We start from the raw sequence: 111097 nt of genomic DNA, 5'->3' as shown, positions 1-111097 counted from the left end.
CCAGGCGGTGTCGATGCTGCCGTCGATGTTCACCGCGGCGTCGTACACCGCGAGTTTGTCCGGCACGTACCCGGTGCCAGTGAACTCCTGGACGGCGTTGAGCGCCGCCGCCCCGCCCAGGCTGTGGCCCAGAATGTTCCGGGCACCGGTGGCATCCATCACGGCCCGGACATCCGAAATTTCGGTGGCCATGGAGTAGCCAGGCGGCTGCTCGGAGGAGTTGCCCCGGCCGCGCCGGTCGTACACGTCCACCGCCCAGCCCTCGCCCAGCCCCTTCGCCAGTTCCACCGAGAAGGGGCGGTAGATCGAGGCGGTAAGGAACGCGCCGCCGATCACCACGACGCGCCGTTCTCCCGGCGCATCCGCGGTGCCGTAGCTGTAGACAGCCAGCCTGCCGCCGTCGTGCGTTGGAAGTACCCGTTCTTTCACCCGCCCATCCTAGGGGGCAAGCCTGCGGGCCAGCTGAAAGTCCGCGTGGCCAAATCCCGGTAAACTTGATGATTGTGACTTCCCAAAACACCCCCGCGCCCAAGAACGCCCCGGAGCCCCTCGACGCCAGCGAGCAGATGCGGATCCGCATGGAAAAGCGCGCCAAACTTCTTGAGCGCGGCGCGGAGGCGTACCCCGTGGGAGTGGAACGCACGCATTCCCTCGCCGAGATCCGGGAAAAGTACGCCCACCTCGAAGCGGACGACACCACCGGCGACACCGTGGGCGTCACCGGCCGGGTGGTCTTCGTCCGGAACACCGGCAAGCTCTGCTTCGCCACCCTGCAGGAGGGCGGCACCGACGGCAAGGGCACACGCCTGCAGGCCATGCTGAGCCTGGCCAACGTGGGGGAGGAAGCCCTCGCGGAATGGAAAGCCCTGGTGGACCTGGGCGACCATGTGTTCATCAAGGGCGAGGTCATTTCCTCCCGCCGCGGCGAACTCTCCGTCATGGCCGAATCCTGGTCCATGGCATCCAAGGCCCTCCGCCCGCTGCCCGTCCTGCACGCGGACCTGAACGAGGAAACCCGCGTCCGCCAGCGCTACGTGGACCTGATGGTCCGTGACGAAGCCCGCGAAATGGTCTACACCCGGGCCGCCATCACCCGCTCCATCCGCGAAACGCTGTTCCGCCACCGCTACGTGGAAGTGGAAACGCCCATCCTGCAGCTGGTCCACGGCGGCGCCCTGGCACGCCCGTTCGAGACCCACATGAACGCGTTCGACCAGAAGATGACCCTCCGGATCGCCACCGAGCTGTACCTCAAGCGGGCAGTGGTGGGCGGCATCGACCGCGTCTACGACATGGGCCGCGTGTTCCGCAACGAGGGCGTCGATTCCACCCACAGCCCCGAATTCACCACCCTTGAGTGCTACGAGGCCTGGGCTGACCAGTTCGTCATGGCCGAACGGATCAAGGAGATCATCCTTGACGCCGCGGACGCCGTGGGGGCCGGACGCGTGCTGCAGACCGAAGCGGGGGAGATCAACCTCGACGGCGACTGGGCCTGGCTGCCCGTCTACCCGGGGCTTTCCGAGGCGGTCGGGCAGGACATTACGCCGGACACCTCCGTGGACGTGCTCCGCGAGCTCGCGGCCAAGCACGAGGTCAAGGTTGATCCCAAGTGGGACGCCGAGAAGCTGGTGGTTGAGCTCTTCGGCGAAATCGTGGAGCCCACCCTGCTCAACCCCACCTTCGTGTACGACTACCCGCCCTCGGCCCAGCCGCTGGCCCGCCCGCACCGCGAGGACGGCCGGCTGATCGAGGCCTGGGACCTGATCATCGGCGGCATGGAACGCGGCACCGCGTTTTCCGAGCTGATCGACCCCGTCATCCAGCGCGAACGCCTCACCGAGCAGTCCCTACACGCGGCCGCCGGCGACGTCGAAGCCATGCAGCTGGACGAGGACTTCCTGCGCGCCCTTGAGTACGGCGCCCCGCCCATGGGCGGCATCGGCCTGGGCATCGACCGGCTGGTGATGCTGTTCACCGGAGCCGGTATCCGCGAAACCATCCTGTTCCCGCTGCTGAAGCCCGAAGGGCACTGACCATGGAATACGTAGCCGTCATTCTTCCCTCCCTGGTGGTGGGCCTGATTTTCTGGTTTGCCATGAAGGCGATCTTCAACGCGGACAAGGCCGAGCGCCAGGCCGAGGCCCGTGCCCAGGCCGAGGCGGATTCGATCCCGGCGCGGCCCGCCGACGGCCCCCGGCCGGAATCGCAATAGATTAAATCCCCGCCGACTTTCCGCCTTTATCCACCGGGAACCAAAAGGCGCTTTGACGCGTTGCCAACATAAGAGTCATACTTTTTAGGGAAACATCCTGCTTTTCTGAAAATCGAACTTTCCAGCAAGAGGAAGACTTTTAATGGCACAGAAAGTAAACATCATCCTCGTTGATGATCTGGATGGGGGATCCGCAGACGAGAATGTTAAGTTCGGCCTCGATGGGGTCAACTACGAGATTGACCTGTCGGCAGCCAATGCCGCTGAACTTCGGTCTTCACTGGAGAGGTTCATCAACGCTGCACGCAAGGCCACCGGAGGTCGCACCGCCCAGCGGGCCAAGGCTCCCACCGGCGGCCGCAGCCACGATTCGGCGCAAATCCGGCAATGGGCAAGGGATAACGGCTACACCGTTAACAGCCGCGGCCGAATTCAGGCTGAAATCCAGGAGGCCTACCAAAAGGCAAATTCCTAGCTACGGAGCCAACCTGGCTAAAAGCCCTGCTTCCCGCCTTGGGGAGGCAGGGCTTTTGTCTGCGGCACGTAATAAGGGTATGGGCGGAATTACTCCCGCAGCGCACCCGGGGATTCGCCGCGGCGCGATTCACGACGCAGCAGGCTGCCGGCAGCAAACTGCTCGGTGACATAGAACACGAAAGGCGGAATATCGCCTGTTTTCGCCAGCACTACCGCACATCCGACACTGGCAAGGCCAACCGCTGCCGCTTCCTTTTTCCGGTGCGGCAAGGTTGCCAGGGCGCCGGAGAGGGACCCGAGCGCGAGCACATGCAGCCACGCATAGGCGTAGAACGGCCATGCCGGGAAGCGGCGCGCCGCGAAGCGCTCCAGGTCCGATGCTCGCACTGCAAGCTCGGAGACGAACAGAGGCGCTCCGGCGGCAAGTGCGACCGCGGCTGTGCCGGCGAGTGCCCTGCTCCTTCCCGGCGGGAGGGCGAGGGCCAGCCGCGCAAACGCCGCGGGCATGGCAGCGGTTCCCGCCGCGGCGACATGTTGTCCCGCCACCCACCAGCGCTGCCCTTTACGGAGCATGTCCAGCCGCCGCGCAGCGTCGGGCTCAAGGTATACCCCCGGCACCGGGCTGATGCCGATCAGCCAAACCCCGCCCGCCGCGAGTGCAACCCCCGCCGGGCGCCTGACGCGTTCCAGGTCCACCTTCGGCATCTCCCGCCCTCCCTGTTGGTTCACGCTGCCCTCGTTGCTCCCGTTGAAGCGGCCAGGCCCGCTGTTATGGCCAAGAATGGCGCAACACCCGGCCGGGGACAAGGGTTCTTTGATGTACTCCTTTGACCGCTGATGCCCGGTGTCCCAGGTCCTTTGGAGGGGGCGCGGCATTATTCCGGCAAGACCCATGTTTCCCCTGTGGCGAACACGCTCCACAACTCCGGACCGGCCACGTAGCATCAAAGTACGTCGTAGCTAGGAGTGTGGCGAAATGTTTGAGCGATTTACGGACCGTGCCCGTCGCGTAGTTGTGCTTGCCCAAGAAGAGGCACGCATGCTGAACCACAATTACATCGGTACCGAACACATCCTCTTGGGTCTGATCCATGAGGGTGAGGGTGTTGCCGCTAAAGCTCTTGAGTCCTTGAGCATTTCGCTCGACGGCGTTCGCGAGCAGGTGCAGGAGATCATCGGACAGGGCCAGCAGGCTCCTTCCGGCCACATCCCCTTCACCCCCCGTGCCAAGAAGGTACTGGAGCTCTCGCTGCGCGAAGCCCTCCAGTTGGGCCACAACTACATCGGCACGGAGCACATCCTGCTCGGCCTCATCCGCGAGGGTGAGGGCGTCGCCGCCCAGGTGCTGGTCAAGCTCGGCGCAGACCTCAACCGGGTCCGCCAGCAGGTCATCCAGCTCCTCTCCGGCTACCAGGGCAAGGAAACCACCGGCGCAGGCGTCGGTGGCGGACAGCCCGAAGGCGCACCCGCCGGTTCCGTCGTCCTGGACCAGTTCGGCCGCAACCTGACCCAGGCTGCGCGCGAGAACAAGCTGGACCCCGTCATCGGCCGCGAGCAGGAAATGGAACGCGTCATGCAGGTCCTTTCCCGCCGCACCAAGAACAACCCTGTCCTCATTGGCGAGCCCGGCGTCGGCAAGACCGCCGTCGTCGAAGGCCTGGCCCAGGCGATCGTGCGCGGCGATGTCCCGGAGACCATCCGCGACAAGCAGCTTTACACACTCGACCTCGGCTCCCTGGTGGCAGGTTCCCGCTACCGCGGCGACTTCGAAGAGCGGCTCAAGAAGGTCCTCAAGGAGATCCGCACCCGTGGCGACATCATCCTGTTCATCGACGAGATCCACACCCTGGTGGGTGCCGGTGCCGCCGAAGGCGCCATCGATGCGGCCTCGATCCTGAAGCCCATGCTGGCCCGCGGCGAGCTGCAGACCATCGGTGCCACCACGCTGGACGAGTACCGCAAGCACATTGAGAAGGATGCCGCGCTGGAGCGCCGCTTCCAGCCGATCCAGGTCAAGGAACCCTCCGTGGCCCACGCCATCGAGATCCTCAAGGGCCTGCGCGACCGGTACGAGGCACACCACCGCGTCACCATCACCGACGGTGCCCTCGCCTCCGCCGCAAGCCTCGCCGAGCGCTACATCTCGGACCGCTTCCTGCCGGACAAGGCGATCGACCTGATCGACGAGGCCGGCGCCCGGTTGCGCATCCGCCGCATGACCGCTCCGCCGGAGCTCAAAGCCATGGACGAGCGCATCGCCAAGCTGAAGATGGAGAAGGAATCCGCCATCGACGCCCAGGACTTCGAAGGTGCAGCTTCGCTCCGTGACAAGGAGCAGAAGATGATCTCCGAGCGCGCGGAGAAGGAACGGCACTGGAAGTCCGGCGGCATGGACGACATCTCCGAGGTGGATGAGGACCTCATCGCCGAGGTGCTGGCCAACTCCACCGGCATCCCCGTCTTCAAGCTGACCGAGGAAGAGTCCTCGCGGCTGCTCAAGATGGAAGACGAACTGCACAAGCGCGTGGTGGGCCAGGACGAGGCCATCAAGGCGCTCTCCCAGGCCATCCGCCGCACCCGTGCAGGGCTCAAGGATCCCAAGCGCCCCGGTGGCTCGTTCATCTTTGCCGGCCCCACCGGCGTCGGCAAGACCGAGCTCGCCAAGGCACTCGCCGAGTTCCTGTTCGGTGAAGAGGACGCCCTCATCACCCTGGACATGTCCGAGTACTCCGAGAAGCACACCGTCTCGCGGCTCTTCGGTGCCCCTCCGGGCTACGTGGGCTACGAAGAGGGTGGCCAGCTGACCGAGAAGGTCCGCCGCCGTCCGTTCTCCGTGGTGCTGTTCGACGAAGTGGAAAAGGCCCACGCGGACCTCTTCAACTCGCTGCTGCAGATCCTGGAAGACGGCCGCCTGACCGACTCCCAGGGCCGCGTGGTGGACTTCAAGAACACCGTGATCATCATGACCACCAACCTGGGTACCCGGGACATCTCCAAGAGCGTCGCCACCGGCTTCCAGTCCGGCACCGACACGCAGACCGGCTACAACCGCATGCGTGCACGGGTCACGGAGGAACTCAAGCAGCACTTCCGCCCCGAGTTCCTGAACCGTGTTGACGACGTCGTGGTGTTCCCGCAGCTGACCCAGGACGAGATCATCGAGATCGTGGACCTGTTCGTCACCCGCCTGGAGAAGCGCCTCAAGGACAAGGACATGGGCATCGAGCTCACCAAGGCCGCCAAGGTGCTCCTGGCAACCCGCGGCTACGATCCCGCCATGGGTGCCCGGCCGCTGCGCCGCACCATCCAGCGCGAGATCGAGGACCAGCTCTCCGAGAAGATCCTCTTCGGCGAGATCCACCCCGGCGACATCGTCGTGGTGGATGTCGAGGGCGAAGGCGACGACGCGAAGTTCACCTTCGCCGGCAACGCCAAGCCGCGCATCCCGGAGATCGCCCCAAGCGTCTAACCTCCACAGCCAAAGCCCCGCCGCTCCCCTCGGAGCGGCGGGGCTTTCGCATTGTGATCAGCGGCACAAACCGTGTTGAATCGGGGCATGGCTAACTTGGAACCGGTGATCCCGGATGAGCAACCACTGACCCCCTTCCACGACCTCGACCACTACCTCTCCATCCCACGGGTAAGCGGCCTTGCCCTGAGCCCCGACGGTTCGCGGCTGGTCACCACCGTCAGCACCCTGAACGGCAAGGGCACCGAATTCGCCACGGCGCTGTGGGAGCTGGACCCGGCAGGACAAAAACACGCCCGCCGCATCACCCGCAGCGCCAAGGGCGAAGCGGGTGCCGCCTTCGCGGCCAACGGTGACGTGTACTTCACGTCCGCACGGCCGGACCCGGACAGCCCGGACGAGGAGCCGGTCAACGCGCTCTGGATGCTTCCCGCTGACGGCGGCGAAGCCCGGGTGGTCCTCAGCCGGCCCGGCGGCATCAGCCGCATCATGACGGCCAGGGACGCCGACGCAGCCTTTGTGACGGCAGAGGTCCTGGCCGGATCCGCCGACGAAGGCGACGACGCCGAGCGGCGCAAGTCCCGGAAGGACAAGAAGGTCTCGGCCATCCTGCACAGCGAATACCCGGTCCGCTACTGGGACGCGGACCTGGGGCCGGCCCAGCCGCGCATCTTTGCCGTCGAACCGGGGGAGGACACGGCTCCTGGCAAGCCCGCCACGGTTGACGCCACCGCACCCCTTGCCCTGCGCAACCTCACGCCCGACGCCGGGCCCCGGCTGCGCGAGGCGGAAACCGTGGTCAGCCCGGACGGGAAGACCATTTACAGCAGTTACACCAAGTCCCTCGCCAAGGCTGACAGTCGATCCATCCTCGTGGCCGTGGATGTGGCCTCGGGCAGCCTCAAGGTCCTGCTGGACCACGAAGGCATGAGCTACTTTCCGGGGCCCGTCAGCCCTGACGGCAGGACGCTCGTGGTGGTCAGCGAGTCCGACTCCACCCCGCACAAGGCGCCGGAGATCAAGCTGCACCTGCTCGACGTGTCCGGTGACGCCGCCGTCGACGACGCTTCCGGCCTGCAGCCCCTCGCCCATGACTGGGACCGCTGGGCCAAGCCCGCAGCCTGGCTTCCGGACGGCTCCGCCATCCTCGTCACGGCGGACGACGACGGCGCGTCGCCGGTTTTTCGGGTCAGCGTTCCGTCCGCTGCCGCCGAGGTGGGCGTCACAAGGGTGACGCAGGACTCCGCGGCGTACACCGACGTCGCCATCTCTCCGGAGGGACGCCACGCGTACGCCCTCCGGAGTTCCTATGCGTTCCCACCCGAGGCCGTGCGCATCGACCTGGCCACCGGCGAAACCACGCGCCTGCCCGCTCCGGCCGAACGCCCGGCCAGTCCCGGACGGCTGGAGCGCATCGCGGCCTCCGCTGCCGACGGTTCCCGCGTCCCCGCATACCTTGCGCTGCCGGAGGGTGCCTCTGCCGGGTCCCCGGCGCCGCTGCTGCTCTGGATCCACGGCGGTCCGCTGGGCTCCTGGAACGCCTGGACCTGGCGATGGAACCCCTGGCTCCTGGCGGCCAAGGGCTACGCCGTCCTGCTCCCCGACCCGGCCTTGTCCACCGGATATGGGCAATCGCACATCCAGCGCGGCTGGGGTTCCTGGGGGAAAGCGCCATTCACCGATCTCATGGCCGTCACGGACGCCGCCGTGGAGCGCCCGGATATTGACCCGGCGCGGACCGCCGCCATGGGAGGGTCTTTTGGTGGCTACATGGCCAACTGGGTTGCGGGCAACACGGACCGGTTCAAGGCCGTGGTGACCCACGCCAGCCTGTGGGCCCTGGACCAGTTCGGTCCCACCACGGATGCCTCGCAGTACTGGCTGAAGGAAATGACCGAGGAGATGGCACTGGAGAACTCCCCGCATCTCCACGCGGAAAACATCAGCACCCCCATGCTGGTGATCCATGGCGACAAGGACTACCGGGTGCCCATCAGCGAGGGCCTGCGCCTCTGGTATGAGCTGCTGTCCAAGTCCCGGCTGGCCGCGGACGACGACGGGCAGACGCCGCACCGGTTCCTCTACTTCCCGGACGAGAACCACTGGATCCTCAAGCCACAGCACGCCAAGGTCTGGTACCAGGTGGTGGAGTGGTTCCTGGCCAGGAACGTCCTGGGCCAAGAGACCGAGCTGCCGCCGGAACTCGGCCTCTAAATTCCCGGCCACCCCGACCTCGTAGGATGGCTTTGTGACTGACTCCTTCCACATCCGCCCTGCACGCACCAGCGACGTCCCGGCCATCAAGAAGCTCGTGGCGCCCCTGGCTGAGGAACGCATCCTGATGGCGAAGGAGACTGTGGCGTACTACGAGAGCCTGCAGGAGTTCAGGATCGCCGAGTCCAGTAACGGCGAAGTGATCGGCTGCGGGGCGTTGCACGTCATGTGGGAGGACCTTGCCGAAATCCGCACGCTCGCGGCCTCCGGGCAATGGCGGGGCAAGGGGGTGGGGCACGTCCTGGTGGAGAAGCTGTTGGAGGAAGCCCGGGCCCTTGGTGTGGCCCGGGTTTTCTGCCTGACGTTCGAGGTGGACTTCTTTAAGCGCCACGGATTCGAAGTGATGGCCGACCAGTCCGCCGTGGACCCCGAGGTGTACTCGGAGCTCCTGCGCTCCCATGACGAAGGCGTGGCGGAATTCCTGGACCTGGCCCGCGTCAAGCCGAATACCCTGGGCAACACACGGATGATCCGCATCCTCTGAACGCCGTCCCGGCAAGGAATCAATGACCCGTCCTTGCATTATTCGAATTGATGGATAAACTATCTGTGGCCGGGATATGGGGGGCCTCAGGAAAGGGACAGTCATTGGGGGCTGTCCCTTTGCTGCGTCCGGGGCAGGGGTGCGGGGAAAACCGGATCGAACGAACCTACCGCCACCGGCCACCCCGGTAGTAGGGTCAAAAAACACATCCTCCAGGAGCGCAGCCAGGAGCACCGCCATGAAGAAACTCATCAACGATCCCAAATCCGTCGTCGAGGAAGCCGTCCAGGGGTTTGGCCTGGCTTACGCCGACCTTGTCACGGTCAACAACGACCCCATCTACATCACGCGCAAGGATGCGCCCGTGGCCGGCAAGGTGGGGCTGGTTTCCGGCGGAGGCAGCGGCCACGAGCCGCTGCACGCCGGCTATGTGGGCAAAGGAATGCTCGACGCCGCCGTGCCGGGGGCGGTGTTCACCTCACCGACGCCTGACCAGATCCTTCCGGCCACCCTGGCCGTCAATTCCGGCGCCGGGGTGGTGCATATCGTCAAGAACTACACCGGTGACGTCCTGAACTTCGAAACCGCCGCCGAGCTCGCCGAGGCCGAAGGCGTCACCGTCCGCACCGTCCTGGTCAACGACGACGTCGCAGTGGAGGACTCGCTCTACACGGCCGGCCGACGCGGAGTGGGAGGCACCGTCCTGGTGGAAAAGCTCGCCGGGGCCGCGGCGGAACGCGGCGACGACCTCGACGCCGTGGCCGCCATTGGCGAGAGGGTCAATGCCAACGTCAGGACCATGGGCGTTGCGCTGTCCGCCTGCACCGTTCCCCACGCCGGCACCCCGAGCTTCGACCTTGCCGACGACGAGATCGAAATCGGCATCGGTATCCACGGCGAGCCAGGCCGGCACAAAATCCCGATGGAAAACGCAGACAGCATCACCAACCGCCTGCTGGAACCCGTCCTTGCCGACCTGCACATCAGCGCAGGGGACAAGGTGCTGCTGTTCGTCAACGGCATGGGCGGCACCCCGCTGAGCGAGCTCTACATCGTGTACCGGCGGGCCGTGCAGGTGCTTGCCGACGCCGGGGCCACGGTGGAGCGCTCGCTGGTGGGCAACTACATCACCGCCCTGGAGATGCAGGGCTGCTCCATCTCGGTGCTCCGGCTCGATGACGAGCTTACGGAACTGTGGGACGCCCCCGTCCACACCGCTGCCCTGCGCTGGGGCGTCTAACCATGGGGCTGGACGCGAACTGGGCCGTGAAATGGCTGACCCTCTGCGCGCAGGCCATGGCCGAGCACCGGGTGGAACTGATCGAACTGGACCGGGCCATCGGGGACTCGGACCACGGCGAGAACATGGACCGCGGCTTCCAGGCGGTCCTGGCCAAGCTCGGCGAATCCATGCCGGAGACACCCGGCGCGGCCTTGAAGATGACGGCAATGACCCTGATGTCCAAGGTTGGCGGTGCTGCCGGCCCGCTCTACGGTACCGCTTTCCTGCGCGCCGCCACGGCGGTGGGCGATGCTGCCGAGATCGATCCCTCCGCCTGGGCCGATGCACTGGCAGCCGCCCGGGACGGGATCGTGGCGCGCGGGAAGGCGGAGCCAGGGGACAAGACGATGGTGGACGCGTGGACACCCGCGGTTGACGCTGCGCGGGCGGCTGCGGACGGCGGCAGCGCAGGCCTCCTTGGCGTCCTCGTGGCGGCAGCGGAAGCTGCCGAGGCCGGTGCCGTTGCCACGGATCCGCTGATTGCCCGCAAGGGCCGCGCCAGCTACCTCGGCGAACGCAGTGCCGGGCACCGGGATCCCGGCGCTGTTTCCAGCGCCCTGATCCTGCGCGCGGCAGTCGGGGCTGCCGCGTGACCGTAAGCATCGTGGTGGTGTCCCACAGCGCAAAGATTGCCGATGGCGCCACGGAACTTGCCGCCCAGATGGCACCTGGTGTGGTGCTCCTGGCCGCCGGAGGCACCGACGACGGCAGGATCGGCACCAGCCTGGAAAAGGTCCTCGCCGCCCTGGAGCAGGCCGGCGGGGACGGGACAGTGGTCCTCACGGATTTGGGGTCGGCCGTGATGACCGCCGAATCGGCTCTCGAGTTCCTGGGAGATCCCGAAGGCGTCCTGCTCGCAGATGCGCCCCTGGTGGAGGGCCTGGTGGCCGCGGCGGTGGCTGCGCAGGGCGGGGCTGACGCGCAGGCAGTCAAGCGTGCTGCGGAGGCGGCGTTCGGCTCGGCCCGCCAGCCGGCGCCGGACTCCGGCCAGGCCGCCGAAGAGGGCCCGGGCGCCGGCGCACCACCGGACTGCACCGGTGACTTCGAGCTGGTAAACCAGGCCGGCATGCACGCCCGGCCGGCGGCGAAAATGGCCGGCGGCCTATCCTCCCTCGACGCGGAAGTGACCATCAACGGGGTGGACGGCGCCTCCATGACGGGCCTGATGACCCTGGGCGCAGGCAAGGGTTCGGTCCTGCATGTGGAGGCCTGGGGCGCGGATGCCGAACGGGCCGTGAGCTACGTGGGCGCCTTGGTGCAGTCCGGCTTCGGTGAACCGTGACGTTCCAATCCGTGGCTTCGCGGTGTGTTCCGGAGGCCTGCGCGCTTTCCTGGGAATAAGCTCGATGCCATGGAACGGCCGCCTGCAGAGAACCCACCGGATATTGAAGTGCTGGACGGCCAGATATCCGTGGAGGAGCTGCTCGCGGAACTCGGGTTCGAATGGACCGCTGAGCCGGTGGACGGCGGTGTGGTGACCGGAACGTCGGGAGGCGAACCTTTCAGCCAGCCGGCTCTCTTCTAGCCCCGGCTCAGGTCCGCGGGTGCAGCCCCGAGCTGTCCAGCGTGACGGATGCTGACACGACCTTGCCGCATTCCTTACCGAAGGGATACGCCGCCTGCGGGTGGAATTCCAGGGTCCGCACGGGCAGGGCGGAGCCGTCTGTGGCGGCGCCGGAGGCCGTGATGGACATGGGTGATTCGGTCAGGGTTTCCAGCATGAGCATCCCCACTGCGGTGCCGTCGGGCGAGGCCGTGGCGGAACAGATCCCACCAGCGCAGCCTTGGTCAACGGATGCGCTGCCGGGGCGCAGTTCAAGTTCCCCCTCCTTGCACGTACCGTCCTGGCAGGCGCGAAGATGCAGCTTGCCGACCCGCGGAGCGTAGTCGGCGCTGACTGTGACGGAGACGGCGGTGGCCTGCGCGATGGCGGGGCACGCGCTGGGGGTGGATCCGCACGCCGGCAGGGACACCGCGGCGGTGATCAAAACCAACAGGAGTCCGGGCCTGCCCATACTTTCAGGCTACGTCCCGGGGCGGGACTACAGGGCGGTTCGTCCCGGATTAGCGGCAACATCGTTACCCGCCCCGCGGTCACCCGAACGGGAAGATTCCGATGAACCAGAACAGGGCGATCGCGAAGACCGCGAAGAACGGGACCAGGCAGCCGAGGGCGGCACGTGACGATGAGGAAACCTGGAACGACTCGTTGGGATTCGCCGGGTTGTACGCCACCTCCACGAGGGATCCCGGGACGGGCTGCTCGGCAAGGGAGACCTCGGACTTGCCCATGAAGAGGGTGCCCTGCGGATCCGTGAACTGGTAGGTGGGGTAGTGGCGGAGGTTCCGGTTGGAGCCGCCCACGCCGCTGGTCCAGCCGGTGGTGCTGCCGGTTACTGTGGCCTGCGTCTTGGGCCAGGCCGCCGTCCGTTGGTCCTGCTGCCTGGTTTTGCGCACGGAGCGCACCAGCGCGGCGATGGCGGCGGCAACGAACAGTGCCCACACGATGTACAGAATGATCTTCATGGCTTCCCCCGGTTCCGGTCACCAAGAAGTATGCCATCCCCGTCCCGCACTCCGGGCGGCTCAGGCCGGGAGCCGGTAGCCGCCGTCGTGCATTTCTGCCAGGCCGTCCGCGAGCAGCCCGGCAAGCGCCCGTTCCAGCTGTTCGGGCGCGGAGTTGAGCCGGTGCAGGGCGGCCAGCGGCACGCCGACGCCTTCCGGGGCGAAGCCGAGGTCGGCGGGTTCGCGTTGGAACATCTCCGGCGGCACGGGCGCATCGGCCAGCCGCAGGACGGCCAGGACGGCGCCGCGGACCTGCCGGTCGGTGCCGTGCCAGGCCTGGCCTTTGGGCACGTACGACGGCGGCGGCTCACCCGCCGCTAGCCAGGCACAGGAGTCCTTCACCGGGCACGCGGCACACTTGGGTGCCCGGGCCGTGCACACCAGCGCTCCCAGCTCCATGACCGCAGCGTTCCAGCGCACGGAGGTGTCGTCGTCGTCCGGCAGCAGTGCCGCGGCCAGGCGCATCTCCGCCGCGGTCAGCGCGGGGGCGGGAAGGGCGACGCCGGAGATCAGCCGGGCGTGCACCCGGCGGATGTTGGTATCCACCACCGTTTCCCGGCGGCCGTAGGCGAAGGCGGCCACCGCCGCAGCCGTATAGCTGCCCACCCCGGGAAGTGCCAACAGGGCCGCGTACGTGTCCGGGACCTTGCCGCCATGGTCCTGCACAATGGCCGTGGCCGCGGCGTGCAGCCGGAGTGCCCGCCTGGGGTAGCCCAGCCGGCCCCAGGACCGCACGGCTTCGCCCGCGGGTTCGCCGGCCAGGCCGGCCGGGGTGGGCCAGCGCTTGAGCCATTCGTGCCAGACGGGAAGCACCCGCACCACGGGGGTCTGCTGCAGCATGATCTCGCTGACCAGTACGCCCCAGGGGGAGCAGTCAGGCTCCCGCCAGGGGAGGTCGCGGGCGATGCCGGCGAACCAGCCGTTGATCCGGTGATGGAGCCGCTGCAGGCGGTCCGGGCCGGGCACGGCCGGGGTGGTGGCGATGGTTTGAGTGTCGATTCCAACACTGTAGTTGATCGTTTCCGGCCCGCTGAAAACCGGTTGTGACCAGAGCGATGGCGGCCCGGCGGCGTGGTGGCGGTGCAGAACCAGAGGCGTTCCATAGCCTAGGAGGATGGGCAGGCAAGGCAATTCATCAGCACGCGGCACGGCATCCGGTTCCAGCAGCGTCCGGAAGCCGAGCCCGGCCGTGTACCGTCGCCGCCGGCTGGCAGCCGGCGGTGCCCTGCTCCTGGTGATCGCCCTGGTGCTGGGCGGCCTCGCCCTGGCGGGGGCCTTCAAGGGCGGCTCGCAGCAGGCCTCCTCGACCCAACCTTCCACCGCTGATCCGGCGGCTTCCCGGACGCCGTCCGCCACGGCGTCCGCGACGCCCTCCGCAACGCCGTCGCCTACTGCCGCAGCCACACCCACGTGCAACCAGAACCTGGTGACCGTGACGGCGTCCACGGACAAGGCCGCCTATGGTCCCGGCGAAAACCCGATGCTCACGCTGAAGGTCACCAACGGCGGAACCGTGCCCTGCGAGGTCAATATCGGAACCTCGCAAATGGAGTTCCTGGTCACCAGCGGCTCGGACCGGATCTTCTCCTCCAAGGACTGCCAGGCGTCAAGCGAGGACCTGGAGAAGGTCATTGCCCCCGGCGCCAGCGAAACCGCCAACTTCCCTTGGGGCCGGAACCGCAGCGCCGATGGCTGCAAGCCCGTCTCGGCAGCACCCGGCGGTGGCGGGGCGTACTACATCTTCACCGCGAAACTCGGCTCGCGGGCCAGCCCGAAGGCCGTGTTCCAGCTGAACTGAGCCCACTGGGAAACCTCCGTGGTTTCCCGGCGCGCGGGAGCTCGATTCGTGTTTAGAGGAAGCGGTCCAGGAGGCTTGCTTCGGCCATCCGGCTCAGTCCTTCGCGGACCGTGCGGGCGCGCTGGTCGCCGATGCCGTCCACGGTCATCAGGTCATCGATGGTGGCGGCCATCAGGAACTGCAGGCCACCGAAATGGTCCACCAGGCGGTCCGCCACGGCCTTGGGGACTGCCTTCAGGCCGGACAGCAGCCGGTAGCCGCGCGGCTGCACGACGGCATCGAGATTGGCCTCGCCGCCGGCGAATCCCACGATCGCCGAAATCTTGCCCAGGTCGATCAATTCCGTTGGCCCCAGGTTCACCAGTTCACTGACGGCCTTCTCGATGTCCTCCGCGGAGGCGTTGGGGCTGGCGTAGTCGCGGATGATCACGTCGCTGCCGGGGCCCCGGCCCACCGTGAGTTCGTCGAGCTGGAGGGACAGAAGCCGGCCGTCCTCGCCGAGTTCCAGGACATACTGGGAGATTTCCTCGGAGATGCGGCGGACCATTTCCTGCCGCTGCAAGGTCACGGCCACGTCCCGCACCGTCACCATCGCCTCGATTTCCAGGGCCGAAAGGGAGCTGGTGACTTGGTCCAGCCGGGCGCGGTAGCGCTCAAGGGTGGCAAGGGCCTGGTTGGCGCGGGCCAGGACGTTTTCGGAGCCTTCCAGGACGTGCCGGAGGCCATTGACGTAGAGGGCGATGATCTGCATGGACTGGCTCACGGAGATCACCGGGACGCCGGTCTGTTTGGCCACCCGCTCGGCCGTGCGGTGGCGGGTTCCGGATTCCTGCGTCTCGATGCTTGAGTCCGGGACCAGCTGGACGGCGGCCCGCAGGATGTTGCCGGCGTCCTTGTCGCAGATGATGGCGCCGTCCATCTTGGCCAGCTCGCGCAGCCGGGTGGGCGAGAACTCGATCCCGATATCGAAACCGCCGGAGCAGATGGAGTCGATGGTCCGGTCGGAGCCCAGGACGATCAGCGCACCGGTACGCCCGCGGAGGATGCGTTCCAGGCCGTCGCGGAGGGGCGTTCCGGGGGCTACCCTGCCCAGAGTGGCCCGCAGCGATTCTTCGGGGCTCCGCGCCATGGTGTTTCCCTTCAAAGGTGCGGACCGCCGGCCGCGGGAATGCCGGCATCCGCAGTTGGCCGGCAGGATCAAAAAGTGCGCTGATTCCCGCAAGCTCAATGATAGGGGTAAGAAACGCCACTTCCGCACGGGCAAGCCCCAAAGTGCCTCATTAGGGGGTGCTTGGAACAGGAGGGAAAGTGGGCGCTGCGGACGGTCCCGGGAGGGCACTTTGCCCTGCGTTGGCCCTGGCTCCGGGCCCTGTTCAGGAGGACCCGTTGGCCAGGGGCGTCACGGTCCTGGTGCTCCCGTCCCAAAGCCTGGCGCCGGTGCACCGGCCCTCGATGCGCAGGTCCAGCAGGTCCATCGCTGTTCCGAGTTGGGGCCCGGCGATGCGCCGGGCAATGGTGACGTGCGGCGTCCAGGCTCCGGGACGCGTCAGTGGAAGCGCCCCGGACACGTCCCGGTGCAGCGCGCGGTGCAGGTCCAAGAGGGCGGGATCCAGCAGGACCGAGCGGGCCAGGACGTACTTCCCCGTACCCGCAGGGAAAATGATTGCCCCGGAGAACGTCACGTCCAGGGGCAGCTGGTCCCAGGGTCCATCCGGACCGGCCTCCAGCTCTGCGCCTGCAGCCAGCGTGATGTGCGGGCTGTTGCTGGGGGAGGTGTGCGCCGCCAGGCTGGGGAGGCCGGCAGCCGCAAGCCGTGCCCAGTCGGCCCTGACCAGGGAATCGGTGGGGTCATCGAAGACCAGCTCGATGCTGCGCATGAACACATCATGCCGTTCCCGCGGCACGATGGTGGGAACGTCAGCGTTTACGTTCCCTGAGCATCCGCTCCAGGTCGCGGCTGACTTTGGAGAGGGAGGCTGCCCGGAGCGCCTTGTGTTCGGCGGCCGACTGGACACCGCGCTTCCGCGCCGCCCCGGGGTGCCTGGCGGGAGCCGGGTCGGCAGTTCCGGTGGTGGCCAGGCCTGCGACGAGGTTGTTGCCGAGGTTTGTTGCCAGCGGATCGAAGAAAAGGTTGCCGGAGAAGGTGGGACCGTGCATCATCCGCCCAAGCTAGCCGGTACGCATTTCGTGGCCTTGAACGTCCGGTTTCGCACTCGTTAAGCGGAACGGCTCCCGTTTGCGGCCCTGCGATAAACTTGTACTTTGGCCGCTTGCCAATGACATTCCCCGCCCTTGAGTCGCAGCGCACTACCCGACAGGCCCCTGGGCAGCCACAACCGCAGCGAAAGTAGCACCGTGTCCCAAGATGTCCTGACCCCCGCCCGGATCTCCGAGATTCACAAGGAAGCGGGCCGCCGCAGGACCTTCGCCGTCATTTCCCACCCGGACGCCGGTAAGTCCACGCTCACCGAAGCGCTGGCCCTGCACGCAAAGGTGATCGGCACGGCCGGCGCCTCAAGCGGCAAGGCCAACCGCCGGGAAACGGTCTCGGACTGGATGCAGATGGAAAAGGACCGCGGTATCTCCATCAGCTCTGCGGCGCTGCAGTTCTCCTATCGGGACACCGTCATCAACCTGCTGGACACCCCCGGCCACGCCGACTTCTCCGAGGACACCTACCGGGTGCTCGCCGCCGTCGACTGTGCCGTGATGCTGGTGGACGCCGCCAAGGGCCTGGAAACCCAGACCATGAAGCTCTTCGAGGTCTGCAAGCAGCGCAACCTGCCCATCATCACCGTCATCAACAAGTGGGACCGCCCGGGCCTGGACGCCCTGGCCCTGATGGATGAAATCACCGAACGCACCGGCCTGCAGCCCATGCCGCTGACCTGGGCCGTGGGCATCTCGGGCGATTTCCGCGGCGTCTGGGACCTCCGCAACGACCGCTTTGCCCGGTTCCAGCGGAACAATGCCGGCGCCCAGATCGCCATCACGGAATACTTCACCCCGGAGGAAGCCGCCGAAAACCAGGGCAGCAACTGGTCCGACGCCGTGGATGAGGCCGGACTGGTCATCGAGTCCAACCTTGAGTTCGACGTCGATGCCTTCCACGCCGGCAAGGCCACCCCCATCCTGTTCAGTTCGGCCGCACTCAACTTCGGTGTCAAGGAACTGCTGGACGCCCTGGTGGATTTCGCTCCGCCCGCAGCTCCCCGGCCGGACATCGACGGCAACCCCCGAGCGGTGGAAGCGCCGTTCTCCGGCTTCGTGTTCAAGGTCCAGGCCGGCATGAACAAGGCGCACCGGGACCACGTGGCCTTTATCCGCGTCTGCTCCGGCGTCTTTGAGCGCGGGATGGTGGTCACCCAGACCCGCACCGGAAAATCATTCGCCACCAAGTACGCACAGCAGGTTTTCGGCCGCGAACGCGAGGTCATCGACGAGGCCTACCCCGGCGATGTGGTTGGCTTGGTCAACGCTTCCTCGCTGCGGGTGGGAGACAGCCTGTTCCTTGACGAAGCAGTGGAATACCCGGCCATCCCGCTGTTCGCCCCGGAACACTTCCAGGTGGCACGGTCCAAGGACCCCAGCAAGTTCAAGCAGTTCCGCCGCGGCATCGAACAGCTCGAGCATGAGGGCGTCATCCAGCTCCTCCGCTCCGACCTCCGCGGCGACCAGGCACCGGTGCTCGCCGCCGTCGGACCCATGCAGTTCGAGGTGGTGGAGGACCGCATGGCGCACGACTTCAGCGCTCCCATGCGCCTGGAGCGCCTGCCGTACTCCCTGGCCCGGATTTCGACGGCGGACGCTATGCCTGCCCTGGCCAACGTTCCGGGCGCGGAGGTGCTCCTGCGGTCCGACGGCGAATACCTCGCATTGTTCAATGACGTTTGGGCGCTGCGGCGGATCGAGAAGAACCATCCGGACCTGACGCTGCTGCCCATCGGCACGCACAACCCGGCGAAGTAGGGCGGCTCCGATGCCTGACATGCCTGTCCAACCACGCGTCCTGGTCACCGGCGCCGGAACCATCAACCCGCTCGGTTCCACCGTGAAGGAAACCTGGGAGGCGCTGCTGGACGGGCGCTCAGGGATTGCGGAGCTGACCCAGGACTGGGCGGAGCAGTTGCCGGTCAAGATCGCCGGGCAGGTCACGGCGGACCTTTCGGAGCACCTGGGCACCCGTGAAATGAAACGGATGGACCGCTGCGGCCAGCTGGCCCTGGTCGCGGCGCGGGAAGCCTGGACCCAAGCGGGCACCCCGGACGTGGACCCGGAGCGGTTCGCCGTGGTGATCGGCTCCGCCTACGGCGGCCTTGGCTCCACCCTCGAGCAGGACCGCGCGCTGGGACGCTCCGGCCCGCGCAAGGTGTCCCCGCACACCCTCACCCGCCTCATGGTCAACGGCCCCGCCGCGTGGGTGTCCATCGACCTTGGTGCCCGTGGCGGCGCCCGGACGCCCGTGAGCGCCTGCGCGTCAGGGGCTGAGGCGATTGTGCAGGCTGCCGAAATGATCCGCTCGGGTGCCGCCGACGTCGTGATTGCCGGCGGGGTGGACGCCTCGGTGAACGATCTGGTGATCAGCGGCTTTTCGCAGATCCGTGCCCTGTCCACGCGCACCGGCGATCCGCAGCGCGCCTCCCGCCCGTTCGACGGCGGCAGGGACGGCTTTGTGCTGGCAGAAGGCGCCGCAGTGGTGGTGCTGGAAAGTGAGGCACACGCACGTGCGCGCGGTGCCGCCGTGCTGGGTGCCGTGGCCGGCGGGGCCGTGACCTCCGACGCCAACGACATCGTGGCCGCGGACCCCGCCATGCAGCGCCGGGTCATGCAGAAGGCGCTTGACTCGGCCGGGATGCAGCCGGCGGACATCGGGTTCATCCATGCGCATGCCACCTCCACTCCCGTTGGTGACCGGCTGGAAGGCCAGGCCATCAACGCCGTCTTCGGCGCCGACGTGCCGGTCACCTCCAACAAGGGGCACACCGGCCACCTGCTGGGCGGTGCCGGGTCCCTGGCCGCCGTCGTGGTCCTCGAAGCCCTGCGGACCGGCCAGGTGCCGGGAACGCTTAACGTGGAGGAGCAGGACCCCGACGTGGACCTCAACGTCATCACCGAAGGCACCCACCGCCTTCCGCCGGGATTTGCCCCGGCAGGGCTGGTGAATGCCTTCGGTTTTGGCGGCCACAGCGTGGCCTTGGTGATAACGGGCGCGTAAGTTACGCGCCCAGCGCGGCTTCCGCTTCGGCGGGGGCGACCTCGCCGTCGATCCGCCGGTTCAGGTGCCAGGGGTTGGCGTCCTGCAACGCCTCGGGGAGCAGTTCCTGGGGCAGGTCCTGGTAGGCCACCGGGCGCAGGAAGCGGTTGATGGCCAGCGTTCCCACCGACGTGGTGCGGGTGTCCGACGTGGCCGGGAAGGGGCCGCCGTGGACCATGGCGTGGCCAACTTCCACCCCGGTGGGCCAGCCGTTGACGATGATGCGTCCCACTTTTTGTTCGAGGACGGGGATCAGCCGTGCCGCCGTCGGGTAGTCCGGTTCGGTGAGCTGCAGGGATGCGGTGAGCTGGCCCTCTATCCGGGAGGCAGCCTGCAGCAGGTCTTCGATGCTCTTGTAGCGGATCACCAGGGACGCCGCACCGAAGATTTCCTGGTGCAGGATGGGGTTGCCGGTGAACTGGTCCACGCCGGTGCCGTAGATGGCCGGTGCCGGGGCGTTTTCGGTGGTGCCGGGAGAGCCCTGGCCAATCAGTTCGACGCCGGCGGCCGAGCTGAGCGCTTCGGTTCCGGTGTTCCAGGACGCGGCGATGCCTTCGGTGAGCATGGTCTGGCCGGTACTGGCGGCGATGGCGCGTCCGACGGCGGCGGCTAGTTTGTCTCCCGGCTCGCCTGCGGGGGCGAACAGCAGGCCGGGGGAGGTGCACAGCTGGCCTGAGCTGCCCGTGACGGAGGCGACGTATTGCCGGGCCAGGGCGTCGATGCTGTCGGGGCTGCCGGCGAGGGCGCCCTCGAAAACGAACACCGGGTTCAGGGAGGACATTTCCGCGTAGACCGGGATGGGTTCCGGGCGCGCGGCGGCGGTGCGCATCAGGGCGAGGCCGGCGGTCTGGGACCCGGTGAAGCCGACAGCCTTGATGGCGGGGTCGGCGACCAGTGCCTGGCCGATGCTGGAGCCGGGACCGTAGATCAGGGAGAAGACGCCGGGATGCAGTCCTGCTTCCTTGACGGCTTTGCTGACGGCCTGGCCCACGAGTTCGCTGGTGCCGGGGTGGGCGTTGTGGGCCTTGAAGACGACCGGGCAGCCTGCGGCGAGGGCCGAGGCAGTGTCTCCGCCCGCCGTCGAGAAGGCGAGCGGGAAGTTGCTGGCGCCGAACACGGCCACCGGGCCGAGCGGTATCTGGCGCTGGCGGATGTCTGCGCGGGGGAGCGGTGTGCGGTCGGGGAGGGCGGGGTCGATCCGGACGCCGCGGAAGTCGCCCTGGCGGACCACGCCGGCGAACAGGCGCAGCTGGCCGGTGGTGCGGGCACGCTCACCGGTGAGCCGGGCTGCGGGCAGGCCGGATTCCTGCCCGGCGCGGGTGATGAGTTCATCCCCGATGGCGTCGATGTTGTCCGCGATGGCTTCCAGGAACGCGGCGTGGGTTTCCGGGTCCAGGGCGCGAAAGGACGGGAACGCTTCGGCGGCTGCGGCCGTTGCGGCCTTGAGCTGTTCCGCGGTGAGCAGGGAATAGGCCGGTTCCAGGGCCTTATTGGTGGCCGGATCGAAGCCGTTGGTGGTCTTGCCGTCGCCGGCAACCGGCCGGCCGGCGATGAGTGAATGTCCGGTGAGGTTCATGGGTTCCTCCTGTGGTGGGAGTGGTGCTGTTTGTCTCTCAGGAAACGGTGGCGATCAGGGCTTTGAGGTCCGCGAGGTCCTGCGGAGCCAGGTTCTGCAGCGGCGTGCGCACCGGCCCTGCCGACCGGCCGATGGCGTCCAGGCCGCCCTTCACGATGGACACCGAGTAGCCTTTCACACGGTCGCGGATGTCCAGGTAGGGGATCACGAACTCGTTGAGCTTCTTGTTGACGGCGGCGCGGTCGTTGTTGCGGACGTCCTGGTAGAAATCCAGCGCGAACTGCGGGACGAAGTTGTACATGGCGCTCGAGTAGGTGCTCATCCCCAGCTGCAGCAGGGGCAGGGCGAACGTTTCCGCCGTGGGCAGGCCGCCCAGGTAGAAGAGCCGGTCACCGAGCTTGGCGTAGACGCGGGCGTCATGTTCCAGGTCTCCCACGCCGTCCTTGAACCCGATCAGGTTCTGGTGCCGTTCGGCCAGGGTCGCCACGGTGGTGTCCTTGTAGATGGCGTTGGCGCGGTTGTAGATGATGACGCCGAGCGAGGTTGCGCGGCAGACGGCACTGACGTGCCCGGCCAGCCCTTCCTGGTCTGCTTCGGTCAGGTAGGGCGGCAGCAGCAGGATGCCTTCTGCGCCGGCGGCTTCTGCCGCCTTGGCGTTTTCGATGGCTTGGGCGGTGGACCCGCCGGCCGATGCCAGCACGGGGACCCGGGCTCCCACTTCGTCGACGGCGGTGCGCACCACCCGTTCCGATTCGGCCGGGGTGAGGGAGAAGCCTTCGCCGGTGCCGCCGGCAGCGAACAGGCCGGCCACCGGGAAGCTTGCCTGCCACGCCAGGTGCTTGCGGTAGTTCTCCTCGTCGAACGCCAAGGTTGCATCGAACGAGGTGACGGGAAAGGACAGCAGTCCTTCCTTGAGGGTGTCCGCCAGTTCCTGGGGTGTGTACCGTGCCATGGGGTCCTCCGGTGTGTTGCCGCGGGCGGCGGGTCTGGGTGGTTTTCTCCAGCCTAGGGACCGTTATTGATGCCTGTCCAAGTGCTTTTTTGGATGCTTTGATACCTTTGAGGCATGGATGAATGAATCCGCGTGCCTTGTGCCGGACCCGGGAAGCGCCGTTATTCCGTGGCGAATTTCAGGTCCCGGAGCAGGCGGGAGAGCGCGGGGTTGGTGATCCGCCGGTTCCACAGGGCGTGCAGTTCCACTGGCTCGCGGCTCCCGCCCGCCAGTGGCAGGAAGCCGACGCCGTCTATGCCCAGCGTGGTGGCCGAGTGGGGAACGAAGGCCAGTCCGCGCTTTGCGGCCACCAGCGAAACCATGGTGAGGATCTGGCTGACCGTATGCACCACGTTGGCGTGCCGGACGGGGAACATGCGGATGACGAGGTCGTAGAAGTATCGGGCCTGGGTGGGGGAATGCATGATCAGTGGCTCGTCGTTGAGGTCGTCCGCGGTGACCGGCCGGTCCAGGAGTGCGAGCCGGTGACCTTCCGGTACGGCAAGCACCATGGATTCCCGGTAAAGCAGGCGCGAGTCAAAGGTGGCCTGGTCGAAGGGCGGGCGGGCGAGGCCCAGGTCCAGTTCGCCGGTCAGCAGCCCCGCAAGTTGCTCGCCGGTGACCAGTTCCTGCAGCTCGATATCGACGTCGGGGATGACGCGTGACAGCTCGTCCAGCACGGGGCCAAGAATGCTGAAGCCGCTGGCTGCCGTGAAACCGATCCGCAGCACGCCCGAGCGTCCGGACGCGATCCGGCGGGCCGTTGCAGGTGCGCGTTCGGCCAGCGCCATGAGCCGTCGGGCCTCGTCCAGGAACGTCCGGCCGGCGGAGGTGAGCTCCACCTTGCGGTTGTCCCGCTCCAGCAGCTCGGCCCCGACGATCTTCTCCAGCTTTTGGATCTGCCGGCTCAGGGGAGGCTGCGTCATGTTCAGCCGCTCGGCAGCCCTGCCGAAGTGCAGCTCCTCCGCTACGGCGATGAAGCCGGCCAGTTGGTCGAACGTGAACATGATGCCCTCCGGGTATCAAAAGGTAACGACTTAGCTTAGCCGGGCATCGTAATGTCAGTGGCCGCCGTCAGGGCCGGGCCAAGGAACAGCTGCAAGTTCCTGCCTAAGCCGGTGAAAGGTCCTGGAGCAGCGCGTCCAGGACGGGCAGCTGGCCCTTCACGAGTTTGAGCCGGGCCTCTTGCTCCGGGAACCAGTGGGCGTCGTCGATCTCGGGGTAGTGCTGGATCTTTCCCGATCCCTTGGGCCATTCAAGGGGGAAGGTGTTGCTGCGGATGGCTTCCGGTGAAAACCCGGCCTCGGCTGCGAAGACGGTAATGATTTTTCCCGACGACTGCCGGAATTCACCCAACAGGCGGTATTCGGCGTCAGGGGCGGGGACGCCCATTTCCTCGGCGAATTCGCGCTGCGCCGCGGCCAGTGCATCCTCGCCGTCGGAGTACTCCCCTTTGGGGATGGACCAGGCATGGGCGTCCTTACTGCTCCAGAACGGGCCGCCCATGTGGGCGATCCACACCTGCAGCCCATCGCCGGGGCCGGCCGCGTGGCCCTGAGGCCGCTGGTACAGCAGGATGCCTGCACTTCGAACCGGCATTTGGGTTCCTTCCCGGCTGTTGTTGACGACGCTCAATCGCCGTCCGCCGTTAACGTGGTATTCACGGCCCTGCTTTAGGTTATTCCTTCAGGCACTCTGCTCGAAGGGACCCGGTCATGGCCAATATTGCTGAGGTTTTGGGACGGCTCACGCCGGAGGAAGTTGCTGAACTCCGCAGCCTGGGTCCGCAGGGCCACCTGCCGCGGCACCTGGTGGAAGCGCTGGACCGTGCCGCCGGGGGAACGGGATCCGGCCGCGGCTACTACGTGGCAAACGGCAACGTCAGCTCAACCGGCGGGCCCCTTATGGTGCTGCGCAGTGACGTCTCGAACTGGTTGACCGGCTCCGGTTCCTGATCGCCGCCCCGGGCGGCTCATGATTCCGGCAGGATGAAAGTGGCGCTGGTGCCCGAACCGGGTTCGCTGGCCAGGCTGATCGATCCGCCGTGGCCTTCCACGATGGTCTTGCTGACCGGCAATCCCAAGCCTGCCCCCGGTATGGCAGTGGACCGCGAGCGCGCGGAGCGGAAGAACTTGGTAAATGCCTGCTCCTGCTCTTCTTCGCTCATGCCCACGCCGGTGTCCGTGATGGAACAAACCAGCCCGGCCTCGGTCCTGGCAGCGGTGGCTGTGATGAGCCCACCGTCCGGGGAGTATTTGACGGCGTTGGACAGCAGGTTGTGCAGGACCTGGCTGATCCTGGCCGGGTCTGCGCGCACGGGGAGCGGCTGTTCCACCTCGAGCTTCACCTGCAGGCCGTTCCCGGCCGCGCGGGGCAGTGCGGCGTCAACCGCGCGGCTCACCAGCTGGGCAAGGTCCGTCTCCTCCAGGGACAGCTCCACGCGTTCGGAGGCCACGGCAATGAGGTCGTTGACCAGGCCCATCAGGTGGTCAGCGTTGCGCCGGACCACCAGCAGTTCTGCGCGGATGTCGTCGTGGCCAGGCTCGTCGAGGACCAGTTCGAGGTAGCCGAGGATTGAGGTCAGGGGAGTCCGCAGCTCGTGCGAAACGGTGGCCACGAAGTCGTCCTTGGCAGCCAGGGCGCTGATCAGGTCGGTTACGTCCGCGAAAGTGATGACCCCGCCGGCTTCCTGGCCGCCGGCAGCAGGAAAGCCATGTGAGCTCACTGAATAGGCGCGCTGGCCGTCCGCCGGCCCGGCCCAGTAGAGCTCGTCCATGAACACTTCCCCGGCGGCGGCGCGCTCAGCAGGACGTGAACCGGCCGGAACAGGCGTGGTGCGGTCTGCCGCCAGCAACTGGGTATGTCCGCCGCCCACTGCAACAAGGCCGGCCAGCGCAGGATCGGACTGCAGGGTCTTGTTCGTCAGCACCGTGTTGCCGTTGCGGTCCACCACCCACACGCCGACGCCCACGGCGCCGAGCACTGCATCAAGCAGGTTCTGGCGCCGGACGCTTTCGTCCAGCGTCCGGCCAAGGTGATACTCGCTGTCCATCAGCTTGGTCCGGTGCCGGCGGATGGTGGTGGCCACCACGTGCGCGGTTACGGCCATAACGGACATGACCAGGGGCAGGATGAGGACACGGATCATCGAGCCGGCCACAGGCGGCGACCCCAGTGCTGCTGCCGGGACCACGGTGCTGAGGACGGTCCCGGCAATGGCGAGGGCGGGCATGTACGGCCGGACCTGGGCCGAGAGCCAAATGACGGGGAATACCAGCATCAGGCTCAGGACACTGAACGGCGGCCCGCCGGCCTCGCGGGTAAAGCCGATGGCGAGGCAGTCAAGAAGCGGGATGACGGCGAATGCTCCGGACGGGAGCCGTCCCCACGGGACGGCGACGCACGCTGCGGCGATCGCCAGGTGGAACAGCAAAGCGTTCAGGAACCTGCTGTCCGTGAGGGTCCACGGGCTGAACACGGCGGCCGCCACCACCACCAGTGCCACGGTCAGGCTGACGGGCAGTTGGCTGGCCATCACCCGTTGCCGGGCGCTCAGCCCACCGAAGAGCCCGTCAAGCCGGTCCGACACCACTGGTTCGGGCAGCGCAATGCGCGCCAGGCCGGGCACATCGGTGGTGCCCTGCGGTTCCCGGATTACCACGCTGCCCCCAGCACAGAAATGTCATGCCTCCGTTTGCAAGAAGGTCCTGCAGCCACAGTACCCGGGTGAATGCAGGTTCTCACGGTGGGCGGCGGGTTTATTGGCATGCGGTCACCCGATCAAAAGGCTCAGCGCCTCCGTCAGGTGTTCCACTTCCCGCACCGAGAAACCGGCGGGCACGGGACCGGGCCCCGTGTGGCTGGCGGGGACCACAGCGTGCGTGAATCCCAACCGGTGGGCCTCCTGGATGCGCTGGTTGATCCCCGGTACCGGACGGACTTCGCCGGCCAGCCCCACCTCGCCAAAAGCAATCAGCCGGATGGGCAGCGGTTTGCGGGCCTTCGCCGATGCTACTGCGAGGGCCACGGCGAGGTCCGTGGCCGGTTCGCTGAGCTTGACGCCGCCAACGGTGGCGACGTAGGAATCGTCCTTGTGCAGCATGGTTCCCGCTCGCTGCTGCAGTACCGCCAGCAGCATTGACACCCGTGAACTGTCCAGGCCGCTGGTGGCCCGGCGCGGCTGCGCGTTGGGACTTTCGGCCAGGAGTGATTGAACCTCGGCGAGCAGGGGACGGCGCCCCTCCATGGTGACCGTGATGCAAGTGCCCGAAACAGGGTCCTTGGTGCGGCTGACGAACAGCCCGCTGGGATCGGCGAGGCCCTCGATTCCGTTTTCGTTGAGGTCGAAGCAGCCCACGTCATCGGTGGGTCCGTAGCGGTTCTTCACGGCGCGCAGCATCCGCAGCCGGGAGTGCCGCTCGCCCTCGAACTGGCACACCACATCCACCAGGTGTTCCAGGAGCCGCGGCCCGGCGATCGAACCGTCTTTGGTGACATGCCCCACCAGCAAAGTGGTCATGTTCCGCCGCTTGGCCGCGGCAATGATCGATGCCGCCACCTCGCGCACCTGGGAAACGCCGCCGGCACTGCCATCAACGTCCGCACTGCTGAGGGTCTGCACGGAGTCCACGATCAGCAGCCGCGGTTCAATTTGTTCCACCTGGCCCAGTGCCTGGCCCAAGTCTGTCTCCGCGGACAAGTAGAGGGACTCCGCGACGGCGTCGATCCGCTCCGCGCGCAGCTTCACCTGGGCTGCCGACTCCTCCCCGGTGACGTAGAGGACGTCCTGGGCTGTCCGGGCGAACTTGGCCGCCACGTCCAGGAGCAGCGTCGACTTGCCCACGCCGGGTTCACCCGCCAGCAGGATCACCGCGCCGGGAACCAGCCCGCCGCCCAGGACGCGGTCCAGCTCGTCCACGCCGGTGGGCAGGAACGCCGCCGTAGTGGCGTCAACATCCGCGATACGACGCGCCGGTTCCAGCACCGTTGTGGCGGCCGTGGTCCGGGCCACCGCGGTGCCCGTTTCCTCGACGGTGCCCCACGCCTGGCACTCGCCGCAGCGGCCCACCCATTTGGCGGTGGTCCAGCCGCATTCGGCGCATTTATAGGCGGGCGCCTTTGATGCCCGGGAAGTCTTTGTTGCCATGGGTTCAACCCTAGCGGCGGCCACTGACATCAGCGTCGACGCGGCCTTCGTCCTTACGCGCTCCCGGACCTCGCAAGCCCGGCCGGGGAACCCTGCGGCCATGGGCCCAGGCTTAGCCGCCGGTTCTTACAGCGCGGGCAGGATGTCCCGTGCCTCGGCCGCGTCCATGCCTGTTGCTTCCAGCAGGTCCACCATGAGGGGGCGGAACAGCATGACCACCGTTTCGCCCTCCAGCCGCTGGACCTCCAACAGCTTCGGGTGCAGCCGCAGCGCTATCTCACTGAGGTCGCGCCGGGCCGTGCGCAGGTGGGCGCGCCGGACGCCGTCGTGCGTTTCCGCCAGGCCCAGCGAGAGCTCATCAATGGCGGCAGCCGTCTCCTGGAGCACCCCGGCTATGCTGTCCGTTGCCTCGTCCGAGAGGGCGGTGTGGTTGATGGCGCTGGTCAGCCGCCGCGCGAAGACGCGGCTGTTCCGCAGCGCCAGGTCGATGAAGTCCAGCGACTGCGTCAGCCGTTCCAGCTCGTCGCGGTGCCGCCGGTAGGCCGGCGCCAGCGTGGCCACTTCCCCTGACGCCCGAAGGGACTGCCGCATGGCATCCACCAGGGGCTGGCAGTTCCTGCCGCGGATCAGCGCGTGCCACGCCTGCGTGGAATCGCTGTTCGCCAGCGCACCTGCGCATTCACGCAGGACCTCGGCCAGTTCATGCAGCAGTTTCTGGACGTCGCGGCGCGGCTCACGGCGGGGGTCCTTGGGCACCAGGATGGTTACCAGCAGCGCGCACAGGCCCCCCACCACGGCGTCGATACTCCGGGTGAACGGGCCCCCGGACGGTGCCGGCAGCAGCACCACCAGCAGCGACTGGAGTGCCAACTGGGTGGTGAAGATGTTTCCGCTGTCCAGGAACCGGGCCAGCAGGATGGAGAAGAGAAGCACGACGGCGGCCACCCAGATTTCGCCGCCCAGCCAGTGCAGGAGCAGGTCGCCCACGGCGATGCCGATGGTGCAGCCCAGGCCCACCTCCATCACCCTGCGCAGCCGCGGCTCCCGGGAAAACCCGAGCGCGATCAGCGAGGACGTGGCGGCGAACAGGGGCCCGGAATGGCCCAGGACGTACTCCGCGAAAGCGTAGGCGCCCACGGCGCAGATGGTCATCTGGATGGCTGGGACGAAGGAGTTGCGGCTGCGGATCAGCCCGGTCCGGATGCGGGTGCGCAGGAACCGCCGGCCTGCTGAGAGTCCTGCTGGGATGGCCATGCGGTCAAGTCTATTCAGTGCCCGTCCGCTGCCGGGCACGGCTCCACTACGGCTGCGGATGTGATCTGCGCAATGGTGACCCGGCATTTGTCAGCCAATATCCCGCCGTCGTTAATCATCCGTTCACTTTGGACAGCCCATCCCGTTACCTGCGGCCCATAACTTTCTTGAAGGTACACAACGTACGCATCGCGCAGCAGGGTTCTCCGTCCCTGTCCCGCACCTGAATAACCCTGGAAGGGGTACATCTAGTGAAGGCACTTCGCTTCGGCCGCCACGCGGCTATCGCTGTTATCGCTGCGGGCGCACTCGCGCTGTCCGCCTGCGGTTCAGACAACGCCACGGGCACCGCGCCTGCCGGCAACCAGGCTTCGTCCGGCACCAAGGTCACCGGCACGCTGACCGGCATCGGTTCCTCTGCGCAGGGTGCGGCCATGGACGCATGGAAGACGAACTTCGCCTCCGCCAACTCCGGCGCCAGCGTGCAGTACTCCCCGGACGGTTCCGGTGCCGGCCGCAAGGCAATCCTCGACGGCTCGGCCCAGTTCGCCGGTTCGGATGCCTACCTGAAGGATGACGAATACGCCTCCTCCAAGTCCGTGTGCGGCCCCGACGGCGCCATCAACGTCCCCGTCTACATCTCCCCGATCGCCGTGGCCTTCAACGTTCCCGGTGTCACCGACCTGAAGCTGGACGCCACCACCGTCGCCAAGATCTTCCGCGGCCAGATCGCCAAGTGGAACGACCCCGCGATCGCTGCCCTCAACGCGGGCGTCTCGCTGCCCGACCTCAAGGTCACCCCGGTGAACCGCTCGGACGACTCCGGCACCACCCAGAACTTCACGGACTACCTGTCCGCCGCAGCCTCCGACGTCTGGACGGACAAGGCCGCCGGTGTCTGGCCCGCCAGCCTCCAGGGCGAGAACGCCAAGGGCACCTCCGGCGTGGTCAAGACCGTGACGGACACCCCCGGCGCCGTGACCTACGCCGACGACTCCGCCGTGAGCGGCAAGTTGGGCGTTGCACAGATCAAGGTGGGCGATTCCTTCACCAAGATCTCCGCCGATGCCGCCGCCAAGGCAGTGGACGCCGGCAAGCCCGTTGACGGCCGCGCCGCGAACGACCTCTCCATCAAGCTGGACCGCAAGACCACCATCGCCGGCGCCTACCCGATCGTCCTGGTGTCCTTCCACGTCCTGTGCACCACGTACGACAAGCAGGAGACCGTTGACCTGGTCAAGGCTTTCGAGCACTACGTAGTTTCCGCTGAGGGCCAGAAGGCCGCCGCGGACTCGGCCAAGTCCGCTCCGCTGTCCTCCGACCTCGCAGCCAAGGCCGCCAAGGCCATCGACTCGATCAAGGTCAAGTCCTAACCATCGCCGCAAAACCGGGTTCCCCGCCTGCCGGAAGGCAGTGCGGGGAACTTGGCTTTGCACCCTGCTTCCTTAATCCAGCAACGAATCGAAGGGCCGTCGAATGACCGCCACCTCCCTGACCAGTTCACAGGGCGCCGGACGCACCGGGGACAAAGTCTTCTCCGGGGCCGCACTGGCCGCCGGCTGCCTGATCCTCGCCGTCCTCTTCGGCGTCGCACTCTTCCTGGTGGTCCAGGCAATTCCCGCGCTGACCGCTCCCGCCGACAAGATCCAGGGCGGACAGGGCTTCTTCGCCTACATCTGGCCCATTGTCATTGGGACCCTGATCGCCGCCGTCATCGCGCTGGTGATCGCCACCCCGGTGGCCATCGGAGTAGCCCTCTTCATCTCGCACTTCGCGCCGCGCCGGCTCGCCTCCGGACTCGGTTACGTCGTGGACCTGCTCGCCGCCATCCCCTCCGTGGTCTATGGCGCCTGGGGCGCAGCGTTCCTGGCCAAGCAGATCTCTCCCGCCTACGGATGGCTCGCGGAGAACATGGGCTGGCTTCCCATCTTCCAGGGCCCCGCCTCCACCACCGGCAAGACCATCCTCACTGCGGGCATCGTCCTGTCTGTCATGGTCCTGCCCATCATCACCTCGCTGTCCCGGGAGATTTTCCTGCAGACCCCCAAGCTGCACGAGGAGGCCGCACTGGCGCTCGGTGCCACCCGCTGGGAAATGATCAAGATGGCCGTGCTGCCCTTCGCCCGCCCGGGCATCATCAGCGCAATCATGCTGGGTTTGGGCCGCGCACTGGGCGAAACCATGGCCGTTGCCCTGGTCCTGTCCTCCGGCGCCCTGACCGCCAGCCTGATCCAGTCCGGCAACCAGACCATCGCGGCCGAGATCGCCCTGAACTTCCCGGAAGCCAGCGGCATCAAGGTCAGCACCCTGATCGCCGCCGGCCTGGTCCTGTTCGTCATCACCCTGGCCGTGAACATGATCGCCCGCTGGGTCATCACCCGGCACAAAGAATTCTCGGGAGCCAACTAAATGACCTCCACGCTTACCCCGGTCCGCAGCAAGCGGTCCGCGCTCACCAAGGGCCAGCTGCCCAAATACGCCCCCTACGCCGTCCTTGCCGCGGCGTTGATCGTCGGCGCAGCCATCCTTGCCCTGATCGGCTTCAATGCGTTCGGGTGGGGAGTGGTCTCGGCCTTGCTCTTCGCCATCGGCCTGGTGTCCTGGAGCGCAGCGGTGGAAGGTTCCCGCAGGGCCAAGGACAAGCTGGCCACCTGCCTGGTGGTTGGCTCATTCCTGGTGGCCCTCCTGCCGCTCGTTTCGGTGATCTGGACGGTACTGGTGAACGGCATTCCGGGACTCCTGGATCCCGGCTTCCTCACCACCTCCATGAACGGCGTCACGGGCGCGTTCGACAACAAGGCCGTGGAGGGTGGCGGCCCGGTCATGGGCGGCATCTACCACGCGATCCTGGGCACCGTACAGATCACCCTGCTGGCCACCGTCATCTCCGTACCCGTGGGGCTGCTCACGGCCATCTACCTGGTGGAGTATGGCCACGATGGCCGCCTGGCCAAGGCCATCACGTTCTTCGTGGACGTCATGACCGGCATCCCCTCCATCGTGGCCGGCCTCTTTGCCGCCGCATTCTTCTTCGTGGTGGTGGGCCCGGGGACCAAGACCGGTGCCGTGGCCGCCGTCGCCCTTTCTGTCCTGATGATCCCCGTGGTGGTCCGCTCGAGCGAGGAAATGCTCAAGATTGTCCCCAACGAACTGCGCGAGGCCGCCTACGCCCTGGGCGTGCGCAAGTGGCGGACCATCCTCAAGGTGGTCATCCCGACGGCGATTTCCGGCATCGCGTCCGGCGTCACCCTGGCGATCGCCCGGGTCATCGGCGAGACGGCACCCATCCTGGTCACCGCGGGCTTTGCCACGAGCATCAACTCCAATGTTTTCGGCGGGTGGATGGCATCACTGCCCACGTTCATCTACACCCAGATCCTGAACCCCACCTCGCCATCGAACCCGGATCCGTCCTCGCAGCGGGCCTGGGGCGCGGCGTTGGTGCTGATCATCCTGGTCATGGTCCTGAACCTGGCGGCCCGCCTGATCGCCAGGATCTTCGCCCCCAAGACCGGCCGGTAACCAGGCCGCCGGCCCGGCCTTCCGTCCCACCGTGGCGGATCCTAGACTTCAACCCATACCCAGTAAGTGAAGGAACACCATGTCTAAGCGCATCGACGTCAAGGACCTGAACGTGTATTACGGCGATTTCCTCGCCGTGGAGGACGTCAGCATCAACATCGAGGCCAAGTCCGTCACCGCGTTCATCGGCCCCTCCGGCTGTGGCAAGTCCACGTTCCTGCGGACCTTGAACCGCATGCACGAGGTCATCCCCGGCGCCCGCGTGGAAGGCGAGGTGCTGCTGGACGGCGACAACCTCTACGGCCCCGGCGTGGACCCTGTGACGGTCCGTTCCCAGATTGGAATGGTTTTCCAGCGGCCCAACCCGTTCCCCACCATGTCCATCCGCGACAACGTGCTGGCCGGCGTCAAGCTGAACAACAAGAAGATCTCCAAGGGCGAGGCCGATGTCCTGGTGGAGCGCTCGCTCAAAGGCGCCAACCTCTGGAACGAGGTCAAGGACAGGCTCGAAAAGCCTGGCTCCGGCCTCTCCGGCGGCCAGCAGCAGCGCCTCTGCATCGCCCGCGCCATCGCCGTGGAGCCGCAGGTGATCCTGATGGACGAGCCCTGCTCCGCCCTGGACCCGATTTCCACCCTGGCCATTGAAGACCTCATCAATGAGCTCAAGGACCAGTACACCGTGGTGATCGTGACCCACAACATGCAGCAGGCCGCCCGCGTCTCCGATAAGACGGCCTTCTTCAACATCGCCGGGACGGGCAAGCCGGGCAAGCTGATCGAGTACGGTGACACCCACACCATCTTCAGCAACCCGGTGCAGAAGGCCACCGAAGACTACGTCTCGGGACGCTTCGGGTAGGCAGCTGCTCGGTGGTGGCGAACTCCGACAGCATTTAGTACGCTGAACTAGATACTTTTGAAACTAGTAGTAAGCCAGCTTTAGGAGTTTTGCCATGACGCAGACGGCCAGCAACCCCGGCCCCCAGCTTACGGTTTCCGTACCCGCTGCGGGCGCACCGGCGAAGCCCGCCGTGCACGTGCAGGACTTTGACGCGGCCGCCGGACTCGCCGCCACCCTTGGGGGTGGGCCGCTCGTCCCGCAAATCGACCCGGAGGCAATAGCGGCGGCCGGGGATGCGGAGGATGTGCTCACGGAGGTGTGGCGGACCAGTTCCTACCTCGAGGGCAAGCAGTGGGAGTTGGACAGCGCCCTCGAAGCGCTGCGCCAGGCGGTCCGGAAGGCTTCTTCTGCGGGTGTCGCCCGGGATGAACTTTGCACGGCGGCGAACCTGTCTGCCGAAGAGCTGGCCGCGATCCTGCTGGGCCCTGAAGCAGCACCCGCTGCCATCTAGGGCCACGCACTTCTTCGGTTCCCGGCTACCTGGCCAGCGGTGACAGCGCCAGCGCCAGCACGAAGGCCAAGGCGCAGGTGGCTACCGGCGTCAGGACCCAGAGCCAGATGATCCTGATGACCAGCTTCCGGTTGGTCACGGAAAAGTGCTGGTTCTCGCCCGCGCCCAGGGTGCCCGCCGTGACGGTGTGGGTGGTGGACAGCGGCCAGTGCAACCCGATGGCGCCCACGAAGAGCATCAGCGCGCTGAAGGTCTGCGCCACGGAGCCGCGCAGGGGATCGATCCGGGTGATCTTGTAGCCGATGGTGTACGAGATCCGCCATCCTCCGAACAACGTCCCGGCTGTCATCATCACCGCCGACAGCAAGGCCACCCAGATGGGGATCCCGCCGTCGGCGTACCCTGCCGCAAGCAGGGCCAGCAACAGCACGGCACTGACCCGCTGCCCGTCCTGCAGGCCGTGGCCGAAAGCCACCGCGCCGGCGGCAATCGCCTGCGCCCTCCGGAACCGCTGGTTCACCACGTTGGGTTGGGTGTAGCGCGCTCCCCAGGTGGCCGGATAGACCAGCAGGAAGGATCCGCTGTAGGCCACGAGCGGGGAAAGCACCAGCGGGAGGACCACCTGGAACAGCAGCGACTGGTCCACGCCCGCCACCCCAGGGCCTCCCACCGCAAGGCTGGCCAGTCCCGCCCCTGCGAGTCCCCCCACCAGGGCATGGGTGGAGGAGGCGGGGATGCCGCGGCGCCACATCAGCAGGCCCCAGGCGCAGGCGCTGGCCAGGCCGGCCACCAGGATGGCGAGGCCGCCCGGGCCGGCCGGGAGATTGATCCAGGTCCGGCTGGCTGCAACGGCAAGCATTGCGCTCAGCAGGGCGCCCACGAAGTTGAAAAACGCAGCCAGGAGCACGGCCACGCTGGGCGTGAGTGCGCGGTTCCGCACGGCGAGGGCAACCGAGGTGGAGGCATCACGGAAGCCGTTCAGGAAGGCAAACGCTGCGGCCAGCAGGACCACCCCAGCAAAGATGGCTGCGGCCACGTCAGGATTCCTTGACGATGATGCTGCCTACCTGGGTGGCCACCCGCCGCATGTCCTTGGTGACCTCCACCAGCTGGTTGGCGATGTCCCGGTTGCGCGAGTACTGCGCCCACTTCATGTCGGCGATCATGTCGGCAACCCACACCCGGTGGGTGCGTTCGGCGCGTTTTGCAAGGCGCAGGATCTCGATCCAGTAATCCTCGAGGTCATCCAGGTCATTGAGCCGGCGCATGGCATCAACCGTCAGCTCCGCCTGCCGGCTGATGATCTCCAGCTGGTCGGCCGCCCGCTTGGGCAGGCGGTCCAGCTTGTACAGGGCCACCAGTTCCGCGGCCGCGTCCATCTTCTCCATGGCCTCGTTGAGGTAGCGGGACAGGGCGTACATGTCCTCGCGGGGGAGGGGGTTCACGAAGCTGGAGCGCATGTGCGTCAGCAGCGCGAAATGCAGCTCGGCGGACTTGGCCTCGAGGTTGTGCATGTGATCTACGAGCTTGCCGTGTTCGTCCACGGGTACGCCAAGGATTTCGGCCAGGGTTGCGCTGGCCAGCACGATCTGTTGTGCCATCTGCGATAGGAGGTTCAGCCCTGCGGGCTCCTGGGGAAAAAGGCGCAGCTTCACGTGTTTACCGGTCTCCGGGGACTGTTCAAGGCGGGCGTTGCTGCCGTGTGACTTGACGCCGACGCGCAACTGTCGCCTACTCTACCGGCCCGAAAGAGTGTGCCTTGAATTGGCTGCCGGGACGAGGGCAGAAAAATGGTGCCGAACCGGATACGCCTCTCGGCGGTAGGCCGCTCTAGGCGGCTAATTGTTGAAGCCCGGGGGTTTCGCGGCTCGGCACCGGCTTCAGTCTTCTACTTCGCCCCGCCCAAGTCAATCTTGACAGCCGGCCGTTGGCGGGTGCGGAAAATATCGGGGCGGCGCCTAATCGAGTTCGCCCAGGCGCCACGCGTTGGCGGCGTGTTCCAGGTCTTCGGCGGTCTTGACCAGCTGGTGCGAGTTGCGGGTCAGCTTGCTGGCGTGGGCCTCATTGGCGTGCTCGGCGCCGTCCGCGAGCGTGGCCTGGCCGAGGGCCACCACCCGGCAGAAAGCTGCCGAGCGTTCCAGCGCGACGTCGAAATCGCCGTCGAACGCGCCTGAGAGGATGGCGTCCGCCATGGTGCGCATTTCATCAGCGCCCGGCGGCTCGGCGGCACCGGCCACCACGTTGGACACCTGTGCCGTGTCCCGGCCGGCCCGGAAGTAGACAGATATCCGCTCGGGGTCACGGACGGTGGCGGCACGGAGCGCGTAGAGCCGCCAGAGCGCACCGGGCAGGGAGCGGGCCGGGCTTTCGGCCCACATCTCGGCAATGGCATCCAGGCCTTGCTCGTCGGCGAGCTTCACCAGGCGTTCGGTAATGACGGGATCGTCGCTGTCCCGGCCATGGCGGACCAGCGCCTGCGCGGCAAGGTGGGCGGCCTCCGAGACGCGGGCGGGATCGGCGCCGCCGGCGAACGGCTCGAAATCCATCGGGGCGAACGGCTTTGGTTTGTGGTGCCGGTTGCTGCCGCCGTAGGGGCTGGTTCCTGCTTGCTCGCTCATGCCCCCACGCTACTCCTGTGCCGCAGCGGAAATCGAGCGTCGTCGCGTTCGCCCGGTCCCCGCAGAAAGTGCCTTTGGCCCCGGACAAGCGCACGACGGCGGCTCCCGGACCAGGTGCGAAAGACGCCGGAACCATGGGTTAGAGTATTAACGTCCAGAAATGGATTGGGCCGGGCGGAACGACACAGCGTGTCTGACCGACCGGCAGGGGCCTTTAGCTCAGTTGGTAGAGCATCGGACTTTTAATCCGTGGGTCGTGGGTTCGAGCCCCACAGGGCCCACCCGCAGAAGGTTTTGAAGGTCCGCCGTGAGGCGGGCCTTTTCCTTTTAAGCCTGGGATTCAGGCTCGCACGACTATCCCGTTGCGCGGTATCCCGCCACGGAACGAGATGGGAACGCCGGAAGCCCGGCCGGGGTCCTTCCCGCAACCGCCCGGCCTGGGTGGCGGCGTGAAGTCGATGGCGCAGCTGGTGCCAAATCGCGGTGTCCCGTGGCTGGGGACGCGGTTTGCGGGGGAGTTCTGCACCAGCCATGAGCCGCTGAACGGATACTCCAGCTCCACCGCTGCTCCAGGGCCCCAGTGTCTGCCGTGTTCGGCGTTCAGCTGGCGGGATCGTATTGGAAGGCCCGCACTTCCTGGGCGCAGCGGCAGGCGGTGGCGATCTTGGAGGCCCAGTGAAGGGCGGCGTCGTACGTGGGCAACTCCAGTATTGTGTAGCCGCCCTCGATCTGCGCTGTCTGGGGGTAGGTGCCCTCGCGCACTGCTCCGTCGCCGCTGACCATCACGGGAGGGACGCTCTCGTCGATGCCCCCGCCAAACACCCAAACACCGGCTTCCTTTGCCTCCTGGACCACCGCATGGGCCGCGTCGGCAACTTCCTGCAGCCCGCCGTCGGGGACGTCCATGACGCCACTGGGGAACGAGATCAGGTACTTGGTCATTGGGCAGGCTCCTTCTTTGCAGGCGCGGATCACCCTCATCCTTCCCACCACCAGGGGGCCGCGCAAGGATTTGTTCCCACCGCTGGCGCTGCAAAACAGGCTGCCGCCGCGGCCGAAAGGCACAATAGGCACATGGCAAATACCAGCAAGGGCCGGATGCCGCGCCTGGAAGACGTGGCCAGGGTAGCCGGCGTCTCCCACCAGACCGTTTCCCGGGTGGTGAACAACCACCCCAACGTCAGCAAGGCGACGCGGGAAAAGGTGGAGGCGGCCATTGCCGAACTGGGGTACCGGCGCAATACCGCTGCCCGGAGCCTGGTCACCCGGCGCTCGCAGACCATCGGCGTGCTGGCCAGCGAACTCTCGCAGTACGGCCCTGCCAATACCCTCCTGGGCGTCGAGCAGGCAGCACGCAACGCCGGCTACTTCGTCAGTATCGCCGCGCTGCGGGAAGTCAGCAGGGACGCCATATCCAACGCGGTGGGCCATTTCATGGACCAGGCCGTGGACGGTATCGCCGTGCTGGTACCGCATTCGGACACCCTGGCCGTGCTGGAACAGATGAACCTTCCCGTGCCCGTGGTGGCTGTGGGCTCCGCCGGCAGTGCCTCGGTGAGCGGCGCGATGGTGGACCAGCGCGCGGGAGCCAGGCTCGCCGTCGAACATCTCATCAAGGAAGGCCACCGGCAGATCGGGCACATCGCGGGCCCGCCGGACTGGACTGACGGCGCCGAGCGTGCGGAGGGCTGGCGCGCCGCGCTCCGGGAGGCCGGGCTGGAGGAGTCCCTGCTGGTGGAAGGGGACTGGAGCGCAGGCAGCGGCTACGCGATCGGCCGCAAGCTGGCGTCCGGGCGCACCGCGACGGCCATCTTCGTGGGCAACGACCAGATGGCTTTGGGCCTGCTGCGCGCCTTCACGGAAGCGGGGATCAAAGTGCCCGACGACGTCTCCGTGGTGGGCTTCGACGACCAGCCGGAAGCGGGGTACTTCACCCCGCCGCTGACCACCGTCCGGCAGGACTTCGAGGAACTCGGACGGCGCTGCATGGACATCATGCTCAAGGAAATCGAGTCCGGCGCCGCTGTCAGTTCAACTGTGGTCCCGCCCGAGCTCGTGGTGCGGGCCAGCACCGCCGCCCCCGCGTAGGCGGGGAGCGCGCAGAACCAAAAAAACTCCATGAATCTGCATCCAAATCCGGGGTTGGGCCGGTAGTAGGAGTGTCAGCAGAAAATGCCCGCCAGCCGGGCCGTTCAAGGAGATGGACATGCGCAAAACATTCTTCGCCGCAGGCGCCGGTGCAGCAGCCATTGCAGCCGCAATCGCTCTGGCCGGTCCCGCCCAGGCAGCCGACGGGGACGCCCAGCTTTCCGTGCTGCACGGGGTCCCCGGACTGACCGTTGACGTCTGGGTCAACGGAAACCGTACCCTTGATGACTTCACCCCGGGAACCCTTGCCGGGCCGCTCGCGCTTCCGGCCGGCAGCTACGAAATTGCGATCACCGCGGCCGATGCCGCCGACGCGTCCGCACCCGCCATTGGTCCCGTAAGCGTCAACCTTGCGGCCAACGGGAACTACACTGCCGCGGCCCACCTGGGTGCGGATGGCAAGCCGACAGCCAGCCTCTTCACCAATGATGTGTCCCAGATCCCGGCCGGAAAAGGCAAACTGACAGTCAGGCATGCCGCCGCCGCCCCAGCCGTCGATGTGCTGGCCGGCGCCACCCCCGTGATCACCAACTTGGCCAACCCGAACGAGAAGACACTCACCCTCGATCCGGGCACCGTCCCGGCCGCAGTGGCCGCCACGGGCACCACCACTCCGGTGATAGGCCCGGCGGACGTGGCGGTGGCCGAGGGAACACACACCATCGTTTATGCCTGGGGGAGCCTGGCTGACCAGAACCTGAAACTTGCCGTGCAAACCATCGAGGGCCTGCATTCGGCGCCGGGCTCGGTGCCGGGTGCGCTTAACGGTTCGGCGAGTTCCGGCGGAGCGGGTGCTGCCGTAGCCACGGCCGGATTCGGACTGGCAGCACTGGCCCTCCTCGCGGGCGCGGTAGGCGCGGCCCGCACGGTCCGTGCCCGGAGGGCGGGGCAGTAGCCTCGCGGAATCCGCGAAGGACGTAAGCGCAAGGGGCCCGGCCCGTCAAGGACGGGCCCCTTGGGCTGGTCCTGCCAAGGGCAACAAGCACCGTGGAAGGGAGGCGTTAGGAATGACGGCAAGCTCGACGACGGCACCGGACTGCCGCCGGCGCCATGCGGCAGGTGGCGGGGCCGCCGCGCTGGTGGCTGCCGCGCTGGTTCTGTCCGGCTGCGGTTTGGGCAGCTCCGGAGGAGCCGGCAACCCAGGGGGAGAAGCGGTCCCCCCGATGGCAACTATGTCGCCAGGGACCGGTTCTCCCGGTCCGGCGCTCTCCGGACAAGAGCCCACTCCCACCGGTCCCGGCGGAACTGCGGTTCCCGTCCGCCCGGTTGTTCCTCCTGCCGGGGGTATCCCGGTCCGGCCCGCCACTGCGCCTGCAGCTCCGGCCGTGTCCGCGCCCACCTCCTTGACCGTGGCGGGCACGGCCATCGATATGCCGGTGGTGCCCGGGGGAGTTTCCGCAGAGGGAGTGATGGAAATTCCTGAGGCCTTCAACCGGGCGTCGTGGTACAAATTCGGTCCGGCCCCCGGCGCGGCGGAAGGAACCGCCGTCATTGCCGGCCATATCGACACCACCTCGGACCGGGCGCCGTTTTCGGCATTGAAGTCCCTCGCTGCCGGGACCGTCATCCGGGTGGGCCGGGACGGAGCCCCGCCGGTTACCTACCGGGTGGTGGGAGTGGAAATGATGGCCAAGGATAAATTCGATAGCGGCGCCCTGTTCCGCCGGTCCGGCCCGCACGAACTCAAGCTGGTCACCTGTGGCGGCAGGTGGCTGGACGAGCGGATGGACTACAGCGACAATGTGATTGTCACCGCGGTTCCTGCATGATCGGTGGCCAATCGCTTGACTCGTGCACCGAAGCCGGGAAGGAGTTGCCTGTGACGCTTCCCGGGCAGGCCTCCCGCGGGTGGGACGACACGCTGACCGATTCTTTCCTGGCCGGGGACGAGAACGCGCTGGCAGCGGCCTACCGCGAGTTCGCGCCCCTGGTGCAAACCTTGGCCCTGCGCTCCCTTCCGGACCGTGCGGCCGCCGACGACGTGACCCAGGAGGTCTTTATCCGGGCCTGGCGTTCACGGAACACCTTCAACCCCCAGGTGGCCAGGCTTCCGGCATGGATCGTCGGAATCACGCGCAACGCCATTACCGACGCCCATTCGGCGGCGGCCCGGGAAGCGCGCAAGGCCTTCGCCGCGGCCGGGGCCGGCATGGGGGACGATGCCGGAACCGGCACGGAGGCGGCGGAAATGCTGGCGGACCGGTTGCTTCTGGACGGGGAGTTGGAGAGGCTCGGCGAGCCGCAGGGGTCCATCATGAAGCTGGCCTTCTACGAGGACCTGACGCACGAGCAGATCTCACGAAAGCTCGGGCTCCCGCTTGGTACGGTCAAGAGCCACATCCGCCGGAGCCTGTCGCATCTACGCAGCAGATTGGAGGTAGACCATGCCGCATCTTGATCCGGAACAGTTGAGCCTCCTGGCACTCTATGAGGGGCGGGAGGATCCGGAGGGCCGCGATCACCTTGCGGCCTGCCCCGAGTGCGCGAATGACTTTGCCGCCCTTCGCCGCACGGTGGATGCCGTGAAGGCATCCCCCGACGTCGGCCGCCTGGCCGTGCCCGGGCCCCAGGTATGGGCTGGAATCCATCGGGAGCTGGGCCTTTCCGAATCACTGCGGGAGGATCCGCTCGCCGTGAAGGAGCCAGCGGAGGGCCCGGTGGCGTCAGGGGTGGCCGCGCCGCCAGCGCCGGCGCCGCCGTCGAACGTCATCCGGCTCGGTGGCCGGGCCGGGGGCGGCAGGACCAAGGCCGCGTGGTGGCACCGCCCCGGCCCGTTGCTGGCAACGGCGGCTGCTGCTGCGCTGGTGGTTTCCGGTGCCATCTGGGCGTTGAACCGTCCGCCCGGGCCCCAGGAACTTGCTGCTGCCCGGCTGGCGCCGCTGGCCCAGCACTCAGCGTCAGGGTCGGCGAAGGTCGTGACGGGTCCAGACGGCTCCCGCAAGCTGGAAATCAGCTTGGACAAGGATGAAGCCAAGGGCTACCAGGAGGTGTGGCTGATCGCCCCGGACCTGACCCGGCTGGTCAGCCTGGGCGTCATGAACTCCACGTCCGGAACCTTTCAGGTGCCCACCGGCCTGGACCTCTCCCAGTACCCGGTGGTGGATGTGTCGGACGAGCCAATGGATGGCAACCCCGCACACTCCAGCGTGAGCATCGCCAGGGGCACGTTGACGTCCTGACCCACTGGTGAAAAGCAGGGATCACAACATGTCAGCGGCCGAAGTGCGGCTGCGGCGCCCCCTCCGGAAGCCGCTCCAGGATGCCCTCCGCCACCTTGCGGACCTTGATGTTCCGGTGGCTCGATGCTTTTGCGAGGATGGCGAACGCCTCCTCGTAGGAGCACCTGTTTTGGGCCATGATCACCCCGCAGGCGACGTTGATGGACGTCCTGCTGTCCAGGGCAGAGTGGAGGTCGGTCGCGAGGGACCGGGCAGTGTGCAGGTCGATGGCCATGTGAAGGCTCCTGGCGGCCAGGGTGGCGAACCCGCGGGCCTCGGCGATGACCTGGAGCGGAAAGGCTTTCGCATCCGGTGCGAAAAAAGCAAGGGCCGCGGTCATCCGGCCGGGGTCGGCCTCGGCGGGAAATATCTCCGCCGCAGGGACCCCGGCGTCCAGCTGGAGCCTTACTGCCAGGGCGCTGCCGTATCCGGCGGACTGCAGCCGCCCGGAATACTGCCGCCAGCGGAAGTCACCGTTCCGTTGAAGCACCGCCACCGGATGGCCTCCCGACAAGACATCGGTCACCGGCCCCTCCGCGGACCCGCGTTCCCAGCCGAGCAGGCGGAGGACCTCTTCGGAGGTGCCGGACAGCGCCGGACTCCGCTTGGGCTGCTGCAGCACCAGGCCGCAACCCACCTCAATCCCCGCCGTCCTGGCGATGTGCCCGGCGGATGCGGCCACCAGCAGGTCCAGGGAGTCGGCGAGGGTTTGGGCGCCGCTGACCAGGTCCAACAGGAGGGCTGGATTACGGTGGCCGTCGGGTCCTGGAGAGGCAGGCGCAACCGTGGCAGCACTGCCCCCGCCGGGGCCGCGTGAGGTTGGAGGGCCGGCGACGGCTGGGGGAGAGCCCTTGGTCTCAAAGAGCTCCTCGTCGCCGGCCCCGCTTACTACCCGGGCCCTGCGGGCCGGGAAACCTGTTCGTGGGTGTGGTGCATTCATTGCCATTCCCACACCCCCCTAGTGAGTCAAGTACCGAAAGCGGAAGTGGTATTGCCTCTGGGAAGAATTTAGTGGCCAGGAAGCGCCCGGTGAATGCGTAGCTGGTACCTGTTTTTGGGATGGGGCAGTACTTGGAATCCTGCTCCTGCGATGCCTTCGGGCCATTGCCGCAGGTGGGACCCTGCCCCGCCGGGCGCATGTGGGGAGAGGGGAAACACCACGGACTTCCCCGTTTCCTTGACTCGCCGGACAGAACCGCAAAGAATGTTTCTATAACGTTGTAAATAATCTGACACAAGGATGTTTTCGTGACCCCAACAGAATCCACCCCGGCAACGATCACCCTCGATCCCGCCTACACCGTGGGCCCCGTCCGGCGGCGCACCTTTGGCGCTTTCGTTGAGCACCTCGGGCGCTGTGTGTACACCGGAATCTTCGAGCCGGACCACCCCGATGCCGACGAGGACGGCTTCCGGAAGGATGTACTTGAGCTCACCCGTGAACTGGGCGTCTCCACGGTGCGGTACCCCGGCGGCAACTTCGTCTCCGGATACCGTTGGGAGGACGGCGTGGGACCGGTGGACCAGCGGCCCGTCCGGCTGGATTTGGCCTGGCACTCCACCGACCCCAACTCCGTAGGCGTGGACGAGTTCGCCAAGTGGTCCGCGAAGGCAGGCGTAGAGCCCATGATGGCCGTCAACCTGGGCACCCGCGGCGTCCAGGAGGCCCTTGACCTGCTGGAGTACTGCAACATCGACGGCGGCACCGCCCTCTCAGAGCAACGACGCGCCAACGGTGCCGCCACCGGCTACGGCATCAGGATGTGGTGCCTGGGCAACGAAATGGACGGCCCCTGGCAGATCGGGCACAAGAACGCCCAGGAGTACGGCAGGCTGGCCGCGGACACCGCCCGCGGAATGCGCATGATCGATCCCGGCCTGGAACTCGTGGCCTGCGGCAGCTCCGGCCCCACGATGCCCACGTTCGGTGAGTGGGAGCGTGTGGTCCTGACCGAAACCTACGACGTGGTGGACCTGGTCTCCGCGCACCAGTACTTCGAAGACTCCGGCGACCTCCAGGAACACCTCGCCGCCGGGCACAAGATGGAAGCCTTCATCCGCGACATCGTCAGCCACATCGACCACGTGAAGTCCGTCCGAAAGTCCACCAAACAGGTCAACATCTCCTTCGACGAATGGAACGTCTGGCACATGAGCCGCGGCGAATCCAAAGTCCCCAGCGGAAACGACTGGCCCGTGGCCCCCGTCCTGTTGGAGGACACCTACACGGTGGCCGACGCCGTGGTGGTGGGGGACCTGCTGGTCACGCTGCTCCGGAACACGGACCGCGTCCACTCGGCAAGCCTCGCGCAACTGGTGAACGTCATCGCCCCCATCATGACCGAACCCGGCGGCCGGTCCTGGAAGCAGACCACCTTCCACCCGTTCGCCCTGACCTCCCGGCACGCGTCCGGCACGGTCCTGCAACTCGCCGTCGAATCCCCCCTTGTCAGCGGAGGTACGACGGCCGACTTCGCCGCCCTGTCCGCCGTCGCCACCTACGACGCGGCAAAGGGCGAGGCGGTGGTGTTCGCCGTCAACCGCTCGGCCGCCGGGGCACTGACCCTTGACGCCGCCGTCGGGGGACTGGGCAACGTCCGGGTCATCGAGGCGCTGACCTACTCCAACAAGGACCCCTACTGGCAGGCCACGGCCGACGATTCCAGCTCCGTCCTGCCGGCGGAGAACGTCACGGCCAAGGCCGACGGCGGACACCTGACAGCCGAGCTCCCGGCCGTGTCCTGGTCCATGATCCGGCTCGCCGTGGAGGCCTGACCGGGCCGCGTGCCAGGGCGGAGGCGTCCCCATGACGACGACGGCCCGCAGGTGGGAGGATGGACGGCATGGAACTGCACATCACGGGCGATCCCGCCGCGGACAAGTTGTTGAGTGAGGACGCCTTCGCCCTGCTGACCGGCATGCTGCTGGACCAGCAGGTCACCATGGAATCGGCCTTCGCCGGACCGGAAAAGATCAGGACCCGGATGGGCACCCTGACGCCCGAGGCCATCGCCGGGCACGACCCCGCGGAATTCGTGGAGATCTTCAAGGAACGGCCCGCCGTCCACCGCTTCCCCGGATCCATGGCCGGCAGGGTGCAGGCGCTCGCCGAGGCTGTCCGGGACCACTGGGACGGCGACGCCGCAGCCATCTGGACCAAGGGCTCACCCGACGGTGCAGAGGTGTTGAAGCGGCTCAAGGCGCTGCCCGGCTTCGGTGAGCAAAAAGCAAAGATCTTCCTGGCCCTGCTGGGCAAGCAGCGGGGCCTTGACGCGCCCGGCTGGCGGGAAGCGGCCGGCCATTACGGGGAAGAGGGCTCCTACCTGTCCGTGGCGGACATCGTGGACCCGGAATCCCTGGCCAAGGTGCGGGCCAGCAAGCAAGCGGCCAAGGCGGCGGCGAAGGCAGGAAAAGAACGTTAATGGCAGTCACCATGAACGACGTCGCCCGCGCGGCCGGCGTTTCGCTCAAAACGGTCTCGAACGTCCTGAACGACTACGAGTTCATCCGCCCGGCCACCAAGCAGCGTGTGCAGGACGCCATTGCTGAACTGGGGTATGAGGCCAACCTCACCGCCCGAAGCCTGCGCTCGGGCAAGACGTCCATGCTGGGCCTGGTGCTCTCCGACCTCTCGGCGCCCTATTACGCGGAACTGGCGTCCAGGCTGATGAAGGCCGCATCGCGCCGCGGCTACCGGGTGCTGGTGGAGCAGTCCGGCGCTGAGGCTTCCGTTGAACTCAGCGCCCTGCACGGGACGTTCCGGCAGCTCACCGACGGGCTGCTCTTCACCCCGCTGGTGCTGGACGCCGACGCCATCGCCGGCCGCGCCGGCACCAAACCCCTGGTGATGCTCGGCGAGCACATCATGGACCCCCGCTTCGACCTGGTCACCATGAAGAACGAGGAAGCCGCGGCTGCGCTGACCACCCACCTGCTGCAGGCCGGCCGCCGTCGCATCGCCGTCATCGGCGCCCACCCGGAGGAGTCCACCGGGACCGCGGGACTGCGCATGAACGGGTACCGGAAGGCGCTGGAACAGGCGGGCGTCCAATTCGACGCCGACCTGGTGGCCCCCGCCGAATGGCGCCGCGATACAGGTGCCGCCGCCGTGGCGGGACTGATGGCCTCGGGCGTGCAGTTCGACGCCGTTTTCGGCCTGAACGACGTCCTGGCATTGGGCGCCATGCACGAATTGTTGATCAGGGGCGTCAACGTGCCGGGGGACGTGGCGGTCGCGGGCTTTGACGACATCGACGAGGCCCGTTTCGCGTCCCCGTCCCTGACCACCATCTCCCCAGGCATGGATGAGATCGCGGAGCGTTCGATCAGCCTGCTGCTGGACCGGATCGGCGGGCGCGAAACATCCGGGCAGGGCGTGCACATGGAATCAGGGTTCGAGCTGAAGATCCGGGAATCCGCACCCTAGCGTTCCGTCCGGATGATGGACCTGAAACGTGGCGGAAACGTGACCGGCCTAGGCTGGCTGGCAGCACGCCCCAGGCCGTCGAAGGGAACCCCATGCATCTGATGCCGCGTGAGCAGGAAAAGCTCCTGATCGTAGTGGCCGCGGACCTCGCCCGCCGCCGCCAGGGGCGGGGACTCAAGCTCAACTACCCCGAAGCCGTGGCCATCATCAGCTACGAACTGATCGAAGGTGCCCGGGACGGCAGGACCGTGGCCGAGCTCATGAGCTACGGCACCACCCTGCTGGGCCGTGACGACGTCATGGAAGGGGTGCCCGAGATGATCCATGACGTGCAGGTCGAGGCCACGTTCCCCGACGGCACCAAGCTGGTCACCGTCCACAACCCGATCCGCTAAGGAGCGCCGCAATGATCCCAGGCGAGTACATCCTCCGGCCCGAGCCCGTGACGGCGAACCCCGGCCGGGAGTCCATCGACGTTGCGGTGACCAACACCGGTGACCGGCCCGTCCAGGTGGGCTCCCACTTCCACTTCGCCGAGGCCAACGCCGCCCTGTCCTTCGACCGGGAGGCGGCCTACGGCCGGCGCCTGGACATTCCGGCCGGAACAGCCGCCCGGTTCGAACCCGGCGACTCCCGCAGCGTACGGCTGATCGAACTGGCCGGCGCACGCGAGGTCTACGGACTCAGCAACGCCGTCAACGGAAAGCTCGACGGCGGCACCCGCCTGGACGGGGGCGCAAAGTGAGCTTCGAGATTCCACGCCGGCAGTACGCGGACCTCTACGGCCCCACCGCCGGGGACAAGATCCGCCTGGCGGACACCGACCTGTTCCTCGAGATCGAAAAAGACTTCACCGCCTACGGCGAGGAAGTGGTGTTCGGCGGCGGCAAGGTCATCCGCGACGGCATGGGCCAGAACGGCCAGGCCACCAGGGACGGGAACGTCCAGGGCGCAGACATCCCCGACACCGTCATCACCAACGCCGTCATCCTTGACTACACCGGCATCTACAAAGCGGACGTGGCCATCAGGGACGGGCACATCTTCAGGATCGGCAAGGCGGGCAACCCGCAGATCACCGACGGCGTGGACATCGTCATCGGGGCCAGCACTGAAATCATCGCCGGGGAACGGAAAATCCTTACCGCCGGCGGCATCGACACCCACATCCACTTCATCTCCCCGGATCAGGTGCCCACGGCCCTGGCCAGCGGCGTGACCACCATGATCGGCGGCGGCACCGGCCCGGCTGAAGGCACCAAGGCCACCACCGTGACGCCCGGAAAGTGGCACATCCAGCGGATGCTGCAGGCAGCCGAAGGGCTGCCCATGAACATCGGCCTGTTCGGGAAAGGCCACGCGTCCGCCGTCGAACCCCTCGCCGAGCAGATCCGAGCCGGCGCCATCGGCCTGAAAGTCCACGAGGACTGGGGATCCACCACCTCCTCGATAGACACCTCGCTCACCGTCGCCGACGAATACGACGTCCAGGTGGCCATCCACACCGACACCCTGAACGAGTGCGGGTTCGTGGAGGACACCATCCGGGCCATCAACGGGCGCGTGATCCACACCTTCCACACCGAAGGCGCCGGCGGCGGCCACGCGCCGGACATCATCAAGATCGCCGGCATGCCCAACGTCCTGCCCGCCTCCACCAACCCCACCCTGCCCTACACCCGCAACACGATCGAAGAGCACCTGGACATGCTCATGGTGTGCCACCACCTCAACCCGGACATCCCCGAGGACGTGGCCTTCGCGGACTCCCGCATCCGGGCCGAGACCATCGCCGCCGAGGACGTCCTGCAGGACCTGGGCATTTTTTCCATTACCTCCTCCGACTCGCAGGCCATGGGCCGGGTGGGTGAGGTCATCACCCGCACCTGGCAGGTGGCGGACAAGATGAAGAAGCAGCGCGGCGCCCTGGACGAGGGCGACGGCGGGACCGGCCCGGGCAGCCACGGCTCGCCAGGCAGCGACAACTTCCGGCTCAAGCGCTACGTGGCCAAGTACACGATCAACCCGGCCATCGCCCAGGGCATCGCGGACTCGGTGGGCTCGGTGGAGGTGGGCAAATTCGCCGACCTCGTGCTCTGGGACCCGGCCTTCTTTGGGGTCAAACCTGAGCTGGTGCTCAAGGGCGGCCAGATTGCCTACGCCCTGATGGGAGACGCGAACGCTTCCATCCCCACACCGCAGCCACGCACCATGCGGCCCATGTTCGCCACGTTCGGCAAGGCGGTGCAGCAGTCCTCCATCACCTTCCTGTCCCAGGCAGCGATCGACGCCGGCGTGCCCGGGGAATTGGGGCTGGAGAAGGTCATCCGGCCCGTTTCCGGCATCCGCAACCTCACCAAAGCCGACCTCAAATACAACGACGCAACCCCGGACATCCAGGTGGACCCGGAAACCTACCAGGTGACGGTCGACGGCGCGGACGTCACCTGCGAACCCTCCGACGTCCTGCCCATGGCGCAGCGCTACTTCCTGTTCTAGAGCCCGGAGAAACCCCATGATCATCGACAAAGTCCTCGGCAACCTGCACGACCTCCCGGACCCCGAAACCTACGCCGGACTGCACCGGGAAAAGGTGGTGCTTCCCAGCTCCCAGCTGGTCAAGCGCATCCAGCGCGCCACCACGGACCACGGCAAGGAGATCGGCATCCGACTGTCCGCCGGCTCCGGGGACCTCCGCGACGGCGACATCCTCCACGTGGAAGAGGCCAACATGATCGTGGTGTCCGTGCTGCCCACCGACGTCCTGGTCATCGCACCCCGCACCATCCACGAAATGGGCGTCACCGCACACTCCCTCGGCAACAGGCACCTCCAGGCACAGTTCTTCGACGCGTCCTCCGAGTACGGGGCCGATGTCATGGTGTGCGCCTACGACCACACCGTCGAGGACTACCTCCGCCACAACTCGGTGCCCTACACCTGCCAGGAACGCGTCATGCCTGTGCCTTTCCGCCATGCTGAACACTCGCACTAGTACCAGCGGCACCTTGGGTGCGGTGGCGGGTGAAGGGGGCTGTGCCCGCTTCGCGGTGCCCACCACGCCGCAGCCCCCTTCACCCGCCACCGCCAGTGTCGGCAGCTATCAGCTGGCGCTGCAGCAGCTCACTGACTCTGCGCTTCCTACTGGGGCGTTTGCCCACTCGCTTGGGTTCGAGACCTATGTCGACGCCGGGGTGGTCGCTGATGAGGCTTCTTTTGGGGTGTGGCTGTCCGCTTTTGTGTCGCAGCAGCTGACTTACTCGGATGGGCTGGCGATTCGGTTCCTTTATGAAGGGGCTGATGTGGGGGAGCTGGATTCTCTTCTTTCTGCTTCTCTCCTGCCGCGGCAGGTTCGGGGGGCGAGCGTCAAAATGGGGCTCCGGCTGCTGGAGATCGGGGCTGAGGTGTTTCCTTCACCTGCGCTGGGACTGTACCGGGACCTGGTGGGTGACGGCCGGGCCGCAGGGCACCAGCCGCTCGCGTTCGCCGTCGTCGCCCGCTCCCTGGACGTTCCGCTCCAGGAGGCGCTCGCCGCCTACCTTTTCGCCACCGTCACCTCGCTGACGCAGAACGCCGTGCGCGCCATTCCGCTGGGCCAGAACGCCGGGCAGCGGGTGCTGCGGGCAGCGCACGACGACGTCGCTGCCGCCATCGACACGATCGCGCACCTCACGCCGGACGACCTTGGGGCCGTCAGCCCCGGCCTGGAAATCTCGCAAATGAGGCACGAACGCCAACGTGCCCGCATGTTCATGAGCTGACCGTGCTTGAAAATACTGTGCTTTTGAGTCAAAGGAGGACACATGTCTGAACCCATCAAGATCGGCATCGGCGGACCCGTGGGAGCTGGCAAGACCCAGCTCGTGGAGCGGCTCACCCGGCACATGAGCGGGGAAATCTCCATGGCCGCCATCACCAACGACATCTACACCATCGAGGACGCCAAAATCCTTGCCGCCAACGGCATCCTCCCCGTGGACCGGATCATCGGCGTCGAAACCGGCGGCTGCCCGCACACCGCCATCCGCGAAGACACCTCCATGAACACCGCCGCCATCGAGGAACTCAAAACCCGCCACCCCGACCTGCAAGTCATCTTCGTCGAATCCGGCGGCGACAACCTTTCCGCCACCTTCAGCCCCGAACTCGTCGACTTCTCCATCTACATCATCGACGTGGCCCAAGGCGAAAAGATCCCCCGCAAAGCCGGCCAGGGCATGATCAAGTCCGACCTCTTCATCATCAACAAAACCGACCTCGCACCCCACGTCGGTGCGGACCTGGCCGTCATGGAGCGGGATTCCAAGGAATTCCGAGGCAACAAACCGTTTTGCTTCACCAACCTGAAAACTGACGAGGGCCTGGACAAGGTCATCGACTGGATCCGGCACGACGTCCTGATGCTCGATCTGGCGCACTAGACATGGCACTCGTGGACTTGCCCGAAGGTGACGTACGCGCTGAGGCGGCGAGGCCGGATTTTGGGGCCGCGGCGTGGCGGGCACCGCGAAGCGGGCACGGCCCCAAATCCGGCGAAGCCGCCGGACCCAGCCACGGACAGTCACCTATGGGGCGGCTTGAGCTGGGCGTCACTTTGCGGGGCGGCCGGTCCCTTGCCACGCATCAGTACCACCAGGGTGCCTTGAGGGTACTCCGCCCGCACTATCTTGATGACTCCGGGCAGGTTTGCTACGTCGTGGTGAACCCTGGCGGGGCTTATCTTGGGGCGGATCTTTTCGTGTTGGATGTGGAGGTCGGGGAGGGGGCTGACCTGCTGTTGACCACCCAATCCGCTACCAAGATATATCGGACTCCCGGGTCCTTTGCCGAGCAGCGGATGGTGGTGCGGCTGGGGGAGGCGGCGCGGCTGGAATTCATGCCGGACCAGCTCATCGCCTACCGCGAGGCCAGCTACCGGCAGCGGACCTCCGTGACCCTGCGGCCGTCGTCGTCCTTGGTCATGGCTGAGGTGGTCACTCCCGGCTGGTCGCCGGACGGTTCGGCTTTCCAATACCGGGAAGTGCGCCTGCGCAACGAAATCCGCATCGAATCCGACGGCGGAACCCACCTGCTGGCGCTGGACAACCTGCTGATCCGGCCACCGCTGCACGACGTCACCGGGCTCGGATTCATGGAAGGCCACAGCCACCTCGGGTCCCTGGTGGTGGTGGATGCGAGGGTGGACCAAGCGCTCGCCGATGACCTGCACGGGCTCACCGCCGGCCGCGAAGCGCTGACCGGCATCTCACTGACCCGCCCAGTTGCGGGGACTTCCGGGCTGGTTCTGCGGAGCCTCTCCAACAGCACCGACGAACTGAACCGCCTGCTCCGGTCCTGCACCGACTTCCTGCGCAGCCGCTGGTACGGCCAGGGTCCGCTGGACCTGAGGAAGCACTGATGACCAACATCGCCGCCCTCTACCGGGACCGGGACTTCCTGCCGCTCCGGGCCCGCGCGCTGTTCACTTTCGGCGCGGTGGCCGCCATGCACGCCGCCGCCGTCGTCCTCCTGCTCGCCGGCACGGCCGGCGGCGGCAGCCAACCGCTGACCTGGGGCGTGTTCCTCACCGCCTACCTGGCCGGCGTGAAGCACAGCTACGACTGGGACCACCTGGCAGCCATCGACAACTCCACCCGCAAGTTCGTGGCGCAGCGTCAAGACCCGGTCAGCGTTGGCTTCGCCTTCAGCCTGGGGCACAGCTCCGTGGTGACCCTCGCCGGGGTGCTGGTCATCGCGGGGGCATCCCTGGTGGGCGGACTGATGCAGGACGGTTCGGCCGGCAACCTGGTCCTGGGCCTGATCGGCAGCGGCGTATCCGGCCTGTTCCTGCTGGCCATGGGACTGTTCAACGGCTCCGCCTTCGTCCGTTCCGCCGGCGCCTACCGCCGCGCCCGCAACGGCGCCGCCGTCGAGCCCCGGGACCTGGAACCGCAGGGCGCGGTGGCGCGGCTGCTGGCCCGGCCGCTGTCCAGGGTGCGCCGGCCGCGGAACATCTACGTGATCGGGTTCCTGTTCGGCCTGGGCTTTGACACTGCCACCACCATCGGGCTGCTGATGATGACGACGGCGGCCTCGCTGGCCGGAGTGCCCCCGTTCGCCCTGCTTGCGCTGCCGGTCGCCTTCGCCGCCGCGATGACACTCTGCGACTCGGTGAACGGCATGGCCATGCTGCGGATGTACCGCTCCGCGCTGGACGACCCCCGGCGGAAGCTCGGTTTCAACGCCGTGGTCACGGGCATCTCGGCCGTGTCCGCCCTGTTCATTGCCGTGATCACGCTCGGCGGATTCCTGCACGCCGCGTTGGCCCTTGACGACCCCGTGACGGGGTGGCTCGGATCGATCGACCTGGGCGACGCCGGCCTGCTGCTGGTGGCCCTGCTGCTGGCCGTATGGGCCGGCGCGGCGCTGAAGGGCAAGGCGTTCCGGACCAAGTGACGGGGCGCGGTACCACCGGCACCGCGCCCCGCCAGGTCCGGACCTTAACGGACAGAATCAGCAACGGACGGAATCAGCCGGTCAGCCGAAATCGGCCACGTAGCTGGGAACCCCCACGGCGTCGGTTGAGACCGGTGCCCCCGTGTCGTTGACCACGTGATCGAGCGTGCCTGCGCCGAGGTTCACCGTCAAAAGGCTGTGCAGCTTCACGCCCGGCGTTACCGGCACCTCAAAGCCCCTCGTTGCGTGGATGCTGGGGTCGACGTTGGTGTAAACGTAGCTGCCGCCGCCCCAGAGCTCGTGGGCCTTGACGGAGTCTGCCACCTTGTAGCCTGCCCAGCCCAGGACCCCGTCGTGCTGCCACGCGGCCTGGTTGGGGGCGTCGTAGGGCAGCTCGTTCTGGAAGAAGACCGTGCGCCCGCTTTCTCCATTCCAGATGACGTTGTACTGCTGGTAGTGCTCCACGAACAGGCCCGTGGCCGTGACGTTGTTGCCGTTGACGATCACACCGTTCGCACCGGTGTTGGTGGTCCAGCCGACGCCGTTCCCATGGTCGGCGCGCCAGGCCCAGATGTGGTCCAGAAGGACGTTGTCGCTGTTGACTTCCAGGCTGACCGAGGCTTTGCCGCTATGCGGTCCACCGACGCGGAAGAACACATCATGGAGCGTGGTGGGGTTTGCCGGATCGGTGTGCACGGATGAGCTGGACGGCCCATTGCCCTTCCCGATGCGCATCAGGGCGGGCGAATTCACCTCGCCGGCGTCCACCGTGACGGCGGCGATGTCCACTCCGGGGACATCTGCCACCGTCAGGGGAACTGAGCCGTTGACGGCGGTGAGGGTTGCCATCCCGAGTCCCAGGACCACGGTTCCGGCCCGCTTGACCTCGATGCTCCGGTCAACGTCGTAGACCCCCGGGGTCAGGAGCAGGTTCTTTCCCCGGGCCAACTGGGAGTTGATGGCCTGCGCCGAATCGGCGGGCGTCGCGACGTAGAAGTCGGTCAAGGGGATGCTGCGGCCCGCGGTGGGGCCGTTCTCCCACGAGGTCCCGGCCGCGTCCCGGCGGATGGCCGGTACGAAGACGCTGTACTGGCCGGCCGGATCCACGGTCAGGTAGGGCTTCTCGCGGCTGACGGGAGTGCTGTCCAAGGTGGTGTACGGCGGGTTCGGAAAGGAATCGGCAGGTGCCCCGTTAGCCCCGGAGAACACCTGGTTCCAGACTCCGTTGGACCAACTCCCGATGCTGCTGTTGCGGACCAGGTACTGCTGCTGGGAGCCATTGATGACGGCGCCCGTCTTTGAATCTGCGATGAAACCGCCGCTGGCGTACTGTGGACCGGCCGTGCAGTAGTCCATCAGGGAGAGGTTGCCGCCGGTGATGTTGACCCGGCGCATGGGGGAGGCCTGGGAGGCGGCCCAGAAGTTGGCGGAGCTCCGGCAGCCCTCAAGGCCCGTGACGTTGATGGTGAGGTTGGACAAGGAGCGCCAGAAGTTGTTGAGCGCGATGCAGTTGTCAGCGGCCAGGCACCGGTTGTAGACGTCCACGTGCCCGTTGATGGTGACGTCGGTGGGGGCAGCGCCCAGGCCCGCAACCTCGGTGGAATACCCCACCTGGATGATCAGCGGCTCTTGGGGCGTGCCGTAGGTGCCGGGCTTGAAGAGCAGGGAATAGCGTTTGCTCCCCATTTCGTCGTCCACCTGCTGCGCCGCAATGGTATCCACCCTGGCCTGGATCTGGGCCACCGGCATGCCGGGATCGAAAACGTAGGTGTTGGGTCCGAAGGGGTGTCCTGCAGCCGGTGCTGGGGCTGGGGGCACTGGCGACGCCGGTGCCTGGGCTGCCGGGCCCAGGGCCGGTGCTGCGGCCTGCGCGGGTGCTGCCCCGCCGGCGGCGAAGAGACCCATGAGCAAGGCGGCGGCGGCCGCAATCGTCCCGGCCCGGTGCAGGCGCGGTAACAATACGGGGTTGGCTGTATCAGGGCGTGGGGCTAGCGGCATTGCTGGTCCTGTCGGTGATGGGGTGGACGGCCAGGGCAACTGGGGCAGCCGGGCCGAGTGGTGGGAGCGCTCCCGTCGGGGAAGCGTAGCATTGCGTTTTTGCCCAGGCAAGGCTTTTCGGGAGCGCTCCCACGCACCCTCGGTGTCGTATTGTCGGTGGAATGAACGCAAACTCCAGCCGCCCGGGCACGCCAGGAGCAGGGCGGCCCAGTCCCACGCTGGAGGACCTGGCGTCGGCCGCCGGGGTATCCCGTTCCACCGCATCCCGCGCCATCAACGGCGGGTCCAAGGTGAGTGCGCACGCCCAGGCCGCCGTCGATGCCGCAATCGTGGCGTTGGGCTACACACCGAACCGCGCTGCACGGAGCTTGGTCACCCGGCGCGCCGGTTCGGTGGCGCTGGTCATCCCTGAACCTGACGCCCGGGTCATGATGGACCCCTACTTCGCTGCCGTGATCACGGGCGTCAATGAAGCACTGCGCGGCACCGACCTGCAGTTGGTGCTCCTGATGTCCCGGGCCGGGGACGACTCCGCCCGGACCCTCCGCTACCTGCGCGGCGGGCACGTGGACGGTGCCATCGTGGTGTCCCACCACCGCGCCGATGACTGGGTGGAGACCTTGGGTGCCACGGGGCTGCCCACCGTCTTCATCGGCAGGCCCTGGGACACGGGAGCGGGAATCCCCTACGTGGACCTGGACAACTTCGAGGGCGGCCGGCTGGCAGCCCGGCACCTGGCGTCCTTGGGCCGCAGCACGCTGGCAAGTGTTGCCGGGCCCACCGACATGACGGCCGCCGTCGACCGCCTTGACGGCTGGCTGCAGGGACTCAAGGACGCGGGCCTGCAGCCCGGGCCCGTCATCCACGGGGACTTTACGACGACGGGAGGCGCCGCCGCGGCCGGGCGCCTGCTGGCCCAGGCGCCCGGAGTGGACGGGATTTTCGCCGCCTCCGACCTCATGGCCCTCGGCGTCGTGGATGCCCTTCGGGGCACGGGCCGGCGGGTACCGGAGGATGTGGCAGTGGTGGGCTTCGACAACCACGCCATCCAGGCATCAAACGGCTTGGGACTCACTACAGTGGCGCACCCCATGGTGGACATGGCTTCTGCGGCAGGACAACTCCTGGTCAGCGCGATCGGATCCCCCGGGGAGCACATGGACCCGGTGGTCTATCCGGCGGAACTGGTGGTGCGCGCCAGTACGGTTCCCTGACCGCCCCGGCGCGCCTCCCAGCAAAGGCCGGAGCTACGCCGCGAGCTTTCCCTTGGCTTTGCGGTGCGGCCGGTGCGCGGTGGCGGCCAAGCGCGAGTGCGCCCCGGCGAGGACTTCGCTGCCATCGGGTACGGTGCTGTCCGTGACCAGGTGGGCGCCGTGCTCCACCAGGACGCCGGAGCCGATCCTGGAATGGCTGCCAATATGGACCCGGTTGCCAATGACTGTGCCACGACCGATGCGCACACCGTCGCCGATCACCGTCCGGTCACCGATCCTTGCGTCACGGTCAATCCAGCTGCCGTGCCCGATCCTGCAGCCCGCACCCACCTGCGCACCGTGCTCCACGTAGGTCATGGGGCCGATCCGTGCGCTCTCGGCCACCTTCGCTCCTGGAGCGATGAGGCCGCCGCCGTTGTCGTGGCGGGCATACCGGGTGATCTTCCCGGCGTCGTCCTCAACTGACACAAACTTTGCGGTCATACCGTCCCTCGTTAACGCTGCGGCACTCTACCGCACAGTAGGTTAACGGCCGGGAGCTTTCGAGGATTCCCAAACGGGCCCAGACGGCGCGGTTTTTGGTGCCGCCGACGGGCTATGCCACCAGGTTGGCGGCCGCGGTGTCCATGTGTTCCAGGATGGTCTTCCGGGCCAGCGCGGCGTCGCCGGTATCAATGGCGGCGACGATGTCCTTGTGCCGGTCCACGCTCATGTTGCGGACGCCTTTTTCCAGGCCGGCGAACATGATGGACATCCGGATGGAGCCCTCCAGGGACTCCCAGGAGTGGAGGAGCGTTTCGTTGCCGGTGAGCCGGCACAGCGTGCGGTGGAATTCAAGGTCGGATTCGATCCGTTCCTCCAGGGTGCCGCTGGCTGCGGCATCCATGGCGTCAATGGCCTTGTGCAGCGAGTCGGTGACCTGTTGCCGGTCGGGCAGTTCGCACAGGGTCCGGGCCGCGAGGGACTCCAAGGCGGCGCGGACGGAGTAGATGTCCCGGATTTCCTTTTCGTCCAGGTGGCGGACGGACAGCCTGCCGCGGGGCCCAGCGGAGAGCAGGCCCTCCTGTTCAAGCTGGCGGAGGGCTTCGCGCAGGGTGCCGCGGCTGATCTGCAACATCTCGGACAGTTCGGTTTCCACCAAGTGGCGCCCGGGTTCCAGCTCTCCGCTGGTGATGGCGGTCCGCAGCGCCGAGAGCGCCTGCTCGCGGAGGCTCTTCTTTTCCAGTCCCAGCAACGGGGCGGTCAGTCCGGCCATGGCTTCTGTCCTCAATGTCATAAGTCGACTGTCTACAGTCGGGAGTAGTTTCGATAGTACGGCAGAATGCACGGCACCGGCTTGGGACCGGTGCCGTGCATTTTCATGGGGTGGCTTGCCTTTAGCCGAGTTCGGCCAGGACCTTGGCGACGATGCGGTCCGTGGCCAGGCCGTAGCGGTCGTGCAGGGTGGGCAGGGCGCCGGCATCGAGGAACTGGTCCGGTAGTGCCACGGGCACCACGCGCTTGCCCAGGCCCGCGGTGACCACGGCGGAGGCGACGGTTTCGAACAGTCCACCCACCACGGAATGGTTTTCCAGCGTGACGGCGAGGCGGCCGGTATTGATCTCCGCGAGGACGGTTTCGGCGTCGAACGGTTTGATGGTGGGGGTGTGTACGACGGCGACGTCCACGTTGTGGGCCGCCAGCGCCTTGGCTGCCTGGAGGGCGCGCATGGTCATCAGGCCGGAGGAGATGAACACGACGTCGTTGCCGCCACGCAGCACCTTGGCCTTGCCCAGCTCGAAGGTGTAGCCGTACTCGTCAAGGACGGTGGGCACGTTGCCGCGCAGCAGTCGCAGGTAGGTGGGCCCCTCGCTCGCTGCGAGCTGCGGCACCGCCTGCTCGATGTCCACCGAGTCGCAGGGGTCCACGATGGTCAGGTTGGGCATGCCGCGGAAGATCGCCATGTCCTCGGTGGCCTGGTGGCTGGGCCCGTACCCGGTGGTGAGGCCGGGCAGGCCGCCCACGATGTTGACGTTCAGGTTTGGTTCGGCAGCGTCCAGGCACAGGAAGTCGTAGGCGCGGCGGGCCGCGAACACCGAATAGGTGGACGCGAACGGGACCAGCCCGGTTTCGGCCAGGCCGGCCGCGGCGCCGAAGAGCAACTGCTCTGCCATGCCCATCTGGAAGAACCGTTCCGGGAAGGCCTGGGCGAAGATGTACATGTCCGTGTATTTGCCCAGGTCCGCGGTCAGGCCCACGATCCTGTCGTTCTCCTGCGCGGCCTTGACCAGGGCGTGCCCGAACGGCGCGGAGGACGTCTTCTGGCCGGGGTCCGCGAAGGAGGCGATCATCGCCGAGGTCTTCAGCTTGGGCTTGGCGGGCGTGGCCGTCGTCGTGGTGGTGCTCATGCTGAAGCCTTTCCTTCATATCCGGCGGTGAGCTGCTCGCGGCAGACCTGCCATTCGTGTTCTTCGATGCGCATGAAGTGCGCTTTTTCGCGCTCCTCCAGCAGGGGAACGCCGCGGCCCACCTTGGTGTCGCACAGGATCACGGAGGGACGCCCGACTGCGGCGGCCTGGGCGGCTGCGTTGTCGAACGCTGCCAGCAGCGCGCCGACGTCGTTCCCGTCCACGCGCTGGGTGTACCAGCCGAACGATTCCCACTTTTCGGTGACCGGCTCGGTGCGGAGCACGGTGTCGGTCTTGCCGTCGGCCTGCAGGGCATTGATGTCCACCATGGCGGTGAGGTTGCCCAGCTGGTGGTGGTGCGCGCCCATGGCGGCCTCCCAGGTGGCGCCCTCATCGAGTTCGCCGTCGGAGAGGAAGTTGAACACCCGGGCGTTGGAGCCCTGGTAGCGGAGGCCCAGGGCCATGCCGACGGCGATGGTCAGCCCGTGGCCCAGGGAGCCGCCGGAGATTTCCATGCCGGGGGTGTAGGTGGACATCCCGGACATCGGCAGCCGCGAGTCATCCGAACCATAGGTTTCCAGCTCCTGGACCGGGACGATGCCGGCCTCGGCGAGGGCGGCGTAGTGGCCGATCGCGTAGTGGCCGGTGGAAAGCAGGAACCGGTCGCGGGCCTCCCAGTGCGGGTCCTCCGCCCTGAACCGCAGCTGGTCCCCGTAGACGGTGGCCAGCATGTCCGCGGCGCCCAGGGCCTGCCCCACGTAGCCCTGGCCCTGGACTTCGCCCATGTTCAGGGCGTGGTGCCGGATGCGGTACGCGGCGGCGCTGATCTTGTCCACCCGCTCCGGGGTCACCCCAGCCTGATATGTCTGTCCCTGCGGGGCGGCGTCCTGGACGGTTTCTGTAGGCATTGCGTGCTCCGTGATTCTCTGGTGCGTGGTGGTCATTCAGGCGTTGACCGTGTTGGGGGTGCTTTTGGTGGCTTCGTCTGCGAGCTGCCGTTCCCGCTTGCCCCAGGTTTCCCGGGTGGCGACCGCGGCCCATAGGCCGATCAGGGCGTAGGCGCCGAAGAGCAGCGCCGGGCCCATCCAGCCGAAGCTGACGAACAGCAAGGTGGTGATGAACGGTGTGAAGCCGGACACCATGGCGGAGATCTGGTAGGCCAGGCTGGCGCCGGAGGCGCGGGTCTTGGCCTGGAAGAGCTCGGGGAACCAGGCGCCCTGGGCACCGGCCAGAGAGTTCTGGCAGACCGCGTAGGAGATCACGATGGTGAGGATGATGGCGATGAACAGGCCGGTGTTGACCAGCAGGAACATGGGGATCGCGAACAGTGCGGCGAAGGCCGTGGACCAGACATAGAGGGGACGGCGGCCGATGCGGTCCGTCAGTGCCGCCCAGGCCTGGGTGGCGAAGATGCCGATGGCGGAGGCGATGCAGAGGGCGACGAGGGTTTGGGTCTTGTCCGCCAAGTGCTGGCTGTTGAGGTAGGAAATCATGTAGGTGATGGATACGGCGTAACCGGCGGTCTCGGCGATGCGCAGGCCGATGCCCTTGACGATGTTGCGCCAGTCCGTCTTGAGGACCTCGACGATGGGTGCCTTGACGATGGTGCCGCTGTCCTTGACCTCGTCGAAAACGGGGGACTCGGGAACCTTGGACCGGATGACCAGGCCGACGGCGACCAGCACGATGCTGGCCAGGAACGGGATGCGCCAGGCAAGTTCACCGCCGAGGCCGGCGCTTGCGAGGAACGTCAGGTTGGCCAGCAGCAGGCCCACCGGGAAGCCGGCCTGGACAATGCCGGTGTACTTGCCCTTGGTCTTCCACGGCGCATGCTCGTAGCTCATCAGGATGGCGCCGCCCCACTCCGCGCCGAAGGCCAGGCCCTGGACGATGCGGACGAAGACCAGCAGTGCCGGAGCCAACAGGCCGACGGCGGCGTAGGTGGGGAGCAGGCCGATGGCGAAGGTGGCCAGGCCCATCAGGATCAGCGAGGAGACCAGGACGGGCTTGCGGCCCACCTTGTCGCCCAGGTGCCCGCCGATGATGCCGCCCAGCGGACGGGCCGCAAAGCCGACGCCCAAGGTGGCGAAGGAGGCGAGGGTCCCCGTGACGGGATCGCTGCCGGGGAAGAAGGCGGTGCCGAAATACAGTGCGGCAGCGGTGCCGAAGCCGATGAAGTCATACGTCTCGATGACGGCCCCCACGCCGGATCCGATGGCAACTCGGCGGGCGTCCTTGGTGCCGTGGACCGGGCCGCGCATGGTCAGAGCATCTTTGCTCATGGTGGTTCCCTTTCGAAAAGCGGCTGTGGAAGGTCCGCCGCTGTCGACTGTTAACAAATTGGTACGACCCAGTGTGACGCACCTCATCTTCACTGTCAACAGTCGACTTTCAGAGTTGACTGTTGACAGTTAACGCCAGTACTGTGGTGCCCATCACTACCGCTCGGCACGATTCAAAGGATCAATGATGTTCCATTCCAGACTTGGGTGCTCATCCATCAGCTTCCGGCACCAGGACCTGGGCACTGCCCTGGGCACCATGAAGGGTCTGGGATTCGAAGAGATCGATCTGGGCGCCCTGCCCGGGGTCTGCGACCACGTCCCCTACGAACTTGACGAGGCCGCCGTGGCGGCGGTGTCGCAGGAAGTCATCGCTTCCGGTCTGCGGGTCCGCTCAGTGAACGGCGACATAGGGGACTTGAACGCAGTCCTCGACTCCAATGGACAGGACGCCAGGCGGCGCCACCTGGACGCCCTGCTCACCCTCACTGCCAACATCGGGGCCAACGCCCTGGTGCTGCCCTGCGGCGCCCTCGATCACAACCCGGTCCGGAGCGTCGAGGAAGACCTGGACCTCATTGCCGGGCAGCTCGCGGCTGCGGCCCGGCGCGCTGCAGGGTTCGGCGTCGAACTCTGGACCGAGTCCCTGCACTTCCTGCGGTTCTGCTGGAACCTGGAACGTGCGGGACTGCTGGCCGAACGGCTGGCCGGATCCGGCGTCGGAATCGTCATGGACTTCAGCCACATCACCGCCGCCGGCGAGGACATCCAGGACTATCTGGACGTTCATGCGGGACGCATCAGCCACGTCCACCTGCGCGACGCCGTGCCCGGGAACATCAACCTCAGCATCGGCAACGGTAACGCCGACTTCGCCGGGGGCCTGAAGCGTCTCGCGGCCGACGGCTACGCCGGCCACTTCTCGCTCGAACTGGAAACCCGGGACGTCACCCATGACGAACGCCCGGCCGCCGCCGCCAAGGCTGCAAGCTTCATCACCGACCTCATCTGACCTGCACACACCCCAAGGAGCACCACCATGACCGCCATCCAGCGCACCGCCGTCCTCACCGGAGCAACTTCGGACCGGGGCATCGGCATCACCAGCGCCCGCCGTTACGCCCGTGAGGGCTGGGGCATCGCCATCCTGGACCTCGACGGCGAGAAGTCCGCCAAGGTCGCAGCCGAAATCGGCAACGAATTCAATGTCCCCGCGTTCGGCCACGAGATCGACGTCGCCAACGAAGCCTCCGTCACCGCCGCCCAGGCCGCCGTCGCCGCCGAAGTGGCAGCCGGCAACCTCCCGCCCGTCGGCGCCCTGGCCAACATCGCCGGCATCACCTCCCCGGTGCCATTCCTGGAAACCACCCTCGAGCTGTGGCACAAGGTCATGGACGTCAACGCCACCGGCACCTACCTGGTGACCAAGGCCTTCCTGCCCGCCATGATCGACAACGGCTGGGGCCGGATCGTCAACATGTCCTCCGTCTCCGCCCAGCGCGGCGGCGGCGTCTTCGGCAAGGTTCCCTACTCCGCTGCCAAGGCCGCCATCCTGGGCTTCACCAAGGCCCTGGCCCGTGAACTCGGCACCACCGGCGTCACCGTCAATGCCATCACTCCGGGTGCGGTGGACACCAACATCCGCGTGGGCAGCACCGAGGAACAGGAAGCAGCCATCAACGCCGGCATCCCGCTGGGCCGCAACGCCACCACCGAAGAAGTGGCCTCCGTGATCACCTTCCTGTCCTCCGAGGACTCCGCCTACCTCACCGGCACCACCATCGACATCAACGGCGGCAGCCACATCCACTAGCCGGCCCCGGCGCCAGCCAGAAAGCTCCCTCCATGACAAAGATCTTCAACGACCCTTCCGACTTCGCCGAGGAAGCCCTCGCCGGGTTCTGCGACGTCCACTCGGACCTGGTCCGGCAGGTTCCCGGCGGTGCCGTCCGCCGCTTCCGGCCGGCACAACCCAAGGTGGCAGTCCTGGCCGGCGGCGGCTCGGGCCACTACCCGGCCTTCGCCGGGCTGATCGGTGCCGGCTTCGCCGATGGCGCGGTGGTGGGCAACATCTTCACCTCGCCGTCGGCGCAGCAGGCCTACTCGGTGGCCAAGGCCGCCGAGTCCGGTGCCGGCGTCGTCTTCACCTACGGCAACTACGCCGGCGACGTGATGAACTTCGGCATGGCCAGCGAGCGCCTTGCCGCCGAGGGCATCGCGGTGGAGAACGTCCTGGTCACTGACGACATCGCCAGCGCCCCGCCGTCGGAATCAGCGAAACGCCGCGGCATCGCCGGTGACTTCACGGTGTTCAAGGTCATGGGCGCCGCCGCCGAGAACGGCGCGGACCTGGCCGAGGTGGTCCGCCTGGGCCGCAAGGCCAACGACCTGACGCGGACCATCGGCAGCGCGTTTGCCGGCTGCACCTTCCCGGGCGCCGAATCGCCCCTGTTCACCCTGCCCGAAGGGCAGATGGGCCTGGGCCTGGGCATCCACGGCGAACCCGGCCTGCACGACACCGACCTGCCTTCGGCCAAGGACCTCGGGCAGGAACTGGTGTCCCGGGTGCTCGCCGAAACGCCACCGCACGCCGGCAGCAGCATCGCCGTCATCCTCAACGGCCTCGGCTCCACCAAGCATGAGGAGCTGTTCGTGCTTTGGGGGACCGTGGCGCCGCTGCTGCGTGCCGCCGGCTACACGCTGGTGATGCCCGAGGTGGGCGAGCTGGTGACCAGCCTGGACATGGCCGGCGTCTCGCTGACAGTCACCTGGCTTGATGAGGAACTTGAGCCGCTGTGGGTTGCCCCGGCAGAGACTCCCGCGTACCGCCGCGGCAGCGCTGCCCGGGAAACCGGGGCCCGGGGCGTCGAGGAAACGGCCGAGGGCGGCGCGGCCGCTGCGGCGTTCGTCGCCACGGACGCCTCCCGCGAGTACGCCGCCGCCTGCGTAGCGGCCATTGATGCCGCCCGTTCGTCCCTGCACGACGCCGAAGAGCGGCTGGGCCGCATGGATGCGATTGCCGGCGACGGCGACCACGGCCGGGGCATGGTCCGCGGCGTCGACGCGGCCGCCGCAGCCGCCTCCGCCGCCCTGGGCCACGGCGCCGGTGCCGGTGATGTGCTGGCTGCCGCCGGGGACGCCTGGGCGGACAAGGCAGGGGGCACCTCCGGCGTCCTGTGGGGAGCGGCGCTGCGTGCCTTTGGCGAGACGCTGGGCAACTCCTCGGCCCCTGAACCGCGCGCGCTGGCAGCAGCCGTGACCGCATTCGCTGACCGGATCATCCAGTTGGGCAAGGCCGAAACAGGCGACAAGACCATGGTGGATGCCCTGCTGCCCTTCGCCTCCGCCTTTAGCCGCGCAGTGGCCGAGGGCGTGGAAACGGGCCGTGCATGGCAGGAAGCCGCGCAGGAATCCGCTGCTGCGGCGGAAGGCACCGCGGATCTCCTTCCCCTTAAGGGCCGGGCCCGGCCCCTTGCGGAAAAGAGCCTGGGCACGGCGGATCCCGGCGCCACATCGCTGGCCATGGTCTTCGCCGTCATGGGGCCGCACTTCACCGCCGCCGGGGCCGAAGCCGGCGCCACCACCATTGCGGCGACGGCCGCTGAGTCCTGACAAGGGAAGGAAACACCATGGGGCTGCGGCTCATTGTCGGCGCGGACGAAGCGGGCGTGGACTACAAGGACAAGGTCCTCGCGGACCTGAAGAACGATCCGCGCGTCAGCGAGGTCATCGACATCGGCGTCAACCGGAGCGACGCGCCGGACGATTTCACCCGGCCCTACCCCTACGTGGGCATTGCCGCCGGAGAGATGATCCGGGACGGCGCCGCTGACCGGGCCATCCTGTTCTGCGGCACCGGAATCGGCGTCGCCATCGCCGCCAACAAGGTCGAAGGCATCCGCGCCACCGCCGCCCACGACTCCTTCTCCGTGGAACGCTCCATCTTGTCGAACGACTGCCAAGTCCTCACCATGGGACAGCGGGTGGTGGGCATCGAACTCGCCCGCCGCCTCGCCAGGGAATGGATCGGCTACACGTTCGACCCGGCGTCGGCCTCGGCCGGCAAAGTGAAGGTGCTCACCGACTTCGAGTCCTGCTGACAGGCCCTGCCCCGGAGCTGGGCGGGGCCACGGCGCAGAATGGCCGCCGCTCCCCGCCCTGGTCCTCCTAGACTGGGATGATGATCACAGTCACCGGAAGTGTGGAAACCAACCTGTCCGCGGAGAAGGCCTTTGCTTTCCTCAGCGAGTTCGAGAACACCAGCAAATGGGACCCCAACACCCCTGTCATGGACAAGATCACGCCGGGGCCGGTGGCCGTGGGGCACAAGTACCACGCCGAATCCGAGTTTCGCGGCAAACGCCAGGCCCTGACCTACGAGGTCATCGAGCTCTCGGAAAACCACATCAAGCTCCGGGGCGAGAACAAGACCGTCACCTCGTACGACTCCATCGACGTCCGGGCCAGCGGCACAGGTTCTGTGGTCACGTACACGGCCGAGTTCAGCATCAACGGGCCGGCCAAGATCATCCAGCCGCTGCTTAAACCGGCCTTCAACTCACTGCGGGACCCCGCCCTGAACGGCATCCGGGACACGCTTAACTCGCTGGCAGCGGGCTGACAGCCTCAAAAAACGCCCGGAGCGCACCGCGCGGGTCGGCCTCGAGGCGCGTCTCGTCGTCGAACACCATGGTGCTGCGTCCGTGCCCGTACTCGGGCCACGCCAGCTGGGCCGTGTCCGGTGACCCCGTCCGCGCAAAAGCTGCCCAGGCCCCGCTCATGGCGCCGCTGAGCCGGCGTGGTGCGCTGCCGCGGGTGAGGAAAGCCGCCGCCGGTGCGTCCAGGTGCCGGAAGACGAACGGGATTTCCAGGGCATGGCAGGCCCCGAGCTTGCCGCCCATGGCCGGGCTGCGCCATGTGAACAGGTAGGCGAAGCTCTTCCCGGCGGCGCCCGCCGCGCGCCGTGCCGCCAGGAGCCGGTTGCTGGGCTGCCGGTACAGGGAATCGGCAATGGCGGATTCCAGGAGTTCCTTGCCTGCCGGTTCACGCTGCAGCACCTCCTCCAGCGCGGCCGCGTATCCGCCGGCATGGGCGGCAGGAATCCCGGACGCGGCAAGGACGGCGGCGGCACGCTCCGGGTATCCGGGGTCGGCCGGCGAGGGCGGGCGCATCTCCACCGCAAACGATCCCTCGTTGAGGTTGGTTCCGATCAGCAGGTCGACGCCGCTGTTCACCCCGTTCCGGACCGCGTCGAGCGGCGGCGCCGGCAATGACGGCGTCCCCACTGTCGGCTGGAAGGGGAGCGGGACTGCGTAGGACTGCGCGGCGAAACGCTTCTCAAGGCCTTTTTGCGCTGCCAGCAGCTGCTCCACCGGGAGGGTGAGGAGTTCCGCTGCAGACGAGGGGGCCAGGCCGCACAGGTCAAGGAATGCCGCGCTGATCCGCGCGGACTCCTCCGGTTGGCGGAAGCGCTCGGCCGTTCCGCTTTGCATGATGGCCCGGCGGAACAGCCCTTCCGACGCCGGCATCCCCAGCAGGGTGCCAATCGCCGCGGCTCCTGCCGACTCGCCAAAAATGGTCACGTTCCCCGGGTCGCCGCCGAAGGCGCCAATGTTGCGGCGGACCCAGCGAAGGGCCTCCAGCTGGTCCAGCAATGCAACGTTGGACGAGTCGACGTACCCGTCCCCCAGCAGGTCCGCCAGGTGCAGGAAGCCCAGCGCGCCGAGTCTGTAATTGATGGACACCACCACCGCGCCCGCCGCGGCGGCGAGCCTGGCGCCGTCGTACATGGCATCGCTGTTGGCGCCCAGCAGGTACGCACCGCCATGGATCCAAACCATCACCGGCAGCGCCTGGCCGCCGGTTTCCGGCACCCAGACGTTCAGGTTCAGGCAGCCGTCCTCGCTCCACCTCCGCGGCACGGCACCTGGAGGTGCCGGGGATTCGGGGTTTTGCGGTGCCGCAGGCCCGGCGGCGGTGCAGTCCAGCACCCCGTCCCACGACTCCAGCGGCACGGGCGGACGGAAGCGGTTCACGCCCGACGCCGGCCCGGCGTACGGGATGCCAAGGAACCGGTGGACAGTGGTCCCGTCAGTTACGAGGGAGGTGCCGCGAAGGGAACCGCCGGGGGTGGAGAGGAGGGTCATGGTTGACAGGTTACGTCGCCGGGGCGCCACACGGCGCCCCCGGACCTGCTCAGCTTTGCGGGCCTCCCGACGGGGAGTCCTTCCGGGTGTTCCGGAGGATCAGGGCGGAACTGCTCAGTGGTGCCCGGAGCGGCAGGCCCTTGGCAGTGCAGTGCTCATTGACGGCCAACGACAGGGCGTCCCGTTCCTTCGCCGACAGGGTGGCTTCGCCGGCGCAGTACGCACGGATGAGTTGTTCCGAGGCGTCGCCGCCTAGCCCCACGAATTCGAGCCACAGCTGCGAGATATCCAGCCGGTGCTCCTTGATGACGGCCCCCGTCAGGGCTTGCTGGTCCACGGCATCCATTGTCCCGTCCTAGCCTTTGGTACACCTGTTCCACTGGACTTCGGAGCGGGACCCGGGATGGATGGGTGAAGTGGAGAAGAATCTTTTCCTGTAAGAATGGGCCCATGCCCCTGCGCTCCTACCCGATCCGGCGCCTGGCAGAGGACCCCTTGAACGTCCTTGACCGCGTACGCTGGCCGGCCGTCCTGCCGCCGGTGGCCCAAGTCCTCGACCAAGGCCTCGACCTGGGGCCGGCCACCATCCTGGTGGGTGAGAACGGCTCGGGTAAATCCACGCTGGTGGAAGGCATCGCGCTCGCCTACGGGCTGTCCCCGGAGGGCGGGTCCACGGGCGCCAGGCACACCACCCGGCCTACTGAGTCCGTCCTCGGCGACCATTTGCAGCTGGTCCGGAACCCGGGCGCCACCCGGCGGGGCTACTTTCTCCGGGCCGAGACAATGCACGGGCTGTACACCTACCTGGAGGAGAATCCCAGCACGTTCACGCCGGACATCCCGTTCCATGACATGTCCCATGGCGAGTCCTTCCTGCAGTTGGCAGCCGACCGGTTCCGCGGAGCCGGACTCTGGGTCCTTGACGAACCGGAATCCGCACTGTCCTTTTCGGGCTGCCTGAGCCTCCTGTCCGTCCTGAAGGAACTGTTGGCCGGCGGCCAGTCCCAGGTGATCATGTCCACCCATTCGCCGCTGCTGGCCGCCTTGCCCGGCGCGACCATCCTGGAAGCGGGGCCTTGGGGTTTGCGGTCCCGGTCCTGGGCGGAGCTGGAGCTCGTGGCGAACTGGCAACGGTTCATGGACTCGCCCGAACGCTACCTCCGCCACCTCTAGCTGCCGGAGGACCTTCGCCCCTAGGCAGGAAAAGGCTCCAAGCGGTCAACTTGATTGTCCGGAACAGGCAGCAATATCAGGAGGCAGGGACCATGGGCGCGTGCGATGTCTGCGGCAGCAGCGAGGGCCGCATGTTTACCGTCAGTATGGGAAACCAGACCGGCACGTTCGACAGCTTTGAGTGTGCAATCCACATGATGGCTCCCGCCTGTGAGCACTGCGGCTGCCGGATCCTGGGCCATCCGGTGGAAAGCGAAGCAGGCATCTACTGCTGCCTCCACTGTGCCAAGGAAGCGGGAAATCCGCACCAGGCCCCCAAAGCCGAGCACTCCACCGTGGCCGTTCCGGCCCAGGGCGCCGCCGCCGGCCAGGGCTGACCCGGCTGGAAGCCTGGAACGGAAAAGGGGAGCCATGGCCGGTAACGGAAAGTACAAGATCGTGGTGGGAACGGACGGATCGGAACAGTCACGGGCAGCCATGGACTGGGCCGTGCAGGAAGCCAGGCTGCGGCACGGTGAGGTGCAGGCCGTAACCGCCTGGAACTTCCCCTACGTCAGCGACGCACTGGGCACCGCCTGGGACTATGAAATCTTCGAGAAGGACGCGCAGGCGATCCTGGAGGCGGAGCTGGAACGCGTCAAGGACCAGGACGTTGCCATCACCGGCCGCGTCGTGGAGGGGAACCCGGCTTCGGCGCTCATCGAGGCGTCCAAAGATGCCAACCTTATAGTGGTGGGCTCCCGCGGCCACGGCGGATTCACCGGCATGATGCTTGGCTCCGTTTCGCACCAGACCATCCACCACGCACACTGCCCGGTGCTGGTTATTCGCGAACCGGCCGTTGATTAGCGGTGCCGGTACGGCGGCTACCGGGAAAAGTCGGGATCCAGCACCGGACGGTTTCGCGGTAGCGCTGGAATTCCTGGCCAAAACGCTTCGAGAGGTCTGCTTCTTCCAATGGCCTGACGGCATAGTTCCACACCAGTGAGCCCAGCACCGCATAGCCAACCACCAGCCACGACTGCAGGATGAGCCCGACGGCGGCCCCCTGCACAATGCCCGCCACCGCCATCGGATTGCGGATCCAGCGGTACGGCCCGGCAACCACCGGGCGGTTTGCCATCACGGACGGCAACGGTGTCCCGTCCCCGAGGGTGGACATCACGGCGGCAGACCAGATCCCCAAAGCGCTCGCAAGGATGAGGATGGCGACGCCGGCCGGGACGGCAACGGCAGGGATGTCCAGGCCCAACCCCCAGCGCTGCTCGAGAAAGGCCAGGCAGGCCGGTACCAGCCCGAGGAAGAAACCCCAGAACACGACAATCTGTCCGAACGTGGCGGCAACATGGACTCTTGCCTTGGTGCGTTTCGGGGCCGGACGGAACGCAAAAGGGCCCCGGACAATCCACGCCGTGGGGATGCGGCCTAACAGCACCAGGCACAGTCCGGCAACCGACCCCGCAGTGGCGGCGCCCATGGCCAGCACACCGAGGCCCGCCTGGGTGCTCACCGTGGCATAGACGGCCAGGGCGACGGCAACAACGGTGGTCCACACGGTGCCGGCAAACGCTGCGGACCGCACTCCGCAGGCTGCGGCCGCAGAGGCAAGGACAAACAGCGGAACGTCGAATACGGCAACAAGGAACGGGTCCAGGCCTCCCAGCGTTGCCCGGCGCACCGCCGGGTCCAGGAATACCGCAATCCACCACAAACACCCGGCCACAGCTTGAACGGCAAAGTACGCCCTGCCCCACTGGCCTGACCGCGGCACAGATCCCCCCGAATCTCTAGCAGGCACAAGGACTGAGCGGCCTGGTCTGTCTTTTCGGAGGCAGCGTTCCGGTGAATGAAAGCTGCGTCCTCCGCCATCCGCCTGGCGGCAAGACTTGCTCCTGAGACTACCCGTTGTGCCGGGATCCGCGTCCATGCCGGCGCCTGGCTGACCCGGACCCAAGAGAATGGACCAGGATGGACATGATCCGCGTTGCAACCCGCTGCAGGGTGATTATCGACAACGACTGGGCCGGTGATCCCGACGGGCTGGTGGCCCTGGCTCACCATGCGCTGTCCCCCGCCAACCGGATTGTCGCCGTCACGAGCTCGCTGACCAACCCCATGTTCGGCCCGACCGCCGGCATGGCACAGCGGGGCTCGGAGCTGGCGGGCAGCCTGCTCCAGGCCCTGACTTTGGCGGACCTCGCCGACGTATGTTCCGGACCGGACACCACCTTCACCGGGAAGCGGCGAGGGAATCCAGCCGCGCAGGCCATCGTGGAGGCGGCCGCAACCGGTGGGGACCTCCCGTTAATCCTCGTCTGCGCCGGCCCCCTCACGAACGTGGCTGATGCACTCCTGCTGGATCCGGGCCTCGCCTCCGCCCTCACGCTGGCGTGGGTGGGCGGGGCTGCCAGGAACGAGGAAGAATACAACTATTTCACGGACCCGGCAGCCGCGGACTTCGTGCAGTTCGGACCGCTGTGGTGCCTGGGAGACAGCGCACCTTTGGCAGTCACCGGATTGGACGGCGCCACGAGCACTTTCACGGAGACGGGAACCGTGCCGCAGCGGCGGACCTACACTTCAGTGGATTCGAGGCTTGTCGTGGCGGACCTGGTCGCAAGGCTGCGCATGCTTGGGTAGGCGCAACGCGAAAGGCAAATGGTCCGGGCTTCCCGTGGAAACCCGGACCATTGCCCTTGGTGCTAGGCGGGCTGCGGTGCCCCGGCCCGGGCGTGCTCCCTGGCCAGGTTCCCCAACCAGCGTGCGCTCTCCTTGGGGGTCCGTTCCTGGGTGGAGCGGTCGACGGCGATCAGGCCGAACTTGGGCCCGTAGCCGAAGATCCACTCGAAGTTGTCGAACGCGGTCCAGGCGATGTACCCGCGGACATCGATGCCGTCCGCGAGGCAGGAAGCTACGCCGTCGACGGCCGTCCGCAGGTACGCTACCCGCTGCGTGTCATCCTCGGTGGCCAGGCCGTTCTCGGTGACGATCACCGGGATGCCGGCGATCCTGTTGGCCTCGCGGATGGTGGCCTCCAGCGCCTGGGGATAGATTTCCTCGCCCATCTGGTTGGTGGGCACACCCTCCGGCGCCGGGGCATGGCCGTCCGGGCCGTACACGGTGCGGCCGTAGGTTTGGATGCCCACGAAGTCGTCGCCGCGGGAGGCTTCGAGGAAGCGTTCGTTGACGTCGCGGCGTACCTGGTCTGCAATCCCTTCGCCACCGGGCAGCGCCTGGATATCGGAGTTTGCGAGGGTCCACCCCACCTGGAGGTCCGGGCGGCGGGCCTTGATGGCCTTGGTGGCGGCCCGGTGCGCGGCAACCTTAACCTCGAAACCGGCTTCGGTGGAGCAGAACTGGAACGGCGCGAGGGTGGCGGCCTCCACGCCCAGGCGCTCGGCGGCGGCGGCCCAGATGGGCACCATGCCGCGGTTCTCGGGGGCTTCCCCGCCGATGCCGAATGACTCCAGCAGCCAAGGGAGGTTGGGCTCGTTCAGGGTGCAGGCGACGCCGATCAGGTCACCGAGGTGGGCCATGACCCGGTCGCAGTAGCGTGCGAAGAGTTCGGGTGTCCGGCTGCCCTCCCAGCCGCCGATCCGGAGGAGCCACAGCGGTGACGTGAAGTGGTGGAACGTGACCACGGGGGTGAGTCCGTGTTCATGGCAGGCTTCCAGCACCCGCTTGTAGTGGTCCAGCGCAGCCACCGAAAACTGGCCTTCCTCCGGCTCGATCCGGGCCCATTCCATGGAGAAACGGTAGCTGGTAAAACCGAGGCCGGCGATCAGTGCGATGTCCTCGCCGTAACGGTGGTAATGGTCCACGGCATCCCCGGACGGCTCCGCGAAAATCGTTTCGGGAAGGTGCTCCAGGAACCAAGTATCGCTGTTGACGTTGTTGCCTTCCACCTGGTGGCCGGCGGTGGCCACGCCCCAAAGGAAGTCGCGGGGGAACGGGTTGGTCATGGGGTTCCTTTCGTGATGGACGCGTGCAGGCGTCCGAGGCTTCGCTGCCTTCCATCCATCCTTCCGCCCGGCGTGACCGCCGCCACAATACTTTTTCAATCAATGACATTGTCATGTTTGGCGCCTGTGGCCCCGGCTGATTCTTGAAGGGAGCCGGCGAGCAGCCAGCCCCCACATCCGTTCCTCCGTCATCACATCAGAATGCAAAGGCGCACTACATGAAACTTCCGAACTCCACCGCCCGTGCGAGCTCCGCCGTTCTGGCCGGTGCCCTGCTGATGGGTTCCTTGGCCGCCTGCGGCGGCGGGTCCAGCCAGGCCGCCGCAAAGGCTGATACCAGCAGCCTCACCCTGGCCATCGACAGTGACTCAGCCTCCTTCGGTTTCGACCCGTTGCGCGTCTCCGCAGCCCAGCGCCAGTTCTTCGAAGGCCTCTACGACAGCCTGATGACCCTTCAGCCGGACGGTTCCGCAGGTCCGGGCCTGGCCAAGGACTTCAGCTACAACGCGGACAACACCGTCCTGACGCTGAACCTCAAGGATGACGTCACGTTCACCGACGGCTCCAAACTGGATGCCGCCCTGGTCAAGGCCAACCTGGACCGCCGCTCCGATCCCGCGCTGAGCGCCTACTCCGCCGTCGCCAAGGGCGGCGCCCAGGAAATCACCTCCGTGGACGTGGTCAGCCCCACCCAGGTGGCCCTGACCTTCGCCAAGCCGCAGCCCGGATTCGAGAAGAACCTGGCCTCCACCACCGGCATGATCGTGGGCAAGAACGGTGTCGCCGACACCTCCAGCCTCGCGGCGACCCCTGACGGTTCCGGCCCGTACACCCTTGACCCCTCCACGGTGAAGGGCAACAAATACGTCCTGGTGAAGAACGACAAGAGCGCTGACGCTTCCAAGTACGCCTACAAGAAGGTGGTCTTCAGCGTTGTCCTGGACCCGCAGGCCCGCGCCAACGCCCTGGTCTCCGGCCAGGCCGACGTGGCCATGCTGACCTCGAACACCGTTGACTTCGCGAAGTCCAAGGGCGTCGGCGTTTCGCAGATCGGCGGCACCGTCAACACCATGATCTCCTTCGACAAGATCGGCAAGACCGCCCCGGCGTTCGCCCAGGAGAAGGTCCGCCAGGCCATCCAGTACGCCATCAACCGCCAGGCCCTGGTGGACGCCTTGCACAAGGGCGACATCCCCGCCTGGAACGCCCTCCCCAAGGATTCGGCCGGCTTCACCAAGGACCTCGAAACCAAGTTCGCGTACAACCCGGACAAGGCCAAGAGCCTGCTGGCCGAGGCCGGCTACCCCAACGGCTTCGAGTTCACCATCATCGCCGGCGCACAGACCCAGACGGACCTGCAGGCAGTCCAGAAGGACCTCGCCGCCGTCGGCATCACCATGAACGTAAAGATGGCCGCCTCCACCGACGAAGCTTTCGCCGCCGTCGCCACCACGCCCCTGGGCTACGCTCCCTTGAACTGGGACAACCCCGTCGGCGTGATGTACGGCGCCATCCTCAACGGATTCACCAACGTCCAAAAGGCCACCGATGACCAGCTCAGCGCCGCCACCGGCGAGCTGGCCGCAGCGAAGGACGACGCCGCCGTGAAGGCCGCCGCCACGAAGCTGAACACCCGGCTGGTGGAATCCGGTTGGATGATCCCGCTGTACGAGTCACTTACGAACCAGGGCTACAACACCAAGAAGGTGGCGCAGGTGAAGTTCGCCGGCACCAACGCCTACCCGCTCCTCTCGTCCTACACGCCGGCCAGCTGATACCCGCACCGTCCCGGGCGGCCCTTGTCCACCAGGGCAAGGGCCGCCCGGGGAGGGCCTGACCGATGGAGGTCACCATGGCACTATTCATTACCAAGCGCCTGCTGATGGCGCTGGCCACCGTGCTGGTGGTTGCGGTCCTGGCATTCCTGCTGGTGCACGCAATGCCGGGCAGCCCCGGGGCCGTGTCCCTCGGCGCCGGCGCCTCCCAGCAGGCGATCGACGAGGTCAACCAGCGGATGGGCTGGAACGACCCGCTGCCGGCGCAGTTCTTCACCTGGCTTGGTTCCGCGGTCCAGGGCGACCTGGGCGTCTCGCTCATCGACGGCCGCTCGGTCAGCGCCGACCTCGCCAGCCGGCTGCCCGTCACCGCCTCGCTGGCTGCCGGCGCCACCATCCTCAGCGCGGTCCTTGGCATCGGTCTGGGCGTCACCGCAGCGGTCCGCGGCGGCGTCGTGGACCGGATCATTGGCGGAGTGGCAGGCATGGCCGTTGCCCTGCCCGCTTTCTGGATCGGCATCATCTTCGTCTACCTGCTGGCAGTCCAGTCCTCCGTCTTCCCGGCAACCGGTTATGTCCCCTTCGAATCCTCCCCACAGGACTGGGCCCTGTCCTTGGCGTTGCCCGTGATCACCCTGGCGGTGGGCGGAGGGGCATTCATCGCCCGGCAGACCCGTGCCTCCATGCTCGAAGCCCTGCAGCAGGAACACATCCGCACGCTGCGTGCCACGGCCACACCCACCTGGAAAATCCTCTACGTCCATGCCCTGCGCTATGCCAGCCTCCCGATTGTGGCCGGCATCGCCCTGCAGTTCATCCAGCTGTTCGGCGGTTCGGTCATCGCGGAGCAACTGTTCGCCATGCCCGGCCTGGGCCAGGCAGTCCAGAACTCCGTCAGCACCCACGACGCCCCGTCCGTGCAGGGCGTGGTGGTGATCGCCACCGTGGTGGTGGTCGCCGTGAACCTGGTGCTGGAACTCGCCACCAAGTTCCTCGACCCGAAGTTGCGTGCCTCATGATTCCCAACGTTGCCCCCGCGCCCGCAGACCAAGCACAGCCGACGACGGCCGCGGACCTTCGCAAGACACGTCGCCAGGGCGCGCCGAAGAAGTTCACCGGCAGCAAGCTGTTCGGCTCGCCGGGGAGCATCGCAGGGGTGGCCTGGCTGGCCGTCCTCGTGGCCGCCTCCCTGACTGCCCCGCTGTGGCTGCCGTTCAAGACCGAGGACCAGGACTTCACCGCCGTGCTCTCCGGCCCAACCGCCGCGCACTGGCTTGGCACGGATGAACTGGGCCGTGACCTCCTGAGCCGGATCTTCGCCTCAGCAGCCGGTACCCTCGGAACGTCAATGATCACGGTGATTGTCGCCGTCGGACTCGGAACGCTCCTTGCGATGCTGGCCGCAGCCGCCGGCGAAAGGATGGAGAACGCGGTCAGCCGCATCACCGAGATCATGATGTCGCTGCCCGGCACCGTGATCATCCTGGCCGTGATCGGTGCCGTGGGAACCAATATTCCGATGATCATGGGAATCCTGGGCGTCCTGATCTCGGCCGGTATCTACCGGGTGATGCTCGGGCAGGCCAAATCCCTTCAGTCGCAGCTGTACGTGGATGCCGCCAAAGTGGACGGTGTCAGTACCGCCGGCATCAGCCTGCGCCATGTGCTGCCCGGCCTGACCAACACCATCGTCGTCCAGGCGGCGCTGATCTTCGCCGTCGGCATGCTGATCCAGGCAGGCCTGGCGTTCATCGGATTCGGGCCGCCCATCCCGCAGCCCAGCTGGGGCGGAATGATCCAAGGCGCCTCCCAGCACGTCTATGACGCACCCTGGATGATGGTGCCCACCGGCGCCGTACTTGCCCTGACCGTCCTGTCGGCCAACGCCATCGGCAACGCCCTCGGCAAGGCGCCCAACGCCACCGCCTCACATCTGCCTTCCGCCGCCGCCCGGCGCCAGCGCGCCAAGGCAGTCGCCACCATCGCTTCAGCAGCCCCCGCTCCCGTCACGCAGGATGGCGTGGCGAAGGGGACGCTCAGCGTCCGCAACCTCTCCGTCGGCGTCGACAGTACCGGTGCGGGCAGCGGCGTCCGCCTGGTCACCGATGTCTCCTTCGACGTCGAACAAGGCACGGTCCTGGGGCTGGTGGGGGAGTCCGGCTGCGGCAAGACGATGACCGCGCTGTCCCTCCTGGGGCTGCTGCCGTCCGGGGTCTCCGTCACGGGCGGCCACATCCTCTGGAACGGCAGGAACCTTGCCGCCACCACGGACAAAGCCATGGAAACCGTCCGCGGCCGGGACATCGCCCTGATCAGCCAGGAACCCATGCGCGCCCTGGATCCCATGTTCACGGTGGGCTACCAGCTCACCGCCACCATCCGGCGGCTCCGCGGCATGGGCAAGGCGGAGGCCCGGGAGGAAGCCCGGAACCTTCTGGAGAAGGTGGGGATCGTGGATGCTGCACGCATCCTGAAGACCTATCCGCACCAGATCAGCGGCGGCATGGCCCAGCGCGTGGCCATCGCCCTGGCGCTCGCCGGGCGGCCGAAACTGCTGGTGGCTGACGAACCGACCACCGCCCTGGACGTCACGGTGCAGGCCGAAATCCTGTCCCTGCTGCGTGCCCTGGTGACGGACACCGGCATGTCCGTGGTGATGGTGACGCACGACCTCGGCGTGGTGGCGGACATCTGTGACCAGGTTGCCGTCATGTACGCCGGCCAGGTGGTGGAGAACGGCAGGACGGACAGCATCCTGGACAATCCCCGGCACCCCTACACCCTGGCTTTGCTTGCCGCAGACCCGCACGCCAACCATGCAAACGACATGCCGGAACGCCTCGCCACGATTCAAGGGCAGGTACCCCAGCCCAAGGACTGGCCCACCGGGTGCCGGTTCGCCGCCCGCTGCCAGTTCGCCGGGTCCGCCTGCCTGGAACCGGTCCCGCTGCTGTCCTCGGGTGCCGGTACAGGCGTGGTGCGGTGCGTCAAAGCGGACCAGCTCGCCGTCGAGGGCATGGACTGGCTGGCCACGGACGTACCCGCCGCCCGCGCCCTGGAGATCACCCCCACACAGAATCCGCGCAGTTTGCAGACCATCGTCGAAAAGGACCTGGCATGAGCACCGCAGTCACCGAACGCCGCGATTCCACGCCGCCTTCCGCCGCAACTCCCATGCTGGAGGTCAAGGACCTGGTGGTCCGCTACGGCCGGGGCCGGAAGGCCGCCGCGGCTCCTGCCGCCGTCGACCATGTCAGCTTCAGCATCGCACCCGGGGAGACTGTGGGACTGGTGGGGGAGTCCGGATCCGGAAAGTCCACCATCGGCAAGGCAATCCTGGGCCTGCAAAAGGTGTCCGGCGGCACCATCACCTATCAGGGCAAGGACATCACCTCCGCCGGCGCCGCGGAGCGCCGGGACCTGGGCGGGGAACTGCGTGCCGTCTTCCAGGACCCCAACTCATCGCTGAACCCGCGGAACACCATCGGCACGTCCCTGGCCGAACCGCTGCGCCTGCGAGGGGTTTCAGCGGCAGAGGCTCGTGCCAAGGCCGGGGACATGCTGGAACGCGTGGGCCTGCCGCGGGACGCCGTGGACCGGTACCCCAGCCAGTTCTCCGGCGGCCAGCGCCAGCGCATTTCCGTGGCGCGTGCCCTGATCTGCGATCCCCAGCTGGTGGTCTGCGACGAAGCCGTCAGCGCCCTTGACCTTTCCACCCAGGCGCAGGTGCTCAACCTCCTGGCCGACCTCCGCGACGAGCGGGGCCTGAGCTACCTGTTCATCGCCCACGACATCGCCGTGGTGCAATTCCTGGCCCAGCGCGTGGTGGTGCTGTACCGCGGGCAGGTGATGGAAAGCGGACCTGCCGCGGCCGTCACCGAAAACCCGAGGCACCCCTTCACCCAGGCGCTCGTGGCCGCTTCCCCGGTGCCGCGTCCGGCGGAGCAGGCGGCGCGCCGCGAGGCCCGCGAATCACTGGGTGTTCGCACCGGGGCGGCTGCGGTGCCCGCACCCGGCGGCTGCCCCTTCCGGCTCCGCTGCCCCCTGGCCACCGACCTGTGCGCCGCCGAGCGGCCGGCGCTGCGACGGGTGGGGACGGCCGACGTCGCCTGCCACTACGCCTGAACCTCCAGTCACCGAAGGGGACGCCACCCCTCGCTGCAAAGACAACCTTCAACACAGAAGTGGAGCCCTGATGACAGAGCAACGACAGCGGCCAGGCAGATCCAGCGACAGGATTGTCATGCTGGGAGTCAACGGCGGTCCCGTCGTGGGTCCCGACGAAGCCAAACCCGCCTTGGCACTGGTGGTCAATGACGCGGTGTATCTGGTGGACTGCGGGCTTGATACGTCACGACAGCTCGTCAGGGCCGGACTGGGATTCGCGGGCATTCGCCACGTGTTCATCACGCACCACCACCTGGACCACACTTCCGGGCTGCCGGGACTCCTGCTGCACGGGTGGACAGCACGGCCACCCCTGCCCGCCGTGAATCTCTGGGGCCCACCAGGGACCAAGCAGAAAGCAACGAACCTCCTCGCCGGCTTTGAGGACGACATCGCTCTGTTCGAGTCCGGCGGCGGCTTCGGTGCCTTCACGGCACCTGATGGCCATGACGTAGAGATCCCCCGGGACGGGAGCATCGTCCCTGTCATGGAGGACGCCAACGTCGGTGTTGATGCCACCCGGGTGTTCCACGGTCCGGAAGTGGCGAACGCCTACGCCTACCGGTTTACGGTCAAGAGCACAGGCAAGGTGGTGGTCTTTTCGGGTGACACGGCCGCCCATGACGCTAATCTTGCCGCCATCGCCAAGGGGTGTGATGTGCTCGTCCATGAAACGCAGGACAACAGCGCCATTGAGCGCATCGCAGCCGGGCTTCCCCACCCCCGTGGAGAGCAGCTGAAAAAGCATCTTTTCGAGGCACACTCCAGCGTCCTCGACCTGCCTGCTGTCGCCCATGCAGCGCGAGCCAAGAAGCTGGTCTTCAGCCACTACACGCCTGTTGCGCAACCGCCGTCCACCTGGCTTGCGATGGCGGTTCCAGCGGCCGAAGCCGTTAGCTACGAGGGAGAGATCATCGCCCCGAATGCACTGGACGTTATACCCCTCTAGCCCACCGCCAGGCTGTCACTGCCTGCACACCTGCAACCCGCTACACAGAACGGACCCCTTCTTCCATGACTTCCACTCCCTGGCTCGCCGCCATGATTTCGCCCGAGCAGGACTTCGACGGCGCCCCGCTGCTCCGCAAGGAATTTGCGCTCGAGGAGGGCCACGGCGGCGTGGCGAGGGCGACGCTGCGGGCCACTGCCTTCGGCGTCTATGAGGCGTTCATCAACGGCTCACCGGTGGCGGACGACGTCCTGAGCCCGGGCTGGAGCTCCTACGAGTGGCGGCTCCGCTACCGCAGCTACGACGTCACGTCCCTGGTGGCCCCCACCAGCGTGCTGGGGGTGGAACTGGGCAACGGCTGGTACCGCGGCCGGCTGGCCTGGCACGGCATGTCCAACCTCTACGGCAGTGAACTGGGGTTCTTCGGGCAGCTGGACATCGAGTTCGAGGACGGCCACGTCCAGTCGATCGCGTCGGACACCACCTGGCAGGCAGGCCCCTCCGCCACCACCTTCAACGACCTCTACGACGGGCAGACCATCGACGCGCGCCTTTATCAGAAGGGCTGGGCGGAGCCCGGCTATGTGCCCGGCGCTGGCTGGACGGGCGTGCGTGAACTGGCGTTCGACGGCGGCCGGCTCGCTCAGCCTGTCGGCCCGCCGGTGGTGCGTGCCGGCGTCATCCGTCCCGTGGAAATCTTCACCTCACCCGGCGGCCGGACACTGGTGGACTTCGGCCAGAACCTGGTGGGCTGGCTCCGGTTCACCGTTCGGGGCGAGGCCGGGCAGGCCATCACCGTCCGGCACGCCGAGGTGCTGGAAAACGGCGAACTCGGCGTCCGGCCCCTGCGGTCCGCGAAGGTCACGGACACGTTCATCCTCTCCGGCGGGGAAGACGTCTTTGAACCCACCAAGACCTTCCACGGCTTCCGCTACGCCGAAATCGCCGGCTGGCCGGGAACGCTGACCGCGGATGACGTCGAGGCCGTGGTGGTCCACTCCGACCTCGAGCGCACCGGCACCTTCGAATGCTCCAACGAACTCGTCAACCAGCTGCACCGCAACATCGTCTGGGGCCTCCGCGGGAACTTCCTGGACCTGCCCACCGACTGCCCGCAGCGCGATGAGCGCCTGGGCTGGACCGGCGACATAGCGGTCTTCGCCCCCACCGCCGCCTACCTGTACGACGTCAAGGGCTTCCTGCAGGACTGGCTGCTGGACCTCTCCGCCGAGCAAAAAGCGGCAAACGGCCTGGTACCCATCACCGTGCCCGATGCCCTGAAGTACTGCCCGCAACCGCCGGAATTCCCGGCCCCGGAATCCTCGGCGGTCTGGAGCGAAGCCTCCGTGTGGGTGCCGTGGGCACTCTGGGAGGCCTACGGGGACATCAGCGTGCTGCGGAACCAGTATGAGTCAATGGCCTCGCACACCCGCCGGGTGGAGGGGCTGCTCTCGCCCACCGGCCTGTGGGACTCCGGCTTCCAGTTCGGCGACTGGCTGGACCCGGACGCCGCGCCGGACCAGCCATGGGCGGCCAAGGCGGACACCGGCGTGGTGGCCACCGCCTGCATGTACCGCACCGCGCGCCTCACAGCGCAGGCTGCCGGGCTGCTGGGCAAGCACGACGACGAAGCGTACTTCGAGGCGCTCGCCGCCCGGGTGCGGACCGCCTTCGCTGAACACTACGTGACAGCCGGCGGCAGCATCCGCAGCGACTGCACCACCGTCTACGCGCTGGCCATCGCCTTCGGCATCCTGCCCACCCCGGAGCTGCGGGAATTCGCCGGGAACCGCCTGGCCGAACTCGTCAGGGCCAACAACTACCGCGTGTCCACCGGGTTCGCCGGCACCCCGTTCATCACCCACGCGCTGACGGACACCGGCCACGTGGACGAGGCCTACCGGCTGCTGCTTGAGGAGGGCTGCCCGTCCTGGCTGTACCCGGTGACGATGGGCGCCACCACGGTCTGGGAACGCTGGGATTCCATGCTCCCGGACGGCACCATCAACCCCGGTGAAATGACCAGCTTCAACCACTACGCCCTGGGCGCGGTGGCCGACTGGATGCACAAAGCCATCGGCGGCATCCGGCCGCTGGAACCCGGTTACGCCCGGGTGCTCATCGCCCCGCAGCCGGGGGAAGGGATCAGCTGGGCCAAAACCGCCCTGAAAACCCCGCACGGCGAGGTCCGGGTGGAATGGGTGCTCGACGGCGGTGCGTTCCGTCTGGAGGCGGCCGTCCCTGCCGGGGCGGCGGCCGACGTCGTGCTTCCGGACGGATCCCGGCACGCCATGGAGGGCGGGACGCGCCGCTTTGACTGCCCTGTTGCGGTGCGGGAACCGTCGGTGGCCCGCTGATGGGGGCCGCTGCCCGGGCGGAACCTGCCCTGCGCCTCGACGCCATCAGGATGCGGGACCCGTTCATCCTGGAGTCCGCTCCCGGCGGGTTCGTCCTGTTCGGGACCAGCGATGAAAATGTGTGGGGCGGACCGGCCACCGGCTTTGACTGCTACACCAGCGAGGACCTGGAACATTGGGATGGACCTTTTGCCGCCTTCCGGCCGCCGGCGGATTTCTGGGCGGACATCCAGTTCTGGGCTCCGGAGGTGTATTCGCTGGACGGGCGGTTCTTCATGTTTGCCACGCTCGCAACATCGTCCCGGGCCCGCCCTCGGGGCGTTGTGGTGCTCGTTGCCGATGCGGCGATCGGCCCTTACCGGCCGTGGAGCGACGGACCGGTCACCCCGGCCGCGCAGCCCTGCCTGGATGGAACACTCTACGTTGACGACGCCGGCGCCCGGTGGCTGGTCTACAGCCGCGGGGCGGAAGGGACGCAGGAGGAACCGGGGACCGCCGACGGCCACATGTGCGCGGTCCGCTTGGCCCATGATCTTCGCGCGGCCGTTGGTGAGCCGGTCCTGCTGTTCACGGCCTCCTCGGCCCCCTGGGCCAGGCCGCTGCGTCTCCCGGACGGTGCAGAACCTCCGCCGGCACTGAACCTTGCCAAGGACCCGCTGTTTACCGACGGGCCGTTCCTCCTCCGTTCACCACAAGGGTCACTGCTGATGCTGTGGTCCAGCCACGGCGAAGCCGGTTATGCCATGGGTATCGCCGAGTCAGCAGGGGGAACGCTGATGGGGCCATGGGTGCAGCAGGATGAACCCCTGTGGCCGGGCAACGGCGGGCATGGCATGGTCCTCCGCACCTCCGGCGGGCGCGACTACCTGGTCTTTCACGGGCCGAACGACACACCGAACGAACGGGTCCGGCTCACAGCTGCAAGAATCGACGGAAACAGCCTCCGCCTGTATCAGTGAGGTGCAGTGGAGGCGCTGATCTGCAACGATGTGGCACAAGACCATTCCCAGGAGGACTCATGCCGTACACCGTGGATTTCAAGAACGTGTCCACCGTTGGTTTGGAATCGTCGCCCGTTGCCGACGCGCTGGCCGGGCTGCGGGCCAACGAGGCACGTTACTACAAGAACAAATACGACCACGACTTCACCGTGGTCCCCGCGGACGAGGCGCCGGAAACGGTTGATTATGTCCACAACATCCTCTCCACCGAGCGGAACCTGGTGATCTCGTCCAAACCGCTCGAGGTGTCCTCCTTCGAAGTGGACGGGCTGCGGATGACGTACGTGTTCTATGAGTCCGGGCTGTCCATCAACGTCATGTACGGCATTGCGGAAGGCGGCAAGCGGGCGGTCGGGTTCAAACTCTCGGACGGCATGGACGTTCCGGAGGAACTGGCGTCCAGCTTCAAGTTCGCCCGCCAGAAGTCCAAGCTTGCGGGCACCATCCGCGGCTCCTACTTCGTCATCAAGGGCGAGTACTGAGCGCTGAAGCGGGGGCATCGCCTGGATCCGCGGGGCCGGTTGAAGCGCCGGGCACCGATCCCGCCCACGTGCTCTGGTACCGGGGCCCGGCGGAACGGTTCGTCGAGTCCCTGCCGGTAGGCAACGGACTCGCAGGGGCCACGGTTCGCGGCCTGGTGGGTGGCGAGCGCCTCCAACTCAATGAAGGTTCGGCGTGGTCCGGGCCAACCAGCCGGTCCGCACCGGCACTGGACCCATCCGCCGGACCGGCCACGCTCCACGCTGTCCGTTCGGCGGTGGATGCCGGGGATGTGCGGCGGGCGGAAGAGCTGCTGCTGGCATTCCAGGGCACTCATTCGCAGGCATACCTGCCGTTCGCTGTCCTGGCCGTGGACGTTGCCGGGTCCGCCGCAGCTGTTGACGGTGGGCCCGCCCGGTGGCTCGACCTCAGGACCGGTACCGCGGGGCACCGATACGTGGTTGACGGCGCCGAGGTCCGGCACCGGACCTTCGCCTCCCACCCGGACGCCGTCATCATCCACGAGATCACCGCCGACGCTCCCATCACCGTCCGGATCGCGTTGCACCCCGACGGCATCCGGCCCCTTGGACAGGACGCCGCAGAGCATGAGTGGGGGAACGAGCTCCGCCTGCGGGTGCTGCTGCCCAGCGACGTGGCGCCCGCCTTTGAGCGGACTGCCGAGCATATCCATTACGACGGCGACTCCCGCGCCGGAGCAGTCCATGCCGGCATCGCCACGGACGGGGCTGCGGACCTCACCACGGGGGTCCTCGCGGTCACGGGCGCACGTTCCGTGCGGCTGGCCATTGCCACCGGAACGGTGCTGGCCCGTCCGCACGCCGGCCGGCACGCGAACACCGCCGGTTCCCCTGGCGACCTTGCCGTGCTCCTCACCGGCCGGGTGGCGCGGGCCCTCCAGGACTCCGCGGAGGCCGTGCTGGAACGCCACCTGGCCGACCACGCCGGGCTTTACGGCAGGGTCCGCCTGGGTCTCGGCCCGGACGCCGGCGCAGGCTCCGGTCCGGGGAAGCCAACGGACCAGCGCATCCGCGACTTCGAAGTGGACAAGACCGATACCGCACTGATCTCCCTCCTGTTCCACTACGGCCGGTACCTGTTGATTGCCTCCTCCCGCGCCGGTGGGTTCCCGGCCAACCTCCAAGGCATCTGGAACGAGGAACTGCCGCCACCGTGGAGCAGCAACTACACCGTGAACATCAACACGGAAATGAACTATTGGCCGGCACTGCCCGCCAACCTCGCCGAATGCCACGAACCACTGCTGCAGCTGGTGGACACGCTTGCCCGCACCGGCCCGGCCGCTGCCGCCCTGTACGGTGCGCGGGGATGGGCGGTCCACCACAACACGGATCCCTGGGGCTACCCGTTTGCCGCCGGCGCCGGCGAAGGCGACTCCATGTGGGCCAGCTGGGCCATGGGAGGCACCTGGCTGGTCCAGTCAGCCTGGCAGCACTACGCCTACACCGGGGATGCCGGCCGGTTGCGGGCTTCCTGGCCGGCCATCGAAGGGGCATGCCTCTTCGCACTGGACTGGATCATTGGGGATACGGAGACCGGAACGCACACGTCACCGTCCACCTCTCCCGAGAACCAGTACGTCGCCCCGGACGGTGAGCCGGCGTCGGTGAGCCGGTCCTCCACCATGGATGTTTCCCTCCTCCGCGGGCTCCTCGATGCGGCACGGCACGCCGCCGCAGCCTTGGCGGAGGACCCACCTTGGCTGGCGGACCTCGCGGACAAGGTGCACGCCCTTCCCGGGCCGGCCATCGGTGACCGGGGAGAAATCCGGGAATGGTCCTTTCCGGCCACTGAGCATGCACCGGACCACCGGCACACCTCCCACCTGGCGGCCGTCTATCCCCTGCGGCAGTGGAACCCGGAGGCCACGCCGGAGCTCGCCTCCGCCGCTGCCAGGACCCTGGAACTCCGCGGCCCCGAGTCCACCGGCTGGGCCATGGCCTGGCGCATCGCCCTTTGGGCCCGGCTTGGCAACGCGGCAAAAGCTGAGGAGAGCCTGAACCTGGCACTCCGGGCGGCGGGGGAGGGCTTCGACGGGCGCGGCGGGGTCTATCCCAACCTCTTCACCGCCCACCCGCCGTTCCAGATCGATGCGAACTTCGGTGCCACCGCCGGCATCGCCGAGATGCTGCTCCAGTCGGACCCGGCCGCCATCCGGCTGCTGCCGGCACTGCCGGAATCATGGCGCGAGGGATCGGTGACCGGCATGCGGGCGGTGGGTGGAATCGAGGTGGACATCCGCTGGTCCGGGGGCGTCCTGGACAGCGCCGTGCTGCGGTCTGCCGCGCCTGTCCACCGGGAGGTCAGCTGGAACGGCCACCGGACCACCGTGCGCCTGTCCGGCATCCAGGATGTTGAGCTCCGCCGCGGCAACTTCGCGTAGCGGCCCGCGCCGCCGGCCCGGAACGCGTTTCAACGAATGAAATAAGGCCACACGCTGGGCCGGGCGAGGCGAAAGGATGGCTGGATGCACTCCAACCCCATCCTTCCCGGCTTCAACCCGGACCCGACCATTGTCAGTACCCCGGACGGCTACTACGTGGTGACGTCATCGTTCGAATACCTCCCCGGACTGCCGGTTTATCACAGCCAGGACCTGCAAAGCTGGGAGCTGATCGGGCATGTGGCCACGAGTGAGGAGCAGGTCCACGTTGCCAACGTCCCGACGCCCGGAGGGGTCTGGGCGCCGACGCTCCGGTACCGGGACGGCGTGTTCCACCTGATCGTTTCGGTCTTCCTCGGGGGCCGCGGCTGCGTGCTGTTCACTGCCACAGACCCCGCCGGCCCCTGGAGCGACGGGATTGTCACCGACGCGGTGGACGGCATTGACCCGGACCTCGCCTGGGATGAGGACGGAACCGCGTACGTGACCTTCGCCCGGCACCCGGACGCGATCCAGCAGGTCCGCGTGGACCTGGAGACCGGGACGGCCCTGGAGGAGCCCAGGCCGCTCTGGCAGGGCAGCGGACTCTACTCGCCTGAGGGTCCGCACCTCTACCGGCGCGGCCACTGGTGGTACCTGCTGGCGGCCGAGGGCGGGACGGACAGGGGCCATGCCGTCACCGTGGCCCGTTCGCGCCAGCCGGACGGACCCTTCGAGGCGGCGCCGCACAACCCCATCCTCACCGCGGCCGGTACGGGCTCGCCCATCCAGAACACCGGGCACGCAGACCTGGTGGAGCTTCCCGACGGCGGCACCGCCATGGTGCTGCTGGGCGTCCGTCCGGTGGGCCTCACCCAGGCGTTTTCCCCGCTGGGCCGCGAAACCTTCCTGACCACGGTGGACTGGGTTGACGGCTGGCCGTACGCGAGCCTGCCGGTGCCGTCCGCTGTCCTGCCGGAACGGGCCGGGTATGACTTCACCGCGGGTGCCGGCCTGGACCACCTGCACTGGATTGGAGTCCGGCGGACACCATCGGACTTCACCACGCCAACGGACGGCGGGCTGGTCATCAGTGGAGACGGGAACACCCTTGACGCGCCCCAGCCCGCCTTCGTCGGGCAGCGTCAGCGCCACCTCGGCATCGAAGTGCGGGCCGTCCTGGACGTCACCGGCGGGAGCGGCGGCATCGCCGTGCGCAATGCGGAGGACAACTGGTTCGGCGTTGAAGCCGGCAGCAGCAGCGCAGGTGTGACGGTCACCGCGCGGGCCGTCGTCGCAGGCTTTGACCGTACTTGGGAGGCAACGCTCCCGCACGGTGACGTTGAACTGGCGATCCTGGCCGAGCCGCCGTCGCGCGATTTCACGGCCGGGGCCGTGGGCGGCGACAGGATCCGCCTCCTCGCCCGGCCTGCGGCACCTGATGCTGCCCCGGATGGCCGTGCCGGCGAGGTGCTGCTCACCGAACTGGACGGCAGGCACTGGGCGTTTGAAACCGCCAAGGCGTTTACCGGGCGGGCCTTCGGCGCCTACGCCGTGGAAGGAGACGTCGTGGTTCGCCGCCTGGACTATTGCGGCAAGGACTGAGGCGGCCAGGACTGACGCGGCCGTTACCCCTGGGAGTGCGTCCTGACGTCCGCGCTTGCCTGTGCTTGGAAGCCGAGGTTGCGGGACACCGCCCTGGCGGCGGCGCGGACCGCCGGGGCCAGGACGTTCGGCGGCGTGGAGCCGTCCGGAACCACGATGGACAGGGACGCCACCACGGCACCCTGGGCGTCGAAGATGGGCGATGCCACGGACACGGTCCGGGAGGGCAGGCTGCGGCGGATCATGGCGATGCCGGTCCGCCGCACATCGGACAAGGTCCGGCGCAGCTGGCCCTCGGGCATCTCGGATACGCCGGGTTCGATCTCCGGCGGCCGCTTCAGGATGGTTTCCTGGAACTGCTGGTCCGCTCCGGCCAGGAGCACCAGGCCGATGGCCGTGGACCGGAGCGGTGCCCGGCCGCCCACCCGGTACGCCACCTCGGTGGCGTCCTTCGCGGACAGCCGCTCGATCAGCACCGCCTGCTCGTTGTCCCGCACCGCCAGCAGGACGTGGTGCCGGGTGACCTCGAAGAGGTCCTCAAGGTAGGGGAGCGCGATCTCCCGCACCCCGTGCCCGCGCGGCGACAGGGACGCGACCTCCCACAGCCGGACCCCCACCACATAGCGGCCGTCGTCCAGCCGTTCCAATGCACCCCACGCCACCAGCCGGGCGATCAGCCGCAGCGCCGTGGGCGCCGGCATCTCCGCGTACCGGGCCAACTCGGACAGGGTCAGTGCCCGGCGCCGGTCCGAGAAGACGGCGAGCAGGCTCAGCGCCCGGTCAATGACCGGTTCGCCCTGTTTCGGCCGCTTGCCGCGGGCCGGCGGGGTATCCGTTTCCGGGGTGGCAGTCATGGCAGTGGTTCCTCGCGCCGTGGATCGTTGCGGTGGCCCGCAGTGAGCTGAACCACAATACTATTCCAACCATTGAAAGCACCCTGTGGGGGACCGGTGGCGGCATACGAAGCTGGAACTCCCAGCAACAGCACTCCAGGAGTCCCGCCGCATGACCGCCCCCACCCGGCTTCGGGCCGAACACCTGTCCGAGGCGATGGGCCTGACCATCCGCGAACCCCGGCTCAGCTGGACACCGCCCGCCGGAGCCGTCCGCCAGGCCGCCTACCGGATCACCGCCGGCAACGGCTGGGATACCGGCAGGGTGGATTCGGCTGAAAGCGGCGGCATCCCCTACAGCGGCCCCGCGCTGGACTCCCGCAGCCGGTTCGAGTGGCGGGCCCGCACCTGGAACATCGACCCCGCCGGCACCGAAACGGCCAGCGGCTGGTCCGAACCGATGTCCGTAGAGCTCGGCCTCCTGCACGCCTCCGACTGGACGGCGCAGTGGATCGGGCCCGGCGATGAGGACGTCCCCGCCCCCGGGGAGCGGCCCGGCTGGGCCCTCACAAAAACCTTCACCCTGCAGACCGCCCCGGAGCAGGCCCGCGCCTACGCCACTGCCCACGGCATCTACGAGCTCTTCATCAACGGCCGCCGCGTCGGAGACCAGCAGCTCACTCCCGGCTCCACCAGCTACAACACCACCCTCCAGGTCCAGGCCCACGACGTCACCGGCCTGCTCCGCGAAGGCGTCAACACCATCCGCGCCGTCCTCACCGACGGCTGGTACCGCGGCAGCTTCGGCTACACGCGCGACGCCGACATGTACGGCACGCACACGGCCCTCCTGGCGCAGCTCGAGCTGGAGTCCGGGGCGGGCAGGCAGGTCATCGGCACGGACGCGACGTGGCAGGTGACCGCTACGGAGATCACCAGCGCGGACCTCATGGCAGGCCAGCGCGTCGATTTTCGAACGAACGACGCCGGCCGCGCACCTTCCGGAGGCGCGACGCCAGGGCCACGTCCCGCCGTCGTCCGTCCCGGCAGCGTGGACGCCCTGTCCGGACCCCTCGCCCCGCCCACCCGGGTCACCCGGGAACTCACCCCCGTTTCCATCACGCGCCTTCCAAGCGGCAGCCAGGTGGTGGACTTCGGCCAGAACATCCACGGCTGGATCCGCCTCACCCAGCTGGGGGCGCCGGGCGACATCGTCACGCTGGAATACGCCGAGGCGCTCGGCGGTGACGGCGACGTCACCCGGGACCACCTGCGCCCGCATGATTTCCGCTCACCTGGGGCGTTCCTCGACGCCGGCCAGGTGGACACGGTCATCTCCTCCGGCGCGCCCGGCGAGGTCTTCGAACCCCGCCACACCACCCATGGCTTCCAGTACGTGTCCGTGCAGGGCCTTCGCCGGGACCTGCATCCCGAGGACGTCACCGGCTGCCTGGTCCGGACGGACCTGGAACGCATCGGCACCTTCCGGTGCAGCGACGAGCGGCTGAACACGCTCCACGACATCGCGGAATGGAGCTTCCTGGGAAACTCCTGCGAAGTCCCTACCGATTGTCCCCAGCGCGAGAAAGCCGGCTGGACCGGAGACTGGCAGCTGTTCGTCCCCGCCGCCGCCTACCTGTACGACGTCACCGGGTTCTCCCGCAAGTGGCTGCGGGACGTCCGGGCGGACCAATGGGAGAACGGCGTCATCGCCAACATTTCACCGTCGGCCGGCCCCGCCGTCACCTCGGCCGACTTCATGGGCTTCACCAACGGCTCCGCCGGCTGGGGCGACGCAATCGTCATGGTGCCGTGGGAGCTCTACCTGGCCACCGGTGACGCCTCGATCCTGGCCGAAAACTTTGACGCGATGAAGCGCTGGCTCGGCTTCGTCCGGACCTCCGCCGAAACCCAGCGGCACCCCGCCAGGGCCGCCGCGCACCCCACCCCGGCACCGCACGAACAATACCTGTGGGACACGGGCTTCCATTTCGGCGAATGGATGGAACCGGACGGTCCCGAGCCGGACCTCTTCGCCGCCCGCAGCGCCGACAACGGCATCGTGGCCACCGCCTACTACCGCCACACCACGGACCTGATGGCACGCATCGCCAGCGTTTTGGGGCGCCACGACGAGGCGGCCGAGCTGGCAGAACTCTCGGGCCGGATCCGGGACGCCTGGGAAACGGAATACCTCGGACCGGACGGCCACGTCACCCAACCGAGCCAGGCCAACTGCGTCCGCGCCCTGGCCTTCGGCCTGGTCGGCCCCGACCGCCGTGCCGGGGTCACCGCGCAGCTGGCGGAGCTGATCCGGGACGCCGGCACGCACCTGGGCACGGGCTTCCTGGCCACGCCCTACCTGCTCCCCGCCCTTGCCGACAACGGTGAACTGGACCTGGCCTACAAGCTGCTCATGCAGGACACTGAACCGTCCTGGCTGGCCATTGTGGACCGCGGCGCCACCACCGTGTGGGAGCTGTGGAACGGTATCGACGCCGCCGGCACCGCACACCAGTCCCTCAACCACTACAGCAAGGGTGCCGTGGTGACCTTCCTGCACCGGTATACGGCCGGGCTGCGCCAGGCACCGGGAAGCGCCGGCTGGGAACGGATCATCATCGAGCCACGCCCCGGCGCCGGGCTGGCCTCCGCCTCCACGTCCCACCTGGGGCCGCGCGGCCTGATCCAGGTGGAGTGGGCCGTGGCGGAGGGGGCAGCGTCCCCGGGGAAACAGCACGACGCCGGGCTGACGCTCACTGCCACGATCCCCGCCGGCACCACCGCGGAGGTGCTGCTGCCCGGCGAACCGGCCGTCGTCGTCGGGCCGGGAACCCATACTTTCGTTGCCGCCACCGGTGGGGACGCTGCCAAACCCGAACTGATAAGGAGCACACTATGACAGTGGAAGACGCTACCGGCATACTCGACCCCGCCCGTCCTGACGTTTCCCGGCCGGGCGCCAGGGACGTTCCGGCGTTCCCCGTCTTTGACGCGCCCGGAACACCGGAGCAGGTCTCGGACGTGTCCGCCGTGCACCGGGAAATCACGTATGCCCGGGCCATGGGGTTCCGGCCGCTGAAGCTGGACATCTGGCTGCCGCGCCAGGCGTCCGGCCCCACGCCGCTGGTGCTCTGGGTGCACGGTGGCGCCTTCCAGCTGGGCGACCGCCGGGAACTGCCGCCCACGTTCGCACCCAACTCGGTGTTCCGGCTGCTCAACGAGGCCGGCATCGCCTGTGCCACCGCTGACTACCGGCACTCCCTTGAGGCACCCTTCCCCGCCCAGCTCCACGACCTCAAAGCCGCCGTCCGGTACCTGCGCGAATTTGCCGCAGAGCTGAACGTCGACCCGGACCGGTTCGGCGCCTGGGGTGAATCTGCCGGCGGCCACCTGGTGGCCCTCCTTGGACTGACCGGCAACCACGGCGGCCTTGAAGGCGGACTTGGTGCGCAAGGGCACTCCAGTGGCGTCAGCGCCGTCGTCGACTTTTACGGTGTTTCCTCGCTGGTGGACATCCCTCCCATGTCCATGCCTGAGGGCCTTTTTCCCGCTGCCCTGACCGCGGCGGTGCCGCCGGGCATGTCCCTGCAGCCTGAGTACATGCTGGTGGGCGGCTCGGATGATCCGGAGCTGCTGGCTGCGGCCAGCCCGGTCAGCTACGTGGACGCCGGCGCCGCACCGTTCCTCCTGGTCCACGGTGACTCCGACGGGCTGGTGCCGCATTCGCAGACCGACCTGCTGGCCGCCGCGCTCGCCGAGGCGGGGGTGGAGCATGAGGTGGTGACCATCGAGGGCGCCGACCACTGCTTCTTCGGCGCTGAGGACAGGATGGCGGACATCCTCGACTCTGCCGTCCGCTACTTCTCCAGGAAGCTGGGCACGCCATGACACCACGGACAGAGCCGACGGCGGTTGCCGCGGAGGCTCCCACGGCCGGCGGCCCGGGGGGAACCGCCGACGGTTTCGCCGAATACCTTGCCAGCCCTGAAGGCCCGCGGTTCCTGAATCCTGACGCCGTCCGGACGCCTGGCCCCGACGTCCCCATCCACACGGTCACTGCGGACGGGCGGCACGGGCCGGTGGCGCTTCGGATCTACGGCGAAGCATCCGGAACCGGCAGCCCGGCCCTGGTGTGGCTGCACGGCGGCGGTTTCGTCAGCGGCAGCGTGGACATTCCCGAATCTGATTACCTGGCCCGGGTGCTTGCGGACCGGGGGACGCCGGTGCTGTCCGTTGACTACCGGCTGGCACGGGACGGGGTCTCCTACCCCATTCCGCATGACGATGCCCTGACCGGATGGTTCTGGGCGCGGAAGAACGCCGCAGCCCTGGGGCTGGATCCGGACCTGCTCTGTTTGGGCGGTGCCGGTGCCGGCGGCAACCTGGCCGTGGGCGCCGCGCTCTACCTGATTGACGCGGGCAAGCCGCTGCCGGCCAAGCTCCTGCTGGCCTACCCCTTCCTTCATGCCGAACTCCCGCCGCCGGCCGGCGGCCTGGACGAGGCGGTCATGGCCGGCCTGCCCCGGCATTTACGGTTCACCCTGGAGGACTGCATCCGCACGGCGGAGAACTACGTGGGCGGACCTGTCAGCATGGCGCCGTCCTATGCGATGCCCGGGTATGCCGATCCCGCTGGGCTTCCGCCCACAGCGCTCCTGGCCTGCGAATACGACGACGCCCGCGGCTCGACCGAGCTTTTTGCTTCCTCGTTGGAGCGGGCCGGGGTTCCGGTGTCTCCCTTCCTGGCCCGGGGTGCCGTCCACGGCCACCTCAACCACACGGCGGGGCTTCCCGAGGGGCAGCCCGCCCTGGACTTCCTGGCCCGGGAACTGGCGGCGGTTCGGGCGGCATAGGCGGTGAGGTCCTACGCCCTGACCCGGAAATTCACGGGGGAGGAGTTCCGGCGGCAGGCCGGGGTCCTCCCAGGGGAACGCCCGCCACGCGTCAATGACCCCGGTCCGCAGCCAGAAGGCCTCTTCGCCGCTGAGCTGGTGCGGGTCCAGGGGACCGGGCCGTAGGTATCGACGTATGGCGTGTACTGCCGGCGGACGTCGCCAGGATCCCACGCCTCAAGCAGCGGCCGGCCGCGCAGAGCGGCGGACCCAGATCTAAAGATGGGTGGCGACGCCAGAGCGTAGGGCGACGGCAACTATGCCGGCTTCGAGAAGGTCACGATCCCTCTCGATGACTGGCAATCAAAGTGGCTTTCATTTTCCGAAGTCGTCTGCACACGCTGCCCCGAAAGTACGGGACGCGTGCAGACGGGTATGGAAATCGGAGTGTTCAAAGTCCCCTGCACGAGGCGTCACTTTGGTCGAGAGTCTTCTCCACGGAAGCTCCAAGGCCGTGACCTCACTGCCGGGAAGCGATCACGTTCGCCACCGCCATGCCTTCACGGGTCCGGGCGCGAACAAAGTCGGATTCAAATTCCGCGACCATGCCAGGGACGTTGAACAGCAGCTTTCCAGCCGGGTCATGGGGATCGTAGATGCTGCCTCCGATGTTGAGGATTACGCCCTTGCGTGTGAGTTCGTCGGCAATATCCCTTGCGTCCGGCAGGGACCTTGCCAACCGGTCAAGTTTGGTGACAACGAAGGTGTCGCCGTTGCGGCACTCCGCCAGGTCCTTTTTCAGGCCGGGCCGGTCACGCTTAGTGCCGGCAAATCCGTGGTCGGCGTGGACCATGTCGACGTCGGCTCCCAGGCCGTGGAGGGCATGACGCTGGGCGGTGAGGTCCTGGTTGCTGGTCGAGCAGCGGGCATTACCGATGAGCATGCTTCGGGCTGTAGCGCATAAGGCCCCTTCACCGGGCATTAATTCGGGCGGGGTATACGGGAATCCGGACTTGGCGGATGCACGCGGATTTGGAAAGAGTCGATGGGCAGCGCCGGCACGTCCGGGGGACGACCGGCTTACGGGCGCTTGGGTCGCCTCGGAACCCGGGGTCGTTTGACCCCTCTTACGAAAACAGCGATCAGTTCCTAAAGCCTGCACATAGGGAGCATTGTCTTAAGGCGAGAAGTCGGTGAAGATTGCGTTCAGTAAGCGGGTGAAGCCGTGGAGCCAGACAGACTTCCCTACAAGTTAGGAGAATGCACTTGAGTGGTTTACGGACAACCGTGATAGTCGGAGTCTCAATCAGCTTTGCTGCGTCGGCACTATTGGTGGCATTCGGCGTCTATTTCTTGGCAATCGGAAGTGGTGTGCTTGGCATCGCCATGATCGGAGGGGCCTTAGTCTCACTCGTAGGTGGAATAGGAGTCCTTCGTGGCTTTCGCCCAATAATTGGCAAATCACAAGACGAGTCGGCTGAACCTTAGAGGAACGCCCCCTGTCAGCGCGTCACGGAGCTCAGATCACTCTTCGTCCTGGTGATCGCCTGAGTCCCGGTGCAAGAGAAGGTCACCTACGGCCTCGAGAGCGCCCTGAACTACAGCCACGATGACTTCCACGAGGACCGACATGCTCCACGATACGTCTTTTCTCGCGGCCTGTTGGAGGAGCGGCTGCCCATATATCGATCCGCTACCGGGCGCGTGTCCTTACTGGTGGGAATTCGTCCCAGCCGGCAGCTCGCCGGACAGCAACCGCCAGGTCAACGGCCGGAGTGTCGGACGAATCGAGTACCAGGTCATCTATGTCTGCAACTTCAAGAATGTTTGCGAGTTCACCGACTCGGTCCAGATGCCAGATCAGGCCAGCAGGATCGTCACGATGACGGAAGCACAGACGTGATTCCAGCACCTCGGAACGAGCCACAAGACGGCACACAAACATCCCCTCAGAACGGAGTGCGTCAATGTAGCGCGGGATCTCGGCCTCTGACTCGATAACCCCTGCGATGATGAATCGCTTTGCGCCCGCAGCCCGGTAGTTGGTCGCAAGGCTTTGAAGATTGAGTAGTTCAAGTTCATGGTTGAACCGATCGGAACTTGGCGCGGGGCGTAGCCTGCGAATTCCATCCAGATCGATGACCGCGTGAGCTTCCCCTTCCGCCGCGCTAAGCGCATCCGCGAGGCTCGACTTTCCGACGCCGACGGTTCCATTCACGAAGATCGAATCCATGACCCGATCCTCTCAGGAACCACAAAGGATCTCCTTCTGACACCACATTCGGCTAAGGATCCACTATCGGCCGCGTAGTCTCCGGTGGACCATCCCTAATCGGGCTGGCGTCCGCTGGTCCACCATCTAGAGAGCCGGCACACTGTGAAACGCCATCCAATGACATTCTGTGCAGGCGAGTCCCGATCAAAGTGAAGCTTTGTGCAGAGGACTTCGGAAACCAGATGTCCATACTCGACTGCACAACTCCCGGAATATCAAGGCGGTTCGTGCAGACGAGTTCGGAAAATGACAACGTGTCATTTTCCGAAGTCGTCTGCACAAATTTCCAAACTCGTCCGCACAGCCACAGCAGGGTCCCGTAAGGGGATCCTTCATCGGACGTATGGAACTCTGCCAGTTCTCACGGCGTTTCGAACCCGAGCGCCGCTTTGGAGCAATTCGGATTCTTATCAGCGAGAGCCAACGACGGCGTATTCGCCGTTCAGTTCGTTCGCCAAGCGTTCGATGTTCCGCGTCGAGGGTTGGCCCGTTGCCATTTGGCCAAAATCGACAACCATCCAATTGATGCCCTGCACGAGATGTATCTTGCCCTGATGTGAGTCAGACAAGAGCTGGTAGCTTTCCTGAAGGGCATTCTGGTCCGGGTAGAGGTCCAACTGAACATTCTCGAAGCACAGTTTCTGTGCTGACGTCAGCGGGACGCCATCACCCATAGGAACAACTGGCTCACCAGCAGGATCAGATTCACAGCCCAAGATGCCATCTACAGCAGTGTAGGCCTCATCAATGGAGCTGAAGGTGTTTACATTCCCGGGCGATGGCTGGTCCAGGGGCGCGCAGCCCGTAAGCGGGATTACCGCCAAAAGAGCCGCAAATGCAATGTCTTGCAAACGTACACGCATCATCCTTTTACCCCCCCGGTTACGACGGAACTATTCCACATGGGCGCGAGCAGGGCGAGGTCTTGAACAGCCCGGTAGAGGATCCCCTAACGGGTGCGTCAGGTGCAGTGTTTCGGCACCGTAGATCTGCTTAGTGCCGCACTGGATAGCCGAGCGTTTCTGCAGCTTCAAGGACCTCATGCGGCCATTGAGCCAGAAACGACCACGGCATATTTTCTTCGCCAAGGAAGTTCACTTCGACCCAAGGGGCGAGGGCCCTTGGGCGGCCCATGTACACTTCTCGGATTGCGGAGCGCTCGAGTCGCCAAGGGCCGAAGAAGCGGGCCAACCAGCGAAACCTCATCCTGAATTCGAGATGTGATGTGTCGAGCGTCAGAACGACCCAAGGCCCAAGAACCCGCGTCATCACCCCGGGCCTGGTTAGGCCGCCCTTGAACACATAAGCCATTTGAACACTCTAGTTGAGGCGCCGGTACGACCATGATCCACATCAGATAGTCAGCACTATCGAGATCCGGTAGACCATCCCTGAGTGGGCTTGAGCGCCTCAGTTGTCAGGGTCACGTTGCGAATCCAACTCCTTGCGTTCGCGCCTGGCAGTAATGCCGAAAGGTACGACGACTCCAAGCAGCACCAATGCCAGCAGGATTGTTGTCGGCCAGAACCCCAACCAAGGTCGAATGAACCCTGATGCAACAAGCGCCCCCGTGAATGCCCAGAGGTTTGCTTTAGCAAATCGCTTCATCTTTGGCGGAAGGTCTTTGTACGCATCGGAACCGGCCATGGCTCACGATAGCGACTGAGCAGGAACACCGCCAAGGGCAGTTGTCTCGAAATCCAGTCATACCGGGACGGCTGGATTTCGACAGTGCGGGTCCCGTGACGGCACTAGGGAATTGCTCTAAATCCGGAAGGTTAACCGGGCGTTGGCGGAAGACAGGGTCAGAGGGGATGAAAGGTCGAGGCCTTGGCTCAAGCTATAGGCTACGTCGACGATCCCCAGAAACAGGCCTGACGCTGAACTGCTCTGGATCATCGGTGTGGAGGTACCATGAGCGTCGGAGAGCGTAAGCGGTTCGTCGGCGATTGCCGGGAAGACAGCGCTGGTGTGATGTCTTCCCGGTCTCATCTCTGCCGAACGCACGCGTATAAGGACGTGCTCGTCGGTCGTCTCGACAGTTTGCACCGTAAAGTGGATCCCGCTCTGGCTTACAACCTTCGGCATGCTGGCGAACATGCTCGAATCTTATGTCCACGACACCTGAGGGTCGATCAGGAGCTGCACAACGTGCGGTGAGGGATCGGCTTACGCAACTGCCGTTGAGCTCCTGCGCGAGTACCAGAGCGATAACAATAGGGCTATACCCCAAAGGAAGAACAGGGGATCCCACAACCATGCGTGGCCAATCATCGCGTTGAGGTCATACCCACCTGCAGGCCGAACCACACCTCCAAGAACTGCACCGCTGACTAACGTGTTCACGCCCCCGTAGACGACAAGGAGCAGTCCGCCGGCCCAGCTCACGGCACGCCAGAACCTCTGCCGGGGCATTCGTCCATGCGCGACGGCCACGGGGATAGTCGCTGCCAGCAACTTCACTACCGCAACAACTCCGAGCCATAGTCCTGCCTCGAGGGGGGCCTCGACGGACAGCTGGACTGCCCATTGACCAACCGTGGCTAAGAGCCACTGCCCACCCAGGGCCCAGTACAAGCTGAACCCGGCATGCACAGTACCGGCTATGCAGGCCAGCCACACCAAAGATCGGCTACAGGACAGTTTCCTTTCAGGCGTCACCTGGAGCACTGTAGCCAATGGCCGAAGATCGTTTCAGACGGGGCCACCGATTGCCGATCCTTCACCTCTCCCAGTACGACTCACGGATGAGTTCTGCGGCTTTAGTCGTGTTCAGCGTGCAGTGTTGCATCTGCATCGGTCTCAACCCATCGGGTGAAGGTGGTCGTGAGGTTAGCCCGAGTGGGTGAGGCACAATATGGGCCGACCTCGGCACTTGCTGTTTCATCCAGAGGAGCAACGCGGATCAGCCGGAAAGACTCATCCCCGGCGCGCGCCCTGATGGTGACGGCGTTACCCGCCCTGCTCAGCCGCACTGTGATTTCCCGATTGATCCACTCAGGGACAGGTGCCACCGACCAGTCGGAGACCCCATGGGTTACGACGGCCCCAACCTGTGGGACCCCGTCGGACACCTCCACACCGGCCTTGATCCAAGAAGTTTCCGAAACGTGGAGATAGATCCCGGCCTGGTCGAACTGCTCGGTGTAATCCAGAAGGAATGAAACCTCCACAGCCCCCTCAGCGGGCAGCGGCGCCAACAGGGCATGCGCGCTGTCATGGACGAAGCCGTACGAGGTGTGCCTCCACGCGTCACTGTTCTCGGCTGCGGTTACCCGCAGAGTCCGACCATCCGCGACGACACGCACGGGCGGGTTCCGCCACCTTCCCCGGTCCCAGGAATCGAGTGCTTCCTTTATCACCTGTGTCACGTCAGATCCCCTAAGTCGATCGTTCAGTCCGTACGCCTTATTCAAGCAGTGGCAGACCCAACACGACGGCGGTTGCCCGTTGATCGATCCCTCACCGGACAACTCACGACGCCGTTTCGCCCTCCGCAAGAGTTTGCAATGAGGGGGTCGGCCCGCCCGTCTGCTCCGGCACGTCGCTTCGTGCTTGACCGTCCTGAACGAACGTGATCTGAATTTGGCTTCCCCGCGATAGGACCGATCCCGCCGGAGGATCTTGGGAGGTCACCCAGAATAGCCCTGGCCACGTGCGCGAGCGAAGGCCTGGACCATCAGGGTCCCCAGCTGCGAGACCGAACCCAAGGTTCGCCGCAGTCTCCTGTGCGATATTTACAGGCTGCCCAACCAGATCGGGAACATTTAGCATCTGGCGTTCGACCACCCCGGCATCTCCTTTGCGCCCGAAAACTGGTACGGCAAACTGAACCGTCTATTCATCAGATTAGCGCCGCCCACGCTGGTCCGGTGCGTCCCGTAAGGGATCCCTTACCGAACGCTCTGCAACTCGCGTCTTGGTGTAACGCTAGGAACACTCAGTGACAAGGTGCTCCTTCCGGGCGAACAGCTTCCTTCTCAGTGGGGGAGCTGGCGCGGATGACCCACTGGATTTCCCGCTCGCGGCGCTCAAGTCCATGGACCGCAAAGCCATCGAACACTAAACCGTCGGTAGGGTTGGCCCATGGCACACCTTGTCGAGCACCTTGAACAGTATCTGGGGACCATTGCCGTGGGGTGGTCCAAGGATGCAGACGGCCACCCGCAGCATGCGCAGGTCATCAGGCTCGTTGACGGGCCGATAGAGGGTGTGACCTCGTATTCGACTCTGGGTCTCAGCCGGTACCCGCTGGCCGTGCCGGGTAAGGCGTCCGTCCGGATGGAGCTCCTGATAATGGTCCGAAGCGGCCACTTTGAGCGCTTCGTCCCGTCGATCTTGCAGCAGCTCGTGGATGGTGTGATCCACCAGGGGCGGGCGCCTCTGCGGGGTGAGGTCATCGGCCCGTGGGGGCCGCTGGATCCAGACACCGGCCTTGAAGCCTTCTACTTCGGTATTCCCGTCTACCAGCCGAAAGCGTTCGCGACATGTGAGGACCCCGAGGGGCCGATCGTCATCTCTTGGCTCATGCCGCTCTACCCTGCCGAAGCTGGCTTTGTTTCGACGCATGGCTGGCCGGCCTTGGAAGACCTCTTGGCCGAACACGACCCGGACCTGACGGACTGGCGCCGACCTTCGCTGCCAGTCCACACCTTATAGATGGTCGCCGCGGCCGGTACAGAATCCTTCTACGGGCGCTCCGATTACTGCCCCGGCGTCCTCCGTCTAATTCTGCGAGTACATGCTCAATGGGGGGTTGCTACCAAGAAAGACGGCTAGCGCTCCCGCTGAGATCAGCGCGATGAGCCCTGCCGTGACAAGCCCGAGCATCACCCCTGGCGGCGTGTAGCCTCTTTCGTTCAGCGCGATGAAAGCGACCGTTACGAGCGCGGCGAATACGATTAGGCAGCCGATCACCGCGCCAATCCACCTTCGAATTGATGAGTCCGCTCTATTTCCGAGGGCGCGGCGGACCAGTTCCAGCCCAATCACGGCAATGACTTGCCAACACAGGACCGCGCAGACACCCCAGAGGATTGCCTGGCCAGCGAGAGGACCCACTTCAGGGAAAAGGGAGACCGTCCGCTCCACCGCCGCCGGCCACACCCACACCTGCACCACGACGGACAAGAGAAGTAAGGCCACCAGCGCGACAACCAGTGCGAATAAGATTCCCCGGCTAAAAAACAGGCTCGGCTGAACGGTGCGTTCTTTTACGTTCCCCATGGCCAAAGCGTAACCCTCCGCTTTGAGATGGCGCAGCCACTCGGGAATGGAATCAAATGATGCCACGCCGCCTTCCTCAACCGTCCCATAAGACGATCCCCTTACGGACGTCTGCGCGACGAGATGGTGCTTTTGATGATTAGGGACGGCGCCGGTAAATTGACTTGCGTTCGCTGGCCCCGTGGGTAGGCTCGCGGCATATCACGAGGTCGGTCTGACTAAGCAAAGCTCGGTCCGGGCTCAGCACCGAGGGGGAAATCAATGAGCAGTCCCGCATTGCCAGTACTAATTGCCGGAGTATTTTTCCTCATCTGGGCGGCAATCTTTCTCATGTGGGTCCCCGCTGACATGCTCCGTCTGGCCACTGGCATTATCTTCGTGCCAATCGGCCTGGCACTGATCGTCAAGTACTTCATCGGCCGCCGACCCGCGAAACGCGAGCACAAGATGACCCCGGCCGATGACCACTAGGACCCGAGCGCTCCGTAGCTTGGCCGTCTACGCGGCCGGGTTCTTGCCGTTCGCTCTTTTTTGGCGTTCCATCGGCTTCGTGCCGTCCGTGCTAATCGGCGTCATTGCCGTGTTGGTGGTCGCTTTTGTGTTTCGCCGGCACGATCAAAAATCCCGCGCAGCCCGCGAGCTCGACCACTCCACCGAACGGGGAAAATGATGGCCGCCGGACGATGGGCATTTCTCATGCTTGCCGTAGTGCTCCTGCTCGTCTCCGCAACAGTTGCCCTGCAGGGATCTGCGGGCCTGTGGTTCACCGCAGTGGCCATGGGAATCGCGATTTTCTCTACCCTGCGCTCAGGACTCAAGGAACGTCGCCAAAACCAAAGCGACTCGGCGTCAGAAAGGTAGGGCAGGGGCTGTGTGAGTTCCCGTGGGCAGTCAGGACCCGCGGGTCGAGATCGAGGCCAGATCTGGGGGCCTCGGGTGCTCAGCCACCCCGACAAACGTCCGTTAGACGATCCTTCAGCGGACGCTCGGATGACGTGTAGTGCATAGGCCGTGACAAGGCGCATCTGCCGTAGGGACCCGGCGTTTGACGGGAGGCGTCAGGGGATTCTGAGTCGTCCGAAAACTCGTCGAAGCAACGTCGGGGTCGTGGTAGCCACAGGGGGACGACGAGAATTACAGAAATTCAGGCAGCGACCTACTCCGCCGCGCCCCACAGGGCCTTACGCAAAAGCCGCTTCAGTTCCTGGGACTCACCGTCGGTCAGTCCGGCCAGCTGGTGAAGTTCCGCGGCGTCCAGGGCTGCCCGGGCCTTGGTATGCATCCTGCGGCCCTCGGCCGTGGAGACGATGATCTTGGCGCGCCGGTCCTGCTTCCCCTGCGCCCTTTCCACCAGGCCGCGGCGCTCAAGGTCGTCCACCAGGGTGACCACCTGGCTCGGGTCCAGGCTGAGGAAGTCCGCCAGTTCCCGCTGCGTGGGCTCCAGCCCGCTGCACGCCAGCGTCAGGACCGAGAAGGATCGCTCCCGCAGGCCAAAGTCAGCCAGGGCCTTGTTGTTCAGCACCGAGCCGGCGGCGTGCAGTTTGGCCAGCAGCAGGCCCACATCACTGCCGATCCTCGCTGCCGCAAGGCGGGGGGTCTGAACTTCGGTGCCCAAGGTGGCCATCACAACTCCGGTGTAAAAAACAATCGTTGACTTTTTCAATGATCCGTAATTTCATTGATCCCAACAAGGATCTCACACCGCAGTGGGACCACCCCAACGGCTTCGGCCGGCGCATGCGAAGGAGCAGGCCAATGAGCTTGAACGGCAAGGTTGCAATCGTCACCGGCAGCGGGCAGGGCCTTGGCCTTGCCTACGCACGGGAACTGGCCCGCCAGGGCGCCGCCGTCGTCATCAACGACGTGAACGCCGAGACTGCCGCCCAGGCTGTGGCGCAGATCGAGGCCGACGGCGGCCGGGCCGCCGCGGTGGTGGTTCCGGTAGGGGCGACCGACGCCGCCAAGGCGCTGGTGGCCGGAGCCGTCGACACGTTCGGCCGGCTGGACATCCTGGTCACCAACGCCGGAATCCTGCGGGACAAGTCCCTGCTGAAGATGACGGACGAGGACTTCGACCTGGTCATCAACGTCCACCTCAAGGGCACCTTCACCTGCGTCCGGGAGGCCTTCGCGTACTTCAAGGAAAACACCGTGCAGGGCCGCATCATCACCATCGGGTCGCCCACCGGGCAGCGCGGCAACTTCGGCCAGACCAACTACGCCGCCGCCAAGGCCGGCATCGTGGGCATGGTCCGCACCTGGGCGCTGGAAATGAAGAAGGCAGGCGTCACGGTCAACAGCGTCATTCCCGTGGCTGCCACCGCCATGACCAAGACCGTCCCCTACTTCCAGAAGGCAGTGGAGGCGGACGAGCGCGGCGAGGCCATGCCGTCCTTCTTCCGCCATGACCTGGGTTTTGGAACGGCCGACGACGTCGCCGGGCTGGTTGCCTTCCTCGCCTCCGACGAGGCCGCCGGCATCACCGGCCAGGCCATCGGAGCCGGCGGTGACCGGCTGCAGGTCTGGACCCACCCGGAGGCAGCCACCACCGAATACCGCAAGGGCGGCTGGACCTACCAGGCGCTGCAGGAAAACTCCGGCCAGCTGTTCACCCCGGAAACGCTGCAGAGCTACGGCGAGGAATTCCTGCCCCTGCCGGAGGACCTCCAGCCCGAGCCGGCGCAGGCCCGCTGATCATGGCAACGGACCGCTACGAGCTGGGCGTCGACGCCAGCACGCTCGACGCCATCGACATGCACGTCCACCTCGAGGTGGACAGCTGCGGCCACGGCTCCCTGCCCGAGGAACTGACCGAAGCCTCCGCCAAATACTTCAAGGCCGAGGACCGCACCCCCTCCCTGGACCGCATCGCCGAGGTGTACCGCGAACTGAACATGGCCGCCGTCGTCTTCACCGTGGACGCCCGCACCCAGCTCAAGCACGAGCCCAACAGCATCCCGGAGCTCATCGCCGGCGCCGCCCGGAACAACGACGTCCTGATCCCGTTCGGCAGCGTCGATCCACGCACCGGCGAAGACGCCATCGCCGGAGCAAAGCACCAGGCCGTTGAACTCGGCGCCCGCGGCTTCAAGTTCCACCCGTCCCTGCAGGGTTTCGACCCGTCCAACGAACGCTTCTACCCGCTGTGGGAGACCCTCCAGGAACTGGGCCTGCCGGCCATCTTCCACACCGGCCAAAACGGCATGGGAGCGGGCCTGCCCGGCGGGTACGGTATCAAGCTCGCCTACTCCAACCCGTTGCTGCTGGACGCCGTGGCCGCGGACTTCCCGGGCCTGCAGATCATCATGGCCCACCCCTCGGTGCCGTGGCAGGACGAGGCAAACTCGATCGCCACGCACAAGGCCAACGTGTTCATCGACCTCTCCGGCTGGTCGCCCAAGTACTTTCCGGAGTCCCTGGTGAAGGCTTCCAATTCCTACCTGCAGGACAAAGTGCTGTTCGGCACCGACTTCCCGCTGATCACCCCGCAGAAATGGCTCGGTGCCTTCGCGGGCCTGCCCCTTAAGGACGAGGTCCGGCCCAAGATCCTCAAGGACAACGCGGTGCGCCTCCTCGGGCTGGGTGGCTGAGATGGGCACCAGCGGCACGACGACGGCTGCGGGCGTGGGTGCCCGGCTCTACGAGGCAGCGGACTGGTACGACGCCGAGTCCCTGCTCACACAGGACGAGCGCCGGGTCCTGGCCCGGCTGCGGGAGTTCCTGGACCGGGAAGCAAAACCCCTGCTGGCTGAGTACTGGGAGCGCGGCGAATTTCCGGAGCAGCTCGCCCGGCCGCTGATCGACCTGGACCTGATGGAACCTGCGGAACTCACCAAAGACGGGCCCGCGCGCGGAATCTACCAGGGCTTCCGGATCTTCGAACTTGCCCGCACTGATGCCTCGCTGGCCACCTGGTACACCGCCCAGGCCGGCCTGTTCCGCACCGCCATCCGGGTGGGCGCCTCGGCGGAGCAGCAGCGCGAGTGGATGCCCCGGGTCATCGACTTCTCGCTCAAGGGCGTCTTCTCCCTGACCGAGCCCGAGCATGGATCGGACATCGCCGGCGGCCTCTCCACCACCGCACGCCGTGAAGGGGACGGCTGGATCCTTGACGGCGCCAAGCGCTGGATCGGTGGCGCCGCCACCGCGGACGTCCTGGCCGTCTTCGCCAGGGATGCAGCCGACGGGCAGGTCAAGGCCTTCCTCGTGGACCGGGAGGCCGACGGGGTCACGCTGGAGAAGATCCACGGGAAGACGGCCCTGCGGATGATGCAGAACGCCCACATCACATTGGAAGGCGTCCGTGTTCACGAGTCCATGCGGCTGCACAACGTGGACTCGTTCAGGGACGTCGCGGCGATGCTCCGGGCCATGCGCTCGGACGTCGCCTGGATCGCCACCGGAATAGCCGCAGGTGCCTTCGAGGCAGCCCTCGCCTACGTCAACGAACGCCGTCAGTTCGGACGCACCCTGGGTTCCTTCCAGCTGGTCCAGGAGAAACTGGCCCGCATGCTGGGGAACGTCACGGCCAGCCTGTCCCTGGTGGTCAGGCTCACCGAGCAGCAGGCCAAAGGCACCTACCGCGACCAGGACTCGGCCCTGGCCAAGATGCAGACATGCCTGTTCATGCGCGACACCGTAGCGCTGGCCCGGGAAGTGGTGGGCGGAAACGGCATCACCCTCGCCGCTGACGTCGCGCGTTTCCACGCCGACGCCGAGGCCGTCTACTCCTACGAGGGCACCCACGAGATCAACGCCCTCATCATCGGCCGCGCCCTCACGGGCCAAAGCGCCTTCACCCGCTGAACCACTTCTTCCCCACCCAACCAACAACTCCCAGGAGGCAACGATGCCCAATCTCGTCGTCGATTTCGACACCCTGCTCACCCTGTCCGGCAAGGACCTCGGGACCACCGACTACCGCCAGATCACCCAGGACCAGATCAACCAGTTCGCGGACGCCACCGACGACCAGCAGTGGATCCACACCGACCCCGAACGCGCCAAAGACGGCCCGTTCGGCGCCCCCATCGCGCACGGCTTCCTCACCCTGTCGCTGATCATCCCGTTCTGGGGAGAGCTGTTCGACGTCGACGGCGTCACCACCAAGGTCAACTACGGCCTGGACAAGGTCCGCTTCACCTCCCCGGTGAAGGTCGGCTCCAAGGTCCGCATGCAGGCCACCATCGCCGACGTCACCGAGGTCAAGGGCGGCGCCCAGATCAAGGTCAACGCCACCATCGAGATCGAAGGCCAGGAACGGCCCGCCGTCGTCGCCGAATTCCTGGCCCGCTTCTACAAGTAAGCCGCTTCAACCAGTAACAGCAGTTCCAAAACCCAGGCTGCGCCCTCCGGCGCCGCCGCCTCAGGCAACCCCAAAAACCCCACATTCCTCCGTCTTTAGGAACAGCCATGTCCGGACACACCACGCTCGCACCCGCGGGCACGGCCGCCAAGCGCAAGGAAGCGCGCACGGTCATCCTGTCCAGCTATCTGGGCAGCACCATCGAGTTCTACGACTTCCTGCTGTACGCCACGGCCGCAGCCGTGGCCTTCCCCAAGGTCTTCTTCGCCGGCACGGACGAATGGGTGGGCGTGGTGGCGGCCTACGCCACCTTCGCCGCCGGATACGTGGCCAGGCCGCTGGGCGGCATCATCTTCGGCCACTTCGGTGACAAGGTGGGCCGCAAGGGGATGCTGATCATCTCGATGGCCATGATGGGCATCGCCTCCACCCTCATCGGCCTGATTCCCGGCGCCGGCGTCATCGGGCCGTGGGGCGCCGTGATCCTGGTGCTGCTGCGGGTCTGCCAAGGTATCGCCGTCGGCGGTGAATGGGGCGGCGCCGCCCTCATGGCACTGGAGCACGCGGACCCGAAACGGCGCGGCTTCGCGGCGTCGTTCGTCAACGCCGGCGCGCCTACCGGCGCCGTGCTGGGCACCCTGGTGATGGGTGCCTTCTCAGCCCTTCCGCAGGACGCTTTCCTTGCCTGGGGCTGGCGGGTGCCGTTCCTGCTGTCCTTTGTGCTCCTGATCGTGGGCATGTTCGTCCGCCTCCGGGTCTCGGAAAGCCCCATTTTCGCCGAAGCGGTGGCCAAGGAGGAGGCCCAGGCCGGCACCAAGCGCAAGATCCCGCTCCTTGAGGTGCTGCGCCGGCCCAAAGCGCTGATCATGATCATGTTCGCCGGCGCCGCCGGGTTCGGCCTGCAGGTGGTGCTGCCCACCTTCTCGGTCACCTATGCCGTCTCCAAGGGCGCACCCCAGCAAGGTGTGCTGTACGCGTTCGCCGGGGCCTCGGCCATCTCCATCGTCTTCGTCCTCCTGGGCGGCCGCCTGTCAGACCGGTTCGGCCGCCGGCCCGTGATGATCGCCGGCCTGGCCCTGTTCATCGCCTACCTGTTCCCGATGTTCGGCATGCTGGGCTCCGGCAATGTCGGCTTGGTCTTCGTGGCATTTACCGTGGCGCTGGTCCTGCACTCATCCCTGTACGGGCCGCTGGCAGCGTTCGTGTCCGAACAGTTCGGCACCACGTCCCGCTACACCGGTGCCGCGGTGGGGTACCAGCTGGCCACCCTCATCGGCGCAGGGTTCACCCCGGGCATCATCGCCGGTCTCTATAAGGATTCCGGCCAGAGCATCGTTCCGGTGGTGGTGTTCCTGTCCGTCATGGCCCTCGTATCGATTGTCTTCATCGCCCTGACGCGGGAATCTAAGAACAACGACCTCACCACGGTCCGTTAGGAGAACCATGGACAACAACGGAGTTGGATCCTGGCTGCAGCGCCGCCGGCACAAATCAGGTTCCAAGGCAGCCCTCATTTCCGGAACCAGCACCCTTGGCTACGAGGAACTGGCCGAGCGGGCCGACCGCCTGGCCAACGCACTCCGGGGCCGCGGAGTGGTCAAGGGGGACCGGGTGGCGTACCTGGGCGAGAACCACCCGTCCTTCGTGGAGACCTTCTTCGCCTGCGGCCTGCTGGGCGCCATCTTCGTCCCGCTCAACACCCGGCTGGCTCCGCCTGAACTTCAGTTCCAGCTGGAGGATTCCGGGGCCCGGCTCCTGGTCAACGCGGCCGCCCTGGAACCGTCCGCGTCCGCCGCGGCGGAGGGGACAGGGGTCACCCATCGCCTGGTAATGGCGGCCGACGGCGGGACGGAACCTTCCGCCGGCACCTCACCCGCCGCCGTCGTTCCCTGTGAGGTGGCACCCTACGAAGAGGCGCTGCAGGCGGCGGCGCCGGACCACCCCGACGTGCCGGTGGGGCACGATGACGGGGCAATGATCCTCTACACCTCGGGGACCACCGGGAAACCCAAGGGTGCGCTCCTGACCCACGGGAACATCACGTGGAACTGCATCAACACCATCGTGGACATGGACCTGAACCGCAACGACGTGGCACTGATGATCTCGCCGTTGTTCCATGTGGCATCGCTGGACATGGGCCTGCTGCCGATGCTCCTGAAGGGCGCCACCGTGGTGCTGGCGGCCAAGTTCGATCCCGCCAGGGTCCTGGAACTCATCCAGGAGCACAAGGTGACCACCCTCAACGGCGTGCCCACCACGTTCCAGCTGCTCTGCGAGCACCCGGGCTGGGAAGGGGCGGACCTCAGCTCCCTGGACAAGCTCACCTGTGGCGGCTCCGCCATCCCGCGCCGGGTGCTGGATGCGTACGAGGACCGCGGCATCGGCTTCACCAGCTGCTATGGCATGACCGAAACAGCGCCGGGCGCCACCATGCTTCCCGTCGACAGGTCCAGGGACAAGGCCGGCTCGGCAGGCCTGCCGCACTTCTTCACCGTCGTCCGGATCGCCGATCCCATGGGCGGCGCCGTGGCTCCCGGGGAGGTGGGGGAGATCCAGATCTCCGGCCCCAATGTGATCAAGGAATACTGGAACCGGCCAGAGGCCACCGCCGCAAGCTACGCGGACGGGGCCTGGTTCCGCTCCGGTGATATGGGCTACCGGGACCAGGAAGGCTTCCTGTTCGTCTCGGACCGGCTCAAGGACATGATCATCTCCGGCGGTGAAAACATCTACCCGGCCGAGGTGGAGGCTGTCATCGCCGAGCACAGCGCCGTGGGCAGCGTGGCCGTTATCGGTGTCCCGGACGAGAAATGGGGCGAGGTGCCGCAGGCGATCGTGACCCTGCGGGAGGGCGAATCGCTGACGGAGGAGCAGCTGCGGAGCTTCCTCGACGGCCGGCTGGCCCGGTACAAGATCCCCAAGTCCCTGGTGGTGGTGGCCGAGATGCCCCGCACAGCCAGCGGGAAGATCCGCAAGATGGAGCTCCGCAAACAGCTCTGACGGGTGAACGTCCTGGCGCGGCAGGGCTCCGCCGTTGTTACCCTTCCCGGTCATCAATTGGCGGAGCCCGGCCGGCCGGTGTAACCATGATTGGATGCTTGAGGCAACTAAACCCCAGAATTCCCCGGACGGGGCACCCGCCAACCCTGCGCTGGAAGCGGAAAGCCGGATCGCCCGCATCGCGGTGACGGTGTTCCCGCTCCTGGTGGTGGCCGCAGGCATCGCCGGCTTCCTGCTCCCCGGAGTCTTCAAGCCCATGGGACAGGGCGTGCCCTACCTGCTGGGCATCATCATGTTCTGCATGGGCCTGACCCTGACCCCGCCGGATTTCGCGGCGGTGGCCAAGCGGCCGTGGGCGGTGGCGCTGGGAATCGTGGCGCACTACGTCATCATGCCCGGTGCCGGCTGGCTCATCGCCGGAGCCCTCAACCTCAACCCCGAACTCGCTGTCGGCGTCATCCTGGTGGGCTGCGCACCCTCCGGAACCGCTTCCAACGTGATGGCGTTCCTGGCCAAGGGCGACGTTGCCCTCTCGGTCGCCGTCGCCTCCGTTTCAACCCTGATCGCCCCGATCGTCACGCCGCTGCTGGTCCTGTTCCTGGCCGGCTCGTACCTGCAGATCGACGCCGCCGGCATGGTGCTGGACATCGTCAAGACGGTGCTCCTGCCCGTGGTCGCCGGACTGCTGGCCCGGCTGTTCCTCAAGAAGCTCGTCGCCAAGGTGCTGCCGGCGCTGCCCTGGGCCTCCGCCGTCGTGATCTCCCTGATCGTGGCCATCGTGATGGCCGGCAGCGCCAACAAGATCCTCGACGCCGGGGCCATCGTGTTCCTTGCCGTGGTGCTCCACAACGGTTTCGGCCTGGGCCTGGGCTACCTGGCCGGCAAGCTGGGCCGCCTGGACGACAAGGCCCGCCGTGCCCTGGCGTTCGAAGTGGGGATGCAGAACTCCGGCCTTGCATCGACGCTGGCCATCGCGCACTTCACCCCGCTCGCTGCACTCCCGTCCGCCGTCTTCTCCCTGTGGCACAACATCTCCGGCGCCATCGTTGCGGCGTGGCTGGCCAGGCGTCCGTTGAAGGACCAGGCACCGGCGCAGGAAACACGCTGACCGAATCGTCCGGGTCAACCCCGGGCTCCTGCCAGTCACCGTTCGGTCCTCAGCGAACCAGTTTCATTCAGTGAAACCACCCGCGCATCCGGACCCGCCCATGCCCCACAGTTGAGTCCATGAACGCGGACCACCCTGGTCCGGCGCCCGGCAACGCCGGGACAGAGGCAACAGGACAGAAACGGCGCGGCACACATGGAGTCAACGATGACGGCACTGCGGATCCTCCGGGGGATCGAGTTCGGCCGGCCACAAAACGCGGACCCGCTGCTGCTGGACCTTTACGTTCCGGCGGCGGCGCCTGCGGGAGGCGGGGGCAGCCGCCAGGCCGGCCTGCCCGCCGTGGTCCATTTCCACGGCGGCGGCTGGCGGACGGGGGAGCGGTCCTCCCTGGGCCCTGGCGTGGACGGTTTCCGCCTCAGCCCCATTGAGCAGCTCGCGGCCGCCGGCTTCGTGGTGGCCTCGGCCGACTACCGCCTGACGGACACCGCCACCTTCCCGGCGCAGCTGCTGGACGCCAAAGCAGCCGTCCGCTGGCTCCGGGCCCACGCTGTTGAGTACGGGGTGGACCCGGACCGGATCTACGCCTGGGGTGACTCCGCCGGCGGCCATCTGGCCAGCCTCCTCGGCCTGACGTCAGGAAGCGCGGAATTTGTGGACCCGGCCCGTAGCCCCGACGCTGACGGGGACAGCCAGGTGGCCGGCGTCGTGGCCTGGTACCCGCCCACTGACCTTGCGACCATGGGGTCCCAGGCGCGGCCTGATGCCGTTGCACGCGCCGACGACCCCGCCTCCCGCGAATCCCTGCTGATCGGTGCCCAGCCGGCGGACGCCCCCGCCAAAGCACGCGCCGCCAGTCCCGCCACCTACGTGCACCCGGACGCGCCGCCGTTCCTGCTGATCCATGGCACGGCCGACCGCTTCGTTCCCGTGGAACAGTCCACCGCCTTCGCCGCTGCGCTGGAAGCCGCCGGAAACGTCGTCCACCTCCTCCTGCTGGAGGACGCGGACCACATGTGGCAGCTCCCGGACCGCAGCACCACGGCCGCGGAACAGGCCACCGCCGCCACCATTGATTTCCTTTGCCGGCAGGCAAAGCAGCACTGATTTCCCCACTTCCTTCGGTGCGCCATGCGCCCGGAACACACCTGAAAGGCCCCCCCATGCAGTTCATCGGCATCACCCACCACGGCGAACCCTGGGCAGCCGCCCTCGCCGGTTCCCGCGTCCTCCCGCTCGTACCCGTCCCCGGATTCTGGGCCGACGCCGAGGGCTGGCAGGACAAGGCCGCGGGCCTGGTTGCCGGCGCGGTGGGCAGTGAAGCGTCCGACGCCGGCGCCTGGCTGGAGCGCGGCAGCGTCACCGAGGTGCCGCTGGTCCCCGCCTCGGCCCGGATTATCTGCGTCGGGCTGAACTACAAGGCACACGTTGCCGAAGGCAGCTTCAAGGACCAGGAACTGCCACCGTACCCCACCCTGTTTGCCCGCTGGACGGCGTCCCTGTCCGTGGGCAACGTCCCGGTTCCCGTCCCGGCCGGCGAGGCGGGACTGGACTGGGAGGGCGAAGTGGCCGCCTACATCGGCCGCCGGGTCGAGTCAGTGGACGAATCCGCCGCCGGCGACGCCGTCTTTGGCTACTCCACGTTCAACGACATCACCTCCCGCAGGGCCCAGAAGCTCACCTCGCAGTGGACCCTGGGCAAGAACGGCGATTTCAGCGGGCCGCTGGGTCCCCTGGTCAGCCGCGATGAGGTGGGGGACCTCCGCGAAGGCCTGCAGGTCCGCACCCGCGTCAACGGCATCGAGGCCCAGAACGGCAACACCCGGGACATGATCTTCTCCGTCCCCGCCATCATTGCCCTCATCAGCCAGACGTTCACGCTGCACCCCGGCGACGTCATCGCCACCGGCACCCCCGACGGCGTTGGCTATGCCCGCACCCCGCAGTGGCTCCTCCAGCCCGGCGACACCGTGGAAGTGGAGATCGAGAAGCTTGGCACACTGACCACACCGGTGGGGGACCTTTCCCTGCGGAGCCGTGCCTGATGACCGCATCCCATCACGCTGCAGACCTTCCGGCGGAGGTGCAGGTCCTCATCGCCGGCGGCG

The 111097-nt window shown here is 66.9% G+C and carries 110 protein-coding genes, 1 tRNA gene and 1 pseudogene (2 of these 112 running past the window's edge); 71 read left to right on the top strand and 41 right to left on the bottom strand.

Features of this window, described 5'->3' with window-relative positions; genetic code table 11:
• Positions 1-429 carry the beginning of an alpha/beta hydrolase gene (locus DFO47_RS08220; protein ID WP_133831299.1) on the bottom strand. 486 nt of this gene lie to the left of the window's left edge, so only the first 429 of its 915 coding nucleotides appear in the window; the start codon lies at positions 427-429; its stop codon lies beyond the left edge, outside the window.
• Between the two features lie 68 nt (positions 430-497).
• On the opposite strand from DFO47_RS08220, the gene lysS reads away from it, so the two are divergent.
• The 3 genes from lysS to DFO47_RS08210 all read left to right on the top strand — a co-directional run bounded on the left by lysS (position 498) and on the right by DFO47_RS08210 (position 2690).
• Positions 498-2036 (top strand): lysine--tRNA ligase, encoded by a 1539-nt coding sequence (gene lysS / locus DFO47_RS08215; protein WP_018762636.1) that lies wholly within the window; start codon positions 498-500, stop codon positions 2034-2036.
• Positions 2037-2038: 2 nt separating this feature from the next.
• Complete coding sequence (locus DFO47_RS21105) at positions 2039-2215, top strand: hypothetical protein (RefSeq protein WP_166651688.1); 177 nt, start codon at positions 2039-2041, stop codon at positions 2213-2215.
• A gap of 142 nt (positions 2216-2357) precedes the next feature.
• Positions 2358-2690 (top strand): Lsr2 family protein, encoded by a 333-nt coding sequence (locus tag DFO47_RS08210; protein ID WP_018762634.1) that lies wholly within the window; start codon positions 2358-2360, stop codon positions 2688-2690.
• Positions 2691-2779: 89 nt separating this feature from the next.
• On the opposite strand, the gene DFO47_RS08205 is transcribed toward DFO47_RS08210, so the two are convergent.
• Positions 2780-3421, bottom strand: coding sequence for a hypothetical protein (locus DFO47_RS08205; RefSeq protein WP_243835392.1), 642 nt, complete (start codon positions 3419-3421; stop codon positions 2780-2782).
• A 247-nt stretch (positions 3422-3668) separates the two neighbouring features.
• On the opposite strand from DFO47_RS08205, the gene DFO47_RS08200 reads away from it, so the two are divergent.
• The 7 genes from DFO47_RS08200 to DFO47_RS21100 all read left to right on the top strand — a co-directional run bounded on the left by DFO47_RS08200 (position 3669) and on the right by DFO47_RS21100 (position 11726).
• A complete protein-coding gene (locus DFO47_RS08200) occupies positions 3669-6161 on the top strand; it encodes an ATP-dependent Clp protease ATP-binding subunit (protein ID WP_026266017.1) in 2493 nt (830 codons plus the stop codon).
• Between the two features lie 87 nt (positions 6162-6248).
• Positions 6249-8375 carry a prolyl oligopeptidase family serine peptidase gene (locus DFO47_RS08195; RefSeq protein WP_133831298.1) on the top strand — a complete coding sequence of 709 codons (2127 nt, stop codon included), beginning with the start codon at positions 6249-6251 and terminating at the stop codon, positions 8373-8375.
• A gap of 34 nt (positions 8376-8409) precedes the next feature.
• Positions 8410-8919 (top strand): amino-acid N-acetyltransferase, encoded by a 510-nt coding sequence (locus DFO47_RS08190; RefSeq protein WP_133831297.1) that lies wholly within the window; start codon positions 8410-8412, stop codon positions 8917-8919.
• Between the two features lie 238 nt (positions 8920-9157).
• Positions 9158-10159, top strand: coding sequence for a dihydroxyacetone kinase subunit DhaK (gene dhaK, locus DFO47_RS08185; RefSeq protein WP_133831296.1), 1002 nt, complete (start codon positions 9158-9160; stop codon positions 10157-10159).
• Positions 10160-10161: 2 nt separating this feature from the next.
• Entirely contained in the window at positions 10162-10794 is a 633-nt protein-coding gene (dhaL, locus tag DFO47_RS08180; RefSeq protein WP_109044049.1) for a dihydroxyacetone kinase subunit DhaL, read from the top strand.
• Positions 10791-11483 (top strand): dihydroxyacetone kinase phosphoryl donor subunit DhaM, encoded by a 693-nt coding sequence (dhaM, locus tag DFO47_RS08175; protein ID WP_133831295.1) that lies wholly within the window; start codon positions 10791-10793, stop codon positions 11481-11483. The genes dhaL and dhaM overlap by 4 nt, the downstream gene beginning before the upstream one ends.
• Before the next feature lie 69 nt (positions 11484-11552).
• Complete coding sequence (locus DFO47_RS21100; protein WP_166651687.1) at positions 11553-11726, top strand: hypothetical protein; 174 nt, start codon at positions 11553-11555, stop codon at positions 11724-11726.
• A gap of 7 nt (positions 11727-11733) precedes the next feature.
• On the opposite strand, the gene DFO47_RS08170 is transcribed toward DFO47_RS21100, so the two are convergent.
• From DFO47_RS08170 to DFO47_RS08160, 3 genes are all read right to left on the bottom strand, one after another.
• The gene (locus DFO47_RS08170; RefSeq protein WP_133831294.1) at positions 11734-12216 is read right to left on the bottom strand and encodes a hypothetical protein; all 483 of its coding nucleotides are present in this window, start codon (positions 12214-12216) and stop codon (positions 11734-11736) included.
• A 79-nt stretch (positions 12217-12295) separates the two neighbouring features.
• Positions 12296-12727: a DUF3592 domain-containing protein gene (locus DFO47_RS08165; protein ID WP_133831293.1), complete on the bottom strand. Its 432-nt coding sequence runs from the start codon at positions 12725-12727 to the stop codon at positions 12296-12298.
• A 60-nt stretch (positions 12728-12787) separates the two neighbouring features.
• Positions 12788-13606: an A/G-specific adenine glycosylase gene (locus DFO47_RS08160; protein WP_231369918.1), complete on the bottom strand. Its 819-nt coding sequence runs from the start codon at positions 13604-13606 to the stop codon at positions 12788-12790.
• Positions 13607-13880: 274 nt separating this feature from the next.
• Here DFO47_RS08160 and DFO47_RS08155 point away from each other — a divergent pair, with 274 nt between their 5' ends.
• Entirely contained in the window at positions 13881-14564 is a 684-nt protein-coding gene (locus DFO47_RS08155) for a hypothetical protein (RefSeq protein WP_133831292.1), read from the top strand.
• 52 nt (positions 14565-14616) lie between these two features.
• Here the strand turns inward: DFO47_RS08155 and disA are convergent, their stop codons facing one another.
• The 3 genes from disA to DFO47_RS08140 form a co-directional block, all read right to left on the bottom strand.
• Positions 14617-15693, bottom strand: coding sequence for a DNA integrity scanning diadenylate cyclase DisA (disA, locus tag DFO47_RS08150; protein ID WP_018763186.1), 1077 nt, complete (start codon positions 15691-15693; stop codon positions 14617-14619).
• 244 nt (positions 15694-15937) lie between these two features.
• Positions 15938-16441, bottom strand: coding sequence for a 2'-5' RNA ligase family protein (locus tag DFO47_RS08145; protein ID WP_018763187.1), 504 nt, complete (start codon positions 16439-16441; stop codon positions 15938-15940).
• Between the two features lie 40 nt (positions 16442-16481).
• Positions 16482-16724 (bottom strand): hypothetical protein, encoded by a 243-nt coding sequence (locus tag DFO47_RS08140; RefSeq protein WP_133831291.1) that lies wholly within the window; start codon positions 16722-16724, stop codon positions 16482-16484.
• Between the two features lie 195 nt (positions 16725-16919).
• On the opposite strand from DFO47_RS08140, the gene DFO47_RS08135 reads away from it, so the two are divergent.
• Together DFO47_RS08135 and DFO47_RS08130 are read left to right on the top strand one after the other, a co-directional pair.
• Entirely contained in the window at positions 16920-18533 is a 1614-nt protein-coding gene (locus DFO47_RS08135) for a peptide chain release factor 3 (RefSeq protein WP_018763189.1), read from the top strand.
• 10 nt (positions 18534-18543) lie between these two features.
• Entirely contained in the window at positions 18544-19779 is a 1236-nt protein-coding gene (locus DFO47_RS08130) for a beta-ketoacyl-[acyl-carrier-protein] synthase family protein (protein WP_133831290.1), read from the top strand.
• Between the two features lies 1 nt (position 19780).
• Here DFO47_RS08130 and DFO47_RS08125 read toward each other — a convergent pair whose 3' ends face one another.
• The 4 genes from DFO47_RS08125 to DFO47_RS08110 all read right to left on the bottom strand — a co-directional run bounded on the left by DFO47_RS08125 (position 19781) and on the right by DFO47_RS08110 (position 23984).
• On the bottom strand, positions 19781-21394 hold the full coding sequence (locus tag DFO47_RS08125; RefSeq protein WP_133831289.1) for an aldehyde dehydrogenase (NADP(+)): 1614 nt from the start codon (positions 21392-21394) through the stop codon (positions 19781-19783).
• 37 nt (positions 21395-21431) lie between these two features.
• The gene (kdgD, locus tag DFO47_RS08120; RefSeq protein ID WP_109044041.1) at positions 21432-22346 is read right to left on the bottom strand and encodes a 5-dehydro-4-deoxyglucarate dehydratase; all 915 of its coding nucleotides are present in this window, start codon (positions 22344-22346) and stop codon (positions 21432-21434) included.
• Between the two features lie 161 nt (positions 22347-22507).
• Entirely contained in the window at positions 22508-23392 is an 885-nt protein-coding gene (locus tag DFO47_RS08115) for a LysR family transcriptional regulator (protein ID WP_133831288.1), read from the bottom strand.
• 103 nt (positions 23393-23495) lie between these two features.
• Positions 23496-23984, bottom strand: a complete 489-nt coding sequence (locus DFO47_RS08110; protein WP_133831287.1) for an NUDIX domain-containing protein — start codon at positions 23982-23984, stop codon at positions 23496-23498.
• A gap of 116 nt (positions 23985-24100) precedes the next feature.
• Between DFO47_RS08110 and DFO47_RS08105 the strand changes: the two genes are divergently transcribed.
• Complete coding sequence (locus DFO47_RS08105; protein ID WP_018763195.1) at positions 24101-24340, top strand: hypothetical protein; 240 nt, start codon at positions 24101-24103, stop codon at positions 24338-24340.
• Between the two features lie 17 nt (positions 24341-24357).
• Here DFO47_RS08105 and DFO47_RS08100 read toward each other — a convergent pair whose 3' ends face one another.
• The 3 genes from DFO47_RS08100 to DFO47_RS08090 all read right to left on the bottom strand — a co-directional run bounded on the left by DFO47_RS08100 (position 24358) and on the right by DFO47_RS08090 (position 28785).
• Positions 24358-26046, bottom strand: coding sequence for a HAMP domain-containing sensor histidine kinase (locus DFO47_RS08100; RefSeq protein ID WP_133831286.1), 1689 nt, complete (start codon positions 26044-26046; stop codon positions 24358-24360).
• Positions 26047-26157: 111 nt separating this feature from the next.
• Positions 26158-27531: a DNA repair protein RadA gene (gene radA / locus DFO47_RS08095; RefSeq protein WP_018763197.1), complete on the bottom strand. Its 1374-nt coding sequence runs from the start codon at positions 27529-27531 to the stop codon at positions 26158-26160.
• A gap of 126 nt (positions 27532-27657) precedes the next feature.
• A complete protein-coding gene (locus DFO47_RS08090) occupies positions 27658-28785 on the bottom strand; it encodes an FUSC family protein (protein WP_133831285.1) in 1128 nt (375 codons plus the stop codon).
• 251 nt (positions 28786-29036) lie between these two features.
• Between DFO47_RS08090 and pstS the strand changes: the two genes are divergently transcribed.
• From pstS to DFO47_RS08065, 5 genes are all read left to right on the top strand, one after another.
• Complete coding sequence (gene pstS / locus DFO47_RS08085) at positions 29037-30158, top strand: phosphate ABC transporter substrate-binding protein PstS (protein ID WP_018763199.1); 1122 nt, start codon at positions 29037-29039, stop codon at positions 30156-30158.
• A 103-nt stretch (positions 30159-30261) separates the two neighbouring features.
• Positions 30262-31194 carry a phosphate ABC transporter permease subunit PstC gene (gene pstC, locus DFO47_RS08080; protein ID WP_018763200.1) on the top strand — a complete coding sequence of 311 codons (933 nt, stop codon included), beginning with the start codon at positions 30262-30264 and terminating at the stop codon, positions 31192-31194.
• Entirely contained in the window at positions 31195-32307 is a 1113-nt protein-coding gene (pstA, locus tag DFO47_RS08075; RefSeq protein WP_018763201.1) for a phosphate ABC transporter permease PstA, read from the top strand.
• A 79-nt stretch (positions 32308-32386) separates the two neighbouring features.
• Entirely contained in the window at positions 32387-33166 is a 780-nt protein-coding gene (gene pstB / locus DFO47_RS08070; protein WP_018763202.1) for a phosphate ABC transporter ATP-binding protein PstB, read from the top strand.
• A 94-nt stretch (positions 33167-33260) separates the two neighbouring features.
• Positions 33261-33659, top strand: a complete 399-nt coding sequence (locus DFO47_RS08065; RefSeq protein WP_018763203.1) for a hypothetical protein — start codon at positions 33261-33263, stop codon at positions 33657-33659.
• Positions 33660-33684: 25 nt separating this feature from the next.
• Here DFO47_RS08065 and DFO47_RS08060 read toward each other — a convergent pair whose 3' ends face one another.
• The 3 genes from DFO47_RS08060 to DFO47_RS08050 form a co-directional block, all read right to left on the bottom strand.
• Positions 33685-34695 (bottom strand): inorganic phosphate transporter, encoded by a 1011-nt coding sequence (locus DFO47_RS08060; RefSeq protein WP_109044037.1) that lies wholly within the window; start codon positions 34693-34695, stop codon positions 33685-33687.
• Position 34696: 1 nt separating this feature from the next.
• Positions 34697-35314: a nuclease PIN gene (locus DFO47_RS08055; protein ID WP_133831284.1), complete on the bottom strand. Its 618-nt coding sequence runs from the start codon at positions 35312-35314 to the stop codon at positions 34697-34699.
• Positions 35315-35617: 303 nt separating this feature from the next.
• On the bottom strand, positions 35618-36277 hold the full coding sequence (locus DFO47_RS08050) for a hypothetical protein (RefSeq protein WP_018763206.1): 660 nt from the start codon (positions 36275-36277) through the stop codon (positions 35618-35620).
• 208 nt (positions 36278-36485) lie between these two features.
• Between DFO47_RS08050 and DFO47_RS08045 the strand changes: the two genes are divergently transcribed.
• Positions 36486-36558 (top strand) — tRNA-Lys (locus DFO47_RS08045).
• A 319-nt stretch (positions 36559-36877) separates the two neighbouring features.
• Here the strand turns inward: DFO47_RS08045 and DFO47_RS08035 are convergent.
• Complete coding sequence (locus tag DFO47_RS08035; protein ID WP_133831283.1) at positions 36878-37219, bottom strand: YciI family protein; 342 nt, start codon at positions 37217-37219, stop codon at positions 36878-36880.
• Positions 37220-37351: 132 nt separating this feature from the next.
• Here DFO47_RS08035 and DFO47_RS08030 point away from each other — a divergent pair, with 132 nt between their 5' ends.
• The 5 genes from DFO47_RS08030 (at position 37352) to DFO47_RS08010 (ending at position 41604) form a co-directional block, all read left to right on the top strand.
• On the top strand, positions 37352-38365 hold the full coding sequence (locus DFO47_RS08030) for a LacI family DNA-binding transcriptional regulator (RefSeq protein ID WP_133831282.1): 1014 nt from the start codon (positions 37352-37354) through the stop codon (positions 38363-38365).
• A 118-nt stretch (positions 38366-38483) separates the two neighbouring features.
• Positions 38484-39320, top strand: a complete 837-nt coding sequence (locus DFO47_RS08025) for a DUF4397 domain-containing protein (RefSeq protein WP_133831281.1) — start codon at positions 38484-38486, stop codon at positions 39318-39320.
• A 430-nt stretch (positions 39321-39750) separates the two neighbouring features.
• Positions 39751-40194 (top strand): class F sortase, encoded by a 444-nt coding sequence (locus tag DFO47_RS21215; protein WP_243835391.1) that lies wholly within the window; start codon positions 39751-39753, stop codon positions 40192-40194.
• 50 nt (positions 40195-40244) lie between these two features.
• Entirely contained in the window at positions 40245-40823 is a 579-nt protein-coding gene (locus DFO47_RS08015; RefSeq protein WP_018763211.1) for a sigma-70 family RNA polymerase sigma factor, read from the top strand.
• Positions 40810-41604, top strand: coding sequence for an anti-sigma factor (locus DFO47_RS08010; RefSeq protein WP_018763212.1), 795 nt, complete (start codon positions 40810-40812; stop codon positions 41602-41604). The genes DFO47_RS08015 and DFO47_RS08010 overlap by 14 nt, the downstream gene beginning before the upstream one ends.
• Positions 41605-41635: 31 nt before the next feature.
• Here the strand turns inward: DFO47_RS08010 and DFO47_RS08005 are convergent, their stop codons facing one another.
• Positions 41636-42583 carry a GAF and ANTAR domain-containing protein gene (locus DFO47_RS08005; RefSeq protein ID WP_243835389.1) on the bottom strand — a complete coding sequence of 316 codons (948 nt, stop codon included), beginning with the start codon at positions 42581-42583 and terminating at the stop codon, positions 41636-41638.
• A gap of 308 nt (positions 42584-42891) precedes the next feature.
• Here DFO47_RS08005 and DFO47_RS08000 point away from each other — a divergent pair, with 308 nt between their 5' ends.
• The 11 genes from DFO47_RS08000 to DFO47_RS07950 all read left to right on the top strand — a co-directional run bounded on the left by DFO47_RS08000 (position 42892) and on the right by DFO47_RS07950 (position 52504).
• Positions 42892-44418, top strand: coding sequence for an alpha-N-arabinofuranosidase (locus tag DFO47_RS08000; RefSeq protein ID WP_133831280.1), 1527 nt, complete (start codon positions 42892-42894; stop codon positions 44416-44418).
• A gap of 59 nt (positions 44419-44477) precedes the next feature.
• Positions 44478-45065, top strand: a complete 588-nt coding sequence (locus DFO47_RS07995; protein WP_018763215.1) for an HhH-GPD-type base excision DNA repair protein — start codon at positions 44478-44480, stop codon at positions 45063-45065.
• A complete protein-coding gene (locus DFO47_RS07990) occupies positions 45065-46069 on the top strand; it encodes a LacI family DNA-binding transcriptional regulator (protein WP_133831279.1) in 1005 nt (334 codons plus the stop codon). Before DFO47_RS07995 ends, DFO47_RS07990 begins: the two co-directional genes overlap by 1 nt.
• Positions 46070-46161: 92 nt before the next feature.
• Complete coding sequence (locus DFO47_RS07985; RefSeq protein WP_018763217.1) at positions 46162-46464, top strand: urease subunit gamma; 303 nt, start codon at positions 46162-46164, stop codon at positions 46462-46464.
• Positions 46465-46475: 11 nt separating this feature from the next.
• Positions 46476-46814 (top strand): urease subunit beta, encoded by a 339-nt coding sequence (locus tag DFO47_RS07980; RefSeq protein ID WP_018763218.1) that lies wholly within the window; start codon positions 46476-46478, stop codon positions 46812-46814.
• On the top strand, positions 46811-48568 hold the full coding sequence (gene ureC / locus DFO47_RS07975; protein ID WP_133831278.1) for an urease subunit alpha: 1758 nt from the start codon (positions 46811-46813) through the stop codon (positions 48566-48568). Before DFO47_RS07980 ends, ureC begins: the two co-directional genes overlap by 4 nt.
• A gap of 16 nt (positions 48569-48584) precedes the next feature.
• A complete protein-coding gene (ureE, locus tag DFO47_RS07970) occupies positions 48585-49064 on the top strand; it encodes an urease accessory protein UreE (protein WP_133831277.1) in 480 nt (159 codons plus the stop codon).
• Positions 49065-49119: 55 nt separating this feature from the next.
• On the top strand, positions 49120-49830 hold the full coding sequence (locus DFO47_RS07965; RefSeq protein ID WP_133831452.1) for an urease accessory protein UreF: 711 nt from the start codon (positions 49120-49122) through the stop codon (positions 49828-49830).
• A gap of 42 nt (positions 49831-49872) precedes the next feature.
• Positions 49873-50490: an urease accessory protein UreG gene (gene ureG, locus DFO47_RS07960; protein ID WP_133831276.1), complete on the top strand. Its 618-nt coding sequence runs from the start codon at positions 49873-49875 to the stop codon at positions 50488-50490.
• Between the two features lie 146 nt (positions 50491-50636).
• A complete protein-coding gene (locus DFO47_RS07955) occupies positions 50637-51467 on the top strand; it encodes an urease accessory protein UreD (protein ID WP_243835388.1) in 831 nt (276 codons plus the stop codon).
• On the top strand, positions 51467-52504 hold the full coding sequence (locus DFO47_RS07950) for a nickel transporter (protein WP_133831275.1): 1038 nt from the start codon (positions 51467-51469) through the stop codon (positions 52502-52504). Before DFO47_RS07955 ends, DFO47_RS07950 begins: the two co-directional genes overlap by 1 nt.
• A gap of 81 nt (positions 52505-52585) precedes the next feature.
• On the opposite strand, the gene DFO47_RS07945 is transcribed toward DFO47_RS07950, so the two are convergent.
• Complete coding sequence (locus tag DFO47_RS07945; protein WP_133831450.1) at positions 52586-54409, bottom strand: adenylyl cyclase; 1824 nt, start codon at positions 54407-54409, stop codon at positions 52586-52588.
• Between the two features lie 254 nt (positions 54410-54663).
• On the opposite strand from DFO47_RS07945, the gene DFO47_RS07940 reads away from it, so the two are divergent.
• On the top strand, positions 54664-55716 hold the full coding sequence (locus tag DFO47_RS07940; RefSeq protein WP_133831274.1) for a LacI family DNA-binding transcriptional regulator: 1053 nt from the start codon (positions 54664-54666) through the stop codon (positions 55714-55716).
• 33 nt (positions 55717-55749) lie between these two features.
• Here the strand turns inward: DFO47_RS07940 and DFO47_RS07935 are convergent, their stop codons facing one another.
• The 5 genes from DFO47_RS07935 to DFO47_RS07915 form a co-directional block, all read right to left on the bottom strand.
• Positions 55750-56199 carry a transferase gene (locus tag DFO47_RS07935; RefSeq protein ID WP_109044022.1) on the bottom strand — a complete coding sequence of 150 codons (450 nt, stop codon included), beginning with the start codon at positions 56197-56199 and terminating at the stop codon, positions 55750-55752.
• 112 nt (positions 56200-56311) lie between these two features.
• Positions 56312-56971, bottom strand: coding sequence for a GntR family transcriptional regulator (locus tag DFO47_RS07930; RefSeq protein WP_109044021.1), 660 nt, complete (start codon positions 56969-56971; stop codon positions 56312-56314).
• 121 nt (positions 56972-57092) lie between these two features.
• Positions 57093-58103 (bottom strand): transketolase C-terminal domain-containing protein, encoded by a 1011-nt coding sequence (locus DFO47_RS07925; protein ID WP_133831273.1) that lies wholly within the window; start codon positions 58101-58103, stop codon positions 57093-57095.
• Positions 58100-59011, bottom strand: a complete 912-nt coding sequence (locus DFO47_RS07920) for a transketolase (protein WP_133831272.1) — start codon at positions 59009-59011, stop codon at positions 58100-58102. Before DFO47_RS07920 ends, DFO47_RS07925 begins: the two co-directional genes overlap by 4 nt.
• Before the next feature lie 36 nt (positions 59012-59047).
• On the bottom strand, positions 59048-60385 hold the full coding sequence (locus tag DFO47_RS07915; protein WP_133831271.1) for an MFS transporter: 1338 nt from the start codon (positions 60383-60385) through the stop codon (positions 59048-59050).
• 187 nt (positions 60386-60572) lie between these two features.
• Here DFO47_RS07915 and DFO47_RS07910 point away from each other — a divergent pair, with 187 nt between their 5' ends.
• From DFO47_RS07910 to DFO47_RS07890, 5 genes are all read left to right on the top strand, one after another.
• On the top strand, positions 60573-61397 hold the full coding sequence (locus DFO47_RS07910; RefSeq protein WP_018763233.1) for a sugar phosphate isomerase/epimerase: 825 nt from the start codon (positions 60573-60575) through the stop codon (positions 61395-61397).
• Positions 61398-61424: 27 nt separating this feature from the next.
• Complete coding sequence (locus tag DFO47_RS07905; RefSeq protein ID WP_133831270.1) at positions 61425-62198, top strand: SDR family NAD(P)-dependent oxidoreductase; 774 nt, start codon at positions 61425-61427, stop codon at positions 62196-62198.
• 32 nt (positions 62199-62230) lie between these two features.
• Positions 62231-63997 carry a dihydroxyacetone kinase family protein gene (locus DFO47_RS07900; RefSeq protein ID WP_133831269.1) on the top strand — a complete coding sequence of 589 codons (1767 nt, stop codon included), beginning with the start codon at positions 62231-62233 and terminating at the stop codon, positions 63995-63997.
• Between the two features lie 17 nt (positions 63998-64014).
• Positions 64015-64485: an RpiB/LacA/LacB family sugar-phosphate isomerase gene (locus tag DFO47_RS07895; RefSeq protein ID WP_133831268.1), complete on the top strand. Its 471-nt coding sequence runs from the start codon at positions 64015-64017 to the stop codon at positions 64483-64485.
• An 80-nt stretch (positions 64486-64565) separates the two neighbouring features.
• Entirely contained in the window at positions 64566-65006 is a 441-nt protein-coding gene (locus tag DFO47_RS07890) for an SRPBCC family protein (protein WP_133831267.1), read from the top strand.
• Here DFO47_RS07890 and DFO47_RS07885 read toward each other — a convergent pair.
• Entirely contained in the window at positions 64984-66531 is a 1548-nt protein-coding gene (locus tag DFO47_RS07885; RefSeq protein WP_133831266.1) for a carboxylesterase family protein, read from the bottom strand. The two genes, DFO47_RS07890 and DFO47_RS07885, sit on opposite strands and share 23 nt — an antisense overlap.
• Positions 66532-66580: 49 nt before the next feature.
• Positions 66581-66877: a hypothetical protein gene (locus DFO47_RS07880; RefSeq protein ID WP_133831265.1), complete on the bottom strand. Its 297-nt coding sequence runs from the start codon at positions 66875-66877 to the stop codon at positions 66581-66583.
• Between the two features lie 104 nt (positions 66878-66981).
• Between DFO47_RS07880 and DFO47_RS07875 the strand changes: the two genes are divergently transcribed.
• The 3 genes from DFO47_RS07875 to DFO47_RS07865 all read left to right on the top strand — a co-directional run bounded on the left by DFO47_RS07875 (position 66982) and on the right by DFO47_RS07865 (position 68553).
• Positions 66982-67704: an AAA family ATPase gene (locus DFO47_RS07875; protein WP_133831264.1), complete on the top strand. Its 723-nt coding sequence runs from the start codon at positions 66982-66984 to the stop codon at positions 67702-67704.
• A 146-nt stretch (positions 67705-67850) separates the two neighbouring features.
• Positions 67851-68081, top strand: a complete 231-nt coding sequence (locus tag DFO47_RS07870; RefSeq protein ID WP_243835387.1) for a hypothetical protein — start codon at positions 67851-67853, stop codon at positions 68079-68081.
• Between the two features lie 34 nt (positions 68082-68115).
• On the top strand, positions 68116-68553 hold the full coding sequence (locus tag DFO47_RS07865) for a universal stress protein (RefSeq protein ID WP_109044011.1): 438 nt from the start codon (positions 68116-68118) through the stop codon (positions 68551-68553).
• On the opposite strand, the gene DFO47_RS07860 is transcribed toward DFO47_RS07865, so the two are convergent.
• Complete coding sequence (locus DFO47_RS07860; RefSeq protein ID WP_133831262.1) at positions 68528-69475, bottom strand: isoprenylcysteine carboxylmethyltransferase family protein; 948 nt, start codon at positions 69473-69475, stop codon at positions 68528-68530. The two genes, DFO47_RS07865 and DFO47_RS07860, sit on opposite strands and share 26 nt — an antisense overlap.
• Positions 69476-69678: 203 nt before the next feature.
• Here DFO47_RS07860 and DFO47_RS07855 point away from each other — a divergent pair, with 203 nt between their 5' ends.
• A complete protein-coding gene (locus tag DFO47_RS07855; protein ID WP_243835386.1) occupies positions 69679-70344 on the top strand; it encodes a nucleoside hydrolase in 666 nt (221 codons plus the stop codon).
• Positions 70345-70406: 62 nt separating this feature from the next.
• Here DFO47_RS07855 and DFO47_RS07850 read toward each other — a convergent pair whose 3' ends face one another.
• The gene (locus tag DFO47_RS07850; protein WP_133831260.1) at positions 70407-71666 is read right to left on the bottom strand and encodes a family 1 glycosylhydrolase; all 1260 of its coding nucleotides are present in this window, start codon (positions 71664-71666) and stop codon (positions 70407-70409) included.
• A gap of 218 nt (positions 71667-71884) precedes the next feature.
• Here DFO47_RS07850 and DFO47_RS07845 point away from each other — a divergent pair, with 218 nt between their 5' ends.
• The 10 genes from DFO47_RS07845 to DFO47_RS07800 all read left to right on the top strand — a co-directional run bounded on the left by DFO47_RS07845 (position 71885) and on the right by DFO47_RS07800 (position 86404).
• Positions 71885-73441: an ABC transporter substrate-binding protein gene (locus DFO47_RS07845; RefSeq protein ID WP_133831259.1), complete on the top strand. Its 1557-nt coding sequence runs from the start codon at positions 71885-71887 to the stop codon at positions 73439-73441.
• A gap of 65 nt (positions 73442-73506) precedes the next feature.
• Positions 73507-74460, top strand: a complete 954-nt coding sequence (locus DFO47_RS07840) for an ABC transporter permease (RefSeq protein ID WP_133831258.1) — start codon at positions 73507-73509, stop codon at positions 74458-74460.
• Positions 74457-76562, top strand: a complete 2106-nt coding sequence (locus tag DFO47_RS07835; protein WP_133831257.1) for a dipeptide/oligopeptide/nickel ABC transporter permease/ATP-binding protein — start codon at positions 74457-74459, stop codon at positions 76560-76562. Before DFO47_RS07840 ends, DFO47_RS07835 begins: the two co-directional genes overlap by 4 nt.
• Complete coding sequence (locus DFO47_RS07830) at positions 76559-77566, top strand: ABC transporter ATP-binding protein (protein ID WP_133831256.1); 1008 nt, start codon at positions 76559-76561, stop codon at positions 77564-77566. The genes DFO47_RS07835 and DFO47_RS07830 overlap by 4 nt, the downstream gene beginning before the upstream one ends.
• 70 nt (positions 77567-77636) lie before the next feature.
• On the top strand, positions 77637-78557 hold the full coding sequence (locus tag DFO47_RS07825; RefSeq protein WP_133831255.1) for an MBL fold metallo-hydrolase: 921 nt from the start codon (positions 77637-77639) through the stop codon (positions 78555-78557).
• A 65-nt stretch (positions 78558-78622) separates the two neighbouring features.
• Positions 78623-80914: an alpha-L-rhamnosidase gene (locus tag DFO47_RS07820; protein ID WP_133831254.1), complete on the top strand. Its 2292-nt coding sequence runs from the start codon at positions 78623-78625 to the stop codon at positions 80912-80914.
• Positions 80914-81873: a glycoside hydrolase family 43 protein gene (locus DFO47_RS07815; protein WP_243835384.1), complete on the top strand. Its 960-nt coding sequence runs from the start codon at positions 80914-80916 to the stop codon at positions 81871-81873. Before DFO47_RS07820 ends, DFO47_RS07815 begins: the two co-directional genes overlap by 1 nt.
• Before the next feature lie 59 nt (positions 81874-81932).
• Positions 81933-82397: a hypothetical protein gene (locus DFO47_RS07810; protein ID WP_026265002.1), complete on the top strand. Its 465-nt coding sequence runs from the start codon at positions 81933-81935 to the stop codon at positions 82395-82397.
• 68 nt (positions 82398-82465) lie between these two features.
• On the top strand, positions 82466-84820 hold the full coding sequence (locus tag DFO47_RS07805) for a glycoside hydrolase family 95 protein (RefSeq protein ID WP_133831253.1): 2355 nt from the start codon (positions 82466-82468) through the stop codon (positions 84818-84820).
• A gap of 84 nt (positions 84821-84904) precedes the next feature.
• A complete protein-coding gene (locus DFO47_RS07800; RefSeq protein ID WP_133831252.1) occupies positions 84905-86404 on the top strand; it encodes a glycoside hydrolase family 43 protein in 1500 nt (499 codons plus the stop codon).
• Positions 86405-86427: 23 nt separating this feature from the next.
• Here the strand turns inward: DFO47_RS07800 and DFO47_RS07795 are convergent, their stop codons facing one another.
• Complete coding sequence (locus DFO47_RS07795; RefSeq protein WP_018763253.1) at positions 86428-87258, bottom strand: IclR family transcriptional regulator; 831 nt, start codon at positions 87256-87258, stop codon at positions 86428-86430.
• Positions 87259-87409: 151 nt separating this feature from the next.
• On the opposite strand from DFO47_RS07795, the gene DFO47_RS07790 reads away from it, so the two are divergent.
• From DFO47_RS07790 to DFO47_RS07780, 3 genes are read left to right on the top strand one after another with little or no spacing between them, the layout of a single operon-like run.
• A complete protein-coding gene (locus DFO47_RS07790) occupies positions 87410-90139 on the top strand; it encodes an alpha-L-rhamnosidase (RefSeq protein ID WP_133831251.1) in 2730 nt (909 codons plus the stop codon).
• On the top strand, positions 90136-91128 hold the full coding sequence (locus DFO47_RS07785) for an alpha/beta hydrolase (RefSeq protein ID WP_133831250.1): 993 nt from the start codon (positions 90136-90138) through the stop codon (positions 91126-91128). The genes DFO47_RS07790 and DFO47_RS07785 overlap by 4 nt, the downstream gene beginning before the upstream one ends.
• The gene (locus DFO47_RS07780) at positions 91125-92093 is read left to right on the top strand and encodes an alpha/beta hydrolase (RefSeq protein WP_133831249.1); all 969 of its coding nucleotides are present in this window, start codon (positions 91125-91127) and stop codon (positions 92091-92093) included. Before DFO47_RS07785 ends, DFO47_RS07780 begins: the two co-directional genes overlap by 4 nt.
• Before the next feature lie 523 nt (positions 92094-92616).
• Here DFO47_RS07780 and DFO47_RS07770 read toward each other — a convergent pair.
• The 8 genes and pseudogenes from DFO47_RS07770 to DFO47_RS07735 form a co-directional block, all read right to left on the bottom strand.
• A pseudogene (locus DFO47_RS07770) lies at positions 92617-93015 on the bottom strand (recombinase family protein); the annotation flags it as partial.
• Positions 93016-93765: 750 nt separating this feature from the next.
• Entirely contained in the window at positions 93766-94305 is a 540-nt protein-coding gene (locus tag DFO47_RS07765; RefSeq protein WP_133831247.1) for a hypothetical protein, read from the bottom strand.
• A 452-nt stretch (positions 94306-94757) separates the two neighbouring features.
• Complete coding sequence (locus tag DFO47_RS07760; protein ID WP_166651686.1) at positions 94758-95198, bottom strand: hypothetical protein; 441 nt, start codon at positions 95196-95198, stop codon at positions 94758-94760.
• A 142-nt stretch (positions 95199-95340) separates the two neighbouring features.
• Positions 95341-95658: a hypothetical protein gene (locus DFO47_RS07755; protein ID WP_133831245.1), complete on the bottom strand. Its 318-nt coding sequence runs from the start codon at positions 95656-95658 to the stop codon at positions 95341-95343.
• 99 nt (positions 95659-95757) lie between these two features.
• The gene (locus DFO47_RS07750) at positions 95758-95994 is read right to left on the bottom strand and encodes a hypothetical protein (protein ID WP_133831244.1); all 237 of its coding nucleotides are present in this window, start codon (positions 95992-95994) and stop codon (positions 95758-95760) included.
• 117 nt (positions 95995-96111) lie between these two features.
• Positions 96112-96447 carry a hypothetical protein gene (locus tag DFO47_RS07745; protein ID WP_133831243.1) on the bottom strand — a complete coding sequence of 112 codons (336 nt, stop codon included), beginning with the start codon at positions 96445-96447 and terminating at the stop codon, positions 96112-96114.
• Between the two features lie 69 nt (positions 96448-96516).
• Positions 96517-96942 carry a DUF3995 domain-containing protein gene (locus DFO47_RS07740; protein WP_243835417.1) on the bottom strand — a complete coding sequence of 142 codons (426 nt, stop codon included), beginning with the start codon at positions 96940-96942 and terminating at the stop codon, positions 96517-96519.
• A 167-nt stretch (positions 96943-97109) separates the two neighbouring features.
• Positions 97110-97709, bottom strand: coding sequence for a DUF1349 domain-containing protein (locus DFO47_RS07735; protein ID WP_133831447.1), 600 nt, complete (start codon positions 97707-97709; stop codon positions 97110-97112).
• Between the two features lie 724 nt (positions 97710-98433).
• On the opposite strand from DFO47_RS07735, the gene DFO47_RS07725 reads away from it, so the two are divergent.
• Complete coding sequence (locus DFO47_RS07725; RefSeq protein ID WP_133831241.1) at positions 98434-99006, top strand: suppressor of fused domain protein; 573 nt, start codon at positions 98434-98436, stop codon at positions 99004-99006.
• A gap of 66 nt (positions 99007-99072) precedes the next feature.
• Here the strand turns inward: DFO47_RS07725 and DFO47_RS07720 are convergent, their stop codons facing one another.
• The gene (locus tag DFO47_RS07720) at positions 99073-99639 is read right to left on the bottom strand and encodes a DUF2975 domain-containing protein (protein WP_133831240.1); all 567 of its coding nucleotides are present in this window, start codon (positions 99637-99639) and stop codon (positions 99073-99075) included.
• A 195-nt stretch (positions 99640-99834) separates the two neighbouring features.
• Between DFO47_RS07720 and DFO47_RS07715 the strand changes: the two genes are divergently transcribed.
• Positions 99835-100044, top strand: coding sequence for a hypothetical protein (locus DFO47_RS07715; protein ID WP_133831239.1), 210 nt, complete (start codon positions 99835-99837; stop codon positions 100042-100044).
• Positions 100045-100729: 685 nt separating this feature from the next.
• Here the strand turns inward: DFO47_RS07715 and DFO47_RS07710 are convergent.
• Positions 100730-101197, bottom strand: coding sequence for a MarR family winged helix-turn-helix transcriptional regulator (locus tag DFO47_RS07710; protein WP_133831446.1), 468 nt, complete (start codon positions 101195-101197; stop codon positions 100730-100732).
• Between the two features lie 131 nt (positions 101198-101328).
• On the opposite strand from DFO47_RS07710, the gene DFO47_RS07705 reads away from it, so the two are divergent.
• The 10 genes from DFO47_RS07705 to DFO47_RS07660 all read left to right on the top strand — a co-directional run.
• Entirely contained in the window at positions 101329-102267 is a 939-nt protein-coding gene (locus DFO47_RS07705; RefSeq protein WP_133831238.1) for an SDR family NAD(P)-dependent oxidoreductase, read from the top strand.
• Positions 102268-102269: 2 nt separating this feature from the next.
• On the top strand, positions 102270-103163 hold the full coding sequence (locus DFO47_RS07700) for an amidohydrolase family protein (RefSeq protein ID WP_133831237.1): 894 nt from the start codon (positions 102270-102272) through the stop codon (positions 103161-103163).
• A 1-nt stretch (position 103164) separates the two neighbouring features.
• A complete protein-coding gene (locus DFO47_RS07695; protein ID WP_133831236.1) occupies positions 103165-104379 on the top strand; it encodes an acyl-CoA dehydrogenase family protein in 1215 nt (404 codons plus the stop codon).
• 43 nt (positions 104380-104422) lie between these two features.
• Positions 104423-104878, top strand: a complete 456-nt coding sequence (locus tag DFO47_RS07690; RefSeq protein ID WP_018763272.1) for a MaoC family dehydratase — start codon at positions 104423-104425, stop codon at positions 104876-104878.
• A 107-nt stretch (positions 104879-104985) separates the two neighbouring features.
• Positions 104986-106314: an MFS transporter gene (locus DFO47_RS07685; protein WP_133831235.1), complete on the top strand. Its 1329-nt coding sequence runs from the start codon at positions 104986-104988 to the stop codon at positions 106312-106314.
• 7 nt (positions 106315-106321) lie between these two features.
• Entirely contained in the window at positions 106322-107881 is a 1560-nt protein-coding gene (locus tag DFO47_RS07680; RefSeq protein ID WP_133831234.1) for a long-chain fatty acid--CoA ligase, read from the top strand.
• Positions 107882-107975: 94 nt separating this feature from the next.
• Positions 107976-108989 carry a bile acid:sodium symporter family protein gene (locus DFO47_RS07675; RefSeq protein WP_133831233.1) on the top strand — a complete coding sequence of 338 codons (1014 nt, stop codon included), beginning with the start codon at positions 107976-107978 and terminating at the stop codon, positions 108987-108989.
• A gap of 207 nt (positions 108990-109196) precedes the next feature.
• Positions 109197-110096, top strand: coding sequence for an alpha/beta hydrolase (locus DFO47_RS07670; RefSeq protein WP_243835382.1), 900 nt, complete (start codon positions 109197-109199; stop codon positions 110094-110096).
• Positions 110097-110152: 56 nt separating this feature from the next.
• A complete protein-coding gene (locus DFO47_RS07665; protein WP_133831231.1) occupies positions 110153-111034 on the top strand; it encodes a fumarylacetoacetate hydrolase family protein in 882 nt (293 codons plus the stop codon).
• On the top strand, positions 111034-111097 hold the beginning of the coding sequence (locus DFO47_RS07660) for an FAD-dependent monooxygenase (RefSeq protein WP_133831230.1). The gene runs 1670 nt beyond the window's last position; the window shows 64 of its 1734 coding nt (coding positions 1-64); its start codon is at positions 111034-111036; its stop codon lies beyond the right edge, outside the window. The genes DFO47_RS07665 and DFO47_RS07660 overlap by 1 nt, the downstream gene beginning before the upstream one ends.

Source organism: Arthrobacter sp. AG258, from assembly GCF_004364695.1.
In the GTDB taxonomy this organism is placed as follows: domain Bacteria; phylum Actinomycetota; class Actinomycetes; order Actinomycetales; family Micrococcaceae; genus Arthrobacter.
The sequence above is the reverse complement of the archived record's forward strand: the minus strand, read 5'-3'. Positions and strand labels throughout refer to the sequence as shown.

What these genes read in the sequence shown, in the direction of transcription:
- DFO47_RS08030 (WP_133831282.1), top strand. Translation starts at nt 37,352, where the DNA reads ATGGCAAATACCAGCAAGGGCCGGATGCCGCGCCTGGAAGACGTGGCC.
- DFO47_RS07815 (WP_243835384.1), top strand. Translation starts at nt 80,914, where the DNA reads ATGGGGGCCGCTGCCCGGGCGGAACCTGCCCTGCGCCTCGACGCCATC.
- DFO47_RS08170 (WP_133831294.1), bottom strand. Translation starts at nt 12,216, where the DNA reads ATGGGCAGGCCCGGACTCCTGTTGGTTTTGATCACCGCCGCGGTGTCC.
- DFO47_RS07945 (WP_133831450.1), bottom strand. Translation starts at nt 54,409, where the DNA reads ATGGGTCTCTTCGCCGCCGGCGGGGCAGCACCCGCGCAGGCCGCAGCA.
- DFO47_RS07835 (WP_133831257.1), top strand. Translation starts at nt 74,457, where the DNA reads ATGATTCCCAACGTTGCCCCCGCGCCCGCAGACCAAGCACAGCCGACG.
- DFO47_RS07980 (WP_018763218.1), top strand. Translation starts at nt 46,476, where the DNA reads ATGATCCCAGGCGAGTACATCCTCCGGCCCGAGCCCGTGACGGCGAAC.
- DFO47_RS07725 (WP_133831241.1), top strand. Translation starts at nt 98,434, where the DNA reads ATGGCACACCTTGTCGAGCACCTTGAACAGTATCTGGGGACCATTGCC.
- DFO47_RS07680 (WP_133831234.1), top strand. Translation starts at nt 106,322, where the DNA reads ATGGACAACAACGGAGTTGGATCCTGGCTGCAGCGCCGCCGGCACAAA.
- DFO47_RS07845 (WP_133831259.1), top strand. Translation starts at nt 71,885, where the DNA reads ATGAAACTTCCGAACTCCACCGCCCGTGCGAGCTCCGCCGTTCTGGCC.
- DFO47_RS07950 (WP_133831275.1), top strand. Translation starts at nt 51,467, where the DNA reads ATGACCAACATCGCCGCCCTCTACCGGGACCGGGACTTCCTGCCGCTC.
- DFO47_RS08155 (WP_133831292.1), top strand. Translation starts at nt 13,881, where the DNA reads ATGGGCAGGCAAGGCAATTCATCAGCACGCGGCACGGCATCCGGTTCC.
- dhaK (WP_133831296.1), top strand. Translation starts at nt 9,158, where the DNA reads ATGAAGAAACTCATCAACGATCCCAAATCCGTCGTCGAGGAAGCCGTC.
- DFO47_RS08005 (WP_243835389.1), bottom strand. Translation starts at nt 42,583, where the DNA reads ATGAATGCACCACACCCACGAACAGGTTTCCCGGCCCGCAGGGCCCGG.
- DFO47_RS07705 (WP_133831238.1), top strand. Translation starts at nt 101,329, where the DNA reads ATGAGCTTGAACGGCAAGGTTGCAATCGTCACCGGCAGCGGGCAGGGC.
- DFO47_RS08125 (WP_133831289.1), bottom strand. Translation starts at nt 21,394, where the DNA reads ATGAACCTCACCGGACATTCACTCATCGCCGGCCGGCCGGTTGCCGGC.
- DFO47_RS07715 (WP_133831239.1), top strand. Translation starts at nt 99,835, where the DNA reads ATGAGCAGTCCCGCATTGCCAGTACTAATTGCCGGAGTATTTTTCCTC.
- DFO47_RS07865 (WP_109044011.1), top strand. Translation starts at nt 68,116, where the DNA reads ATGGCCGGTAACGGAAAGTACAAGATCGTGGTGGGAACGGACGGATCG.
- DFO47_RS07915 (WP_133831271.1), bottom strand. Translation starts at nt 60,385, where the DNA reads ATGAGCAAAGATGCTCTGACCATGCGCGGCCCGGTCCACGGCACCAAG.
- DFO47_RS07880 (WP_133831265.1), bottom strand. Translation starts at nt 66,877, where the DNA reads ATGGATGCCGTGGACCAGCAAGCCCTGACGGGGGCCGTCATCAAGGAG.
- DFO47_RS08115 (WP_133831288.1), bottom strand. Translation starts at nt 23,392, where the DNA reads ATGTTCACGTTCGACCAACTGGCCGGCTTCATCGCCGTAGCGGAGGAG.
- DFO47_RS08195 (WP_133831298.1), top strand. Translation starts at nt 6,249, where the DNA reads ATGGCTAACTTGGAACCGGTGATCCCGGATGAGCAACCACTGACCCCC.
- dhaL (WP_109044049.1), top strand. Translation starts at nt 10,162, where the DNA reads ATGGGGCTGGACGCGAACTGGGCCGTGAAATGGCTGACCCTCTGCGCG.
- DFO47_RS07850 (WP_133831260.1), bottom strand. Translation starts at nt 71,666, where the DNA reads ATGACCAACCCGTTCCCCCGCGACTTCCTTTGGGGCGTGGCCACCGCC.
- DFO47_RS07825 (WP_133831255.1), top strand. Translation starts at nt 77,637, where the DNA reads ATGACAGAGCAACGACAGCGGCCAGGCAGATCCAGCGACAGGATTGTC.
- DFO47_RS08035 (WP_133831283.1), bottom strand. Translation starts at nt 37,219, where the DNA reads ATGACCAAGTACCTGATCTCGTTCCCCAGTGGCGTCATGGACGTCCCC.
- DFO47_RS21100 (WP_166651687.1), top strand. Translation starts at nt 11,553, where the DNA reads ATGGAACGGCCGCCTGCAGAGAACCCACCGGATATTGAAGTGCTGGAC.
- DFO47_RS07820 (WP_133831254.1), top strand. Translation starts at nt 78,623, where the DNA reads ATGACTTCCACTCCCTGGCTCGCCGCCATGATTTCGCCCGAGCAGGAC.
- DFO47_RS08145 (WP_018763187.1), bottom strand. Translation starts at nt 16,441, where the DNA reads ATGCGCAGCATCGAGCTGGTCTTCGATGACCCCACCGATTCCCTGGTC.
- DFO47_RS07840 (WP_133831258.1), top strand. Translation starts at nt 73,507, where the DNA reads ATGGAGGTCACCATGGCACTATTCATTACCAAGCGCCTGCTGATGGCG.
- DFO47_RS07940 (WP_133831274.1), top strand. Translation starts at nt 54,664, where the DNA reads ATGAACGCAAACTCCAGCCGCCCGGGCACGCCAGGAGCAGGGCGGCCC.
- DFO47_RS07685 (WP_133831235.1), top strand. Translation starts at nt 104,986, where the DNA reads ATGTCCGGACACACCACGCTCGCACCCGCGGGCACGGCCGCCAAGCGC.
- DFO47_RS07745 (WP_133831243.1), bottom strand. Translation starts at nt 96,447, where the DNA reads ATGTTCGCCAGCATGCCGAAGGTTGTAAGCCAGAGCGGGATCCACTTT.
- DFO47_RS08065 (WP_018763203.1), top strand. Translation starts at nt 33,261, where the DNA reads ATGACGCAGACGGCCAGCAACCCCGGCCCCCAGCTTACGGTTTCCGTA.
- DFO47_RS07925 (WP_133831273.1), bottom strand. Translation starts at nt 58,103, where the DNA reads ATGAGCACCACCACGACGACGGCCACGCCCGCCAAGCCCAAGCTGAAG.
- DFO47_RS07905 (WP_133831270.1), top strand. Translation starts at nt 61,425, where the DNA reads ATGACCGCCATCCAGCGCACCGCCGTCCTCACCGGAGCAACTTCGGAC.
- DFO47_RS07935 (WP_109044022.1), bottom strand. Translation starts at nt 56,199, where the DNA reads ATGACCGCAAAGTTTGTGTCAGTTGAGGACGACGCCGGGAAGATCACC.
- DFO47_RS07955 (WP_243835388.1), top strand. Translation starts at nt 50,637, where the DNA reads ATGGGGCGGCTTGAGCTGGGCGTCACTTTGCGGGGCGGCCGGTCCCTT.
- DFO47_RS08165 (WP_133831293.1), bottom strand. Translation starts at nt 12,727, where the DNA reads ATGAAGATCATTCTGTACATCGTGTGGGCACTGTTCGTTGCCGCCGCC.
- DFO47_RS07695 (WP_133831236.1), top strand. Translation starts at nt 103,165, where the DNA reads ATGGGCACCAGCGGCACGACGACGGCTGCGGGCGTGGGTGCCCGGCTC.
- DFO47_RS08210 (WP_018762634.1), top strand. Translation starts at nt 2,358, where the DNA reads ATGGCACAGAAAGTAAACATCATCCTCGTTGATGATCTGGATGGGGGA.
- DFO47_RS08025 (WP_133831281.1), top strand. Translation starts at nt 38,484, where the DNA reads ATGCGCAAAACATTCTTCGCCGCAGGCGCCGGTGCAGCAGCCATTGCA.
- DFO47_RS07890 (WP_133831267.1), top strand. Translation starts at nt 64,566, where the DNA reads ATGATCACAGTCACCGGAAGTGTGGAAACCAACCTGTCCGCGGAGAAG.
- radA (WP_018763197.1), bottom strand. Translation starts at nt 27,531, where the DNA reads ATGGCAACAAAGACTTCCCGGGCATCAAAGGCGCCCGCCTATAAATGC.
- DFO47_RS08140 (WP_133831291.1), bottom strand. Translation starts at nt 16,724, where the DNA reads ATGATGCACGGTCCCACCTTCTCCGGCAACCTTTTCTTCGATCCGCTG.
- pstB (WP_018763202.1), top strand. Translation starts at nt 32,387, where the DNA reads ATGTCTAAGCGCATCGACGTCAAGGACCTGAACGTGTATTACGGCGAT.
- DFO47_RS07810 (WP_026265002.1), top strand. Translation starts at nt 81,933, where the DNA reads ATGCCGTACACCGTGGATTTCAAGAACGTGTCCACCGTTGGTTTGGAA.
- DFO47_RS07795 (WP_018763253.1), bottom strand. Translation starts at nt 87,258, where the DNA reads ATGACTGCCACCCCGGAAACGGATACCCCGCCGGCCCGCGGCAAGCGG.
- DFO47_RS07750 (WP_133831244.1), bottom strand. Translation starts at nt 95,994, where the DNA reads ATGGCCGGTTCCGATGCGTACAAAGACCTTCCGCCAAAGATGAAGCGA.
- DFO47_RS07995 (WP_018763215.1), top strand. Translation starts at nt 44,478, where the DNA reads ATGGACGGCATGGAACTGCACATCACGGGCGATCCCGCCGCGGACAAG.
- DFO47_RS07830 (WP_133831256.1), top strand. Translation starts at nt 76,559, where the DNA reads ATGAGCACCGCAGTCACCGAACGCCGCGATTCCACGCCGCCTTCCGCC.
- DFO47_RS07875 (WP_133831264.1), top strand. Translation starts at nt 66,982, where the DNA reads ATGCCCCTGCGCTCCTACCCGATCCGGCGCCTGGCAGAGGACCCCTTG.
- DFO47_RS07785 (WP_133831250.1), top strand. Translation starts at nt 90,136, where the DNA reads ATGACAGTGGAAGACGCTACCGGCATACTCGACCCCGCCCGTCCTGAC.
- DFO47_RS08110 (WP_133831287.1), bottom strand. Translation starts at nt 23,984, where the DNA reads ATGCCGGTTCGAAGTGCAGGCATCCTGCTGTACCAGCGGCCTCAGGGC.
- DFO47_RS07800 (WP_133831252.1), top strand. Translation starts at nt 84,905, where the DNA reads ATGCACTCCAACCCCATCCTTCCCGGCTTCAACCCGGACCCGACCATT.
- DFO47_RS07870 (WP_243835387.1), top strand. Translation starts at nt 67,851, where the DNA reads ATGGGAAACCAGACCGGCACGTTCGACAGCTTTGAGTGTGCAATCCAC.
- pstC (WP_018763200.1), top strand. Translation starts at nt 30,262, where the DNA reads ATGACCGCCACCTCCCTGACCAGTTCACAGGGCGCCGGACGCACCGGG.
- kdgD (WP_109044041.1), bottom strand. Translation starts at nt 22,346, where the DNA reads ATGGCACGGTACACACCCCAGGAACTGGCGGACACCCTCAAGGAAGGA.
- disA (WP_018763186.1), bottom strand. Translation starts at nt 15,693, where the DNA reads ATGGCGCGGAGCCCCGAAGAATCGCTGCGGGCCACTCTGGGCAGGGTA.
- DFO47_RS07675 (WP_133831233.1), top strand. Translation starts at nt 107,976, where the DNA reads ATGCTTGAGGCAACTAAACCCCAGAATTCCCCGGACGGGGCACCCGCC.
- DFO47_RS07885 (WP_133831266.1), bottom strand. Translation starts at nt 66,531, where the DNA reads ATGACCCTCCTCTCCACCCCCGGCGGTTCCCTTCGCGGCACCTCCCTC.
- DFO47_RS07790 (WP_133831251.1), top strand. Translation starts at nt 87,410, where the DNA reads ATGACCGCCCCCACCCGGCTTCGGGCCGAACACCTGTCCGAGGCGATG.
- DFO47_RS07700 (WP_133831237.1), top strand. Translation starts at nt 102,270, where the DNA reads ATGGCAACGGACCGCTACGAGCTGGGCGTCGACGCCAGCACGCTCGAC.
- DFO47_RS08130 (WP_133831290.1), top strand. Translation starts at nt 18,544, where the DNA reads ATGCCTGACATGCCTGTCCAACCACGCGTCCTGGTCACCGGCGCCGGA.
- DFO47_RS07755 (WP_133831245.1), bottom strand. Translation starts at nt 95,658, where the DNA reads ATGGCTTATGTGTTCAAGGGCGGCCTAACCAGGCCCGGGGTGATGACG.
- DFO47_RS07665 (WP_133831231.1), top strand. Translation starts at nt 110,153, where the DNA reads ATGCAGTTCATCGGCATCACCCACCACGGCGAACCCTGGGCAGCCGCC.
- DFO47_RS07920 (WP_133831272.1), bottom strand. Translation starts at nt 59,011, where the DNA reads ATGCCTACAGAAACCGTCCAGGACGCCGCCCCGCAGGGACAGACATAT.
- ureE (WP_133831277.1), top strand. Translation starts at nt 48,585, where the DNA reads ATGATCATCGACAAAGTCCTCGGCAACCTGCACGACCTCCCGGACCCC.
- DFO47_RS07690 (WP_018763272.1), top strand. Translation starts at nt 104,423, where the DNA reads ATGCCCAATCTCGTCGTCGATTTCGACACCCTGCTCACCCTGTCCGGC.
- DFO47_RS08105 (WP_018763195.1), top strand. Translation starts at nt 24,101, where the DNA reads ATGGCCAATATTGCTGAGGTTTTGGGACGGCTCACGCCGGAGGAAGTT.
- DFO47_RS07855 (WP_243835386.1), top strand. Translation starts at nt 69,679, where the DNA reads ATGATCCGCGTTGCAACCCGCTGCAGGGTGATTATCGACAACGACTGG.
- DFO47_RS07990 (WP_133831279.1), top strand. Translation starts at nt 45,065, where the DNA reads ATGGCAGTCACCATGAACGACGTCGCCCGCGCGGCCGGCGTTTCGCTC.
- lysS (WP_018762636.1), top strand. Translation starts at nt 498, where the DNA reads ATGATTGTGACTTCCCAAAACACCCCCGCGCCCAAGAACGCCCCGGAG.
- DFO47_RS08160 (WP_231369918.1), bottom strand. Translation starts at nt 13,606, where the DNA reads ATGCTGCAGCAGACCCCCGTGGTGCGGGTGCTTCCCGTCTGGCACGAA.
- DFO47_RS08010 (WP_018763212.1), top strand. Translation starts at nt 40,810, where the DNA reads ATGCCGCATCTTGATCCGGAACAGTTGAGCCTCCTGGCACTCTATGAG.
- DFO47_RS08200 (WP_026266017.1), top strand. Translation starts at nt 3,669, where the DNA reads ATGTTTGAGCGATTTACGGACCGTGCCCGTCGCGTAGTTGTGCTTGCC.
- DFO47_RS21105 (WP_166651688.1), top strand. Translation starts at nt 2,039, where the DNA reads ATGGAATACGTAGCCGTCATTCTTCCCTCCCTGGTGGTGGGCCTGATT.
- DFO47_RS07780 (WP_133831249.1), top strand. Translation starts at nt 91,125, where the DNA reads ATGACACCACGGACAGAGCCGACGGCGGTTGCCGCGGAGGCTCCCACG.
- DFO47_RS07895 (WP_133831268.1), top strand. Translation starts at nt 64,015, where the DNA reads ATGGGGCTGCGGCTCATTGTCGGCGCGGACGAAGCGGGCGTGGACTAC.
- DFO47_RS07930 (WP_109044021.1), bottom strand. Translation starts at nt 56,971, where the DNA reads ATGGCCGGACTGACCGCCCCGTTGCTGGGACTGGAAAAGAAGAGCCTC.
- DFO47_RS07765 (WP_133831247.1), bottom strand. Translation starts at nt 94,305, where the DNA reads ATGGATTCGATCTTCGTGAATGGAACCGTCGGCGTCGGAAAGTCGAGC.
- DFO47_RS08090 (WP_133831285.1), bottom strand. Translation starts at nt 28,785, where the DNA reads ATGGCCATCCCAGCAGGACTCTCAGCAGGCCGGCGGTTCCTGCGCACC.
- DFO47_RS07910 (WP_018763233.1), top strand. Translation starts at nt 60,573, where the DNA reads ATGTTCCATTCCAGACTTGGGTGCTCATCCATCAGCTTCCGGCACCAG.
- DFO47_RS07710 (WP_133831446.1), bottom strand. Translation starts at nt 101,197, where the DNA reads ATGGCCACCTTGGGCACCGAAGTTCAGACCCCCCGCCTTGCGGCAGCG.
- DFO47_RS08050 (WP_018763206.1), bottom strand. Translation starts at nt 36,277, where the DNA reads ATGAGCGAGCAAGCAGGAACCAGCCCCTACGGCGGCAGCAACCGGCAC.
- DFO47_RS07900 (WP_133831269.1), top strand. Translation starts at nt 62,231, where the DNA reads ATGACAAAGATCTTCAACGACCCTTCCGACTTCGCCGAGGAAGCCCTC.
- DFO47_RS07670 (WP_243835382.1), top strand. Translation starts at nt 109,197, where the DNA reads ATGACGGCACTGCGGATCCTCCGGGGGATCGAGTTCGGCCGGCCACAA.
- ureG (WP_133831276.1), top strand. Translation starts at nt 49,873, where the DNA reads ATGTCTGAACCCATCAAGATCGGCATCGGCGGACCCGTGGGAGCTGGC.
- DFO47_RS07985 (WP_018763217.1), top strand. Translation starts at nt 46,162, where the DNA reads ATGCATCTGATGCCGCGTGAGCAGGAAAAGCTCCTGATCGTAGTGGCC.
- pstA (WP_018763201.1), top strand. Translation starts at nt 31,195, where the DNA reads ATGACCTCCACGCTTACCCCGGTCCGCAGCAAGCGGTCCGCGCTCACC.